Source organism: Serratia sp. CY83965, assembly GCF_052166375.1.
GTDB classification, from domain to species: Bacteria; Pseudomonadota; Gammaproteobacteria; order Enterobacterales; family Enterobacteriaceae; genus Serratia; species Serratia marcescens.
The window spans coordinates 1-113,757 of record NZ_JBJNOV010000010.1; the positions used below are offsets into that span (position 1 = coordinate 1).

At 59.9% G+C, this 113,757-nt stretch carries 100 protein-coding genes, 1 tRNA gene and 2 pseudogenes; 50 read left to right on the plus strand and 53 right to left on the minus strand.

What is annotated here, in order from left to right; genetic code table 11:
- A pseudogene (locus tag ACJ8PL_RS17880) lies at positions 1-908 on the minus strand (transketolase); the annotation flags it as partial.
- 238 nt (positions 909-1,146) lie between these two features.
- Between ACJ8PL_RS17880 and ACJ8PL_RS17885 the strand changes: the two are divergent.
- On the plus strand, positions 1,147-1,899 hold the full coding sequence (locus tag ACJ8PL_RS17885; protein ID WP_016930039.1) for a M48 family metallopeptidase: 753 nt from the start codon (positions 1,147-1,149) through the stop codon (positions 1,897-1,899).
- A 41-nt stretch (positions 1,900-1,940) separates the two neighbouring features.
- Here the strand turns inward: ACJ8PL_RS17885 and ACJ8PL_RS17890 are convergent, their stop codons facing one another.
- The 14 genes from ACJ8PL_RS17890 to ACJ8PL_RS17955 form a co-directional block, all read right to left on the minus strand.
- Positions 1,941-3,581, minus strand: a complete 1,641-nt coding sequence (locus tag ACJ8PL_RS17890; RefSeq protein WP_442531314.1) for a thiamine pyrophosphate-binding protein — start codon at positions 3,579-3,581, stop codon at positions 1,941-1,943.
- 52 nt (positions 3,582-3,633) lie between these two features.
- On the minus strand, positions 3,634-5,103 hold the full coding sequence (locus tag ACJ8PL_RS17895; protein ID WP_016930041.1) for an aldehyde dehydrogenase: 1,470 nt from the start codon (positions 5,101-5,103) through the stop codon (positions 3,634-3,636).
- A gap of 16 nt (positions 5,104-5,119) precedes the next feature.
- Positions 5,120-5,914, minus strand: a complete 795-nt coding sequence (locus ACJ8PL_RS17900; RefSeq protein WP_033639423.1) for an aspartate dehydrogenase — start codon at positions 5,912-5,914, stop codon at positions 5,120-5,122.
- A 15-nt stretch (positions 5,915-5,929) separates the two neighbouring features.
- A complete protein-coding gene (locus ACJ8PL_RS17905; protein WP_049299792.1) occupies positions 5,930-6,724 on the minus strand; it encodes an SDR family oxidoreductase in 795 nt (264 codons plus the stop codon).
- Positions 6,721-7,539, minus strand: a complete 819-nt coding sequence (locus tag ACJ8PL_RS17910; RefSeq protein WP_079451822.1) for an alpha/beta fold hydrolase — start codon at positions 7,537-7,539, stop codon at positions 6,721-6,723. The genes ACJ8PL_RS17905 and ACJ8PL_RS17910 overlap by 4 nt, the downstream gene beginning before the upstream one ends.
- On the minus strand, positions 7,539-8,063 hold the full coding sequence (locus tag ACJ8PL_RS17915) for a cupin domain-containing protein (protein WP_004937634.1): 525 nt from the start codon (positions 8,061-8,063) through the stop codon (positions 7,539-7,541). The genes ACJ8PL_RS17910 and ACJ8PL_RS17915 overlap by 1 nt, the downstream gene beginning before the upstream one ends.
- Before the next feature lie 168 nt (positions 8,064-8,231).
- Complete coding sequence (locus tag ACJ8PL_RS17920; protein WP_016930045.1) at positions 8,232-9,488, minus strand: MFS transporter; 1,257 nt, start codon at positions 9,486-9,488, stop codon at positions 8,232-8,234.
- A 23-nt stretch (positions 9,489-9,511) separates the two neighbouring features.
- A complete protein-coding gene (locus ACJ8PL_RS17925; protein WP_049299793.1) occupies positions 9,512-10,723 on the minus strand; it encodes an NAD(P)/FAD-dependent oxidoreductase in 1,212 nt (403 codons plus the stop codon).
- Positions 10,720-11,661 (minus strand): VOC family protein, encoded by a 942-nt coding sequence (locus tag ACJ8PL_RS17930; RefSeq protein ID WP_016930047.1) that lies wholly within the window; start codon positions 11,659-11,661, stop codon positions 10,720-10,722. Before ACJ8PL_RS17930 ends, ACJ8PL_RS17925 begins: the two co-directional genes overlap by 4 nt.
- A gap of 109 nt (positions 11,662-11,770) precedes the next feature.
- Positions 11,771-12,565, minus strand: coding sequence for an IclR family transcriptional regulator (locus tag ACJ8PL_RS17935; protein ID WP_004937625.1), 795 nt, complete (start codon positions 12,563-12,565; stop codon positions 11,771-11,773).
- A gap of 37 nt (positions 12,566-12,602) precedes the next feature.
- On the minus strand, positions 12,603-13,358 hold the full coding sequence (locus ACJ8PL_RS17940; protein WP_079450232.1) for an SDR family oxidoreductase: 756 nt from the start codon (positions 13,356-13,358) through the stop codon (positions 12,603-12,605).
- Positions 13,355-14,398, minus strand: coding sequence for an aromatic ring-hydroxylating oxygenase subunit alpha (locus tag ACJ8PL_RS17945; protein ID WP_116403783.1), 1,044 nt, complete (start codon positions 14,396-14,398; stop codon positions 13,355-13,357). Before ACJ8PL_RS17945 ends, ACJ8PL_RS17940 begins: the two co-directional genes overlap by 4 nt.
- A gap of 20 nt (positions 14,399-14,418) precedes the next feature.
- Positions 14,419-14,727, minus strand: a complete 309-nt coding sequence (locus ACJ8PL_RS17950; protein WP_016930050.1) for a recombinase-like helix-turn-helix domain-containing protein — start codon at positions 14,725-14,727, stop codon at positions 14,419-14,421.
- Positions 14,728-14,729: 2 nt separating this feature from the next.
- Entirely contained in the window at positions 14,730-15,047 is a 318-nt protein-coding gene (locus tag ACJ8PL_RS17955; protein ID WP_004937614.1) for a non-heme iron oxygenase ferredoxin subunit, read from the minus strand.
- A 397-nt stretch (positions 15,048-15,444) separates the two neighbouring features.
- Between ACJ8PL_RS17955 and ACJ8PL_RS17960 the strand changes: the two genes are divergently transcribed.
- Positions 15,445-16,689, plus strand: coding sequence for an MFS transporter (locus tag ACJ8PL_RS17960; protein ID WP_110147400.1), 1,245 nt, complete (start codon positions 15,445-15,447; stop codon positions 16,687-16,689).
- Between the two features lie 110 nt (positions 16,690-16,799).
- On the opposite strand, the gene ACJ8PL_RS17965 is transcribed toward ACJ8PL_RS17960, so the two are convergent.
- The 3 genes from ACJ8PL_RS17965 to speA form a co-directional block, all read right to left on the minus strand.
- Positions 16,800-16,952 (minus strand): Hok/Gef family protein, encoded by a 153-nt coding sequence (locus tag ACJ8PL_RS17965; protein WP_004937610.1) that lies wholly within the window; start codon positions 16,950-16,952, stop codon positions 16,800-16,802.
- A 336-nt stretch (positions 16,953-17,288) separates the two neighbouring features.
- Entirely contained in the window at positions 17,289-18,209 is a 921-nt protein-coding gene (gene speB, locus ACJ8PL_RS17970; protein ID WP_004937606.1) for an agmatinase, read from the minus strand.
- A 195-nt stretch (positions 18,210-18,404) separates the two neighbouring features.
- Positions 18,405-20,381 carry a biosynthetic arginine decarboxylase gene (gene speA / locus ACJ8PL_RS17975; RefSeq protein WP_028127388.1) on the minus strand — a complete coding sequence of 659 codons (1,977 nt, stop codon included), beginning with the start codon at positions 20,379-20,381 and terminating at the stop codon, positions 18,405-18,407.
- Between the two features lie 909 nt (positions 20,382-21,290).
- Between speA and metK the strand changes: the two genes are divergently transcribed.
- The gene (gene metK / locus ACJ8PL_RS17980; protein ID WP_016926681.1) at positions 21,291-22,445 is read left to right on the plus strand and encodes a methionine adenosyltransferase; all 1,155 of its coding nucleotides are present in this window, start codon (positions 21,291-21,293) and stop codon (positions 22,443-22,445) included.
- Between the two features lie 123 nt (positions 22,446-22,568).
- On the opposite strand, the gene ACJ8PL_RS17985 is transcribed toward metK, so the two are convergent.
- The 7 genes from ACJ8PL_RS17985 to hrpB form a co-directional block, all read right to left on the minus strand.
- The gene (locus tag ACJ8PL_RS17985) at positions 22,569-22,721 is read right to left on the minus strand and encodes a Hok/Gef family protein (RefSeq protein ID WP_004937610.1); all 153 of its coding nucleotides are present in this window, start codon (positions 22,719-22,721) and stop codon (positions 22,569-22,571) included.
- A gap of 305 nt (positions 22,722-23,026) precedes the next feature.
- Positions 23,027-25,015 (minus strand): Fe(3+)-hydroxamate ABC transporter permease FhuB, encoded by a 1,989-nt coding sequence (gene fhuB, locus ACJ8PL_RS17990; protein WP_442531315.1) that lies wholly within the window; start codon positions 25,013-25,015, stop codon positions 23,027-23,029.
- The gene (gene fhuD, locus ACJ8PL_RS17995) at positions 25,012-25,920 is read right to left on the minus strand and encodes a Fe(3+)-hydroxamate ABC transporter substrate-binding protein FhuD (protein ID WP_048325335.1); all 909 of its coding nucleotides are present in this window, start codon (positions 25,918-25,920) and stop codon (positions 25,012-25,014) included. Before fhuD ends, fhuB begins: the two co-directional genes overlap by 4 nt.
- A complete protein-coding gene (gene fhuC, locus ACJ8PL_RS18000; RefSeq protein ID WP_016930054.1) occupies positions 25,920-26,717 on the minus strand; it encodes a Fe3+-hydroxamate ABC transporter ATP-binding protein FhuC in 798 nt (265 codons plus the stop codon). Before fhuC ends, fhuD begins: the two co-directional genes overlap by 1 nt.
- 47 nt (positions 26,718-26,764) lie before the next feature.
- Positions 26,765-28,957, minus strand: a complete 2,193-nt coding sequence (gene fhuA / locus ACJ8PL_RS18005; protein WP_049300407.1) for a ferrichrome porin FhuA — start codon at positions 28,955-28,957, stop codon at positions 26,765-26,767.
- A gap of 251 nt (positions 28,958-29,208) precedes the next feature.
- A complete protein-coding gene (gene mrcB, locus ACJ8PL_RS18010) occupies positions 29,209-31,710 on the minus strand; it encodes a bifunctional glycosyl transferase/transpeptidase (RefSeq protein WP_016930056.1) in 2,502 nt (833 codons plus the stop codon).
- Between the two features lie 118 nt (positions 31,711-31,828).
- Positions 31,829-34,267 carry an ATP-dependent helicase HrpB gene (gene hrpB, locus ACJ8PL_RS18015; RefSeq protein WP_442531316.1) on the minus strand — a complete coding sequence of 813 codons (2,439 nt, stop codon included), beginning with the start codon at positions 34,265-34,267 and terminating at the stop codon, positions 31,829-31,831.
- Between the two features lie 190 nt (positions 34,268-34,457).
- Here hrpB and thpR point away from each other — a divergent pair, with 190 nt between their 5' ends.
- From thpR to folK, 6 genes are all read left to right on the plus strand, one after another.
- Positions 34,458-35,000: an RNA 2',3'-cyclic phosphodiesterase gene (thpR, locus tag ACJ8PL_RS18020; protein WP_115436510.1), complete on the plus strand. Its 543-nt coding sequence runs from the start codon at positions 34,458-34,460 to the stop codon at positions 34,998-35,000.
- Positions 34,997-35,704: a DNA/RNA nuclease SfsA gene (gene sfsA / locus ACJ8PL_RS18025; protein ID WP_116403785.1), complete on the plus strand. Its 708-nt coding sequence runs from the start codon at positions 34,997-34,999 to the stop codon at positions 35,702-35,704. Before thpR ends, sfsA begins: the two co-directional genes overlap by 4 nt.
- A 183-nt stretch (positions 35,705-35,887) precedes the next feature.
- Positions 35,888-36,343, plus strand: a complete 456-nt coding sequence (gene dksA / locus ACJ8PL_RS18030; protein WP_004937569.1) for an RNA polymerase-binding protein DksA — start codon at positions 35,888-35,890, stop codon at positions 36,341-36,343.
- A 195-nt stretch (positions 36,344-36,538) separates the two neighbouring features.
- Positions 36,539-37,450, plus strand: a complete 912-nt coding sequence (gene gluQRS / locus ACJ8PL_RS18035; protein WP_016930059.1) for a tRNA glutamyl-Q(34) synthetase GluQRS — start codon at positions 36,539-36,541, stop codon at positions 37,448-37,450.
- A 61-nt stretch (positions 37,451-37,511) separates the two neighbouring features.
- Entirely contained in the window at positions 37,512-39,059 is a 1,548-nt protein-coding gene (gene pcnB, locus ACJ8PL_RS18040; protein WP_071525987.1) for a polynucleotide adenylyltransferase PcnB, read from the plus strand.
- The gene (gene folK, locus ACJ8PL_RS18045; RefSeq protein WP_016930060.1) at positions 39,059-39,559 is read left to right on the plus strand and encodes a 2-amino-4-hydroxy-6-hydroxymethyldihydropteridine diphosphokinase; all 501 of its coding nucleotides are present in this window, start codon (positions 39,059-39,061) and stop codon (positions 39,557-39,559) included. The genes pcnB and folK overlap by 1 nt, the downstream gene beginning before the upstream one ends.
- Positions 39,560-39,564: 5 nt before the next feature.
- Here the strand turns inward: folK and qseC are convergent, their stop codons facing one another.
- On the minus strand, positions 39,565-40,923 hold the full coding sequence (qseC, locus tag ACJ8PL_RS18050) for a quorum sensing histidine kinase QseC (protein WP_306376948.1): 1,359 nt from the start codon (positions 40,921-40,923) through the stop codon (positions 39,565-39,567).
- Positions 40,920-41,582, minus strand: a complete 663-nt coding sequence (qseB, locus tag ACJ8PL_RS18055) for a quorum sensing response regulator transcription factor QseB (protein ID WP_097101394.1) — start codon at positions 41,580-41,582, stop codon at positions 40,920-40,922. Before qseB ends, qseC begins: the two co-directional genes overlap by 4 nt.
- Positions 41,583-41,748: 166 nt before the next feature.
- Here qseB and panB point away from each other — a divergent pair, with 166 nt between their 5' ends.
- From panB to panD, 3 genes are all read left to right on the plus strand, one after another.
- Positions 41,749-42,543: a 3-methyl-2-oxobutanoate hydroxymethyltransferase gene (gene panB / locus ACJ8PL_RS18060; RefSeq protein ID WP_004937548.1), complete on the plus strand. Its 795-nt coding sequence runs from the start codon at positions 41,749-41,751 to the stop codon at positions 42,541-42,543.
- A gap of 23 nt (positions 42,544-42,566) precedes the next feature.
- On the plus strand, positions 42,567-43,421 hold the full coding sequence (panC, locus tag ACJ8PL_RS18065; RefSeq protein ID WP_016930063.1) for a pantoate--beta-alanine ligase: 855 nt from the start codon (positions 42,567-42,569) through the stop codon (positions 43,419-43,421).
- 145 nt (positions 43,422-43,566) lie between these two features.
- A complete protein-coding gene (panD, locus tag ACJ8PL_RS18070; protein WP_004937544.1) occupies positions 43,567-43,947 on the plus strand; it encodes an aspartate 1-decarboxylase in 381 nt (126 codons plus the stop codon).
- A 34-nt stretch (positions 43,948-43,981) separates the two neighbouring features.
- On the opposite strand, the gene ACJ8PL_RS18075 is transcribed toward panD, so the two are convergent.
- The 3 genes from ACJ8PL_RS18075 to ACJ8PL_RS18085 all read right to left on the minus strand — a co-directional run bounded on the left by ACJ8PL_RS18075 (position 43,982) and on the right by ACJ8PL_RS18085 (position 47,130).
- On the minus strand, positions 43,982-45,262 hold the full coding sequence (locus ACJ8PL_RS18075) for a polysaccharide deacetylase family protein (RefSeq protein ID WP_123867893.1): 1,281 nt from the start codon (positions 45,260-45,262) through the stop codon (positions 43,982-43,984).
- A 177-nt stretch (positions 45,263-45,439) separates the two neighbouring features.
- Positions 45,440-46,210, minus strand: coding sequence for an ABC transporter permease (locus tag ACJ8PL_RS18080; RefSeq protein WP_004937535.1), 771 nt, complete (start codon positions 46,208-46,210; stop codon positions 45,440-45,442).
- On the minus strand, positions 46,207-47,130 hold the full coding sequence (locus ACJ8PL_RS18085) for an ABC transporter ATP-binding protein (protein ID WP_015379030.1): 924 nt from the start codon (positions 47,128-47,130) through the stop codon (positions 46,207-46,209). The genes ACJ8PL_RS18080 and ACJ8PL_RS18085 overlap by 4 nt, the downstream gene beginning before the upstream one ends.
- A gap of 210 nt (positions 47,131-47,340) precedes the next feature.
- Here ACJ8PL_RS18085 and can point away from each other — a divergent pair, with 210 nt between their 5' ends.
- Positions 47,341-47,997: a carbonate dehydratase gene (gene can, locus ACJ8PL_RS18090; protein WP_016930066.1), complete on the plus strand. Its 657-nt coding sequence runs from the start codon at positions 47,341-47,343 to the stop codon at positions 47,995-47,997.
- A 38-nt stretch (positions 47,998-48,035) separates the two neighbouring features.
- Here can and hpt read toward each other — a convergent pair whose 3' ends face one another.
- The 4 genes and pseudogenes from hpt to cueO all read right to left on the minus strand — a co-directional run bounded on the left by hpt (position 48,036) and on the right by cueO (position 50,884).
- Positions 48,036-48,572 carry a hypoxanthine phosphoribosyltransferase gene (gene hpt / locus ACJ8PL_RS18095; protein WP_004937527.1) on the minus strand — a complete coding sequence of 179 codons (537 nt, stop codon included), beginning with the start codon at positions 48,570-48,572 and terminating at the stop codon, positions 48,036-48,038.
- A 90-nt stretch (positions 48,573-48,662) separates the two neighbouring features.
- Positions 48,663-48,854: pseudogene (locus tag ACJ8PL_RS18100) on the minus strand (type II toxin-antitoxin system RelE/ParE family toxin); the annotation flags it as partial.
- A gap of 89 nt (positions 48,855-48,943) precedes the next feature.
- Positions 48,944-49,135, minus strand: coding sequence for a type II toxin-antitoxin system RelB family antitoxin (gene relB, locus ACJ8PL_RS18105; RefSeq protein ID WP_016930068.1), 192 nt, complete (start codon positions 49,133-49,135; stop codon positions 48,944-48,946).
- Between the two features lie 105 nt (positions 49,136-49,240).
- Entirely contained in the window at positions 49,241-50,884 is a 1,644-nt protein-coding gene (gene cueO, locus ACJ8PL_RS18110; protein WP_016930069.1) for a multicopper oxidase CueO, read from the minus strand.
- A 216-nt stretch (positions 50,885-51,100) separates the two neighbouring features.
- Here cueO and ACJ8PL_RS18115 point away from each other — a divergent pair, with 216 nt between their 5' ends.
- From ACJ8PL_RS18115 to speD, 3 genes are all read left to right on the plus strand, one after another.
- Positions 51,101-51,448, plus strand: coding sequence for a YacC family pilotin-like protein (locus ACJ8PL_RS18115; RefSeq protein WP_033634347.1), 348 nt, complete (start codon positions 51,101-51,103; stop codon positions 51,446-51,448).
- A gap of 125 nt (positions 51,449-51,573) precedes the next feature.
- Positions 51,574-52,437, plus strand: coding sequence for a polyamine aminopropyltransferase (gene speE, locus ACJ8PL_RS18120; RefSeq protein WP_016930071.1), 864 nt, complete (start codon positions 51,574-51,576; stop codon positions 52,435-52,437).
- 27 nt (positions 52,438-52,464) lie between these two features.
- Positions 52,465-53,259 carry an adenosylmethionine decarboxylase gene (gene speD / locus ACJ8PL_RS18125; RefSeq protein ID WP_004937510.1) on the plus strand — a complete coding sequence of 265 codons (795 nt, stop codon included), beginning with the start codon at positions 52,465-52,467 and terminating at the stop codon, positions 53,257-53,259.
- Positions 53,260-53,291: 32 nt separating this feature from the next.
- On the opposite strand, the gene yacL is transcribed toward speD, so the two are convergent.
- The 6 genes from yacL to pdhR all read right to left on the minus strand — a co-directional run bounded on the left by yacL (position 53,292) and on the right by pdhR (position 64,054).
- Positions 53,292-53,654 carry a protein YacL gene (yacL, locus tag ACJ8PL_RS18130; protein WP_016930072.1) on the minus strand — a complete coding sequence of 121 codons (363 nt, stop codon included), beginning with the start codon at positions 53,652-53,654 and terminating at the stop codon, positions 53,292-53,294.
- A gap of 139 nt (positions 53,655-53,793) precedes the next feature.
- Positions 53,794-56,391: a bifunctional aconitate hydratase 2/2-methylisocitrate dehydratase gene (acnB, locus tag ACJ8PL_RS18135; RefSeq protein ID WP_004937504.1), complete on the minus strand. Its 2,598-nt coding sequence runs from the start codon at positions 56,389-56,391 to the stop codon at positions 53,794-53,796.
- Positions 56,392-56,905: 514 nt separating this feature from the next.
- Positions 56,906-58,330: a dihydrolipoyl dehydrogenase gene (gene lpdA / locus ACJ8PL_RS18140; RefSeq protein WP_004937500.1), complete on the minus strand. Its 1,425-nt coding sequence runs from the start codon at positions 58,328-58,330 to the stop codon at positions 56,906-56,908.
- Between the two features lie 233 nt (positions 58,331-58,563).
- Positions 58,564-60,447, minus strand: a complete 1,884-nt coding sequence (gene aceF, locus ACJ8PL_RS18145; protein WP_004937497.1) for a pyruvate dehydrogenase complex dihydrolipoyllysine-residue acetyltransferase — start codon at positions 60,445-60,447, stop codon at positions 58,564-58,566.
- 13 nt (positions 60,448-60,460) lie between these two features.
- Positions 60,461-63,124 carry a pyruvate dehydrogenase (acetyl-transferring), homodimeric type gene (gene aceE / locus ACJ8PL_RS18150; protein WP_033632104.1) on the minus strand — a complete coding sequence of 888 codons (2,664 nt, stop codon included), beginning with the start codon at positions 63,122-63,124 and terminating at the stop codon, positions 60,461-60,463.
- A gap of 165 nt (positions 63,125-63,289) precedes the next feature.
- Positions 63,290-64,054 (minus strand): pyruvate dehydrogenase complex transcriptional repressor PdhR, encoded by a 765-nt coding sequence (gene pdhR / locus ACJ8PL_RS18155; protein ID WP_004937490.1) that lies wholly within the window; start codon positions 64,052-64,054, stop codon positions 63,290-63,292.
- 631 nt (positions 64,055-64,685) lie between these two features.
- Here pdhR and ACJ8PL_RS18160 point away from each other — a divergent pair.
- Positions 64,686-66,062 carry an amino acid permease gene (locus ACJ8PL_RS18160; protein WP_004937488.1) on the plus strand — a complete coding sequence of 459 codons (1,377 nt, stop codon included), beginning with the start codon at positions 64,686-64,688 and terminating at the stop codon, positions 66,060-66,062.
- Positions 66,063-66,125: 63 nt separating this feature from the next.
- Here the strand turns inward: ACJ8PL_RS18160 and ACJ8PL_RS18165 are convergent, their stop codons facing one another.
- Genes ACJ8PL_RS18165 through ACJ8PL_RS18175 form a run of 3 tightly spaced genes read right to left on the minus strand, consistent with a single transcriptional unit; the run spans position 66,126 to position 70,698 of the window.
- Positions 66,126-67,361, minus strand: coding sequence for a cytochrome c (locus ACJ8PL_RS18165; protein WP_261419912.1), 1,236 nt, complete (start codon positions 67,359-67,361; stop codon positions 66,126-66,128).
- Entirely contained in the window at positions 67,358-67,912 is a 555-nt protein-coding gene (locus tag ACJ8PL_RS18170) for a (2Fe-2S)-binding protein (RefSeq protein WP_015379038.1), read from the minus strand. Before ACJ8PL_RS18170 ends, ACJ8PL_RS18165 begins: the two co-directional genes overlap by 4 nt.
- A complete protein-coding gene (locus ACJ8PL_RS18175; protein ID WP_240293710.1) occupies positions 67,909-70,698 on the minus strand; it encodes a xanthine dehydrogenase family protein molybdopterin-binding subunit in 2,790 nt (929 codons plus the stop codon). The genes ACJ8PL_RS18170 and ACJ8PL_RS18175 overlap by 4 nt, the downstream gene beginning before the upstream one ends.
- Before the next feature lie 208 nt (positions 70,699-70,906).
- Between ACJ8PL_RS18175 and ACJ8PL_RS18180 the strand changes: the two genes are divergently transcribed.
- On the plus strand, positions 70,907-71,491 hold the full coding sequence (locus ACJ8PL_RS18180) for a nucleotidyltransferase family protein (protein ID WP_097101389.1): 585 nt from the start codon (positions 70,907-70,909) through the stop codon (positions 71,489-71,491).
- Between the two features lie 8 nt (positions 71,492-71,499).
- Entirely contained in the window at positions 71,500-72,552 is a 1,053-nt protein-coding gene (locus ACJ8PL_RS18185; protein ID WP_442531317.1) for an XdhC family protein, read from the plus strand.
- On the opposite strand, the gene ACJ8PL_RS18190 is transcribed toward ACJ8PL_RS18185, so the two are convergent.
- Together ACJ8PL_RS18190 and fumA are read right to left on the minus strand one after the other, a co-directional pair.
- Positions 72,476-73,342: a helix-turn-helix domain-containing protein gene (locus tag ACJ8PL_RS18190; protein ID WP_016930080.1), complete on the minus strand. Its 867-nt coding sequence runs from the start codon at positions 73,340-73,342 to the stop codon at positions 72,476-72,478. The genes ACJ8PL_RS18185 and ACJ8PL_RS18190 overlap by 77 nt on opposite strands.
- A gap of 150 nt (positions 73,343-73,492) precedes the next feature.
- Complete coding sequence (fumA, locus tag ACJ8PL_RS18195; RefSeq protein ID WP_016930081.1) at positions 73,493-75,139, minus strand: class I fumarate hydratase FumA; 1,647 nt, start codon at positions 75,137-75,139, stop codon at positions 73,493-73,495.
- Positions 75,140-75,511: 372 nt separating this feature from the next.
- On the opposite strand from fumA, the gene ACJ8PL_RS18200 reads away from it, so the two are divergent.
- The 6 genes from ACJ8PL_RS18200 to ruvX all read left to right on the plus strand — a co-directional run bounded on the left by ACJ8PL_RS18200 (position 75,512) and on the right by ruvX (position 79,715).
- The gene (locus tag ACJ8PL_RS18200) at positions 75,512-76,024 is read left to right on the plus strand and encodes a SprT family zinc-dependent metalloprotease (RefSeq protein ID WP_016930082.1); all 513 of its coding nucleotides are present in this window, start codon (positions 75,512-75,514) and stop codon (positions 76,022-76,024) included.
- 101 nt (positions 76,025-76,125) lie between these two features.
- Positions 76,126-76,821 carry a deoxyribonuclease I gene (gene endA / locus ACJ8PL_RS18205; RefSeq protein WP_049300546.1) on the plus strand — a complete coding sequence of 232 codons (696 nt, stop codon included), beginning with the start codon at positions 76,126-76,128 and terminating at the stop codon, positions 76,819-76,821.
- Positions 76,822-76,890: 69 nt separating this feature from the next.
- Positions 76,891-77,622, plus strand: coding sequence for a 16S rRNA (uracil(1498)-N(3))-methyltransferase (gene rsmE, locus ACJ8PL_RS18210; RefSeq protein WP_442531318.1), 732 nt, complete (start codon positions 76,891-76,893; stop codon positions 77,620-77,622).
- 10 nt (positions 77,623-77,632) lie between these two features.
- The gene (gshB, locus tag ACJ8PL_RS18215; RefSeq protein WP_016930084.1) at positions 77,633-78,583 is read left to right on the plus strand and encodes a glutathione synthase; all 951 of its coding nucleotides are present in this window, start codon (positions 77,633-77,635) and stop codon (positions 78,581-78,583) included.
- Between the two features lie 146 nt (positions 78,584-78,729).
- Positions 78,730-79,293: a YqgE/AlgH family protein gene (locus ACJ8PL_RS18220; RefSeq protein ID WP_004937452.1), complete on the plus strand. Its 564-nt coding sequence runs from the start codon at positions 78,730-78,732 to the stop codon at positions 79,291-79,293.
- A complete protein-coding gene (gene ruvX / locus ACJ8PL_RS18225; protein ID WP_015379046.1) occupies positions 79,293-79,715 on the plus strand; it encodes a Holliday junction resolvase RuvX in 423 nt (140 codons plus the stop codon). Before ACJ8PL_RS18220 ends, ruvX begins: the two co-directional genes overlap by 1 nt.
- On the opposite strand, the gene ACJ8PL_RS18230 is transcribed toward ruvX, so the two are convergent.
- Positions 79,712-80,734: a type IV pilus twitching motility protein PilT gene (locus ACJ8PL_RS18230; RefSeq protein ID WP_115436520.1), complete on the minus strand. Its 1,023-nt coding sequence runs from the start codon at positions 80,732-80,734 to the stop codon at positions 79,712-79,714. The two genes, ruvX and ACJ8PL_RS18230, sit on opposite strands and share 4 nt — an antisense overlap.
- Positions 80,735-80,754: 20 nt before the next feature.
- Here ACJ8PL_RS18230 and ACJ8PL_RS18235 point away from each other — a divergent pair, with 20 nt between their 5' ends.
- The 6 genes from ACJ8PL_RS18235 (at position 80,755) to hemW (ending at position 85,048) form a co-directional block, all read left to right on the plus strand.
- On the plus strand, positions 80,755-81,462 hold the full coding sequence (locus ACJ8PL_RS18235; RefSeq protein ID WP_123867896.1) for a YggS family pyridoxal phosphate-dependent enzyme: 708 nt from the start codon (positions 80,755-80,757) through the stop codon (positions 81,460-81,462).
- Between the two features lie 19 nt (positions 81,463-81,481).
- The gene (gene proC, locus ACJ8PL_RS18240; RefSeq protein ID WP_079450221.1) at positions 81,482-82,303 is read left to right on the plus strand and encodes a pyrroline-5-carboxylate reductase; all 822 of its coding nucleotides are present in this window, start codon (positions 81,482-81,484) and stop codon (positions 82,301-82,303) included.
- A gap of 31 nt (positions 82,304-82,334) precedes the next feature.
- Positions 82,335-82,889 carry a YggT family protein gene (locus ACJ8PL_RS18245; protein WP_016930090.1) on the plus strand — a complete coding sequence of 185 codons (555 nt, stop codon included), beginning with the start codon at positions 82,335-82,337 and terminating at the stop codon, positions 82,887-82,889.
- A complete protein-coding gene (gene yggU, locus ACJ8PL_RS18250; RefSeq protein ID WP_117287303.1) occupies positions 82,886-83,179 on the plus strand; it encodes a DUF167 family protein YggU in 294 nt (97 codons plus the stop codon). The genes ACJ8PL_RS18245 and yggU overlap by 4 nt, the downstream gene beginning before the upstream one ends.
- 140 nt (positions 83,180-83,319) lie before the next feature.
- On the plus strand, positions 83,320-83,913 hold the full coding sequence (locus ACJ8PL_RS18255; protein WP_342097653.1) for an XTP/dITP diphosphatase: 594 nt from the start codon (positions 83,320-83,322) through the stop codon (positions 83,911-83,913).
- Positions 83,906-85,048: a radical SAM family heme chaperone HemW gene (hemW, locus tag ACJ8PL_RS18260; RefSeq protein ID WP_033635947.1), complete on the plus strand. Its 1,143-nt coding sequence runs from the start codon at positions 83,906-83,908 to the stop codon at positions 85,046-85,048. Before ACJ8PL_RS18255 ends, hemW begins: the two co-directional genes overlap by 8 nt.
- A 36-nt stretch (positions 85,049-85,084) precedes the next feature.
- On the opposite strand, the gene ACJ8PL_RS18265 is transcribed toward hemW, so the two are convergent.
- The 5 genes from ACJ8PL_RS18265 to trmB form a co-directional block, all read right to left on the minus strand.
- Positions 85,085-85,333, minus strand: coding sequence for a DUF2442 domain-containing protein (locus ACJ8PL_RS18265; protein WP_079451748.1), 249 nt, complete (start codon positions 85,331-85,333; stop codon positions 85,085-85,087).
- Between the two features lie 90 nt (positions 85,334-85,423).
- Positions 85,424-86,146, minus strand: coding sequence for a DUF2884 domain-containing protein (locus ACJ8PL_RS18270; RefSeq protein ID WP_033639389.1), 723 nt, complete (start codon positions 86,144-86,146; stop codon positions 85,424-85,426).
- Between the two features lie 30 nt (positions 86,147-86,176).
- Positions 86,177-87,100 carry a glutaminase B gene (glsB, locus tag ACJ8PL_RS18275; protein WP_004937414.1) on the minus strand — a complete coding sequence of 308 codons (924 nt, stop codon included), beginning with the start codon at positions 87,098-87,100 and terminating at the stop codon, positions 86,177-86,179.
- Between the two features lie 215 nt (positions 87,101-87,315).
- On the minus strand, positions 87,316-87,642 hold the full coding sequence (locus tag ACJ8PL_RS18280) for a YggL family protein (protein WP_004937412.1): 327 nt from the start codon (positions 87,640-87,642) through the stop codon (positions 87,316-87,318).
- Positions 87,642-88,361, minus strand: coding sequence for a tRNA (guanosine(46)-N7)-methyltransferase TrmB (gene trmB / locus ACJ8PL_RS18285; RefSeq protein WP_016930097.1), 720 nt, complete (start codon positions 88,359-88,361; stop codon positions 87,642-87,644). The genes ACJ8PL_RS18280 and trmB overlap by 1 nt, the downstream gene beginning before the upstream one ends.
- A 177-nt stretch (positions 88,362-88,538) precedes the next feature.
- Between trmB and mutY the strand changes: the two genes are divergently transcribed.
- The 3 genes from mutY (at position 88,539) to mltC (ending at position 91,048) form a co-directional block, all read left to right on the plus strand.
- A complete protein-coding gene (mutY, locus tag ACJ8PL_RS18290; RefSeq protein ID WP_004937408.1) occupies positions 88,539-89,639 on the plus strand; it encodes an A/G-specific adenine glycosylase in 1,101 nt (366 codons plus the stop codon).
- Positions 89,636-89,908, plus strand: a complete 273-nt coding sequence (locus ACJ8PL_RS18295; protein WP_004937404.1) for an oxidative damage protection protein — start codon at positions 89,636-89,638, stop codon at positions 89,906-89,908. Before mutY ends, ACJ8PL_RS18295 begins: the two co-directional genes overlap by 4 nt.
- A gap of 63 nt (positions 89,909-89,971) precedes the next feature.
- The gene (gene mltC, locus ACJ8PL_RS18300; protein WP_004937402.1) at positions 89,972-91,048 is read left to right on the plus strand and encodes a membrane-bound lytic murein transglycosylase MltC; all 1,077 of its coding nucleotides are present in this window, start codon (positions 89,972-89,974) and stop codon (positions 91,046-91,048) included.
- A 48-nt stretch (positions 91,049-91,096) separates the two neighbouring features.
- On the opposite strand, the gene speF is transcribed toward mltC, so the two are convergent.
- Complete coding sequence (speF, locus tag ACJ8PL_RS18305) at positions 91,097-93,262, minus strand: ornithine decarboxylase SpeF (protein ID WP_442531332.1); 2,166 nt, start codon at positions 93,260-93,262, stop codon at positions 91,097-91,099.
- 705 nt (positions 93,263-93,967) lie between these two features.
- Here speF and ACJ8PL_RS18310 point away from each other — a divergent pair.
- From ACJ8PL_RS18310 to ACJ8PL_RS18385, 16 genes are all read left to right on the plus strand, one after another.
- Positions 93,968-94,043: transfer RNA gene (locus tag ACJ8PL_RS18310), tRNA-Phe, on the plus strand.
- 620 nt (positions 94,044-94,663) lie between these two features.
- Positions 94,664-95,146 carry an Hcp family type VI secretion system effector gene (locus ACJ8PL_RS18315; RefSeq protein ID WP_004937362.1) on the plus strand — a complete coding sequence of 161 codons (483 nt, stop codon included), beginning with the start codon at positions 94,664-94,666 and terminating at the stop codon, positions 95,144-95,146.
- Positions 95,147-95,193: 47 nt separating this feature from the next.
- On the plus strand, positions 95,194-95,676 hold the full coding sequence (locus ACJ8PL_RS18320; RefSeq protein ID WP_025304261.1) for an Hcp family type VI secretion system effector: 483 nt from the start codon (positions 95,194-95,196) through the stop codon (positions 95,674-95,676).
- Between the two features lie 36 nt (positions 95,677-95,712).
- On the plus strand, positions 95,713-96,573 hold the full coding sequence (locus tag ACJ8PL_RS18325; protein ID WP_228009761.1) for a hypothetical protein: 861 nt from the start codon (positions 95,713-95,715) through the stop codon (positions 96,571-96,573).
- Between the two features lie 928 nt (positions 96,574-97,501).
- The gene (locus tag ACJ8PL_RS18330) at positions 97,502-98,797 is read left to right on the plus strand and encodes a lysine N(6)-hydroxylase/L-ornithine N(5)-oxygenase family protein (RefSeq protein WP_028127600.1); all 1,296 of its coding nucleotides are present in this window, start codon (positions 97,502-97,504) and stop codon (positions 98,795-98,797) included.
- A gap of 50 nt (positions 98,798-98,847) precedes the next feature.
- On the plus strand, positions 98,848-99,732 hold the full coding sequence (locus tag ACJ8PL_RS18335; RefSeq protein WP_016930105.1) for an ATP-grasp fold amidoligase family protein: 885 nt from the start codon (positions 98,848-98,850) through the stop codon (positions 99,730-99,732).
- A gap of 640 nt (positions 99,733-100,372) precedes the next feature.
- On the plus strand, positions 100,373-101,287 hold the full coding sequence (locus ACJ8PL_RS18340) for an alpha/beta hydrolase (RefSeq protein WP_115436527.1): 915 nt from the start codon (positions 100,373-100,375) through the stop codon (positions 101,285-101,287).
- A gap of 427 nt (positions 101,288-101,714) precedes the next feature.
- On the plus strand, positions 101,715-102,125 hold the full coding sequence (locus tag ACJ8PL_RS18345) for a GNAT family N-acetyltransferase (RefSeq protein ID WP_016930107.1): 411 nt from the start codon (positions 101,715-101,717) through the stop codon (positions 102,123-102,125).
- Between the two features lie 27 nt (positions 102,126-102,152).
- Positions 102,153-102,842 carry a helix-turn-helix transcriptional regulator gene (locus ACJ8PL_RS18350; RefSeq protein WP_004937346.1) on the plus strand — a complete coding sequence of 230 codons (690 nt, stop codon included), beginning with the start codon at positions 102,153-102,155 and terminating at the stop codon, positions 102,840-102,842.
- 20 nt (positions 102,843-102,862) lie between these two features.
- Positions 102,863-104,164, plus strand: a complete 1,302-nt coding sequence (locus tag ACJ8PL_RS18355) for a cytosine permease (protein WP_028127599.1) — start codon at positions 102,863-102,865, stop codon at positions 104,162-104,164.
- Positions 104,165-104,695: 531 nt separating this feature from the next.
- Positions 104,696-105,310, plus strand: a complete 615-nt coding sequence (locus tag ACJ8PL_RS18360; RefSeq protein ID WP_016930109.1) for a helix-turn-helix domain-containing protein — start codon at positions 104,696-104,698, stop codon at positions 105,308-105,310.
- Entirely contained in the window at positions 105,311-106,207 is an 897-nt protein-coding gene (locus ACJ8PL_RS18365; RefSeq protein WP_004937338.1) for a queuosine precursor transporter, read from the plus strand.
- A complete protein-coding gene (queF, locus tag ACJ8PL_RS18370; RefSeq protein WP_110147605.1) occupies positions 106,185-107,024 on the plus strand; it encodes an NADPH-dependent 7-cyano-7-deazaguanine reductase QueF in 840 nt (279 codons plus the stop codon). The genes ACJ8PL_RS18365 and queF overlap by 23 nt, the downstream gene beginning before the upstream one ends.
- A 123-nt stretch (positions 107,025-107,147) precedes the next feature.
- Entirely contained in the window at positions 107,148-109,295 is a 2,148-nt protein-coding gene (locus ACJ8PL_RS18375; protein ID WP_442531319.1) for a phosphocholine-specific phospholipase C, read from the plus strand.
- Positions 109,296-109,380: 85 nt separating this feature from the next.
- Entirely contained in the window at positions 109,381-110,517 is a 1,137-nt protein-coding gene (locus ACJ8PL_RS18380) for an ABC transporter substrate-binding protein (RefSeq protein ID WP_079451641.1), read from the plus strand.
- Positions 110,518-110,676: 159 nt separating this feature from the next.
- Positions 110,677-112,800 carry a TonB-dependent receptor family protein gene (locus ACJ8PL_RS18385; RefSeq protein WP_028127597.1) on the plus strand — a complete coding sequence of 708 codons (2,124 nt, stop codon included), beginning with the start codon at positions 110,677-110,679 and terminating at the stop codon, positions 112,798-112,800.
- A gap of 27 nt (positions 112,801-112,827) precedes the next feature.
- Here the strand turns inward: ACJ8PL_RS18385 and ACJ8PL_RS18390 are convergent, their stop codons facing one another.
- Positions 112,828-113,724, minus strand: coding sequence for a LysR family transcriptional regulator (locus ACJ8PL_RS18390; protein WP_015379061.1), 897 nt, complete (start codon positions 113,722-113,724; stop codon positions 112,828-112,830).
- Positions 113,725-113,757 lie beyond the last annotated feature (33 nt).

The following is a 113,757-nucleotide window of genomic DNA, read 5'->3' on the forward strand; positions in this document are numbered from 1 at the left end:
TTGGCCTGACCGGCTTCTTTGGCGTCCCACTGAGCGTAGATGTCCTGCGGGATTTCAAAGGCGGCGTATTTCCAGCCCAGCGCTTCGCGGGTGGCGGCCACTTCGGCGGCGCCCAGCGCAGCGCCGTGCACGTCATGGGTGCCGGCCTTGTTCGGCGAACCGAAGCCGATAACGGTCTTGCACATCAGCAGCGACGGCTTGTCGGTCACCTTGCGGGCTTCTTCAATCGCGGCCTTGATGGCGTCCGGGTTGTGGCCGTCGACGTTGCGCACCACGTGCCAGCCGTAGGCTTCGAAACGCAGGGCGGTGTCGTCGGTGAACCAGCCGTCGACGTGGCCGTCGATGGAGATGCCGTTGTCATCGTAGAAGGCGGTCAGCTTGCCGAGCTTGAGGGTGCCGGCCAGGGAGCAGACTTCGTGCGAGATGCCTTCCATCATGCAGCCGTCGCCCATGAAGGCGTAGGTGTGGTGGTCGACGATGTCGTGGCCGGGGCGGTTGAACTGCGCCGCCAGGGTGCGTTCGGCGATGGCGAAGCCGACGGCGTTGGCGATGCCCTGGCCCAGCGGGCCGGTGGTGGTTTCAACGCCCGGGGTGTAGCCGTACTCCGGGTGGCCTGGGGTTTTGGAGTGCAGCTGACGGAAGTTTTCCAGCTCGCGCATCGGCAGGTCATAGCCGGTGAGGTGCAGGAGGCTGTAAATCAACATGGAGCCGTGGCCGTTGGAGAGCACGAAACGGTCGCGGTCAGCCCAGTGCGGGTTAGTCGGGTTGTGGTTGAGGTAGTCACGCCACAGGACTTCGGCGATGTCCGCCATGCCCATAGGGGCCCCCGGGTGGCCGGAATTTGCTTTTTGTACGGCGTCCATGCTGAGTGCGCGGATAGCGTTGGCAAGCTCTTTACGAGAGGACATGTTTTACTCCAGGTCGGATAAAAAAAGCAGTCAAGTTCCCTATTTTCTCAGACTCCACATCACAACGGCAATCCCTAATGCCAAATGAGAGCGAGTTCACCACTTATTAGCACGATTGGACGCTTTTTCGGAATAACACTATTCTCGCCTTAGCTGGCGTACACTAGGCTCTTGCGACAAGATTTCCTCAAAGCAAAATGACTCTTTTACCTTGTTACCTTCACAGGAAGATGGCGTTATGAAAATTCGTACCTCTTTGATTGCGTTGGGCATTGCCACCTTGGCAACCGGCTGTCAAAACCTGAATACCGAAACCTTGATGCAGTCCGGCGCGCAGGCGTTCCAGGCGGCGACCCTGAGCAACGACGACGTTAAGGCCCTGAGTGATAAATCCTGCGCCGAGATGGACAGCAAGGCACAAATCGCGCCGGCCGGCAGCACCTACGCCAAGCGTCTCAACAAAATCGCCGCGGCGCTGGGCGACAACATCAACGGCACCCCGGCCAACTACAAGGTCTACGTGACCAAAGACGTCAACGCCTGGGCGATGGCCAACGGCTGTATCCGCGTCTACAGCGGCCTGATGGACATGATGAACGACAACGAAGTGGAAGGCGTGCTGGGCCACGAAATGGGCCACGTGGCGCTGGGCCACACCCGTAAAGCGATGCAGGTGGCTTACGGCACCGTGGCGCTGCGCACCGCGGCGTCCTCCGCCGGCGGCGTCATCGGCTCGCTGTCGCAGTCGCAGCTGGCGGATATCGGCGAGAAGCTGGTCAGCGCCCAGTTCTCGCAGAAGCAGGAAAGCGAAGCGGATGATTACTCGTTCGATCTGCTGAAAAAACGCGGCATCGATCCGAACGGCCTGGCCACCAGCTTCGAAAAACTGGCCCAAATGGAAGCCGGCCGTCAGAGCAGCATGTTCGACGATCACCCATCTTCCCAAGCGCGCGCACAGCACATTCGCGATCGCATCGCGGCAGAGAAGTAACAACGAGAACGCCCGGCAACCGCCGGGCGTTTTTTATCGTATCAATACAGGGTTTTCTGCGGCGGCCCGGCGAAGGTCAGCGGCCCGACCCGCTTCATGTCCACCTCGACCACCGACGGCCCCGGGTAATTGATCGCCTCGGCCAGCACGCCGTTGAACTGCGACGCCGCGTCCACCTTCCAGGCTTTCAACCCCATCGCTTCGGCGATCTGGGTAAAGGCCGGCGTATGCAGCTCGTTGTAATACTGGCGCCCGGCGAAATACTTGTCCTGAATGCCACGCATCACGCCATAACCGCCGTCGTTCATGATCAGCAGGGTGATGTTCACCTGTTCCTGCGCCATGGTCGCCAGTTCCCCCAGGCCCAGCGCCAGACCGCCATCGCCCACCAGCCCCACCACCTTGCGCTGCGGGTTGGCGATTGCGGTGCCGATCGCCATCGGCAGCCCCATTCCAATGGCGCCAGCCAGCGAGTGTATGTTGCACAGCGGCGAAATCGCCCGAAACAGCCGGCTGCCCCAGACGCTGCCGGAAACGGTGATATCGCGCACCAACAGCCCGTCCTGCGGCAGCGCGGCGTCGATGGCGTCATTGAGTTTGGCGTATTCGCCGGACTGCTGGCGCAGCGCGCTCTCAGCCTGCTGCACCGCTCCCGCGATCTCGGCATCCCACTCGGCGTTCACCTTCTCGCCAGGGGTCAACCGCGCCGCCAGCGCCGTCAGCAGCGCCGCACAGTCGCCATTGATTTGTTCATCGGCCAGGTAGTTGCGGTTGGCCGCCGCCGGATCGATGTCAATTTGCACCAACGGGCGCGGCAGCGGCAGCGTCCAGGTGCGGGTTTCATTACTGCGCAGGCGCGAACCGGCCACCAGCGTCAGGTCGCACTGCGTCAGGATCGCTTCAATGCTCGGCGAGTTGTGGAACGCCCGCAGGCTGCGCGGATGGCTGTCCGGCAGAATGCCGCGCCCGTGGGTGCTGGAGATCACCGCCACGCCGGCGTCCGCCAGCTTGCGCACCGCGTCGCCGCAGGCCAGCGCACCGCCGCCCAACCATAACAGCGGGCGCTTGGCCTGTTTCAGCCGCTGATGCAGCCGCTCCACCGCTGCGGCGTCCGCCTTCGGCAGCGGCGCCGGCGCCAACGGTTCGGCCAGCACCGAGCGGGACACCAGGCTGCTTTGAATATCGATCGGTATCTCGACCGCCACCGGGCCGCAGGGCACGGTTTGCGCATCCAGGATCGCTCGCTGGATCACCGCCACCGCCTGCTCCGGCGAATTGACCCGGTAAGCGCGCTTGGAGCAGGCGCGCAGGAAGCCGAGCTGATCGCGGGTTTCATGAATAAAACCGGCGTCGGCGTCCAGATAGGCTTTTTCCACCTGGCCGGTGATATGCAACAGCGGCGTGTTGGCGTTGAGCGCCTCAATCATCGCCCCCCCCGCGTTGCCGGTGCCGGCGCCGGTGCTGGTCCACGCCACGCCCAGGCCGGAGAAACGCCCGTGCGCGTCGGCCATGGTCACCGCGCCCGCTTCGCCGCGCGCCGGCACGAAGCGAATTTTATCGCGCTGCCCCACCGCATCGGCGATCGGCAGATTATGAATCGAAATGATGCCGTACATCGCCGACACCGCGTACTGTTCCAGAGTCCGGGCTATCGCCTCGCCAACCGTGATTTTATCGCTCATCATCTGCCTTCTTAGGGTAATCGTTATTAGGGTTATGCGTAGAGGTGTCGGCCTAGTCGCTCCAGCGGTTCACCTGATGGCTCAGCGCCAGATACACGCTTTTCTGCTGCATGTAGGCCTTGATGCCGTTCAGGCCCTTTTCGCGGCCCAGTCCGCTTTCCTTGAAACCGCCGAACGGCGTGGAAATCGAGAACGTTTTGTAGGTGTTGATCCAGACGGTGCCGGTTTCCAGCCGCTCCGCCAGCGCCATCGCCCGCGGGAAATCGCGACTCCAGATGCCGGCCGCCAGGCCGTACACCGAGTCGTTGGCCTGTTCGATCAGCTGTTGCTCGTCGTCGAACGGCAGCGCCACCAGCACCGGGCCGAAGATCTCCTCCTGGCACACGCGGGCATCGTTGTTCAAACCTTCGATAATGGTCGGCAGGTAATAGCTGCCGCTCGCCAGTTGCGGATCGGCCGGCGCTTCGCCGCCTATGCTCACCCGGCCGCCCTCCTGCCGCGCCAACGCCACGTAGTCCGCCACGCTTTGCCGATGCTTGGCGCTGATCAGCGGGCCGAGATGCACGCCCGGCACCAGCGGGTTGCCGATGCGCAACCCCGCCGTCAGTTCGGTCAAGCGCGCCAGCAGCGGCTGATACAGCGAACGATGCACGAACAGCCGTGAACCGGCGATGCACGCCTGGCCGGCGGAGCTGAAAATGCCGTAGCAGATGCCGCGCGCCGCCTGTTCCAGATCGGCGTCCTCCAGCACGATGGTCGGCGATTTACCGCCCAGCTCCAGCGAGGTGGGGATCAGCTTGTCGGCGGCGATGTGCGCCAAATGGCGCCCGGTGCCGGTCCCGCCGGTAAAGGCGATCTTTTTCACCAACGGATGGCGCGCCAACGCCTCGCCGATCACCGAACCTTTGCCCGGCAGCACGCTGAGCAGCCCGGCAGGGAGCCCCGCCTGTTCGAACAGCTCGGCCAGCTTCAGCGCCATCAGCGGCGTGGCTTCGGCCGGTTTGAGCACCACGGCGTTGCCCGCCGCCAGCGCCGGCGCCACCTTCTGCATTTCGCTGGCGATCGGTGAGTTCCACGGCGTAATGGCGGCGATCACCCCCATCGGTTGATACTGACTGAGCGTCATCACTTCGGCGCTGCGCGGGGTCGGCAGCTCGCCTTCCAACACCTCGCAGGCGGCGGCGAAGTAGCGCGCGGTCGCCGCCGCGCTGGCCACCAGGCCGCGGGTTTCCGCCAGCGGTTTGCCGTTGTCGCGCGTCTGCAACTCGGCCAGCTGTTCCTGCTGCGCCAGGATCAGGTTGCTCACGCGGTAGAGAATTGAGGCGCGTTGGTGCGGCACCAGCCCGCGCCATTCCGGCGCGCGCCAGGCCTTTTCCGCCGCCTCTACCGCCTCGTTGACATCCTCGACGTTAGCGGCGCGCAGCCGCGCGTTGACGCTGCCGTCGGCCGGGAATACCGAAGCCATCTCTTCGCCGCGCCCTTCACGCCAGCGCCCGGCGACAAAAATATTCAATCGTTCCATGCTCCGCTCCTGCCGTTCAGGCAATAAAACCGCCGTCCACCAGACGGCGGCAGGCTTGTACCGCGCTCAGCGCCGCCAGGGTTGATGTTTTGGGATTGCTCGCCAGCGGGTTGCCGCTCAGCTCAATGTGAAACTCGCCAAAGTCGCCGCACACCTGCAGGCGATGGGTATTGCGCCGGGTGGCGGGATCGACCTGCAGGCGCACCCGGGTGGCGTCCATCCCCAGACCGTTGAGCGCAATAGTGGCCGCCACGTTGGCGTTGGCCGGGAACAAACGCGCCGCTTCGCGCGCCGAGCCTTCAAAAAATACCTGCGCCTCGCGCACCGCATCGAGGTCGATCAGTTGCTCCGCCGGGCTGCCGCGCCAGCTGGCCGGGCTCTTGCTGGCCTGATAGGTCACGCTCTCCAACCCGCCTTCACGCGCCGACGCCAGCCCGTCCATCCCCGCCACCGCGCCGGACAGCACGATCAGCTGCCCGTGATGGCGGCGGCAAACCTGCTGCAGCCGCTGTTGCAATGCGGCGTCCGCCAGCGCGCCGGTCGAGACCACCGCCAGCGGCCAACCGCGCTGCAGCACCGCCTCGCCAAACTCCGCCACTGCCTGCTGGCTGGCGCACTCCAGCACCAGATCCGGCCGCTGCGAACACTGCTCCGGATGGGTCAGCGCCTGCACCCGCCCGTCAAAAGCCTCGGCGATCGCCGCATGATGAGCTGCGCGCGCCAGGATCCAGCCAACCTCCACGCCTTCCGGCAGACGGGCGATCACTTCCTTCGCCATCGCGCCGTAGCCAATCATCATGATCTTCTTCATCTTTCTCGGCCCCTGCTACACATGGCGGTTAAAGCCGCCGGAAACGTCCAGCGCCGCGCCGGTGGTAAAGGAAGCCAGCGGCGAAGCGAGGAACAACAGCGCCTGCGCCGGCTCCTGCGGCTTGCCCAGGCGTTTCATCGGGATGCCGCGCCGTTCGGCGATGGCCGCCGTCCACTGCTCCCAACTTTGATCTTTATCGCTGCGCTCGTCGAAACGGCGGCGCCACTGGCCCGACTCCACCATCCCCAGCAAGATCGAGTTAACCCGAATGCCTTTGCCCACCAGCTCTTTCGACAGCGTCAGCGTCATGTTGAGCAGCGCGGCACGCGCCGCCGAGGTGGCGATCATGTGCTCTTCCGGCTGCAGCGCCAGCAGCGAGTTCACGCAGGTGATAGACGCGATCGCCGATCGTTCCAGCGCCGGTAAGAACGCCTGCACCGGGTTGATCACGCCGAACAGCTTCAGCTCGGCCTCATGCAGCCAGGCCTCGCGCGGCGTCTGGTCAAAATGGGCGACGAAGCCCTGACCGGCGTTGTTGATCAGCAGATCCACGCCGCCGAAATGCGCCGTCACCTGAGCGGCGAACTGCGCCACCTGCTGCGCGTCCAGCACGTCGCAGCGCAGCGCCAGGATATCCGCCTGCGGGAAGTCCGCGCGCAGGCTGGCTGCTGCGCCGGCCAGTTTGTCCTGATCGCGGCCGCAGAACGCCACTTTCGCCCCTTCGGCCAGCAGCAGCTTCAGGGTTTCAAAACCGATGCCCGACGAGCCGCCGGTCACCACCGCCACCCGATCCTCAAGCTGAAAATTCATCGTTGGATTGCTCCCGTAAAGTCCCGCAGATAGCGGTTGAAACACGCCGGCGCATCGAGGTAGCTGGCATGACCGGCGGTGGCGATCAGACGCAGCGTCGCGTCCTGCTCGCGCGCCAGCTCGGCCGCCTTCTCCGGTGGCGTAATGCGATCCTGTTCACCGCACCACACCTCCAGCGGGCCGCGATAGCGCGCCAGATAGCGACCGATATCATCGTTGGCCAACATCCAGGCGGCACTCAGAAAACCGTCGGGATCGAGCTGCTGCATGCCGTTGCGCACCCAGGCGATATCCTGCGGATCCGCCCCTTCACGCAGCAAGGCCGCCGCCCGCTGCTCGCCGTAGCCCACCGGCCCCAGCGTCTCTATCATCTGCTGGCGCTGGCCGTACACCTGCCGGCGTTTTTCCTCCGGCGCCGTGGCATAGCCCTGCGCCGGATCCGCCAACACCAGCCCGCACAGCCCATCCGGATAGCCGGCAGCATAGGCGCTACCGATCAGCGCCCCCAGCGAATGGCCGACGATCAGCGGCTGCACCAGCTGCAGCTCATCAATCAGCGCCGCCAACGCCGCCGCATAACCGGCGGCATCGGCCTGCGGATCCGCCAACGGCAGGCTGCCGCCGTAGCCCGGCGCGTCCCACGCCAACAGACGGTGGCCGTCCGTCAGGCCGTTATCGTTGAACTGTTTGATCCACGAGGCGGATCCGGAGCTGATGCCGTGCAGCAACACCACCGGCCGCCCCTGCCCGGCCTCGCGCCAGCTCAGGGTGTACGCCCCGCAGCGCGCCCGTTGGCGTTGCGCCAGGCCGTTCATCAGTTGCGCTTCACTTTGGACAGCGGGTGATCCGCCGGATAGGTCGGGATCTCCGGCTTGGCGGTGCCGAGCATCACGCACATCAGCGCCTCTTCCTCGCCGTGGTTGAACAGGCCGCGATACACCCCCGCCGGCACCGAGATCAGATCGCGCTCTTTCAGCCTGGTTTCGTAATACTCTTCCCCATCCTGAATCATCAGCGTGATGCTGCCTTTCAGCATGAAGAACACTTCTTCCACGTCGTCGTGCAGGTGCAGCGGGCCCTCGCACTTCGACGGCAGCACCATGGTGGAGAAGGTGAAGTTGCCCGCCGGAATGGTGTTGGCGTCGCTGGCCACGCCGGTGGCGCCAGTGCCGATGTAGCGCATCTGCGCGCGGCGGTATTTCGGGTCAAAATCGGCCTGGAATTTCAGCGCGTTCCAGTCATATTTGCGGCCTTCGAAACGGGCAATGCGCGACTCCACCCAGTTTTCCATCGACAGATCCTGCGGCTTGACGCCGGCTTTGTTCTCAACCTGAGACATGTTGTCACTCCTCTGTTGAATCAAATGGTTATCCCCTTCGTCTTTCACGCTGTCGCGTTGTTGGCTGCATTCGTTCGCACCAGTCACTTACCACAGTAAGCTCCTGGAGACTCACGAACTTGCCGCCTAGCCACAGCATGAAATCCATTGGGCTTAGTAATTGTTAATTCAGTACTTTCTCAGCAACGGCAGCAGAATGAGGCAGCCGACGAACGCCATCACCACCAGGAACAGCAGGCCGTTATCCATATTGCCGGTGGCGGCGATCAGCGCCCCCATCAGCACCGGCGCCAGCGCGCCGGCAAAATTGCCCAACCCGTTGAAGATGCCGCCGGCGGTGGCGCTCACCTTGCTGCTGGTGGCCTTCGCCAACAGCGCGAAAATATTCGGCGCGCCGGCGCCCCACATAAAGGTGCTGAAGGCCATGGCGGCGATCACGCTGTAGGTGCCCTGCAGGTGCAACACCACCGCCAGACCGAGGCCGGCGCCGCACAGCGACAGGAAGCAGGCCAGCGCGCGGCGATCCAGCTTGTCCGACAGCCAGGCGCCCAGCACTTCGCCGAGCAGCATGGCGATGAACGGCAGCGAAGAGAGGTAACCGGCATGCTCCAGATGAATGCCTTTGCCCTTGATCAGATAGCTCGGCAACCAGCCGTTCATGCCCCACAGGTAGGTCAGAAAGGCGATGTTGAACAGGCAGATCATCCAAAAGTGCGGACTGCGCAGCAGCTCGCGGCGGTGCTGTTTGCGTTCGGACACCGCCGGTTTGGCCGCCGCCGCCGGACGCGAGACGTTCAGGTGGCGCATGCCGAACAGCACCAGCAACATCACCGGCAACGTCAGAAACGCCATAAAGAAGAAGGTGGCCTGCCAGTCGAAGGTATTGAGGATGTACAGGGTGACCGGGAAGCCGAGCGCGGCCCCCAACGGCGTGCCGAGCAACCACAGCATGGTGGCGCGCGCCTGCAGCTGCGGCGGGAAAGCCTGACGAATAATGGCGTAGGCCATCGGCAGCAACGGCCCTTCGGCGATGCCGAGCAGGATGCGCAGCGTCATCATGGCGTGATAGGAACGCACCAGCCCCATCAACACCATCAGCACGCCCCACACCACCATCATGCCAATCAATACCTTGACCGGATTAAGCCGATCGCCGATGCCGCTGAGCAGCATGGAGGAAATGCCGTAGGAGAACAGAAACGCGCTCATCAGCAAGCCCAGCCGCGCCGGGTCAAAACCAATGCCCAACGCCTGCTGAAACTCGGCGTCGGAAAACAGCGCCGCGATGCTGATCTTGTCGAAAAACGCCAGCAGCACGCAGGCGAACAGCGCGATCGGCACCGACCAGCGCACCCGCTGCTGCGGATTTTCGGCAACGGTTTCCCCCGCCCGTCCAGCGCGGGCGTCAATGTCTTGCGTAGTCATAAAACGCTCCCGAGGTTCGGGCGTTATTTCAACGCCATCAAAGAAAACTCCGCATCCGCCAGTTGCTGCGGATCCAGCACCCGGCCGCTCGCCAGCCAACGCTTGCCGAGTTTGATGGTGCGCGCGTCGTTGAACGCCACCATCTGCACCAGCTGCCGATCGGCGTTCAGCGTGAAGAACACCTGCGACTGCGGCGTGCGGCGCACCACATGGTGCACGCCGCCGCTCGGCACGCCGAGGATCTGGATATTGACGTCATATTGATCCGACCACAGCCAGGCCACGTCGTCATACGGGGCGGCGAAGGCGTCGAGCATCGCGCAGGCGGTGCTGATGGCCTGATTTTGCGCGTAGGCCCAGGACTGCAGGCACAGGCCAAGCGTCGGGTGACGCGCCACGTCGCCGGCGGCGAAGATCGCCGGATGGCTGGTGCGCCCCTGGCCGTCGACCACAATGCCGGACTCGATCGCCAGCCCGGCGCTGCGCGCCAGTTCGAGATTCAGCTCGACGCCGATCCCCACCACCACCAGATCGAAGGCCTGCGGATCGCTGACTTCGCTGCCGATCCAGGCGGCGCCGTCGCGATCTTCCAGCGAGATCTCACCGCAGCCGCACAGCACCGTGACGCCCTGCCGGCGATGCAGTTCGAGCAACGCCTGCGAGACATCGGCGCCGACGCTGCGCATGCACAGCGCAGGCTGGCGTTCAAACACCGTCACCTCGGCGCCGAGACGCCGCGCGGAAGCGGCGATCTCCAGCCCGATCCAACCGCCGCCGACGATCGCCAGGCGACGACAGCCCTGCAGCCCCTGCCGCAACCGGGCCGCATCGTCCCAGGAACGCAGCGTCATCACGCGCGGGTGCTGCGCCCAGGCGGCGCCCGGCACACGCGGCCGCCCGCCGGTGGCGATCAGCAACTGCTCGAACTGCAGCCGTTGCCCATCGCTGAGCGTAACGATTTGCTGTTCGGCGTCGATGGACTCGGCGCGCAGCGGGCGGCGCCAGTCGATATTCAGCTCCGCCACCGTCTGTTCGCTGAACAGCCGGCTGAGGGAAGCCGCGGCATCCAGCAACGCCGCTTTCGACAGCGGCGGCCGCTCGTAAAAATCGTAGGGTTCGTCGCTGACAACCGTCAGCCGGCCGCTGTAACCGCGGTCGCGCAGCGTCTTGGCCGCCCAGCCGCCGGCCTGGCCGCCACCGACGATGACGATGCCCGCCTGTTCAGCCCGGTTCATAACGCCTCCGCTTTTTTATGCTGGCGGCGCGTGTCGTGATCGATGCCGCCCTCTACCGCCCATTCGGTGAAGGAGACCAGCGAATGCTCCAGCTCGCGCGGCTGCCAGTTTTCCGTCAGATAATCGTCGTTGGTGTAGTACTCGAACGCGCCGCCGGTCGGGCTGTTGACGTACCAGAAATAGGCCGAGGAGATCGGGTGACGGCCGGGGCCGATAAAGGTGCTCCACTGCTCTTTGTTCATGGCGATGCCGCCGCCGATCACTTCGTGGATATCGCGCACGGTGAACGCCACGTGATTCAGGCCGCGTGGGCGGTTCGGCAACTTCAGCAGGAACAGGTTATGATGGCCGCCGCGCGCCTGGGTGCGCAGGAAGACGGCGCGATCGATATAGCGATCGGAAACCTGGAAATCCAACAGCTCGCGGTAGAAACGCTCGGTCGCCGCCAGATCGTCGACGAAGAACACCACGTGGCCGATGTTGATCGGCTGCGCCTGCGAATAGACCGGGCTGGGTTGATCGATGCGGCGCACGTCGCCCCACTGGTTGATCGGCGTGACCGGCACCTCGACCGCCTGCTGGCGGCTGACGACGAAGCGCAGCGTCATGCCGTTGGGATCGCGGCATTCCAACTCTTCTCCCACCTGACGGAAGCCGGGCATCAACGCCAAACGCGGCTGCAGGCGCGCCAGTTCGGCGGGCGAGGCCACGCCCCAGGTCATGCGGCGCAGGGTGGAACCGCCTTCAAACGCCGCAGGCAGCGCCGCGCTTTGCAACGGGTGCAGGACAACCCGCGCCCCGCTCAGGGTAGTGAATTCGCGCTGCGCTTCGCCCCAATGTTGCGTGGCGGGCTGCAGGCCGAAATCTTGCATGAATTTTTCGCAGGTTGGCAGATCTTCGACGCCAAATTCCAGTTTTTCGATTCCGATTACGCTCATTGTTCAGCCTCACATTCTCGCTGCATACGGTTTTCAGGCATGACTGAACCCCGGCCCGTGTTTGCTGCGGGCCTTATCCCTGCCTGAGTAAAAGAGTCGGTCCTGTCGGTTAGCCGACGTTGGCCTGCGGCGGCGCGCCGAGGAAGCCGGAAATTTTCTCCGCCGCGTCGCGCACTTCCATGCGCAGCCGCTCGCGATCCGCTTTCGGGATCTCATCGGACGGCACCATGATGCTGACCACCGCCTCGACCCGCTGCTCGCGGTTGAAGATCGGATAGACGATCGAGGAGATGCCGTGGCGGAAGAACGATTCGCCGATCACATAGCCGCGCGCCTTGTCTTGCTGCACCATCTGCCACAGCGTTTCGCGATCCGCCGGGGTGCCCGGCGCATTGCCCGGCAGTTGCGCGTCTGGATAAAGTTGTTCGAACTCACTGCGAGTCGCGCTGGTCAACAACATGCGGCCGAGCGAGGTTTGGTGCACCGGCAAGCGGGTGCCGACGCTGACCTGATTGATCTGCGAACCGGCAGCGCTGACGCGGGCGATATAGATCACATCACGCCCGTCGCGGATCGCCAGATGGCTGCTGCACTGGCTGCGATCGCGCAGCTGCTCGATCACCGGCTGGCCGGCCTGCGCGACGTCCAGCGACGCGATATATTCGAAGCCGAGGCGCAGCACCTTGATGCCGAGCGCAAAGGTGTTGGTGCGCGGATTGCGCTCCAGAAAGCCCAGGTGTTCGAGCGTCTGCACCACGCGATAAGCGGTGGCCTTCGGCATATCGACCAGGCGATGCAACTCGGCGAAGGTCATCTCCTTATGCTGCTCGCCAAACGCCAGCAGCAACTGCAACCCGCGATCCAGCCCCGGGATCAGATACTTACATGCTTGCTCGTCCGCCATCTCTCGCTCCTGCGCTGTGCGCCTGCCCTGCGGGCCGTCAGTTGAATACGAAGCCGCCGTTGACCGGCAGCAGTTGACCGGTGACGAAATTCGCCAGCGGCGACAGCAGATAAAGCACCGTACCGTTCACATCGTCCGGGTGCTGCGCCCCGGCCAGCGCGCGCCCCTGCTCGTACAGCTGGTGGCGTTCGGCGGGGACATACTCGGTGGCTTCCACCCGCGTCAGGCCCGGCGCGATGGCGTTGACGCAGATCCCCTGCGGCCCCAGTTCACGCGCCATCGATCGGGTCATCGCGATCAGCGCGCCTTTACTGGCAACATAGGCCATCAGGCGCGGCGCGCCCCACAGCGCGGTGTCCGACGCCACGTTGACGATCTTGGCGTGCGGGTTGCGCGCCAGCAGCGGCACCGCCGCCTGGCTCACCAGCCAGGTGCCGCGCACGTTGACCTGCATTACCCGATCCCACAGATCGATGTCGTATTCCATCATGGTTTTACCGCCGACGCCGGTCGCCAGCGCCGCGTTGTTCACCAGCCCGTCGATCCCGCCGCCTGTGGCGATCTTCTCGAACGCCGAACGGATCGAATCCGGTGAGGCCAGATCGATGATTTGCGTTTCCACCTGAGCGCCCTGCTCGCGCAGCGCGGCGCCGCTCGCCGCCAGCTCATCCGCCAAAATGTCGCACATCACCACCTGCGCGCCGGCAGCCGCGATGGCGGCGGCGAAGCTGTAGCCCAGGCCGCGCGCCGCGCCGGTGACCACGATGCGTTTATCGTTCAGCAGGCCGTTCACTGCGCCGCCTCCCGCTCGCGCAGCGTCGCCAGCTGTTTTTGCGCCTCTTTCTGCATCAGGCGGCGCAGGCGAGAAAGACCGACGTCGTGCTGGTACAGATATTCGCGGCCGCGGGCGTTAGGCGCCATGTTCTCAAGCACGATGCGATCCTGCTCGAGCACGTCCCAATGCAACGATTCCAGGCGATTGCGGTACATGAAGCGCCACATGTCGCGCTGCCAGTCTTTGACCTTACGAATGCGCCAGAAGAATACCCGGCAGTGATCCTTGTCTTCCGGCACCACCATGCCAATGATCCAGAAGTGACCGCCCGGCCCGAAACGCTTCTTGTACGGGATCGACAGGCGCATCCAATACGCGCCGCTGTTGCCGAATTCCACCCAGTCGAAGTTGACGCCGATCTGGCCGTTTTTCTTGAAGATGAAGCCGCTGTCGGTCGGCTCCAGCGCCATGTCCGCCTTGCGATCCCCTTCCGCCATCGAGTGTGAAGAAGAGTGCAGGTAAGTGCCGTGCATCGGATCCATCACGTTTTCCAGGGCGTACTGGTAGTTGCAGTTCCAGCTGGCGGTGCACAGAAAATTACTGTACGACGCTTCGTCCGCCAGCTCTTGCGGGAAAGTCAGCTCCGCCGGCGCTTCATCCGCCGTCACGCCGAAATAGAGGAACACCGCGCCATAGGCTTCTTTGGCCGGGTAAGATCGCAGGCATTTTTGCCCCACCAGCGGGCAGCGATCCACCGCCGGCACGTCTTTCACCATCCCGTCGCCGCCGACTTCCACCCCGTGATACCAACAGGCGATGCGATCGCCGAGGTTCCACCCCATGGAAAGCCGCGCGCCACGGTGCGGGCAACGGTCTTCCAGCGCGTGGATCTGGCCTTCGCCGTCGCGCCACACCACGATTTGCTGCTCCAGGCGGGTGATGCCGACCGGGTTATTGCCCACTTCCCAGCTGGCCAGCACCGGATACCACATGCCGCGCAGCCCCTGGTCAAGATAGTCCTGCAAGCTCTGTTCGGAGGATGTTGTGTTTGCTGTCATTGTCTTCTCCCGGGTGTCGCTCAGAAACCGTTAACGTGAAGGAATTCGCGGAACGTCGCCTCATTCCAAGGCTGGCCGCTGCGATCGAACAGACGACGCTGATTCAACGCGCTAACGATCTGCTCCAGCTCTTCCCCCCCCTGATCGAAGATCGTTTCCAGCGCCGCCACCAGGGCGGTTTCGAAACCGTCCGGCACCCGGGCGCGGTTTTGCCAGATGACATTGCGGAACTGGCCCGGCTGATGGATTTGACCGTTGCCGCCTTCGCGGGCTGGCGTCACTTGTTGGGTGTCCGGCAGCCAGGGATTGAAATCGGTGATGTGCTGCATGATTACTCCTCCGCGATAAAGGTGATCTGGATTTGGTTGTCGACCACCCGGGTGGGATAGGTTTGCAGATCTCGGCCGCCCGGCTCGCGCAGGCACTGGCCGGTGCGCACGTCAAACAGCGCTTCGTGCAGCGGGCACTCAACCTTGCCGTCGTCTACAAACCCCTGGCTGAGCAAGGCATAAGCATGCGGGCAGACGTCTTCCAGCGCGTAGTAGTTACCGTCGAGCAGGTACACCCCGATCTCTTTTCCTTCCACTTTGCCGGAGAAAGGAAAATCTTCTTTCACCTGAGACACTTCGCACACATTCTTCCAGCTCATTGCTTTTATCCTCTATCTGATTGTTTCATATATGAAACTCAGTTTCTTATTTAATACAGCCACTATAAGTCTGGCGAAACTTTCGTCAAGCGAGCGGAACGGCAAATGTTAATGAAAGGTTGTTTAAAAATGACAAATGCGGGAAGGATCACGAAATCATGCACCGATATGAAAAACCTATGTCAGTTGTGCGCTCCCTCGCTAATTTATGGCAAAAAACGCGTTGATCTCTGCGGCGAATTGCGCGTAAAAGTGTTTTCCCTCTGTCATTTACGCCCTATTTGATAACAATAAATTTACATCAATCAGCCCCATCCCCGCGTTTGCGCCAAATGGCATCCTCGGGTGAGTTTACTGCTGCCTGAATTCGTCAACCGCTCGCACTGAGGAACGCGCCGTGCAACAACGTCAACGCTGGTTTGGGGTGCTCGCCCTGCTGTTTCTGATCGTTATCGCCTATGCGGATCGGGTTAATATCGCCGTGATGTTGGTCAATCCCGACTTCCTGCAACACTTTCAACTCGGCGGTGACCGCGCTCACCAGGGCACGCTGATGACGGTGTTTTTACTCGGTTACGGCCTGTCCGCCATGTTGCTGACGCCGTTTCTGGAAACGCTGATGGGTTACCGCCGCGCGCTGACGCTGAGCGTGGTGCTGTGGGCGCTGCTCACCGCCGCCTCGCCGCTGGCGGGATCGCTGCTGTTGCTGTGCGCGGTGCGCGCGCTGCTTGGCGTCAGCGAAGGGCCGCTGTTCTCGCTGAAAACCATGTACATCAGCGATCATTTCGCCGCCGACGAGCGCGGCAAGCCCAACGCGGTCAGCGCGCTGGGCGTCTCGTTGGGGCTGGTGCTCGGCTTTCCGCTGGTGAGTTTTCTGATGGCGCACTTCGGCTGGGCGATGTCGTTTCACCTGCTGGCGCTGCTCAACCTGCTGCTGGGCCTGGCGCTGGTTCGGTTGTTCGTTCATCCGCTCGCCTTACCCTCATCTTCTTCACGCCCTGCCGATTCGCAACCGGTGCTAAGCCGCGTCTGGCACACCTTTGCGCTGGCCTGGCGCACGCCGATGCTCGGCTGGATCCTGCTGATCGAGATCGCCACGCTCAGCTACCTGTGGGGCTCCAGCGCCTGGCTGCCGGCTTACCTGACCGATGAAAAGGGGTTCTCCATCAAGCAAATGGGCTGGATGGCGGCGCTGCCGTTCATCGTCAGCATCGCCTCCAAATACCTCGGCGGCGCGTTGCTCGATCGTATCCGCCCCTATCAGGCGCCGCTGATCTTCGTCTTTGGCGGCGCGGCGACCGCACTGTGCATCTATGGCGTAATGAACAGCCATCAGCTTGGTTGGATCGCCTTCTTCCTGCTGGCGGCCAACGCCTGTTGGGGTGCGCAGGGCGCGGCGATCCCCACGCTGCTCCAGCATTATGCGCGGCCGGAGGCGGTCGGCAGCGCCTATGGGCTGATCAACGGCATCGGCAATCTGTTCTCGGCGTTCGTGCCGATGGCGATGGGCATGGTGATGGCCAGCCAGGGCAAGGTGTCCTCGGGCTTTGCGGTGCTGATTGCCTCACAGCTGTTGACGCTGCTGGCGGGCGGCGCGCTGTTTAGCCGTATGTTGCTGACGCGGCAGGTGAAACGGGCATAGTCTGTTCCCGCACCGTTGCGGCAGAGAAAGCCAATGGCCTTGAGAGGGTGCTCATGGATCTGGACGCCAACAACCAGCAGACGGGGGCCATCCCCCGTCGCCGGGTTGCCTTACCGTTCGGATTCGTAAGCCAAAATGGCCGCAACCTCCGTAGTGCCCGATCGGATCCGCAGCTCGCACAGCGTGCTACGGGTTATCCATGCCAGTGATATTACCGTGGCACAAATAACCACCAGTTTTAACAGGCTCCGTTTGTTCGGCATCATGCCTTCTTCTCCTTGCCTCGCGGCGGGTAAGAGGCTAACTTAACGTTGCTGGCGTTAGAGTAGGCCTCGGGTTGATGAATATCGACTCGGGGCTTTTCTCTTTGTACCTTTCACGCAGGCTCTAGATACAAAGATCCAGAGCACCCGCGCGCAGTATATTCATCCTCCCCGTTATCCCGGTTCCTTTTTACTGACTCCGTTTCATTTCTGCGCAAAATTGCGCAAAGGCGTTGCAACAGACTGAAAATCGCCGCACGGATGGCGACAAATGAAATAAAAAAAAGCGGCCCCCATACAATGGGAGCCGCTTTTTCAGCGAGGCGTGGTCTGGCGTCAGGCGTGTTTCTTGGCCGCCTGCAGGTACAGCATTTCCAGACCCAGGGTCGCCGCGGCCAGCGCGGTGATCTCGGACTGATCATAGGCCGGCGCCACTTCCACCACGTCCATGCCGACGATGTTCAGCGACTGCATGCCGCGCACCAGTTTCAGCGCGCGATCGGAAGTCAGACCGCCGATCACCGGCGTGCCGGTGCCCGGTGCGAACGCCGGATCCAGGCAGTCGATGTCGAAGGTCAGGTACACCGGCATATCGCCGACGATGCCTTTGATCTGGGTCAGCAGGTCGTCCACGCTGCGATCGTTCACCTGCGCGGCGTCCAGTACGGTAAAGCCATTGTCGTGATCGAACTCGGTGCGAATGCCGATCTGCACCGAGTGATGCGGATCGATCAGGCCTTCGTTCGGCGCATGATAGAACATGGTACCGTGGTCGAACTTGCTGCCGTTGGCGTAGGTATCGGTATGGGCGTCAAAGTGCACCAGCGCCAGCTTGCCGAAATGCTTGGCGTGCGCGCGCAGCAGCGGCAGGGTGACGAAGTGGTCGCCGCCGAACGAGAGCATGCGCTTACCGGCCTTCAGCAGTTTCTCCGCGTGCGCCTGCAGCTTGTCGCTCATGTCCTGCGCATCGCCGAAGTTGAACACGATGTCGCCGCAGTCAACCACGTTCAGGCGATCGCGCAGATCGAAGCTCCACGGCCAACGGTTGCCTTCCCAGGCCAGGTTGGTGGACACCTGACGGATGGCCGCCGGGCCATGACGGCCGCCGGCGCGACCGGAGGTCGCCATGTCAAACGGAATGCCGGTGATGACCCACTCTGCATCGCTGTCGTAAGGCATGAAGTTCAGCGGAAAGCGCAGGAAACCAAAGGCGTTGGACACTAATGAATTATCGGACTGATGGCCTAAGGTGCTCATAGTAAACCCTCGTAGTTCAACAAGTTGCCGGGCGCAGACGCCGGGCCGTTACAAAAAAAAATCCCTCCCGCGTCGTTAGCCCGACGAGAAAGGGATTTATTCGATGTGTGTTTCGGTGCTACCGATACGGCAGATTATGGCCGCATTTTATCCATGCTTCAAGAGGGCCGATATCGCCCCCCATGAAGAAGGCGGTTACTCGTCTTCCAGATACGTATAACCGTACAGACCGGCCTCAAACTCTTCCAGGAACTGCGCCTGCAGCTCGCTGTCCAGATCGGTTTCTTTGACCTGATCGCGGAATTTTGACAGCAGCGCGCTCGGATCGAGCTGCACATACTCCAGCATATCCGCCACGGTGTCGCCCTCGTCGGACAGCTCGGTCTCGACGCTGCCGTCCGGGAACACGTACACGTCAACCGAGGCGGTGTCGCCGAACAGGTTGTGCATGTTGCCGAGGATCTCCTGATACGCACCGACCATGAAGAAGCCCAGCGCCGGCGGGTTCTCCGGATCGTACGGCGGCATCGGCATGGTGGTCGCCACGCCGTCGCCGTCGACGTAATGGTCGATGGTGCCGTCGGAGTCGCAGGTGATATCGAGCAGCACAGCGCGGCCTTCCGGCGGTTTATCCAGCCCTTCCAGCGGCAACACCGGGAACAGCTGGTCGATACCCCAGGCATCCGGCATCGACTGGAACAGTGAGAAGTTGACGTAGAACTTGTCCGCCATGCGCTCTTGCAGCTCGTCGATGATCGGGCGGTGTGCGCGGTTGCTCGGATCGAGCTGCTGCTGGATCTTGTTGCAGATGTTCAGATACAGCTGCTCGGCCCAGGCGCGCTTGGTCAAGTCCAGCATGCCGTGCGCGTATTGGGTGTGCACATCGTGCAGATCCATCTGGCTGTCGTGCAGCCATTCGCGCAGCGAGCGGCGGTTCTCCGGCTCGTTCATTTCCAGCCAGGTTTCCCACATGCTTTCCAGCGCGCGCGGCGCGTCGGCTTCCGGCGGCTGCGGTTCGCTGAATTCGTTGCGCTCGACGCCGATCACGTTGGAGACCAGCACCGTGTGGTGCGCGGTCACGGCGCGGCCGGACTCGGTGATCACCGTCGGGTGCGGCAGGCCGTGTTCGTTACAGGCGTCGCCGATGCCCCAAATCACGTTGTTGGCATATTCGTTCAGGCCGTAGTTGACCGAGCAATCGGACTGCGAACGGGTGCCTTCGTAGTCGACGCCCAAGCCGCCGCCCACGTCGAAGCACTGAATGTTGACGCCCAGCTTGTGCAGCTCAACGTAGAAGCGCGCCGATTCGCGCACGCCGGTGGCGATGTCGCGAATGTTGGCCAGCTGCGAACCCAGGTGGAAGTGCAGCAGCTGCAAGCTGTCGAGGCGGCCCGCTTCACGCAGGGTTTCTACCAGCTTCAGCACCTGCACCGCCGCCAGACCGAACTTGGATTTTTCGCCGCCGCTCGACTGCCATTTGCCGGAGCCTTGCGATGCCAGACGCGCACGCACGCCCAGGCGCGGTATGACGTTCAGCCGTTCGGCCTCTTCCAGCACCAGGTTGATCTCGGACATTTTCTCGATCACCAGGTACACCTTGTGCCCCAGCTTTTCCCCGATCAACGCCAGGCGAATGTATTCACGATCTTTATAACCATTACAGACAATCACCGAGCGGGTCATGCCGGCATGCGCCAGCACCGCCATCAGCTCGGCCTTGGAGCCGGCTTCCAGCCCCAACGGTTCGCCGGAATTCACCAGCGATTCAATCACGCGGCGGTGTTGGTTCACCTTGATCGGATACACCAGGAAATAACCGCCCTGGTAGCCGAAGGATTCACGCGCGCGTTTGAACGCAGCGTTGATCGAACGCAGGCGATGCTGAAGGATCTGCGGGAAGCAGAACAGCGCCGGCAGACGTTGGCCGTCTTTCTGGCGCGTTTTCACCAGTTCTGCCAGATCGACGCGCGCCTGCGGGACATCCGGATCCGGGCACACGCTGATATGGCCCAGCTCGTTGACGTCATAGTAATTGTTGCCCCAGTAGGCGACGTTATAAGTACGCAGCATCTTGCTGGCATTACGATCATTCATGGCAACCTCCTGCATGGAGCGCAAAGATAAAGACTCGCCCGCAACCGGCGGACGGTGAATCAACAGATCATCAGACATGGTTCGCCTCACATTCCCTACTGACGAAACCGTCAGCCACTATCGCAGCTACAACCCGCGAGAACAACCCAACAAGCCGCGCCGGCGGCAGCGAAGAGAACTGCCGTTCGCGGTCAGCGATCGGTTTATCACTCATATAATTGTAAGACACCCTGTTCAAACCTCGTGAATCGGGCCAAGAAACATCCCACAGGAAGGCTGCAGGCTACCCTTGTTCAGTTCTTCAGACGACCGTTAGCCGGCCCGAGAATCCTGAGTAGCGGCCAAGTGTTTATCGCACCTGGTAAGTGACAGAGAGACAAGACGGGAAATAGCAGAAGAATGTGCGCCAGAACGGCACTGCTGTTGAGAACCAACAACCGGTAGACAACGGATCATTAATCCAACCACCTCCACGCGCGCCGTTCGGAGTGAACGACCCAGCCTCTAAAATAGTGTAAGAACGTGACCGTTCGATGAAGCGGCGGCGCTTACGGCGAACGCCCGCGACGGATAATAGCGCAACGCCGGCGAATGCAAAGCGGAAGTTAATCGCACCTTCCACCACGCCAGACCGCCATACTGTGCAGCAAATGAACCGCGCGCGCAGTTTATACCGGTAAGCAGGTGAAAAAGCAAAATGAAAATTCGCCGAAAACTGTTTCAAGCGATGAAAATGGCGCCAACCCGTTTGCGCAAAAGAGCGAAAGCGCAAAAAATTACTGGCAATCTGGCTAAACCCTGACCTAAAATAGACGTCCAGATGTTAATCCATCTATACTGGTTAACTGATAAACTGCTTAACGGCTTTGCCTGAGGGGCGTTGCAGGATGCATCTCGCGCCATCAGCGGAAGACCCTTCGCTTCGATGCCGGATCTCCAGCGCTGTGCAGTAATTTCTAACCCGTCTTATGCAAGGTAAAGAACACAATGGCTAAACACCTCTTCACGTCCGAATCCGTCTCCGAAGGACATCCCGATAAAATCGCCGATCAGATCTCCGATGCCGTCCTCGACGCCATCCTGGAACAAGATCCGAAGGCGCGCGTCGCCTGCGAAACCTACGTGAAAACCGGCATGGTCTTGGTCGGCGGTGAAATCACCACCAGCGCCTGGGTCGATATCGAAGAGATTACCCGCAAGACCGTGCGCGAGATCGGCTACGTTCATTCGGACATGGGCTTTGACGCCAACTCCTGTGCAGTATTGAGCGCTATCGGCAAGCAATCCCCGGATATCAATCAGGGCGTTGATCGTACCGATCCTCTCGAACAGGGCGCCGGCGATCAGGGCTTGATGTTTGGCTACGCCACCAACGAAACCGACGTGCTGATGCCTGCACCTGTCACCTACGCGCACCGTCTGGTGCAGCGCCAGTCCGAAGTGCGTAAAAACGGCACCCTGCCGTGGCTGCGCCCGGATGCGAAGAGCCAGGTGACCTTCCAGTACGACGACGGCAAAATCGTCGGCATCGACGCCGTGGTGCTGTCCACCCAGCACTCTGAAGACATCTCGCTGAAAGATCTGCAAGAAGCGGTGATGGAAGAGATCATCAAGCCGGTACTGCCGGCGGAATGGCTGACGGCGGGCACCAAATACCACATCAACCCGACCGGCCGTTTCGTTATCGGCGGCCCGATGGGCGACTGCGGCCTGACCGGCCGTAAGATCATCGTCGACACCTACGGCGGCATGGCGCGCCACGGCGGCGGCGCCTTCTCCGGTAAGGATCCGTCCAAGGTTGACCGTTCCGCGGCTTACGCGGCGCGCTATGTGGCGAAAAACATCGTTGCCGCCGGCCTGGCCGATCGCTGCGAGATTCAGGTGTCTTACGCTATCGGCGTAGCGGAACCGACCTCCATCATGGTGGAAACCTTCGGTACCGAGAAAGTGCCAACCGAACAGCTGACGCTGCTGGTGCGCGAATTCTTCGATCTGCGCCCATACGGCCTGATCCAGATGATGGATCTGCTGCAGCCGATCTACCGCGAAACCGCCGCCTACGGCCACTTCGGCCGCGAACACTTCCCATGGGAAGCGACCGACAAAGCCGCACTGCTGCGCGATGCCGCCGGCCTGAAATAAGCCCCGACATCAACATGAAAACGGCGAGCCTGGGCTCGCCGTTTTTTTTGAGCAGATGGGTGCTCATGGATCAACGCATCAACTGCCGGCCGGCGGAGGCAAAGCCCCCGCCACCGGGTTGTCTTACCGTTCGGATTCGTAAGCCAAAATGGCCGCAACCTCCGTAGTGCCCGATCGGATACGCAGTTCACACAGCGTGCTGCGGGTTATCCATGCCAGTGATATTACCGTGGCACAAATAACCACCAATTTTAACAGGCTCCGTTTGTTCGGCATCATGCCTTCTTCTCCTTGCCTCGCGGCGGGTAAGAGGCTAACTTAACGTTGTCACGCGTTAGAGTAGGCCTCGGGTTGATGGATATCGACTCGGGGCTTTTCTCTTTGTATCTTTCACGCAGGCTCCAGAGACAAAGATCCAGAGCACCCGCACACAGTATATTCACCTCCCCCTCTCTTCCCGCGTTCCTTTTCACGTTAAATGTCTTTCTTGCGCAGCGACACGCAACGCCTTGCAAGGCGTTGAAAAAAGGCCCAGCAACGCTGGGCCCTTGATGGCGGAGAAAGCAAAGTAGGGATGAAGCTTACGACGTCTGCTTACGCAACAGATAAACGAAGTACGGCGCGCCGATAAAGGTCGCCAGTAACCCGGCGGGGATCTGATACGGAAACAGCAGCATCCGCCCGCACCAGTCGGCAAATACCATCAGCAAACCGCCCAACAGCGCGGCGATCACCATCTGCGGCAGCGCGCGGCGGAAGCCCAACATGCGCGCCATATGCGGCGCCATCAGCCCGACAAAGCTCAGCGGCCCCACGGTCAGGGTCGCCATGGCGGTCAGCGTGGCGGCCAGCAACAGAATGGTCAACCGCGCCGGCGTCAGCGCAATCCCCACCGAGCGGGCGGTGGCGCCGCCGAGCGGCAGAATGGTCAGCCAGCGACGGCACAGCGGCGCCAATACCATCAGGCCGGCGGCCACCAGCGCGGTGCGCAGCGCCTGCGCCGGCTCAACCGAATAGGTTGAACCGGAGAGCCAGGTCAGCAAGCCCCCCATACGCGGATCGCCGCTGGCCAACAGCAGGAAGATGACGGTGGTAAAGGCGGTGCTGAGCGCGATACCGGCGAGCAACATGCGCTCAGTCGAGAAACCGCCGCGGCCTGCGGCGATCATGATGATCAGCAGCGTCGCGGCCGCCCCCAAACTGCCGGCGGGCAGCAGCCAAACGAAGGCGTCGCCCGGCACCATAAACAGCATCATCACGACGCCAAAAGCGGCGCCGGAACTGATGCCCAACACTTCCGGGCTGGCCATCGGGTTGCCGGTCAGCTTCTGGATCAGCGTGCCGGCGACCGCCAGCATCATGCCCGCCGCCATCGCCGACAGCGCCCGCGGCCAACGCCACGGCAGCAACGCGTCCAGCTCCGCACCCAGGCTCCAGTGCCAGCCGCCGGCGTTTTTGCCCAGCATCAGCGCCAGCGTCAGGCCGATCAATAGCACGACGCCGGCCAGCGCTGCCCAGCCAGGCAGATTCCCGCGTTCGGCAGGCACCTTGTCGCCAAGGTTCATCGGCGGCGGCGTAGCGGCGCTGCGCAAACGCGGCAGCAGCCACAACAGCAGCGGCGCGCCGAACAGTGCGGTGGCCGCACCGGTCGGGATCTCGCGCCACACCTGCGTCACCCCGAGCATCACCTGATCGGTCAGCCACAGCAGCAGCGCCCCCAGCAACGGCGCCAGCATCATGCGGTGCGCCAGGCGGCGCGCGCCCAGCATCTTCGCCATCAGCGGCGCAAACAGGCCGATAAAGCCGATAACGCCCACCGCACTCACCAGCATGGCGCTGAAGATAATGGCCACCCCCAGGGCGCAGAAGCGCGCCATCGACAGCCCCAGCCCCAGGTTGCGCGCCACGCCGTCGTCCAGCCCCAGCAGCGTCAGCGGGCGCAGCAACAGCGCCGCCAGCAGGCCTGCCACCAGCAAACGCGGCAGGAGGAACTGTACGGCGCTCCAATCCTGTTGGTTCAGCGCGCCGGTGCCCCACAGGAACATACCCTGCAGCTGATCGTAATGAAACAGCGCCAACAGGCTGTTGACCGCGCCGCAGTACAGCCCCAGCACCAGCCCGGCCAGAATCAGCGTGACCGGCGACATACGCTTGCCCCAGGCGACGCCGAACACCAGCCCGCCCACCACAATCGCGCCCACCATAGCGGCCAGCTGGCGGGTGAATTCGCCCCCCGGCAGCACCCACAGCGTGGCGATGGTCAGGCCGAGCTGCGCGCCGGCGGCCACGCCGAGCGTCGACGGTTCCGCCAACGGATTGCGCAACACCTGCTGGAACAGCACGCCGACCAAGCCCAGGCCGGCGCCGGCCAACAGCGACACCGTCAACCGCGGCAGCAGGCTGTAATGGAACAGCATTTGCAGCACGTCGTCGATGTCCGGCGCGCTGAGCGCCCGCGCCCATTGCGCCGGCGGCAGCTGCTGCGCCAGGTTGTATATCGTCAGGCCACCTGCCGCCGCCAGCAACAGCAGGATCAGCGTCAGCGGCAATTTCCGGATGCCCGCATTCATGACGCACTCTCCTGAGCCTGCGCCAACAGGCGGCAAAACCGCATCGTCGACAGCGTGGCGCCATAGAACCACACCGCCGGCACCTGCCGCAGCTGGTTTTGCCGCACGAAGGGCAATGACTGCCACAGCGGCGTCGCGCTGACCTTGTCCATCATCGCCTGATTGCCGTGATCGAGATAGATGACCCGGGCGTTACGCACCGTGGCCAACCGTTCAATCCCCACCACCGCCGTGCCCCAAAAGTCGGTTGGCTCCTGCCAGGCATTGCGGATGCCCAGTTGGTCCATCGCTTCCTGGAACAGGCTTTTCTGGCCGATGATCAACGCATGACGCGTGTCGATCAGTGAAAACAGCAGCAACGGTTGACGGGTGTAGCTTTGCAGGCGCTGACGCGCGTCCTGCATAAAACTGTCGAACTGCGCCAGGTGGTTTACCGCCCGGCTTTCTATGCCCAACCGCTGGCCCAGCGCCAGCAGCGACTGACGGGCGACGGTCAGCGGTTTGCCGCTGCCGTCGTTGAAGCCGAAGCTCATGGTTGGCGCGATGGGTTGGATTTTGCGCGGCGTCGGGCCATAGCCCTGCGACAGCAACACCAGCGAAGGCTGGAGCTGCTGCAGCAGTTCGAGGTTAGGTTCGGTGCGCTGGCCGACGTCGACCACCGTCGCCGGCAGCTTCGGCTCCGCCACCCACAGGTTGTAGTTATGCACATCGGCCACCGCCAGCGGCGTTACGCCCAATGCCAACAGCAGCTCGATCGGCAGCCATTCCAGCGCCGCAACGCGCGCGATATCCGGCGGCGTATCCGCCGCTCGCCCGGGCCACGATCCCAACAGCGGCGACAGCGCCAGCGCCATCAACAGACGGCGGCGCAGCGGATCGTGAGAAGAAGTGAATGCAGAGGACATCAGTAGACAAAACTCACCGGCGCGCCGCCGCTCGGGTGCGGCAACGTGCCCATAGGAATACCGTAAATTTGCTCCAGCACCGGCCCCTGCATCAGTTCCAGCGGGCCGCCCTGGGCGATCATTTCACCGCCGCGCAGCGCCACCAAATGGTCGCAGTAGCGCGCCGCCATGTTGATGTCGTGCAGCACGGCGATCACCGTGAGATCGCGTTCGCGGCTCAAGCGCTGGATCAGCGCCAACACCTCAACCTGATGCGCGATGTCCAGCGCCGAGGTCGGTTCGTCGAGCAGCAGGCAGCGGCTGTCCTGCGCCACCATCATCGCCAGCCAGGCGCGTTGGCGCTCGCCGCCGGACAGGCTGTCCACCAGGCGGTTGGCGAACGGCTTCAGCCCCACCAGTGAAATGGCCTCTTCCACCAATTGGCGATCGTTGGCGCCAAACCGCCCCAGCGCGCCATGCCACGGATAGCGCCCGACGGCCACCAGTTCGCGCACCGTCATGCCTTCCGCCGCCGGCAACTGCTGCGGCAAGTAGGCCACCTGGCGGGCGAAGGATTTGCTGTCCCACTGCGCCAACGGCTGCCGATTGAGCAGTACCTGGCCGCCGCTGGGCGCATGGTGCCGCCCGAGCAGTTTCAACAGGGTGGATTTACCGGAACCGTTATGGCCGATCAGGCCGCAGACGTTGCCCTGGGGAAAACTGAGCGACAGCGGTTGCAGCAGCACCCGGCCGGGGACGGCGAAACTGGCGTTATCCAGCGCGAAGGTCGCGCCGGGATTAAGAAGTTTGTCCTGCATAGATCCTGCTTTGTCCGGGGCGACGCGGCGCCGCCCCGGCTATCCGGTTAGAAACGGAAGGTTGCGGTGGCGACCACCTGGCGTTCTGCGCCCCAGTAGCAGGCGTAGTCGCGGTAGCAGCTCGACACGTAGGTCTTGTCGAACAGGTTATTGATGTTGACGCCCACGGACGAGCCCGGCAGGCCAAAGCGCGCCAGATCGTATTTAATGGTCGCGTCCACCAGCGTGTAGTCCGGCACCTTGAAGGTGGAGTTATCGCTGTTGAAGCTCGAGCTGGAGCCGACGTAACGCACGCCGGAACCCAGCGTCAGGCCGCTCACCGCCGTTTCGTGGAAGGTATAATCCGCCCACAGCGACGCCATATGTTTCGGCACCTCGACGGTCGGTTTGCCCTGATAGGTATTGTCCTTGGTGTACTTCGCATCGGTATAGGTATAGGAGGCGATCAGGTTGACGTTGGCATTCAATGCCGCCTTGGCTTCCAGCTCCACACCGCGCGAACGGATCTCGCCGCTCTGCACGCTGAACTGCGCGTTATCCGGATCCGGCGTCAGGTTGTTGTTCTTGGTCAGCTGGTACAGCGCGCCGGTCAGCACGATTGGGCGATCCTTCGGCACGTATTTCACACCGGCTTCATACTGCTTGCCGATCGAGGGCTTAAAGGTCTGGCCATTGATTGACGTATCGAGGGTCGGTTCAAACGACTCGCTGTAGCTGAAATACGGCGTCACGCCGTTGTCGAACAGGTAATTCAATCCGCCGCGCCAGGTAAACTGCCCATCGGAGCGTTCGTTGGTGTACCCGAGAACGCGGTTATTGGCCGACGTTTTCGCCCAGTCATAGCGCCCGCCCAGCGTCAACAGCCACTGGTTCCACTCCCCTTGCTCCTGCACATACAGGCCGGTTTGCTCCTGACGGTTCAAGTACTTGTATGGGAAGTTGATATTGACCACATCATTGCCATACTGCGGCTGGGTCATGCTCAGGCCGTCTGCGGAACCATAGTCGGAATTGATATCGTTGCGCATACGCGAATAATCTACGCCAAACAACAGCGTATGGTCGATATCGCCGGTTTTCACCTTCGCCTGCGCCTGAGTATCAACCGCAAAATTGTTCAGGTGTTCTTTCGACTGAACGTAAGCGCGATTGATCGTCGTCGGTGATGACAAGCCGAATCCGTAAATGCTCTTCATATCGGTGTCCACCTGCATATAACGCAGGTTCTGGCGCACCGCCCAGGTATCGTTGAAGGCGTGTTCGAAGCTGTACCCGATCATCCGCTGCTTGCGCGCCATATAGTTGCTGGCTTCGCCTTCGTTGAAATCGGTCGGCAGTTTGCTGCCGTCCGGCAACGGGATCAGCGTGCCCTGCTTCGGCAACCAGCCGTAATAACCGGTATAGGGATCGTTTTGAATGTTGGCCAGCAGCGTGAAGTTGGTTTTGTCATCCGGGCGCCAGCTAAAGGACGGCGCGATCGCATAGCGCTTCTCTTTGCTCATGTTCTGCTGCGTATCGCTGTCTTTCGCCAGGCCGGTCAGGCGATAGGAATAAATGCCCTGATCGTCCAGCGCGTCGCTGAAATCGAAACCGGTCTGGAACAGGTTATCGGTACCCATTTTGAACTGGATTTCGCGCAGCGGCTCGGTGGTTGGCCGCTTGCTGACCATCGAGACCAAACCGCCCGGGTTGCTTTTACCGTACAGCACCGAGACCGGGCCGCGCAGCAGCTCGGCACGTTCGAGGAAATAAGGATCGATGGACGCTTCGCTGTAGTTGTCGCCCAGCAACCGCAGGCCATCCAGATACTGGGTGGTGTTGGTAGCCGGGAAGCCGCGGATTGCCACCGCATCATAGGTCGTGGAGCTGCCGCGGCTGGCGAATACGCCCGGCGCATAGGCCAGCGCGCCCTTCACCGTATCCGGCTGGCGCATGTCCATCTCTTCACGCGTCACCACGGAAACGGACTGCGGGTTCTTTTCGATCGGCGTATCGGTTTTGGTGCCGGTGGCGCTGCGTTTGGCGACATAGGTGCCGACCGGCCCCCAGGCGCTTTCCTGCTGGGCGGTATTGCTGCCGCCCACAACGGTAATCGTGTCTTCCTTGGCGGACGACTTGGCGTCGGCGGAAAAGGCCGGCATCGCCAGCGTGCCCAGCGCCGCGGCGACGGTGATCGCTAACGCGCTGACGGGGAGGCGGCCCTGCTTGGCCGCGAATGATGGAAGACGCTTGGTCGGCATAGTTGATTTCTCTGATGAATAATTAAATGACGAATGTAAACGATAATAATTATTATAAGCGTCGCATTTTATGCAGAAGCCAAATTAAACTGCAAGCCGAATTCATAGGGCAAATAGGTTAAGGATTAGACGCTTAGCCTTGCGGTTAGCAGGGAAATAAAACGAGCAGAAAAATAAAAAAGCCCGCAACCAAGGTTACGGGCTTAATAACAAAGAAAAAACTTTCACCGGGGCCGACGCCCCGGTAGCGATTACTGGCCGAACATATCCTTGATCCAGCCGGCGACGCCATCGCCATCTTTTTGCTCACCCGCCGCCGGTTGCTGCTGTTGCTGCTGTTGCTGCACCGCCGCCTGGCTGGCCTGGCACAATCCCTGCGGATTGTCGGTCCAGACCGGGATGGTGCGCCAGCTGCCGCCGCCGCAGATAAAGTTGCCGGCAGAGTCGATGCTCATCTGGTTAATGCCTTCCGGCGGCTGCAGCATCAGCGGCAGCGGCGTCTGGTTTTCCAGATAGCGGCGATACAGGGTCAACGCGCCGTTGGCGCCGGTCAGCTTGGCCGGGCCGTTGTTATCGCGCCCGACCCAGGCGATCGCCACTTCCTTGCCGTCGATGCCGGCGAACCAGCTGTCGCGCAGATCGTTGGTGGTACCGGTTTTCGCCGCCAGGTTGTAGTTCGGGAACTTCACCGACAGCGAGCGGGAGGTCCCGCGCGCCACGCCCTGCTGCATCGCGTACAGCGTCAGGTAAGCGGCCTGCGCCGGCACCATGCGCTCCGCCTGCGGGAAGCTCTGGTACAGCACGGTGCCGTCTTCGGCGATCACCGAACGCACCGCCGACAGCGGCGCACGGTTACCGCCGCTGGCGATGGTCTGGTATTCCTGCGCCACTTCCATCGGCGTCAGGCCGATCGCCCCCAGCAGCATCGAAGGCACCGGATTGATCTCCGCTTTCGGGATCCCCAGGCGTTGCAGCGTGGCGCTGATCTGATCCAGCCCGACCGACAGGCCGAGGTTCACCGTCGGCACGTTCAGCGAGTTGGCCAACGCATCCACCAGCATCACCTGACCGCGGAATTTGCGATCGTAGTTGTTCGGCTGCCAGACGGCGCCGTTGGGCTGTTTCAGCGACAGCGGCGCATCCGCCAGCCAGGTGTTGAGGCGGTATTTGTCCGGCTCGGACAGCGCGGTCAGGTACGTCGGCGGTTTGGCCAGCGAGCCGACCAGGCGTCGCGCCTGCATGGCGCGGTTGAAACCGGCGAACTGCGGGTTGGCGCCGCCGACCATGGCGCGCACTTCACCGCTGAAGCGATCGACGATCACCATCGCCGCTTCCAGATCCTGCAGGTGACGCGCGGCGCGCAGCGCCGGGATGCCGTCTTCAACCGCTTTTTCCGCCGCGTCTTGCGACACCGGATCCAGCGTGGTGAAGATCTTCACGCCGGACAGGTCATTGACCTTATCGCCCAGCCTGGTTTGCAGTTCCTGACGCACCATCTGCATAAACGCCGGTTGTGGCGTAATGACGCCGCCTTTCGGCTGTACGCCCAGCGGACGCGCGCTCAGCATGTCATACAGCTCGCCGTCGATCACCCCCTGGTTCTGCAGCAGTTTGAGCACCAGATTGCGGCGTTCCAGCGCCAGTTTCGGGTTACGCCACGGGTTATACAGCGACGCGCCCTTGACCATGCCAACCAGCAACGCCTGTTGATCGAGGCTCAGCTCATCCACCGGGCGGCCGAAGTAATACAGGCTGGCCAGCGGGAAACCGCGGATCTGGTCGCTGCCGCTCTGGCCGAGGTACACCTCGTTCAGATACAGCTCCAGGATGCGGTCTTTGCTGTAACGGTAATCCACCAACAGCGCCATATAGGCTTCGTTGGCCTTACGCCACAGCGAACGTTCGTTGGTCAGGAACAGGTTCTTCACCAGCTGCTGCGTCAGGGTACTGCCGCCCTGCACCGCACGGCCGGCGGTCAGGTTGGCCAGCACCGCGCGGCCGATGGAGTATGGGCTGATGCCGTCATGCTCGTAGAAGTGGCGGTCTTCCGTGGCGATCAGCGTGTCCACCAACAGATCCGGGAAACCGGAACGCGGCACGAACAGGCGCTGTTCACCGTTCGGCGACTGCAGCATGGTGATAAGACGCGGATCGAGGCGGAAGAAGCCGAAGCTGCGGCCGCTGTCCAGGTTTTCGATCTTCGCCAAACGGTTGTTCTGGAAATCGAGGCGGGCGCGGATCTGCCCTTCTTTACCGTCCGGGAAGTCGAACGGGCGACGCAGCATCTCGATGCTGTTGGCCTGTACGGTAAACTCGCCCGGACGCGTCATGCGGCTGACCTGGCGATACTGCATGCCTTCCAGCAGGTTGACCATCTCCTTCTTGCTGTACGGCATGCCCGGTTCCAGGTTGACCATGCGGCCGTACACCGCCGCCGGCAGCTGCCAGACTTTGCCGTCGATGCGGCTGCGGATCTGCGAGTCCAGGTAGACGCCATAGATCGCCAACAAGACGGCGAGCACCAGGATCAGTTTGATAATCAGGCCGAGCCAGCGGCGTTTTTTACGCGGCGGAGTCGCTTTTACCTTACGCGGCATGCGTTCCTCCTCCTCTTCATACTCATCATCGTCATACTCGTCTTCTTCGTAATCGTCATAATCGTCGTCTCGGCGACGGCGCGGCGGCTTGCGCGACGCGGTGCTTTTTGGTTGTTTTCCTTTGCGCCCGATGGGCTCGCGGTCATCCCCAGCCATGGCTGTTGTTCTCCGAGCTTGCCGACACTGCCGGCCATGATTAGTCGCTTAATCTGTGCCGACGCCGCAGCGCTGACCAGAAGAAACATCTGAATTCCAAACCTTGAATGATCGCGACCTACTGATATTTCTTCGTTCGGCGCGTCGGTACCGCCGTGGCCGGATCGTCCGGCCACACGTGTTTCGGGTAGCGGCCCTTCATCTCTTTTTGCACCTCGCGGTAGGCGCCTTGCCAGAAGGCCGCCAGATCGCCGGTGATTTGCAACGGCCGGTGCGCCGGTGAGAGTAACTCAAGCACCACCGGGATGCGACCCTCCGCCAACATCGGGCTGCGCTGCTCGCCGAAAACCTCCTGCAAGCGCACCGCCAGCGCCGGCGGTTTACCGGCCTCATAACGGATCGGCAGGCGGCTACCGGTCGGCACAGTGTAATGAGTGGGTAACGCATTATCCAGCCGCTGCTTTTGCTGCCAGTCCAGCAGGCGGGACAGCGCCTCGGCGATGTTGACCTGCTTCAAGCCGCGCAGATCGCGCACGCCGTTCAGCGACGGCAACAGCCACTGCTCCAGCGCCGCCAGCAGCGGCTCTTCATCCATCGCCGGCCATTCCGCCTCCGGCAGCCAGGCTTGCGCGCACTGCAGGCGCACCCGCAATTGTTCAGCGGCGCCCTCCCAGTTGAGCACCGCCAACCCCTGCGCGCGCACCCAATCGAGCAGCGCCTGCTGCAGCTCTTCGTCCGCCGGTTTGGCCAGCGGCTGAGCGCGCAGCGTCAGACGGCCGATCTGCTGGCGTTTCCAGGCGCGCAGCGTGCCCTTTTCTTCATCCCACTCCACCGCCGTGCGCTGCATGACCATCGCCGGCAGCTGCGCCGCCAGCGCTTCGATGTCCACCGGCAGCGCCAGCAGGATACGCGCATCGGGGCTGTTGTGGCCCTGCAACAGGCTGGGAACGATCAGCCAGGGGGCGCGCGACAGCGCCTCGTCCTGATTCATCGCCGCGCCCAGGCCGTTGGCCAGCAGGTAGCGGCCGTCCTGGCCACGCCGCTGGGCGATGCGATCGGTAAATGCCTGTGCCAACAGACGCGGCGCCAGCTCGACGTCGACTTGCCCCGCACGTTGCGGCAGGCGTTTGGCCAACTGCGCGGCGCGCTGCCGCCAGTTCGCTTGCGGGCGGCTCAGCCAATAACCGATATCCATCTGCCCGCCGCGCGGCGGTTCTTCCAGCAATGCCGCCAACAATGCCGCCGTCGCCAGGCCGTCGGCGCTCAGCGTCGCGCCGGCGACCAGCATCGCCGCCAACCGCGGCTCGCCCCCCAACGCAGCCATCTGGCGCCCCGGCGCGGTGAGTTTGTCGCCGTCATCCGTAGCCCCCAACCGGCGCAACAGCGCCCTGGCCGCCGTCAATGCCGCCGCAGAAGGCGCATCCAGCCAGGTCAGTTGCGCCGGATCGTGGCAACCCCACTGCAACAGTTCGAGCCAGAAGCCGGTGAGATCGCTCTGCAAAATGTCCGGTTCGGCATGTTCCGCCGCGCGTTCCGCCTGTTCTTTGGCGAACAGATGCCAGCAAAGGCCCGGCTCCAGGCGCCCGGCGCGCCCGGCGCGCTGCACCATCGAGGCCTGACTGATGCGCTGCGTCGCCAGCCTCGTCAAACCGTTGCGCACGTCGTAACGCGCCACGCGCTCCAGACCGCTGTCCACCACCAGCCGAATGCCCTCGATCGTCAGGCTGGTTTCGGCGATGTTGGTCGCCAGCACCACCTTGCGGCGACCAGGCGCCGCCGGCTGAATCGCTTTTTGCTGTTGCGCCAGAGGCAAGGCGCCATACAGCGGGCAAAGATCGGTATCGCTCGCCACCTCGCCGGTCAATCGCTCCAGCACCCGATTGATCTCCGCCACGCCCGGCAGGAACAGCAGCAAAGATCCCGGCTGTTCGGCCAGCAACCGCTTCACCGCCGCCGCTACGCCGTCCTCCAGCCGCTGATGGCTGGCCAACGGCTGATATAAACGCTCAACCGGGAAGCTTCTCCCCTCGGACACCACTACCGGCGCTTCCGGCAGCAACTGCGACAGGCGAGCGTTATCCAAGGTGGCCGACATGATCAGCAGCTTCAGATCGTCGCGCAGCCCTTGCTGCACATCGAGCAGCAACGCCAGCGCCAGATCGGCCTGCAGGCTGCGTTCGTGGAATTCATCGAGGATCACCAACGACACGCCCTGCAGCTCGGCATCCTGCTGCAACATGCGGGTGAGAATGCCTTCCGTCACCACTTCCAGCCGGGTCTGCGGCCCGCTTTTACTTTCGGCGCGCATGCGGTAGCCCACGGTCTGGCCGGGCTCCTCCCCCAGTTGCTGTGCCAGGCGGTAAGCGACGTTTTTCGCCGCCAGCCGCCGCGGCTCCAGCATGATAATGCGCCCCGGCAACCCGGCCTTCGCCAGGAGCTGCAGCGGCAGCCAGGTGGATTTACCGGCGCCGGTCGGGGCGTGCAACAGCACCTGAGGAGCGGACTGCAACGCAGCCAGCAACTCATCAAGCACCGCGCTGACGGGCAATGAAGACACTGAACTCTCCGTGGTGGTTAACGTTAAACGGCGTACAGTGTAGCATTAGCTTTGTCCCCGTAGCCTTTCAAACTGCGGCGTCGTTAGCTATAGTACGGAGCTCATTCGTGCGCCGCGCCCCTCGCGGGGCCGCTGCCAGCAACGTTTACCGCTGTTCCCGACCGTTTTGTCATGCATTTGCCGAGCCCTTATGTCCAATTCGCGCCGCCTGTTTTTCGCCCTGTCCTTGCCTGACGCCCTGCAACAGCAGGTGATCCGCTGGCGCGCCGAGGCGTTTGCGCCGGAGGCCGGCCGGCCGGTGGTGGCGGCCAATTTGCATCTGACGCTGGCGTTTCTCGGCGAGGTCACCGCGCAGAAAGAGCAAGCGCTGCGCAAGCTGGCCGGCCGCATCGTACAACCCGGGTTCAGCATGCGGCTCGACGATCTCGGCCATTGGCCGCGCCCCGGCGTGGTCTGGCTCGGCACCCGCCGCGCGCCGCGCGGGCTGCTGCAGCTGGCCGAGCTGCTGCGATCGCAGGCCGCCCGCAGCGGCTGCCATCAAAGCGCGCTGCCGTTCCATCCGCATGTCACGCTGCTGCGCGCCGCCACCCAGCCGGTGGCGATCCCGCCGGCGACGCCGGGCTGGGCGTTCAGCGCCGACGCCTTTTCCTTATATGAGTCGGTGTTCGAAAACGGCCGCACCCGCTATCAACACCTCGAACAGTGGCCGCTGGCCAAACAGGCATCCGCATGATTTTTTCTCCACCGCTGCGTTCCGCCACGCTGATCAAACGTTACAAACGCTTTCTGGCGGACGTGATCACCCCGGAAGGGGAAACCTTTACGCTGCACTGCGCCAATACCGGCGCCATGACCGGCTGCGCCACGCCCGGCGACACCGTTTGGTACTCCACCTCGGACAATCCCAAGCGCAAATACGCTCACAGCTGGGAGTTGACCCATACCCAACAGGGGCACTGGATCTGCGTCAATACCCTGCGCGCCAACGCGCTGGTGCGCGAGGCGATTGAACACAATTTAATCAATGAATTATCCGGTTACAGTAAAATCAGCGGCGAGGTGAAATACGGCGGTGAAAACAGCCGTATCGATTTGTTATTACAGGCAGAAAATCGGGTTAACTGCTATATTGAAGTTAAGTCAGTCACATTACTGCAACAACAACGTGGTTACTTTCCTGATGCGGTAACGCTCAGAGGGCAAAAGCACCTGCGTGAGTTGCTCAGCATGGTTGAAAGCGGGCAACGGGCGGTGTTGTTCTTTGCCGTGTTACACAGCGGTATTGAGCAGGTCGCACCGGCACATCATATAGATGAGCGCTATGCGGCGCTGTTGGCACAGGTCCGGCAGTTGGGAGTGGAAGTGGTTTGCTACGGGGCAAAATTATCACCTGACGGTATTTATCTCTGCGATAAGCTGCCGTTTTTTATCGATTAGCGCAGTCGGGTCCCTATAAATAGACAACCGGCCAGCACGATCGCCAAATACGCCCTCCTTCACACGATTGTCAAGCGGGCGACAGGAATAATTGCCAACCTACCTTCCTTCTGTTATTTATAGCGGCCTGTTTTTCCCCCGCATTGGGGATTCGATAGTGCGTGTGTATGTAGGAGAAGCAACATGCAAGAAGGGCAAAACCGTAAAACCTCGTCCTTGAGCATTCTCGCCATCGCTGGGGTGGAGCCGTACCAAGAGAAGCCGGGCGAAGAGTACATGAACGACGCCCAGTTGTCGCATTTCAAGCGCATTCTTGAAGCGTGGCGCAACCAGCTCAGGGACGAAGTGGACCGTACTGTATCGCATATGCAAGAAGAGGCAGCCAACTTCCCTGATCCGGCCGACCGTGCCACTCAGGAAGAAGAGTTCAGCCTTGAACTGCGTAACCGTGACCGTGAACGCAAACTGATCAAAAAGATCGAGAAAACGCTGAAGAAAGTGGAAGACGATGATTTCGGCTACTGCGAATCTTGTGGCGTGGAGATCGGTATTCGTCGCCTCGAAGCGCGTCCGACCGCCGATTTGTGCATCGACTGCAAGACGCTGGCCGAGATCCGCGAAAAGCAGATGGCCGGCTAATACCGCTACTCTAAATGATTGGAGCTGCATCAAGGTGGCAAGAATGCGCATCCCGATGAGCTTACTCAAGTAAGTGATTCGGGTAAGCAGGCGCAGCTAACACAGATGCAGTTTCAAGCATAACGAGTATGTTACCGCTGCGGCGTGCGTACCCGCGTGCGCCGCACAGAGAAAAGGGAACCCCTCCCCTCTGATATGCAAGAAAGTCATTATGTGGGGCGTTTTGCCCCATCGCCTTCCGGGGATCTGCATTTCGGTTCGCTGATTGCCGCTCTGGGAAGCTACCTTCAGGCTCGCGCCCAACGCGGGCAGTGGTTGGTTCGCATCGAAGATATCGACCCGCCGCGTGAAGTCCCCGGCGCCGCCGCTCGCATCCTGTCCGCGCTGGAACATTATGGTCTCCACTGGGACGGCCAGGTCATCTATCAATCCCAACGTCACGACGCCTACCGCGCCGCGCTGGATCTGTTGCAGCGCCAGGGGCTCAGCTATTACTGCACCTGCACCCGCAGCCGCATCCAGCACATCGGCGGATTGTACGACGGCCACTGTCGTGACTTGCAGCTCGGCCCGCAGGGCGCCGCCATCCGCTTGCGCCAGACCGCGCCCGTTTACCGGTTCCACGATCGCCTGCAGGGAGAATTGCAGGCCGATCCGGCGCTGGCGGGGGAAGACTTTATCATTCGCCGCCGCGATGGGCTGTTCGCCTACAACCTGGCGGTGGTGATCGACGACCATTTTCAGGGCGTGACCGAGATTGTCCGCGGCGCCGATCTGATCGAACCAACGGTGCGCCAAATTGCCCTCTACCGCCAGCTGCAGGCGCCGGTGCCCGCTTATGTGCATCTGCCGCTGGCGCTGGGCGCCAACGGCATCAAGCTGTCGAAGCAAAATCATGCGCCGGCGTTGCCCGCAGGCGATCCGCGGCCGGTGCTGATCGCCGCGCTGAAATTTCTGCGCCAACCGCTGCCGGAAAGCTGGCAAGATCTTGACCTGCCATTATTATTGAGCTGGGCGATCGAACACTGGCGGTTGGAAAACGTGCCGCGTCAGGAGGCTATCCCTCTGGATGAAAACACGCCGGCATTCTCAAAGGAGCCATGGTGAGCTATGATTAGCCGCTATTTTTTGTTAGCTCCATTTTTATCAGTCACTATCGAGGTGTACCATTTTTACCCGAGTAGCCAACTTCTGTCGTAAGGTACTGACCCGCGATGACAAGCTGCCCCGCGACGACGCGGCGGCCGGCGATAAAAACGTAGTCCGCGAAGAGCGTGCCGCGGCGCCAAGCCGCCCTGCGCCGCAGCAGCGCGCCGCCGATAACGGCAGCAACGCCCCTGCCCGCCGCTCAACGCCGCGCAAGCGTCCGCCTTTCCCTCTCGCCGAGAGCAACGACTCGATGACCGTGATCCCGCGCGAACAGCACTCGATTTCGCGCAAAGACATCAGCGAGAATGCGCTAAAAGTGCTTTATCGCCTGAACAAGTCCGGCTACGAGGCTTATCTGGTCGGCGGCGGGGTGCGCGATCTGTTGCTCGGCAAAAAGCCGAAAGACTTCGACATCACCACCAACGCCACGCCGGAACAAGTGCGCAAACTGTTCCGCAACTGCCGCCTGGTCGGCCGCCGCTTCCGTCTGGCGCACGTGATGTTTGGGCCGGAGATCATCGAAGTGGCCACCTTCCGCGGTCACCACGAACAGAATCAGGAATCCGACAAGAATTCCTCCCAGCAGGCGCAAAACGGCATGCTGCTGCGCGACAACATCTTCGGTTCGATCGAGGAAGACGCCCAGCGCCGTGATTTCACCATCAACAGCCTGTACTACGGCGTGGCGGATTTCACCCTGCGCGATTACGTCGGCGGCCTGAACGATCTGAAACAAGGCGTGATCCGCCTGATCGGCGATCCGGAAACCCGCTACCGCGAAGATCCGGTGCGCATGCTGCGCGCGGTGCGCTTCGCCGCCAAGCTGGACATGCGCATCAGCGAAGAGACCGCCGAGCCGATCCCTCGCCTGGCCTCGCTGCTGCATGAGATCCCGCCGGCGCGTCTGTTCGAAGAATCCCTCAAGCTGCTGCAGGCGGGTTACGGTTTCCAAACCTACCTGAAGCTGTGCGAATATCAGCTGTTCCAACCGCTGTTCCCGCTGATCGCCCGCAACTTCACGCCGAACCACGATACGCCGATGGAGCGCATTCTGGTGCAGGTGCTGAAGAACACCGATCATCGCCTGCAGAACGACATGCGCGTCAACCCGGCGTTCCTGTTCGCCGCCATGCTGTGGTACCCGCTGCTGGAGCACGCGCAGAAGCTGGCGCAGGAAAGCGGCCTGGCCTACTACGACGCCTTCGCGCTGGCGATGAACGATGTGCTCGACGAGCAGTGCCGCTCGTTGGCGATCCCGAAACGCATCACCACGCTGGTGCGCGATATCTGGCAGCTGCAGCTGCGCCTGTCTCGCCGTCAGGGCAAACGCGCGCACAAACTGATGGAACATCCGAAATTCCGCGCCGCCTATGACCTGCTGGCGCTGCGTGCGGAAGTGGAAGACAATCAGGAGATGCTGCGTCTGGCCGAGTGGTGGGGCGAGTTCCAGGACGCCACGCCGGCGCGGCAGAAAGCCATGCTGAGCACCTTGGGCGACGATCCCGCGCCGCGCCGCGCGCGCCAACGCCGCCCTCGCCGCCGGGCACCGCGCAAAGAAGGGGCATAATGATCCGCGTTTATATCGCGCTGGGCAGCAACCTGGCGCAGCCGCTGCAACAGGTTAACGCCGCGCTGGAGGCGCTGGAGCATCTCCCGCGCACCCGGCTGGTCATCTGTTCTTCGTTTTACCGCACCAAGCCGCTGGGGCCGCAAAACCAGCCGGACTTTCTCAACGCGGTGGTGGCGCTGGATACCCTGTTGCCGCCCGAACAGCTGCTCGACCATACCCAGGCGATAGAACGCAATCAGGGGCGCGTGCGCAAGGATGAACGCTGGGGGCCGCGCACGCTCGATCTGGATATCATGCTGTACGGCGACAAGGTGATCCATACCGAGCGCCTGACGGTGCCGCATTACGGCCTGAAAGAGCGCGAATTCATGCTCTACCCGCTGGCGGAAATCGCCCCCGATCTGATTTTCCCCGATGGCGAACCGCTCGCCAGCTGCCTCAAGCGCGTGCCGGAAAACGGCATGGCGCTGTGGCATCAGCCAAAACCCAAGTCCTGACCCACCTACAGCGCCAACCGCGCTACAAATCCCCCCGCCGGGCGATTGGCGAAACTGACCTGCAAACCATGCAAGCCGGCGATACGCTGCACGATAGATAACCCCAGACCGCTGCCGGTTTGTTCCTGTCCCGGCGGGCGGTAGAAACGTTCTCCGAGCCGCGCCAGATGCTCCGTGGTGACACCCGGACCGTCGTCCTCCACCATCAGCGAACGTTCGCTCAACGTCACGGTGACGACGCCGCCCTGCGGGGTATAGCGCACCGCGTTGTCCAGCAGATTGCGCAACAGCAACGACAGCAGCAAGGTTTCTCCCTGACTCGGCGGTGGCGTTCCCTGATGTTCATAGCGTAGCGTCACGCCCGCCGCATGGGCCTGCCGATCCTGCTCCGCCAGGGTCATCGTCACCAGATCGTTCCAGTCGACCGGCGTAAGTTCGGCCAGATCCGACAGCGAATCCAGCCGCGACAGCGTCAGCAGTTGATCCACCAGCCGGGTGGCGCGGTCGATGCCGAGCGTCAGATTGTCCAGCGCGTGCTCACGCATCGGCGCATCGTCCCCCGCCAGCTGCACCACTTCAGTCTGCACCCGCAGCGCCGCCAGCGGGCTGCGCAACTCGTGCGCAGCATCGGAGGTGAAGCGCCGCTCCCGCACCAGCAAAGCGTTGATGCGGGCGAACAGCGCATTGAGCGCATCCACCAGCGGGCGCACCTCGGTCGGCACCTGGCGCGCATCCAGCGGCGTGGCGTCATCGGGCGCGCGCCGGCGCAAACCGGCCGCCACCGCGCGCAGCGGCCGCAGCTCGCGCCCGACCATCAGCGCGATCAGCAACATCAGCACCGGCAGCGTCGCCAGCCAGGGCACCAGTTGGCCGGTCACCATGCCCAGCGCCATATCGCGCCGGTAATCCCACTCCTGCCCCACGACAATGCGATAGCGCCCGTCGGGGCTGGTCAACCATACCAGGCGCCAGCTGTCGTCATCGCCTTTGCGCTCACCGTCGGTAAAACCTTCACGCTCCCCGTCAAACAGGAAATCAGCACCGTTCTCGCCGTCGTTGAGCAGCATCTTGCCTTGGCGATCGAAGATGGCGAACGCCAGCGCGTCGTCGTCCTGCTCGCCGCGCTTGCCGTGATGCACCAGCTTCTTGGTTTTCGGCAGGCTGCGCGCGCTTTCATCGGCCAACAGATCGCCGAGGTTGGCGGTCGCCAGCCGTTTGGCGAACAGCATTTGTTGGGTGTCGAACACTTCGTTGATGGTGTTGCGCGACATCACCCAGGCCACCACGCTGGCGGTGCTCCAGGTCAGCAGCGCCAACAGGCTGAAGATCAGGATCAGGCGCAGCCGCAGGCTGAGACGCTTCACGGCGCATCCCCCAGCGTGTAACCCACGCCGTGGATGGTGCGGATGAAGCCGTTGCCCAGCTTGCGCCGCAGGTGGTGAATATGCACCTCCACCGCGTTGCTGCTCACCTCGTCGTCCCAGTTGTACAGTTTCTCCTGAATCAACGGCCGCGCCAGCACCCGCCCCTTGTTGTGCAAAAACAGCTCCAGCACCGCCAATTCGCGCGGCGTCAGCGTCACCGGTTCGCCGTTGCAGCTCACGCTGCGGGTGGCGCTGTCGAACACTACGTTGCCGTGCGTCAGCTGCGGCATCAGTTGGCCGTGACGACGCCGGATCAGCGCCTGCAGGCGCGCCGCCACTTCGGCCAGCGCGAACGGCTTGCACAGATAATCGTCGGCGCCGCTTTGCAGCCCGCTGACCCGCTGCTCCAGCGCGTCGCGGGCGGTGAGGATCAGCACCGGCACGTCCTGCCCCGCCTGGCGCCACTGGCGCAGCAGATCCAGGCCGTCGAGGCCCGGCAGGCTGAGATCGAGGATCACCGCGTCATACGGTGCGCTGTCCAGCGCATTTTTGCCGACGGCGCCGTCGGTGAACCAGTCCAGGTTAAAGCCGAGTTTGGTCAGCCCGACCTTGATGCCGTCCCCGATCAATTTGTCATCTTCGATCAACAGAATTCGCATGAGTATCCCTTTTGAGTCTTGGCGCCATTGCACCACAAGGTTCTTAAGAACCGCTTAAGCATGGCGATCCGCGCTACCCACCCCGATCGGGTTACAGTAGAATGGCTGCACTTTTTTGCAGCCTGGGCCTGCGTAAGCCGCACGGCCCGTTTCAGGAGACGTTGTGATGAAACCCACCACCGTGACCCATTTGCGCCAGTGGAAACAAGAGCAGCGCAAGTTTGCTACCCTTACCGCCTACGATGCCAGCTTTGCCAAACTGTTTGAAGAGCAAGGCATCAAAGTCCTGTTGGTGGGCGATTCGCTGGGCATGACGCTGCAGGGCCACGACTCCACGCTGCCGGTCACCGTCGCCGACGTGGCCTACCACACGCGCGCCGTGCGCCGCGGCGCGCCGGCCTGCCTGCTGCTGGCCGATCTGCCGTTCATGAGTTACGCCACCCCGGAACAGACCTTCGCCAACGCCGCCGAGCTGATGCGCGCCGGCGCCAACATGGTGAAACTTGAAGGCGGCAGCTGGCTGTGCGACACGGTGAAAATGCTCGCTGAACGCGCGGTACCGGTGTGCGGACACCTGGGCCTGACGCCGCAGTCGGTCAACGTGTTCGGCGGCTATAAGGTGCAAGGACGCGACGAACTGGCCGCCAAACAGCTGTTGCAGGACGCGCAGAATCTGGAACTGGCCGGCATTCAGCTGCTGGTGCTGGAATGCGTGCCGACCGAGCTGGCGCGCCAGATCACCGAAGCGCTGTCCATTCCGGTCATCGGCATCGGCGCCGGCAACGGCACCGACGGCCAGATCCTGGTGATGCATGACGCCTTCGGCATCACCGGCGGCCACACGCCGAAGTTCGCCAAGAACTTCCTGGCGCAGAGCGGCGATATCCGCACGGCGGTGCAGCATTACATTCAGGAAGTGGAGCAAGGCCTCTACCCGGCGGCTGAACACTCTTTTAACTAAGCGATGGTTCCAGGAGTCCCCCAATGATTATTATCGAAACCCTGCCGATGCTGCGTCAGCAGATCCGCCGCTGGCGCCAGGAAGGCAAACGCATCGCGCTGGTGCCGACCATGGGCAACCTGCACGACGGCCACATGACGCTGGTCGATGAAGCGCGCGCCCGCGCCGACGTGGTGGTGGTGAGCATCTTCGTTAACCCGATGCAGTTCGATCGGCCGGACGATCTGGCGCGCTACCCGCGCACGCTGCAGGAAGACAGCGAGAAGCTGACTCGCCGCGGCGTCGATCTGGTGTTTGCGCCGGCCCCGGCCGCGGTTTATCCGCAGGGCCTGGAGCAGCAGACCTACGTCGATGTGCCGGGCATCTCCACCATCCTGGAAGGCGCAAGCCGGCCGGGCCACTTCCGCGGCGTTTCCACCATCGTCAGCAAGCTGTTCAACCTGGTGCAGCCTGATTTGGCCTGTTTCGGCGAGAAGGATTACCAACAGCTGGCGCTGATCCGCAAAATGGTGGCGGACATGGGTTACGACATCGATATCGTCGGCGTGCCGACCGTGCGCGCCAAAGACGGCCTGGCCCTCAGCTCGCGCAACGGTTACCTGACCGCCGAAGAGCGCAAGGTTGCGCCGCAGCTGAGCAAAATCATGAACGCGCTGGCGCAACAGTTGGCCAATGGCGAGCGCCAGGTCGAAGCGCTGCTGGAGCAGACCGCCGAGCAGCTGCGCGCCGCCGGCTTTACGCCGGATGAGTTGTTTATTCGCGACGCCGACAGCCTGCAGCCGCTGACGGTGGACAGCCAGCGGGCGGTGGTGCTGATGGCCGCCTGGCTGGGCAAGGCGCGTCTTATCGACAACCAGCAGGTCGACCTGACGCTGTAAGCCGTTTTTTATACTGTCGTCACCCTGAAGCCCTGGCCATTGATAGACAATGGCGAAGCAATCGGTGACGATAGAGATTGCAGGGATGCAGGAGAGATGTTCAACCCCAGCGCCTGTGAAGGCCGATATTCAGTTAGGTAAAGCTATGATACGTACTATGCTGCAAGGCAAGCTGCATCGCGTCAAAGTCACTCAGGCTGACTTGCACTATGAAGGATCCTGCGCCATCGACCAGGATTTCCTGGAGGCCGCCGGCATTCTGGAATATGAAGCGATCGATATTTACAACGTGGATAACGGCCAGCGCTTCTCCACCTACGCCATCGCCGCCGAGCGCGGTTCGCGCATCATATCGGTCAACGGCGCCGCCGCGCGCTGCGCCTGCGTCGGCGACAAACTGATCATCTGCTCCTATGTGCAAATGACCGACGCCGACGCCCGCCAGCACCACCCGAAAGTCGCCTATTTCGAAGGTGACAACAACCTGCAGCGCAAGGCGAAAGCCGTGCCGGTTCAGGTCGCCTGACAATAAAACGGGCGCCTTGCGCGCCCGTTCTTCCTTATTGCACCACCACCGTGCCCGGCTTGTTGGCTATCCGATCCGCCATGGTCTGGATCGAGTCGGTGCGCAGAATATACAGCCGCTTCAGCGTATAGGGGTTATCCCCCGGCTTTACCTTGCCCTGCACCGTGGTCACCGCCAGATGGAAACCGGCGTCCTGCGCCGCCTGAATCGCCCGTTGGTTATAGCCGCCGAACGGGTAGGACAGATACAGCACGTGCGGATTGAACTGCGACAGCGCGCGGCGCGAGCGCTCAAAATCGAACTCGATATTGTGCAGCGAACGGCTCAGCAAAATCGGCTGGCGATTGCCGTCGGTGCGGTGCAGGAAATGGGTATGCGACTGCACGTCGAACACGTCCTGAATCTGCTTGAGCTCCGAGACGCTCATAAACTGCAGCGAGTCCGGGTTCCATTTCTGCGGGTGGCGTTTGATGCGCGAAGAAATGATGAACGCCGTGGCGCGGAAACCGTAATCCTTCAGCACCGGATAAGCGTAGCGATACACCGATTTCAGGCCGTCGTCAAAAGTCAGCACGATCGCCTTGCCCGGCAGGTTGATCTGATTTTTCAGGTAGGCTTCCAGCTGGTACAGCGAAATGGTGTCGTAGCCCGCCTGCTTCAGGTAGGTCATCTGGTTGCTGAACGCCACGTCTGAAGTGGTGGTCGAGGTGTGGCGGAAGCGTTTGTTCTCTTCGTTTTTCAGCAGGTGGTGGTAAGTCAGCACCGGTATGCCGTTATCGATCTCGCAGTCCAACTCATTAATGAACCCCAGCCGCTCGCCGATGTTGACCTCGTACCAGGTGTTGTTCAGGCGATCCTTCAGCTTGCCGATGATCGGATAGCGCAGGTTGCCTTCCAGCGTGCCCAAGACCTCGCTGTCCTTGTCCGCTGCGGTGTATACGTCGATCGTTTTTTGCGTGATCAGATTCTGGTTGGTCAGCGGTTTGTTCAGCTCGCCCAGATCGTCTTGCACCTTGCGCGACTTCTTCAATTCACGCACGTCGTCTTTATCGATAAAGCCGGTACCGTGCCCGAATTTGAATTCGTAGTATTCCGCATCCGCCGGGAAGACTTGGAGCAGTTGCCCGCGCTTCACTTCCCCTACCGGGATCACATGCTCGCCCACCAACGCATAGACTTCGCTATCGCGCTGCGCTTCCATGTATTCAGATTTAACCGCGCTGTCTTCCGACAGCAGACTAGCCAGGCTCACAGGGGAAACCAACGACATCAGAATGCCGAGCAACCCAGCCGTTAACGTGTATTGAGACCGCATGATGATGTTCTGCTTACGAGTGCGTAATGACAAAAGTGGAGGAAATGTGGAGCGCCAGCATAGCACGATTTGAACAGCGGGGAACTAGCGGTTATTTGAGCAATTCTATTGATTTACGCGCCGCCTGCGCCAAATCAAGAAAAACGCCCCCGCCGGGAAAGCGAGGGCGCGATACGATCAGCTGCGCAGGCCGCGGCCACGCTCGATCAGGTACCAGGACAGCAGGTAAAACACCGCGATAAACGCCACCAACACCGCCATGGTGAACGCCAGCGGCACGTCGTTGATGCCGAGAAAACCGTAGCGGAAGCCGCTGATCATATAAACGATGGGGTTCAGCTTGGACACCGCCTGCCAGAATGGCGGCAGCAGCGACAGCGAGTAGAACACCCCGCCCAGGTAAGTCAGCGGCGTCAGCACGAAGGTCGGGATCAGGCTGATGTCGTCGAAAGTGGTGGCGAACACCGCATTGATCAGCCCCGCCAGCGAGAACAGGATCGCCGTCAGCAGCAGCGTCAGCGCAATCACCCACCAGGCGTGCACCTGCAGCGGCACGAAGAACAGTGAGATGATGGTCACCAGCACGCCGACGCAGATGCCGCGCGCCACGCCGCCGCCGACATAGCCGGCGATCACCACGTGGGTCGGCACCGGCGCCACCAGCAGTTCCTCAATGTTGCGCTGAAACTTGGCGCTGAAGAATGACGAGGCGACGTTGGCATAGGAGTTGGTGATGACCGCCATCATGATAAGGCCGGGCACGATGAACTGCATATAGCTGAAGCCGTGCATATCGCCAATGCGCGAGCCGATCAGGTTACCGAAGATGATGAAGTACAGCGTCATGGTGATCACCGGCGGCACCAGGGTCTGGATCCAGATGCGCGCGAACCGGTTTACCTCTTTGGCCCAGATGCTCTGTAAGGCCACCCAATACAAACGCGTCATGCTTTCTCTCCATTGCCGTTAACCAGGGTGACAAACAGCTCTTCCAGGCGGTTCGCCTTATTGCGCATGCTCAGCACCTGCACGCCCTGCGCGCTCAGCTGGGCGAACAGGCCGTTCAGCCCTTGCTCGCGCATCACCTCCACTTCCAGCGTCGAGGTATCCGTCAGGCGGCTGTGGTAACCGTCCAGCTTCGGCAGCGGGCTCTTCGCCGCCAGATCGAGGATGAAGGTTTCCGACTTCAGCTTGGCCAGCAGCCCCTTCATCGAGGTGTTTTCCACCAGTTCCCCATTCTGGATGATGCCGATGTTGCGGCACAGCATTTCCGCCTCTTCCAGATAGTGGGTAGTGAGGATAATGGTGGTGCCCTGGGCGTTCAGCTCTTTCAGGAAGCCCCACATCGAGCGACGCAGCTCAATATCCACCCCGGCGGTCGGCTCATCGAGAATCAGCAGCTTCGGCTGATGCATCAACGCGCGGGCGATCATCAGGCGGCGCTTCATGCCGCCGGACAGCATGCGGGCGCGCTCGTTGCGCTTGCCCCACAGATCCAGCTGATTGAGGTATTTTTCGGCGCGCGCCATCGCTTCACGCCGCGTGACGCCGTAGTAACCCGCCTGGTTCACCACGATCTGCAACACGGTCTCGAACGGGTTGAAGTTGAACTCCTGCGGCACCAGGCCGAGCTGGCGCTTGGCGTTGACGATGTCTTTATCGATGTCGTAACCGAACACCCGCACGCTGCCGGCGGTTTTGTTCACCAGCGAGCTGATGATGCCGATGGTGGTGGACTTTCCGGCGCCGTTTGGCCCCAGCAGGGCATAAAAGTCCCCCGCTTCGACGCTCAGGTCGATGCCGCGCAGCGCCTTGACGCCACCGGCGTAAGTCTTGGTCAGCTGCGCTAATTCCAGTGCATAATTCATATGTAAAATAGTACCTTATAACGATGAGTATGCCGCCGCGCCCCTGTTTGCGAGGCTTGAAACACTAACAATAATCCTAGCATCGACGGCGTTTTCACTGCGTCGAATCCGTGCGGTAAATGAGGCTGCACCACTGTTCCGATTTCCAAATTGTGACGCTTACCCTATATTACCCCAACGCAATCTGTCCGTTACGGGTCAATCACCTTCATGAAAGAAATCGAAGAGCTTATCGCCAACAACCAGGCCTGGTCGGCCAATATCAGTCAGGAAGACCCGGAATTTTTTGAACGTTTAGCCCAGGCGCAAAAGCCCCGCTTCTTATGGATTGGTTGCTCTGACAGCCGCGTTCCCGCAGAACGCCTGACCGGCCTCGAGCCGGGTGAACTGTTCGTCCATCGCAACGTGGCGAACCTCGTGATCCACACCGATCTTAACTGCCTGTCGGTGGTGCAGTATGCGGTAGATGTGCTGGAAGTCGAACACATCATCATCTGCGGCCACCTGGGCTGCGGCGGCGTGCAGGCGGCGGTGGAAAACCCGGAGCTGGGATTGATCGACAACTGGCTGCTGCACATTCGCGATCTGTGGTACAAGCACAGCTCGCTGCTGGGCGAGCTGCCGCCGGAACAGCGTTTCGACATGCTGTGCGAGATCAACGTCATTGAACAGGTGTACAACCTGGGCCACTCCACCATCATGCAGTCCGCCTGGAAGCGCGGCCAGAAGGTGATGATCCACGGTTGGGTGTACGGCATTCAGGACGGCCGTCTGCGCGATATGGAAGTGCTGGCGACCAGCCGCGAGAGCCTGGAGATGGGCTACCGCAAAGCGATAGCCAAACTGAAGCAGGATAAAGGCGTATAACCCCGCCGCGGGCGCGGCTTGCCGCGCCCCACATCCAATTACTCGTCCAGCAGCACCACTTTGCCGACGTACGGCAGGTGACGGTAGCGCTGAGCGTAGTCGATGCCATACCCCACCACGAACTCATCCGGGATCGAGAAGCCGACATATTCGACCGGCACCTGCACTTCACGGCGCTCAGGTTTGTCCAGCAAGGTGCAAATCGCCAGCGACTTCGGCCCGCGCAGCGCCAAAATCTCGCGCACTTTGTTCAGCGTGTTGCCGGAATCGATGATGTCTTCCACGATCAGCACGTCTTTGCCGCGAATGTCTTCGTCCAGATCCTTGAGGATCTTCACGTCGCGGGTGGTGGACATGCCGCTGCCGTAGCTGGAGGCGGTCATAAAGTCGACTTCGTGCGGCACCTCGATCGCGCGGCAGAGATCGGCCATGAACATGAAGGAGCCGCGCAGCAGCCCGACCAGCACCATGTCGCTGCCGCTGTCGCGGTAATGTTCGGTGATCTGGCGGCCAAGTTCGGCGATACGGGTCTTAACTTCCTGCTCGGAAATCATTACGTCTACAGTGTGTTTCATAGTATTCAGGTCAGTTGCCGGAAGAAAGGCGCAGAGTTTAGCATAGGCCGTTACGACTTGCCTCTCTCCCGGACAGGGGAGTTTTCTTTATTAAGGGTATTCCTGACGAGCGTGCAGGACACTCACTATTTCAATATGCGCAGCCAGCACGCGGTAAACCACAATGTAATTAGGATGAACAACCATTTCACGAGTCCCGTTCACCCTGCCTGGCCGGAATAGATAAGGATGTTCCGCTAACGGGATAACCGACTCTTCAATGCGTTGTAACAAAGCCTCAGCGGCAAGTGGATTTCACTCAGCGATAAAAGCCAGCAGCGTATATAAACCCGTTTTTGCTTCGTCAGTCCATTTGACGGTTAACATAAGGGTCAGGCCGATTTTCTTTTGGCTTTCGCCTGCTCGATAATGTGACGAGCGCCTGCCATGACTTCGTCATGGGGGATACGGGAGGAGTCGCTATTGATGGAAGATTCCACGGTGCTTCTGAACCAACGATCGTAGCTATCAGCCTGCTCTTGAGTCTCAAACTCAGAAACGATGGGATCCAATTTTGTCGGCATGACGCACTCCTCAAAAGCTGATATTTTAATCAGTATAACGGCTTCCTTTCATTGAACCAAGCGGTGGCGACGCGAGCGCACCGCCACCTGAGCGATGAACCGCAATCAGTCGTCGACGGTAAAGCCCATCATCATGCCGGTATCTTCGTGTTCCAACAGGTGGCAGTGGGCCATATACGCATGTTCGCTGCTTGCCGGATGATCGAAGCGCACCAGCACTTCGCTGCGCCACCCTTCGACGCGCACCGTGTCCTTCCAGCCGCTGCGATGCGCCGCCGGCGGTTTGCCGTTTTCCGACAAGATACGGAACTGGGTGCCGTGAATGTGGAACGGATGCAACATCATGTCGCCCTCACCGGAAATGGTCCATTTCTCATACTGGCCTCGTTTGGCGGCGAACATCGGCTTGGTCATATCGAAGGCCTTGCCGTTGATCATGTTGCCGTGGCTGAAGTCGAACGGTTTGGCTTTGCTCTGCGCGCCGCCGTGATCCATCCCGGCCATCTTGCCATGATCCATGCCCTTCATGTTGCCGTGGTCCATGCCCTGCATGCCGCCCTTCTCCATGCCTTTCATGTCTCCAGCGCCCGTCGCGCCATGATTCATGCTCATGCCGGCCATCGCCTGGTGGCCATAGCGATCCATCAGCGCCTGCATGCCGAGCCTATCCAGCTGCGGATCCATCATCAGCTGCAGCCAACGCTCCTGGATGCCGGTGGTGGCAGGCAATGTCGGCAGCTTCACCAGGCTGTCCGGCATGGTTTTGATACCCTGCGCCAACGACGGCTGAATGCGCAGCACCGGCAGCGGTTGATCGAACGGCGCCAACGTCATGCCCATCTGCTTCACCGGCAGCGTCACGATATCAAACGCTTTCCCGTCGGAGGCATCGACCAGCACTTCAAAGCGTTCGCCCATCAGCATCGGCAGCTCGGTCAGCTTCACCGGCTCCGCCAGGAAACCGCCGTCGCTGGCGATAACATACAGCGGACGGTTGTCACTGGCCGCCAGATTCAACGAGCGGGCGTTGCAGCCGTTGAGAAAACGCAGACGCAACCAGCCGCGCGGCGCCAGATGTTGCGGATACTGCGCGCCATTGGTGAACATGCGATCGCCAAACCAGCCCACCGCCGCGCTCATCACGTCCAGGCGGTATTCGATCTGCGCGTCTTTATCCAGCCGCTTATCCTGCAGGATCACCGGAATATCATCCTGCCCCCAGGTTTTCGGCAGCGGCAGTTTGGCGCTTTCATCGTCTTCCAGCAGTACCAACCCCGCCAGCCCCATCATCACCTGGCTGCCGGTTTTACCGTGCGTGTGCGGGTGGAACCAGCAGGTGGCCGCCGGTTGATCGACGGTGAAATTCACCGTGCGCGTCGCGCCGGGGTGGATCAGCGCCTGCGGGCCGCCATCGACGTCGCCGGGAATTTCCAGCCCGTGCCAGTGGACGGTACTGGCCTCCGCCAGGCTGTTTTTGATATCGACCGTCACCGGCTGGCCACGCTGCAGCTTCACCGCCGGCCCGAGCAGCGCGCCGTTGAATCCCCAGGTTTTGGTGGCGGCACCGGGCAACCAGCGGGTTTCCCCCGCCTGCAGCGCCAGCGCAATCTTTCCCTGCGCGCCCGGCGTCAACAGCGGCGGTACCGGCAGGGCCGGCCGATCGGCCGCCCAAGCCGCCCGGCTCCATAACGGCAATGCGCTCGCCGCGCCCAGCGCAGCGGTTAATTTAATAAAATCACGGCGTAACATCGCTGACTCCCTTTTCTCAGTGACATAACTCAATGCCGCCAGCCTAAACCTTCCCCCAGGCGGAAGGTCAAGCCTTTCCTGGCGGTATTTTAAGCTATGCCTCACAATCAGAGAGTGTGACTGACACACGCGACGCCGGCCCGGCAGCAATAAAATTTGGTGCCTTTACAGGCAAGTGTGGTAACGTCAACAGACGACAAACAGGCCTATTTCATGATGAAAAAAACAACGTTATCGATGCTGTTGCTGGCGATGCTGGGCTTCTCCAACGCCAGTCTGGCGCTGAATGAATCCGAGGCGGAAGATCTGGCCGATCTGACGGCGGTATTTATTTATTTGAAAAATGATTGCGGCTACAACGATTTGCCAAATGTGCAAATCAAACGCGCTATCGTCTATTTCGCACAACAAAACCGCTGGGATTTGAGCAACTACAACAGCTTTAACATGAAGGCGCTGGGCGAAGACAGCTATCGCGATCTCAGCGGCATCGCCATTCCAACGCCTAAGAAGTGCAAATCGCTGGCGCGCGACTCGTTGAGCCTGCTGGCCTACGCCAACTAATTCCGCCCCTCTCCCCCACCCGCCTTTCGCTCTCTCTGTCTGAAATTCAACCGTGCATCGCCAGACAGAGTTAGCTATGATGTTGCGCCGATTTTTCATGGCTGTTATTACGGAGTTTCCCGCACATGACCCAGAAAGAAATTTGGTACGAAACGCTGCATACGGGCTTCGGCCAGTACTTCTCGGTAGAGAAGGTGCTGTACCGCGAGAAGACCGATCATCAGGATCTGGTGATCTTCGAGAACCCGGTGCTGGGGCGCGTGATGGCGCTCGACGGCGTGGTGCAAACCACCGAGCGTGACGAGTTCATCTATCACGAAATGCTGACCCACGTGCCGCTGCTGGCGCATGGCCAGGCGAAGAAAGTGCTGATCATCGGCGGCGGCGACGGCGGCATGCTGCGCGAAGTCAGCCGGCACCCTGGCGTGGAGCAGATCACCATGGTCGAGATCGACGCCGGCGTCGTCGAGTTCTGCCGCCAATACCTGCCCAACCACAGCGCCGGCGCCTATGACGATCCGCGCTTCAAGTTGGTGATCGACGACGGCGTCAACTTCGTGAATCAAACCGACGAAACGTTCGATGTGATCATCTCCGACTGCACCGATCCGATCGGCCCCGGCGAAAGCCTGTTCACCTCGGCGTTTTATGAAGGCTGCGCCCGCTGCCTGAATGAGGGCGGCATTTTCGTTGCGCAGAACGGCGTCTGCTTCCTGCAACAGGACGAGGCGGTCAACAGCCACGCCAAACTGAGCCGCTACTTTAGCGACGTCAGCTTCTATCAGGCGGCGATCCCGACCTATTACGGCGGCATCATGACCTTTGCCTGGGCGAGCCAGAACCCGGCGCTGCGCCAGCGCGATCTGCCTACCCTGCAACAGCGCTTTAACCAAAGCGGCCTACACTGCCGTTATTACAACCCGGCAATTCACGTCGGCAGCTTTGCCCTGCCGCAATATTTGCTCAATGCCCTGAACGTAACACGTTAAGCGAGAAGATAAAGGAGGTGGCCCAAATTGCATAAGCTAAAACTGCACGGCTTCAACAACCTGACCAAGAGCCTGAGTTTTTGTATTTACGATATTTGTTACGCCAAAACCGCGGACGATCGCGATGGCTATATCGCCTACATAGACGAACAATATAACGCCAACCGGCTGACCGAGATCCTGAGCGAAACCTGCTCGATCATCGGCGCCAATATTCTGAACATCGCGCGTCAGGACTACGAGCCGCAGGGCGCCAGCGTCACCATCCTGGTCAGCGAAGAGCCGATCGATCCGAAAGACGTCGATACGTCGGAACACCCAGGCCCGCTGCCGAATACGGTCGTCGCGCACCTGGACAAAAGCCATATCTGCGTACACACCTACCCGGAAAGCCATCCGGAAGGCGGGCTGTGCACCTTTCGCGCCGATATCGAGGTCTCGACCTGCGGCGTCATTTCGCCCCTCAAGGCGCTGAACTATTTAATTCACCAGCTGGAATCCGACATCGTCACCATGGACTATCGCGTGCGCGGTTTTACCCGCGACGTGAACGGCGTGAAACATTACATCGATCATGAGATCAATTCGATCCAGAACTTTATGTCGGAAGACATCAAGGCGCTTTACCACATGATGGACGTGAACGTTTACCAGGAAAATATCTTCCATACCAAGATGTTGCTGAAGGATTTCGATCTGAAGCACTACCTGTTTAACGCGGAGCCGGAGGCGTTGAGCGCCGCCGAGCGCAAGCAGATCACCGATCTGTTATGGAAAGAGATGCAGGAAATCTATTACGGCCGCAATATTCCGCATCTATGATGGAAAGGGCGCGGCACGCCGCGCCCTGATGCTTAGTACTTCAGCATGAAAGAACGATAGGCCTTCAACACCCGCAGGAAGTCCTCAACGCCGCAGAATGAGAGGCTTTCTTCATCGTAGTAGTTCATCCCCTCTTCCATTTCATCGCCCTCGAACTCCAGCTGATTGGCGCGGATCATCACTTCTTCACCGTCCATCAGCAGCGTATATTCATGGCCTTCCAGCTGCCATTGACGCTCGCTGCCTTTGACCTCGGCCGCACCGGCTTCAATCCGGTCCAGCAGGTTGAAATCGCCTTTAACTTCTTCATTGATCCAGTGGCCAATCGCTTCATGCCCCATCGAAAATCTGACGATCACCTGACCGGTGACGTCACGCAGAAATTCGTAATCCATAGCATGCCCTCCTGAGCCCTTTTTCTTAGTGTAAACATAAATGGCTGACTAACTCAGTGAGCGCTCGCAAAGTTGGCAACTGAGCAAAATAAAACGGGAGGCCAAGGCCTCCCGTTAAACAGTTGCGCAATATAGCGGCTTACACGGCGGTTTGGAAGATCACGCCGTCGGCTTTTTCGGTGTACTGGCCCAGCTGGTCAAAGTTCAGGTAGCGGTAGGTATCCGCCGCCGTCTTGTCGACCTGCGCCATATAGGTCTGGTACTCGTCCGGCGTCGGCAGGCGGCCCAGCAGGGACGCTACCGCGGCCAGTTCGGCAGACGCCAGATAGACGTTGGCGCCGGTGCCCAGACGGTTCGGGAAGTTACGGGTTGAGGTGGAAACCACCGTCGCGCCGTCCGCCACGCGCGCCTGGTTGCCCATGCACAGCGAGCAGCCCGGGATCTCGATACGCGCGCCGCTCTTGCCGAAGACGCTGTAGTAGCCTTCTTCGGTCAGCTGAGCCGCATCCATCTTGGTTGGCGGCGCCACCCACAGACGGGTCGGCAGCTGGCCCTTGTGCTGATCCAGCAGCTTGCCGGCCGCGCGGAAGTGGCCGATGTTGGTCATGCAAGAACCGATGAATACCTCATCGATTTTGCTGTTGGCCACGTCGGACAGCAGGCGCGCGTCGTCAGGATCGTTCGGCGCGCAGAGGATCGGCTCTTTGATCTCGTTCAGATCGATGTCGATCACCGCCGCGTATTCCGCATCCGCATCGCCTTCCAGCAGTTGCGGATCCGCCAGCCATTTTTCCATGCCCTGAATACGGCGCTCCAGCGTACGGCGATCGCCGTAGCCTTCGGAGATCATCCACTTCAGCAGCACGATGTTGGAGTTCAGGTACTCTTCGATCGGCGCCTTGTCCAGCTTGATGGTACAACCGGCGGCGGAACGTTCGGCGGACGCATCGGTCAGCTCAAACGCCTGCTCGACCTTCAGGTCCGGCAGGCCTTCGATCTCCAGAATGCGGCCGGAGAAGATGTTTTTCTTGCCCTTCTTCTCGACGGTCAGCAGCCCTTGCTGGATCGCGTAGTAAGGGATGGCGTGCACCAGATCGCGCAGGGTGATGCCCGGCTGCATTTTGCCTTTGAAGCGCACCAGCACCGACTCAGGCATATCCAGCGGCATCACGCCGGTCGCGGCGGCAAACGCCACCAGACCGGAACCGGCCGGGAAGGAGATGCCGATCGGGAAGCGGGTGTGGGAATCGCCGCCGGTGCCGACGGTGTCAGGCAGCAGCATGCGGTTCAGCCAGGAGTGGATCACGCCGTCGCCCGGACGCAGCGATACGCCGCCGCGGTTCATGATGAAGTCAGGCAGCGTGTGGTGCGTGGTCACGTCGACCGGTTTCGGGTACGCGGCGGTGTGGCAGAACGACTGCATGACCAGATCGGCGGAGAAGCCAAGGCAGGCCAGGTCTTTCAGCTCATCGCGGGTCATCGGGCCGGTGGTGTCCTGAGAGCCGACGGAGGTCATCTTCGGTTCGCAGTATTCGCCTGGGCGAATGCCGGCGACGCCGCAGGCGCGGCCGACCATTTTCTGCGCCAGCGAGAAGCCTTTGCTGCTGGCGGCTACCGGTTTGGCGATGCGGAACACGTCGCTGTGCGGCAGACCCAGCGCTTCGCGCGCCTTAGTGGTCAGGCCGCGGCCGATGATCAGCGGGATACGGCCGCCGGCGCGCACTTCATCCAGCAGCACGTCGGTTTTCAGCTCGAAGTTGGCGATCAGCGCGCCGGTTTCGTGGTTGCGCACTTCACCTTTGTACGGGTAAACGTCGATCACGTCGCCCATGTTCAGCTCGGACACGTCCACTTCGATCGGCAAGGCGCCGGCATCTTCCATGGTATTGAAGAAGATAGGCGCAATCTTGCCGCCCAGCACCACGCCGCCGCCACGTTTGTTCGGCACGTGCGGGATGTCGTCGCCCATGAACCACAGCACCGAGTTGGTGGCGGATTTACGGGAGGAACCGGTGCCGACCACGTCGCCGACGTAGGCCAGCGGGAAGCCTTTCTTGTTCAGCAGCTCGATCTGTTTGATCGGGCCGACGCTGCCAGGCTGATCCGGCACGATGCCTTCACGTTCGTTTTTCAGCATCGCCAGCGCGTGCAGCGGGATGTCCGGGCGCGACCAGGCGTCCGGCGCCGGAGAAAGGTCGTCGGTGTTGGTTTCGCCGGTGACTTTGAACACGGTGACGGTGATCTTTTCCGCCAGCTCAGGGCGCGACAGATACCATTCGGCGTCAGCCCAGGACTGCATGATCTGCTTGGCGTGCGGGTTGCCGGCCTTGGCCTTCTCTTCCACGTCGTAGAAGTTGTCGAACATCAGCAGCGTGTGGGACAGCGCTTTGGCGGCGATCGGCGCCAGTTTTTCGTTGTCCAGCGCTTCGATCAGCGGATGAATGTTATAGCCGCCCTGCATGGTGCCTAACAATTCAATGGCTTTCTCGGGGGTAACCAGGGGGGATGTCGCTTCACCTTTGGCGATGGCCGCCAGGAAACCTGCTTTGACGTAGGCGGCTTCATCGACGCCCGGTGGAACACGGTTAATCAGCAGGTCTAACAGGAATTCTTCTTCGCCTTTTGGCGGATTCTTCAGTAGTTCGACCAGCGCGGCCATTTGGGTGGCGTCTAGCGGCTTAGGGGCGATGCCCTCAGCAGCACGCTCGGCTACGTGCTTACGGTATTCTTCTAGCACGACGTTCTCCTCGCTCTCATTGTCATTTATTGTGCCTGGCGTATATGCAAACCGGGTTTATACCCTTTGGGTTTCACTCTGTGGCTAGGCGATCGGCCCGTAAAGGCCCCGAAACGGTGACTGGGGCAAACAAGCGCGGTCAAACAGCGTTACAGCATGAAAGACTGATGGGTAGAGCGCACGGCGATATTGATGCCATCTATCCTGACGGGGCACTGCTGTCGATGTCCTGGACTGTAAGGTACAGTGCCCGGTTCCGCTCAGCCAGCATATCAGGATTTGAAACGGTTGTTAATTCGTTCACATAAAAGCAACATTAAATCTTTGCTGAATCGTTGAGCGCAGCGTAATCGGCTGCCGGACAAACAGGGCATTATATCCACATAATTAAAACGGATATAAGCATGAGGATCGGAATTTGGCGCAGCGGCCACAAAAAACCGTTTTGTGCATCTGGGCAAAAAAAAACGGCCCCTTCTCAGGAGCCGCTTGTTAACCGGTCAAGCCAGCAGAATTACTTCTTCTTGGCTTTCGGGTTAGGCAGGTCGGTGATGCTGCCTTCGTAGATTTCCGCCGCCAGGCCCACGGATTCGTGCAGGGTCGGGTGAGCATGGATGGTCAGCGCGATGTCTTCCGCGTCGCAGCCCATCTCGATGGCCAGACCGATTTCACCCAGCAGTTCGCCGCCGTTGGTGCCGACAATCGCGCCACCGATGATGCGGTGAGTTTCTTTGTCGAAGATCAGTTTGGTCATGCCGTCTGCACAGTCGGAAGCGATCGCACGGCCGGAAGCCGCCCACGGGAAGGTGGAGGTTTCGTAGCTGATGCCTTTCTCTTTCGCTTCTTTCTCGGTCAGACCCACCCACGCCACTTCCGGCTCGGTGTAAGCGATGGATGGGATCACTTTCGGATCGAAGTAGTGCTTCATGCCGGCGATAACTTCTGCGGCAACGTGGCCTTCGTGCACGCCTTTGTGCGCCAGCATCGGCTGCCCGACGATGTCGCCGATGGCGAAGATGTGCGGCACGTTGGTGCGCAGCTGTTTGTCGACGTTGATGAAGCCACGCTCGTCAACTTCCACACCGGCTTTGCCGGCATCCAGCAGTTTGCCGTTCGGCACGCGGCCGATCGCCACCAGCACCGCGTCGTAACGCTGTGGTTCTGCCGGCGCTTTTTTACCTTCCATCGTGACGTAGATGCCGTCTTCTTTGGCTTCTACCGCGGTCACTTTGGTTTCCAGCATCAGGTTGAACTGCTTGCTGATACGTTTGGTGAAGACTTTCACCACGTCTTTATCTGCCGCCGGGATAACCTGATCGAACATTTCAACGACGTCGATCTGTGAACCCAGCGCATGGTATACGGTGCCCATTTCCAGGCCGATGATGCCGCCGCCCATAACCAGCAGACGCTCTGGGACGGTTTTCAGCTCCAGCGCATCGGTGGAATCCCACACGCGTGGATCTTCATGAGGAATGAATGGCAGTTGGATCGGACGAGAGCCTGCAGCGATGATGGCGTTGTCGAAGTTGATGGTGGTTGGGCCGTTTTCGCCTTCCACAACCAGGGTGTTAGCGCCGGTGAACTTGCCCAGGCCGTTGACCACTTTCACTTTACGGCCTTTCGCCATGCCAGCCAGACCGCCGGTCAGCTGAGTGATGACTTTTTCTTTCCAGACGCGCACTTTGTCGATGTCGGTTTTCGGCTCGCCGAAAACGATGCCGTGTTCGGCCAGCGCTTTGGCTTCTTCGATCACTTTGGCAACGTGCAGCAGTGCTTTGGAAGGGATACATCCCACGTTCAGGCAAACCCCGCCCAGAGTGGAATAACGTTCAACCAGAACGGTTTCAAGACCTAAGTCAGCGCAACGAAAGGCTGCAGAGTAACCTGCCGGGCCCGCCCCAAGTACCACGACCTGAGTTTTAATTTCAGTACTCATCATGACCTCTTAATTGATTGTCCGGCGGGTCAGACGTCATTTTTATTGCTAATCGATCTCATAACGCCCTTCATCCACCGGGACGCTTACACCGCGAGCAGTTTACAGAATTGTTAATAATCTGCAAAGCGTGTTCGAGTGACCCGTGTCTCAACAATTTTGTCGAGTTATGCAAAATCCGACAAAACTGCTACAGAATCGTCAGGGGCGCAGCATGCTGCGCCCCTTTTGCATTACATCACCAGACGGCGAATGTCGGACAACATGTTGTTGATGATGGTGATGAAGCGCGCACCATCGGCACCGTCGATAACGCGGTGGTCGAAGGACAGCGACATCGGCATCATCAGGCGCGGCATGAACTCTTTACCGTTCCAGACCGGCTCCATCGCAGACTTGGAGACACCCAGGATAGCCACTTCCGGCGCGTTGACGATCGGCGCGAAGTGAGTCGTCCCGATGCCGCCCAGGCTGGAGATGGTGAAGCAGCCGCCCTGCATCTCGCCCGCGGTCAGCTTGCCGTCGCGCGCTTTCTTGGAGATGGTCATCAGCTCGCGAGACAACTCGGTGATGCTCTTCTTGTTCACGTCCTTGAACACCGGAACCACCAAGCCGTTCGGGGTATCTACCGCCACGCCGATGTTGATGTATTTCTTCAGCGTCAGCTTCTGGCCATCTTCGGACAGCGAGCTGTTGAAGCGCGGCATCTGCTCCAGAGCGGCAGCGACGGCTTTCATGATGAACACGACAGGCGTGAACTTCACGTCCAGCTTGCGCTTGGCCGCTTCTTCGTTCTGCTGCTTGCGGAACGCTTCCAGATCGGTGATGTCGGTTTTGTCGAAGTGAGTCACGTGCGGGATCATCACCCAGTTGCGGCTCAGGTTCGCGCCAGAGATCTTCTGGATGCGGCCCATCTCGACTTCTTCGATCTCGCCGAACTTGCTGAAGTCCACTTTCGGCCATGGCAGCATGCCCGGCAGACCGCCGCCGGCAGCAGCCGGAGCCGCTTCAGCGCGTTTCACCGCGTCTTTCACGTAAGCCTGAACGTCTTCGCGCAGGATGCGGCCTTTACGACCGGTGCCTTTCACTTTCGCCAGGTTAACGCCGAATTCGCGCGCCAGACGACGAATGACCGGAGTCGCGTGCACGTAGGCCGCGTTCTCGGCGAACTCGCCTTTGTCTTCAGCTTTCGCAGCCGGCGCGGCGGCTTTAGCGGCGGCCGGCGCCGGCGCAGCGTCCGCTTTAGCGGCTGGAGCGGCGGCAGCGGCAGGCGCAGCGCCTTCCACTTCGAACACCATGATCAGGGAGCCGGTTTTCACTTTATCGCCGGTCGCGATCTTGATCTCTTTCACGGTGCCCGCGAACGGCGCTGGCACTTCCATGGAGGCCTTGTCGCCTTCCACGGTGATCAGAGACTGCTCGGCGGCAACCTTGTCGCCCACCTTGACCATCACCTCGGTCACTTCGACTTCATCACCGCCGATGTCCGGCACGGCGACGTCTTTGGCCGCAGAGGCCGCAGGCGCTGCAGCGGCAGCCGGTGCTTCAGCCGCAGCCGGGGCGGCAGCGGAAGCGGCGCCGGCCACTTCGAACACCATGATCAGGGAACCGGTTTTCACTTTGTCGCCGGTCGCGATCTTGATCTCTTTCACGGTGCCCGCGAACGGCGCAGGGACTTCCATGGAAGCCTTGTCGCCTTCCACAGTGATCAGGGACTGCTCGGCTTCCACCTTGTCGCCCACTTTCACCAGGATCTCGGTCACTTCGACTTCGTCGGCGCCGATGTCCGGCACGGCAACGTCTTTGGCCGCAGCGGCAGCCGGGGCAGCTGCTGCTGCCGCCGGTTTTTCTTCCGCTTTCGCCGCCGGAGCAGCTTCCGCTGCGCCTGCCGCTTCGAAGATCATGATCAGTTTGCCGGTTTCGGTTTTATCGCCGACCGCCACTTTGATCTCTTTCACCACGCCCGCCTGCGGGGAGGGCACTTCCATGGAAGCCTTGTCGCCTTCCACGGTGATCAGCGATTGTTCCGCTTCAACTTTATCGCCGACCTTCACCAGAATCTCGGTGATTTCGACTTCATCTGCACCGATGTCCGGTACGTTGATTTCGATAGACATTATTCAGTACCTCTTAGGCCAGACGCGGGTTAACTTTTTCCGGGTTGATGTCGAATTTCTTGATTGCGTCAGCAACCACAGAAGCTTCGATCTCACCGCGTTTAGCCAGTTCACCCAGAGCAGCAACCACCACGTAGGACGCATCGACTTCAAAGTGGTGACGCAGGTTTTCGCGGCTGTCCGAACGACCGAAGCCGTCGGTGCCCAGTACGCGATAATCGCTGGCCGGCACATAAGTACGAACCTGTTCGGCGAACAGTTTCATGTAGTCGGTAGAGGCTACCGCCGGTGCGTCGTTCATCACCTGAGCGATGTAAGGCACGCGTGGCGCTTCGGTTGGGTGCAGCATGTTCCAGCGCTCGCAATCCTGGCCGTCGCGCGCCAGTTCGGTGAACGAGGTCACGCTGTAGGTGTCGGAACCCACGCCGTAGTCCTTCGCCAGGATTTGCGCAGCTTCGCGCACGTGGCGCAGGATGGCGCCGGAGCCCAGCAGCTGCACCTTGCCTTTGCTGCCTTCCAGCGTTTCCAGCTTGTAGATACCCTTGCGGATACCTTCTTCCGCACCCTGCGGCATCGCAGGCATGTGGTAGTTTTCGTTCAGCGTGGTCAGGTAGTAGTACACGTTTTCCGGGTTGTCGCCATACATGCGCACCAGACCGTCGTGCATGATCACCGCCACTTCGTACGCGTAAGCCGGATCGTAAGAGATGCAGTTAGGGATGGTCAGAGACTGAATGTGGCTGTGGCCATCTTCGTGCTGCAGACCTTCGCCGTTCAGGGTAGTACGGCCCGAGGTCCCGCCGATCAGGAAGCCGCGCGCCTGTTGGTCGCCCGCTGCCCAGCACAGGTCGCCGATACGTTGGAAACCGAACATCGAGTAGTAGATGTAGAACGGAATCATCGGCAGATCGTTGGTGCTGTAGGAGGTCGCTGCGGCCAGCCAGGAAGAGGCTGCGCCCAGTTCGTTGATGCCTTCCTGCAGGATTTGGCCTTTCTCGTCTTCTTTGTAGTAAGCAACCTGCTCACGGTCCTGCGGGGTGTACTGCTGGCCGTTCGGGCTGTAGATACCGATCTGACGGAACAGACCTTCCATACCGAAGGTACGCGCTTCGTCGGCGATGATTGGCACCAGACGATCTTTGATCGACTTGTTCTTCAGCATCACGTTCAGGGCACGCACGAAGGCGATAGTGGTGGAGATCTCTTTGTTCTGCTCTTCCAGCAGCGAGCTGAAATCTTCCAGCGCCGGCATTTCCAGCTTCTGGGTGAACTCCGGCAGACGGGTAGGCACGTAGCCTTTCAGCGCCTGGCGACGTTCGTGCAGGTATTTGTACTCTTCGGAATCTTTCTCGAAGGTGATGTACGGCAGTTTTTCGATGTCAGCATCGGCAACCGGCACGTTGAAACGATCGCGGAAGTGGTGAACCCCTTCCATGTTCATTTTCTTCACCTGGTGAGCGATGTTTTTACCTTCCGCGGTTTCACCCATGCCGTAACCTTTGATGGTGTGGGCCAGGATAACGGTCGGTTTGCCTTTGGTGTCCTGCGCTTTTTTCAGTGCAGCGAAGATTTTCTTCGGATCGTGACCACCACGGTTCAGCGCCCAGATTTCGTCGTCGGTCATGTCTTTGACCAGCGCCGCGGTTTCCGGGTAACGGCCGAAGAAGTGCTCGCGCACGTAAGCGCCGTCTTTGGATTTGAAGGTCTGGTAGTCGCCGTCCAGGGTCTCGTTCATCAGCTGAACCAGTTTACCGCTGGTGTCTTTGCGCAGCAGCTCGTCCCAACGGCCGCCCCAGATCACTTTCAGCACCTGCCAGCCTGCGCCGGAGAAGATGCCTTCCAGTTCGTTGATGATCTTGCCGTTACCGGTGACCGGGCCGTCCAGGCGCTGCAGGTTGCAGTTGATGACGAACACCAGGTTGTCCAGCTTCTCGCGAGTCGCGATGGTGATGGCGCCTTTGGATTCCGGCTCATCCATCTCACCGTCGCCCAGGAAGGCGTAAACGGTCTGCTCAGAGGTGTCTTTCAGGCCGCGGTGTTCCAGGTATTTCAGGAACTTCGCCTGATAGATGGCGCTGATTGGGCCCAGGCCCATGGATACGGTCGGGAACTGCCAGAATTCCGGCATCAGCTTAGGATGCGGGTAAGAGGACAGACCGTTGCCGTGCACTTCCTGACGGAAGTTGTTCATCTGTTCTTCGGTCAGGCGGCCTTCAAGGAAGGCGCGCGCGTAAACGCCCGGAGAGATGTGGCCCTGGAAGTACACCAGGTCGCCGCCGTCTTTCTCGTTGCGTGCGCGGAAGAAGTGGTTAAAGCAGACTTCATAGAAGGTCGCGGAAGACTGGAAGGAAGCCATGTGGCCGCCCAGCTCCAGGTCTTTTTTGGATGCGCGCAGAACGGTCATGATCGCGTTCCAACGGATCGCAGAGCGAATGCGGCGTTCCAGATCCAGGTTGCCTGGGTAGGCCGGTTCGTCTTCTACCGCGATGGTGTTGACGTAGTTGTGCGCTGCAGCACCTGCCGCAACGTTAACGCCGCCTTTGCGGGCTTCTCCCAATACCTGATCAATCAGAAACTGAGCTCGCTCAACACCCTCTTCACGGATGACCGATTCGATCGCCTGCAGCCAGTCGCGGGTTTCGATCGGATCCACGTCATTGTTTAAACGTTCTGACATGGTGGTATTCCTTATCTGTCTAATGGTTTGTTTGGAGCCTGTCTTCCTGTGTTCTGTGCCAAAACACACGAAGACAGGCCCATCAGTTTAGTTGCCGCTTAAGTACTTAACTAAGTACCTCGAACTTAACCCCCGCAGGCTGGTGTACCCTGAAGAGGACAGCTCTTAATCCTTGCGTTGCTGGAGACGCCGCAGCGATCTCTCGCGCCGAGTATGCTCCCGGCTGAGATCCAGCAAGATTTCCTCGATAAACGCCAAGTGGCGATGCGAGGCTTCACGGGCCTTTTCCGGCTCGCGTGCCACAATCGCCTCAAAAATTCCGGCGCGGTGGCTGCTCACTTTTGCCAACATCTCACGGCGCGAGTAGAGCAATTCAAAGTTCTGACGCACGTTCTGTTCCAGCATCGGCCCCATGCAGCGTAGCAGGTGAAGTAACACAACGTTGTGAGCGGCTTCGGTCACGGCGATTTGATACTGCATGACCGCATCGGCCTCGGCGTCGAGATCGCCGCTGTCTTGAGCCTGTTGAATCACGATATGGCAGTCGCGGATGCGCGCCAGATCTTCATCGGTGCCGCGCAGCGCCGCGTAATAGGCGGCAATGCCTTCCAGCGCGTGACGGGTTTCCAGCAGATCGAACTGTGATTCGGGATGGTCGGCCAGCAGCTCGGCCAGCGGATCGCTGAAGCTCTGCCACAGATTAGTTTGCACGAAGGTGCCGCCGCCCTGACGGCGCAGGAGCAGCCCTTTCGCTTCAAGGCGCTGAATGGCCTCTCTCAGAGAAGGACGGGAGACATCAAATTGTTTCGCCAGCTCGCGCTCCGGAGGCAGTTTTTCGCCTGGGCGCAGTGTCCCCTCGAGGATCAGGTATTCGAGCTGTTGCTCGATAACATCTGACAACTTGGGTTGGCGGATTTTGCTGTAGGCCATGAGTGAATTCTTCTCTGCGAATGGCGCGGAGTCAATTGGTAATACCAATTTCAAAAACGTGACGGTAAAGTAACAAAGTATTCACCTCCTGTCCATACGGGCCTTGATCGAAATCAGGTTACCCGCACATTTTAACACCCCGCTGAAAACCCCGCTGCAAACCGGTAACGCCGTGATGGTATTACCATTTACGCGGCGGGTTGGGGATTTAACTTTTACCAAACCTTACGCAAGGCAGAGTGCAAACTTTTTGCCCGAGTTTTATTGCATGGTTATGACGCTTTAATGAATGGCTATTTGGCGAGCGGCGCAACGGTGGTTCGTTCATTATTTGAATGCGCCCCACCGTTCAGATCTACGTTATTTTTGCGCATTATGTGATTTGTTGCTTATTTCATGCACTGAATCCCCCCCGCCGTCACACAACCCGCATTTTGTTTCCTAAACTGCTGCAATCTTAATCACTCACACGACAAAGCAGGTGCAAACCGACGCACATAACATTATTCTCTGCCAAACGGTAGCGGCGCCGTGGAATTAATAGCTATAACGCCGTAAATAAAACAAAACACACATCGTAACCACTGCTTTACAAGCAAGTGGGCATTCACAACGACAGAGGGTTAGATTGATGGATGGTCAACAGCATGGTGACCAGCTGAAACGCGGCCTGAAAAACCGCCATATTCAGCTCATCGCCTTAGGTGGCGCAATCGGCACCGGGTTATTTCTCGGTATCGCTCAAACAATAAAAATGGCCGGCCCGTCAGTGCTTCTCGGCTACGCCATCGGCGGCTTCATCGCGTTTCTGATCATGCGCCAGCTGGGGGAAATGGTGGTGGAAGAGCCGGTCGCCGGCTCCTTCAGCCACTTCGCCTACAAATACTGGGGCAACTTCGCCGGCTTCGCCTCCGGCTGGAACTACTGGGTGCTGTATGTCCTGGTGGCGATGGCGGAGTTGACCGCGGTCGGCATCTACGTGCAGTACTGGTGGCCGGAGATCCCCACCTGGGTTTCCGCCGCGGTGTTCTTCCTGGCGATCAACGCCATCAACCTGGCCAACGTCAAAGTTTACGGCGAGATGGAGTTCTGGTTCGCCATCATCAAAGTGGTGGCGATTATCGGCATGATCGTGTTCGGCGCCTACCTGCTGTTCAGCGGCATGGGCGGCCCGGAAGCCACCGTCACCAACCTGTGGGCGCAGGGCGGGTTCTTCCCGAACGGCGTCATGGGCCTGGTGATGGCGATGGCGGTGATCATGTTCTCCTTCGGCGGCCTCGAGCTGGTCGGCATCACCGCAGCCGAAGCCGACAACCCGCAAAAAAGCATTCCGAAAGCGACCAATCAGGTGATCTACCGCATCCTGATCTTCTATATCGGTTCGCTGGCCATTCTGCTGTCGCTGTACCCGTGGGGCAAAGTGGTCGAAGGCGGCAGCCCGTTCGTGCTGATCTTCCACGCGCTGAACAGCAACCTGGTGGCGACCGTGCTGAACATCGTGGTGCTCACCGCCGCGCTGTCGGTCTACAACAGCTGCGTCTACTGCAACAGCCGCATGCTGTACGGCCTGGCGCAGCAGGGCAACGGCCCGAAAAGCCTGCTTAAGGTCGACGGCCGCGGCGTGCCGGTGGTGGCCATCGGCATTTCCGCCCTCGCCACCGCGCTGTGCGTGCTGATTAACTACCTGATCCCGGGCCGCGCCTTCGAACTATTGATGGCGTTGGTGGTATCGGCGCTGGTGATCAACTGGGCGATGATCAGCCTGGCGCACCTGAAGTTCCGCGCCGCCAAAAACCGCGAAGGCGTGGTGCCGAAGTTCAAAGCGTTCTGGTATCCGTTCAGCAACTACCTGTGCCTGCTGTTCATGGCCGGCATCCTGGTGATCATGTACCTGACGCCGGGCATTCAAATCTCGGTGCTGCTGATCCCGGTGTGGGTAGCGATCCTGGCCGTCGGTTACGCCATCAAACAGCGCAGCCAGCGCGTCGACGGCGTCACCAGCCGTTGAACCCCGTGACCGCGCAATAAAATGGCCCGCAGATGCGGGCCATTTTTTTCGCCTGAACGCCGCTTACTTGCGCAGCGCTTTCACCTGCTCGGCGGTGACGTCCGCCGGCAAACCGCCCCAGGTCACCCGCAGGTAATTCACCAGTTCCGCCACTTCAGCATCGCTCAGACGCTCGCCGAAGCCCGGCATGCTCTGCATGCTTTCACCGTTCGGGAACTGCTGGGCCGGCAGGCCATCCAGCACCGACACGATCAGGTTCTTGCCGTCCGCCTGGCGCAGCGTGGCGTTATCGCGCATCGCCGGTGCGACGTGCGGTTTGCCCTCGCCTTCGCGCGCATGGCAACCGGCGCACTGATCCAGATAGGTCATGCGCCCGGCATCGCTGCCCTGGCCCATTTTCACCGGCACCGCCGTCGGCGGCTGCTCCCCCATCAGATACAGCGCCAGCGCCTGATGATCTTCCGGCGTCAAATGACGGGTGCTGAGATCCACCACCATGTGCATCTCGCTGAAGGCGGAACCCTGCGGTGCGAGGCCGGTGCTGAGGAAGCGGCTGACGTCCTGCGGCGTCCAGCCGCGCTGCGCCAGACCGTGCGGCGTAATGTCCGGCGCCATGAAGCGGCCGAGATCGCCGCCCTGCATCGGTTTGCCGAGATCCATCTGCCCCAGCGCGCCGCGCGGCGTGTGGCATTCGCCACAGTGGCCCAGCACCTCGGCCAGATAGCGGCCGCGCTGCCATTGCGGCGAGCTGCCCTGCGAGCTGGCCGGCAACGGATCCTGACTGCGGAACAACAGATTCCAGCCGATCAGCGCCATGCGCTGGTTAAACGGGAATGGCATGTCGTTGGCCGGAATGGCCACGTCCACCGCCGGGCGCGTCATCAGGTAAGCGTAGATGTCGTCGGCGTCCTGACGCGACATGCCCTTATACGAAGTATAAGGCATCGCCGGGTACAGGTGCCGCCCGCCCGGCGCCACGCCCTGCGTCAACGCCAGGAAGAAGTCGTCCTTGCTCCAGCGCCCGATGCCGTGGTCGGCCGACGGCGTCAGGTTACTGCCGTAAATCGTGCCGAACGGCGTGTCCAGCGGATAGCCGCCGGCCAACGGTGCCCCACCGCTGGCGGTATGGCAGGCGGCGCAGTCGGCGGCCTGCGCCAGATAGCGGCCGCGGGCGATCTGTTCGGCGCTGGCGGTTATCTGCTGCACCGGGCCGTCGTAACGGCGGTTTTCCCGCCACCACAGCAGCGCAATCACCACGATCGCCACCAGCACAATCAACACTGCGAGACGTTTTTTCATTGCGCCGTCTCCTTCAGCAGGCCCGGCGTTTTCAGCACCACGTCGCGCACCGCTTCGTAGTAGCGCACGTAGCCGGTGCAGCGGCAGATGTGGCTATCCAGCGCCTGCTCGATGGCATTCTCCAGCTGATCGCGGGCGATCGGCTCACGCTTGAGCTTTTCCACGAAAATGGTGGCGGCGTTGACGAAGCCCGGCGTGCAGTAGCCGCACTGGAAGCTGTAGTGTTCCAGAAACGCCTGCTGGATCGGCGACAGCTCGACCACCTCGCCCTGTTCGTCCACCCTGGCGTGGCCTTCGACAGTGCGCACTTTCTTGCCGTTGAAGAAATGCGCGCCGGTGATGCAGGTGCGCACCTCTTCGCTGGTGCCGCTCGGGTGATCGACGATTGCCACGCAGGCGTGGCAAATGCCCTGCCCGCAGCCGAGGCGCGAACCGGTCAAATCGAGATACTCGTGCAGGAAATCGATCATCATCAGGCCTTCCGGCACCTCGATCGGGCCGTACTGCTTTTCGTTGATGGTCAGGGAAATCGGCTGGGTTTTAATGCTCATTGTAATACCTCACGAATATTTTCTGCACGAACGGGCAAATCACGGAAACGGTGGCCGGTGGCGTCGGCGATGGCGTTGACCAGCGCGGCCACGATCGGGATCATCACCACCTCCGCCATGCCTTTCGGCGGATCGGTTTCCGACAGCGCCGGCAGGATGTCGCCGCTCTGTTTCCACACCGCCACATCACTGGCGCGCGGCAGGTGGTAACGGTTGAAGTTCCAGGTGCCGTTGCCCGGGCCGTCTTCGTACAGCGGTAAATATTCGTGCAGCGCATGGCCGATGCCCATCGCCAGCCCGCCCTGCAGCTGGCCGGAAACCAGTTCCGGCACGATCAGGTTGCCGCACTCCATGATCGAGTGGTGATTCAACAACTCCACCTGGCCGGTGGCGATATCCACCGCCACTTCCGCCAACGTGCCGACGGCGCTGTAGTAGGTCACCGCCGCATTGTTGCGCTGGGTCGGCGGGTAGTAGACCTGCCCGCGCGCCAGCGGTTTGAATTCGCCGCCGGCGTTGCGCAGCGCCATGCCGTCGACCGGCAGGCGTTCGCTTTTGCCGTTCAACGTGAAATCGGCCTCCGCCCACTGCCAGCGGTTGAACACGTGCACCGCGGCACCGGTGACGCCGCCCATCTGATAAGCCGTCTTGGCCAGCAGCTCGAGGCTCAGCACCGACATGCCCGCCGCCGTCAGGCCGCCTTCGACCCAACGCGCATCTTCGCGCCGCACCACCAGCGGCGCCGCCTGGCCGCCGCCGATACCGGCCTGCCACAGCGCCATCGCCGCCGGCCACAGGCCGTGATCGAAGATCAGGCGCGCCGCTTCACGAGTGCTGTGCGAGAAGTAATAGGCCGAGTTGCTGGCGCTGGACGGCGAACAGTAGCTCGGCGTCCAGTTGGGGTTGGTTTGCAGCTTGTCCTGCTCTTCCTGCGACATCAGGTAAGGATCGCCGCTGGTGACCATCGGCAATACCGACCAGTCGGTGACCGAGAAGTGCGCTTCGTCGGCCGGTTTGCCCAGCCACTGCGCGCACAATACCGACTGCGAGGTCGACATGCCGGTGCCCATCTCCGCGCCGCTGTGATGCAGGGTGATGCGGCCATCTTCGCTCAGCTCCACCCGGGCGAACGAAGTTTCCGCCCCGGTGCCGAAGTCTTTCTGCACGCAGCCGAAGCCGACGCCATAGCGCTTGCCGGGATGGCGGCTCTCAAACTCGGCCTTGCGTTCGGCGCGCTTGAGCCACATCTCGAGCTTCGCCGCCTTCTCCAGCACTTCATCGGCGCGGATCGCACCGGCCGGGATCGCCCCCTGGGTGTTTTTCATGCCGGATTTCAGCACGTTGCGCAGGCGAAACTCGATCGGGTCGATCTTCAGCTCGGCGGCCAGCTCATCCACCATCATCTCGGTGGCGGCCATGCTCTGCAGCGTGCCGTAACCGCGCGCCGAACCGGCGTCGATGGCGCGTGAAGCCAGCCCGACCGACGACAGATCGCTTTTCGGGAAGTAGTAAATCGACTGGGCGGCGGTTGCGCCGACCATCACCACCGAAGGGGTAAAGTTGCTGCGGCCGCCGCCGTCCGCGGTCATGTCACCGAGGAACGACTGCATGACGCCGGTCTGCTTATTCACCGCGATGCGGTAGTTCATGTCGAAGGCGTGGCGCTTCAGCGCCGTCTGGAACTGTTCGAAGCGATCATTGGCCAGGCGCACCGGGTGGCCGTCGCCGTACATCGCCGCCACCGCGCCGTAATACGGGAAGTTGTAGTGGTCTTTCGAGCCGTAGCCCACGGTGTAGCACGGGTGCAGGATCAGCTGTTTCACCGGCGGGTTGCGCTTGGCCAGCATGCGCGGCATCTCGTCGGCCACTTCCTGCGGCGACTGAGTCGGCACCACCAGATGCAGGGTTTGCGTCTGCGCGTCGAACCAGCCGTTGGCGTTGTCCGGCTCCAGCGCCGAGGTGTCGATCGACTGCGTGGTGTAGCGGCGCGACATTACCAGCCAGTCGGCCGGCGGGTTCGCCATCTCGTCGGCGATCATCCCCGCATAGCGCATGCCTTCCTGATCCAGCTTGCCGCCCTCACGCCCTTCCGGCCACACCGGCAGGTGTTTTTTCATCGACACCGGGAAGATCGGCGTGTCCTTCAGGCTGGAGAAGCGGTCGTCGTCGAACGGCTGTTCTCCCCCCACCCGCACATAGCGGAAGCTGCCCCAGGGATCGCGCTCCAGCGGGCCGGTGACCGCGCCGTATTTGATGGTTTCTTCGCGGAATTTCAGCCTGTCCTTGGCGAAGCGGAAACGGGCGAAATCGTGATAGATCAGGATCGCCACCGCCTGGCCGAGATAGGCCGGGGTTTTGCCGTTCGGCAGCAGCATGTCGTCACCGTAGAACGCCGGAAAGGCCAGGCCATCGCGCGCCAGATCTTCCGCCGTCACCAGGCGATCGGGCTGCAGATCGTCCCCCAGCAGCGACAGATCGACGCCTTCGAACAGCCGGTCGGCTTTGGTCACGCGCAGAATGAAGGCGTGCGCCTGTTTCTGCGGCCAGTGCGGCATGTCCACCGCGCGGATATCGCGCGCGAACACCTTCTGCCCCATAACCTTGGCGCGGCCATCGATACGGAAACGGACGCGCTTGGCCTGCGGATCCCAGTTGGGCGACTGGAGGATTTTTTGCTCGAACAGCGCGGCGTAGGCACGGCTGTACAGGGGGGCGAGGTACACGGAGACCCCCGCAATCACGGCGCTTTTGATAAAGCGGCGCCGCGACGGGTTGAAATTGCTCATAAATAAGTCCTTCACGTCTTTCTTGTAATTGGTTTTTGTTCGCGGTGTTGTTGCGCAAACGCTGACGACCTTGCCGTAGACGTCATAAGCATATGCTTATAACTAAAATTATGTGATGATTAACAGGTTGTTTTCAACAAAAAAACATTTACAAAACACAGGTAGTTTGTAGGCTAATAAATAATTTGCGCAAACGCGGACTTCAACCATGACCACGGGCATTGTCATTACCGCCGCCGGACGCGGAGAGCGCTTTATTCAGGCCGGCGGCCAGGGCAACAAATTGAACGCCGGATTTGCCGATGCGGCGGGCGAGCGGCGATCGCTGTTTGAACACACCCTGCGCCGGGCATTGGCCTCCGGCCTGCCGGTACATGTGGTGGCCCGGCCGGATAATCTGCCGGTGCTGGCAGCCTGCGCCGCCAACCAGGTGCCGGTCACCCTGCTCGCCAGCGCGGGCCTCGGCGACTCAATCGCCGCGGGCGTTGCGGCCACGCCGCACTGGCAAGGCTGGCTGATCCACCTGGCCGATATGCCGTTCGTCGGCGCCGACGTTTTCCGACAGGTGGCGGATGCCTTGCGGCAGCACCCGATCGTGCGCCCCAGCTATGCGCAACAGCCCGGCCACCCGGTCGGCTTTTCCGCCCGATTGCGCAAACCACTTTGCCAACTGCGCGGCGATAATGGCGCGCGTGAACTGCTGCAAGGCGCAGCGGTGCACCTGCTGCCGCTTGAACACCCCGGCGTCGTGCGGGATATTGATCTTCCATCGCAACTCCCGGCCAGCGAGTAAATTCACCTATGCAACATCTTGATGTCACCGTGGTCAGCCAGGCGATAAGCTGGCTGCAACAACAGCCGGTCTGGTTATGCACCGTGCTCAGCACCTATGGCTCTTCGCCGCGGTCGCCGGGCGCGTTGATGGCCGCGACCCGCGACGGCCGCTACAGCGGCTCATTGTCGGGCGGGTGCGTGGAGGAGGACTTTCTGCGGCGCGTGGCCGCCGGGGAGTATCAGGCGGCCAGCCAGGTGATCCGCTACGGCGAAGGCGGCATGACGCCCAATATGGCGCTGCCGTGCGGCGGCGTGCTGGACGTGCTGATCGAGTATCTGCCGGCGGGAGAAGCCAGCGTCGCTTACCTGCGGCGCATCGCCGGCGCGCTGGAAGGGCATCATGCGTTGCTCAAACGCCTGACGTTGCCCAACGCCTGCCATAGCCTTGAGCAGAGCCATTTCACCAGCGCCACTCAGGTTGAACGCCGGCTCGAACAGATTACCCTGCATATCGCGGCCGCGCCGCGCCTGCTGATCGCCGGGCTGTCCAGCGTGGCGCTGTACTGCGCCGATTTCGCCGTAGCGCTGGGGTTTGAGGTGCTGGTGTGCGAGAACCGCCCGGAGGCGCTGGATAACTTCGCCGCCGAGTTAAAACCGGGCGTGGCGCTGCTGCGCCAGTTTCCGGCCAAGTTCATTGAGGACGGCGGTTGCCACGCCAATACCGCCGTCGTGGCGCTGACCCACGATCCGCGTATGGACGATCTGACGCTGATGGAAGCGATCCACACCCCGGCGTTTTACATCGGCGCCATGGGCTCGCTCAGAAACAGCGCGCGGCGGCGCCAGCGGTTGCAGCAGATCGCCGAATTCACGCCGCAGGAGTTGGAACGCATTCACGCGCCGATCGGCCTGCCGCTCGGCAGCAAAACCCCGGCGGAGATCGCTCTGGCGGTGATGGCGGCGATCGTGCAGCAAAAAAACCGGCGGCCGGCCGCCGACGGGATCAGTGCAGCGGCACCACCGGCACCAGATGTTGCAGCTCCAGGTGCAGCTCCTCTTTCCCGCTCAGCGAATAGCTGAACACCGTCATGTCCGGCCCGTCGCCGCGGGCCAGCCCCATTTCGGGCAGCACCTGCGTGTAGATTTGAATGATGTGGTCATTGAGCGCCACCGGCTTGCCGGAATAGCGAAAACGGCAAAACTCGCCGTGGACCTCCGGCAGCGGCTCCAGCGCCACGCCTTCACGCAGCGGATAGTCCGCCGTCACGCCCAGGGTATAGTCGACCCTGACCCGCTCGCCGTCCGGCACCAGTTGGGTAAACGAATAGGTCTGCGCCGGACGCTCGCCCAACAAGGTGTAGAACTGCGCCCGCAGCGCGCTGCGCTGCGGCAGATGCGACTTGTCCAACTTTTCGATATCCAGGTGATAAGCGTACTGTTTGCCCTGAAAGGCGTATTGCCCTCTGGCGATGCTGACGCGTTCGACCTGAATATCGCCGGGCTGGCTGGCCGCCAGCGAACGCACCAGATTGCTGAAGTCCTGTTTGCGGGCATGACGATAAACGCTAGGCGATTCGGCGAAATGTTTCTTGAAACAGCGCGAGAATGTCTGCTGATTATCGAATTGATATTCAACCGAAATATCGAGGATGCTCTTCTGCGTGAAACGCAAGGCGAAGGCGGCGATGTAGAGGCGGCGAGCGCGAATGTAGGAAGCTAACGATAATCCGGTCTGCTTCTTGAACATGCGCTGCAGGTACCATTTCGTATAGCCTGACTTGGCGGAAACGATATCCAACGACAGCGGATTGGTCAGGTTATCTTCAATCCAGACCAGTAACTCCCTGATGTGACTTTCCTGCGTGCCCATGTGCTTGCCGAACCTTATGTTGCCGATATTCCATTAGTCGAATTTTAGTGCTATTCGCGTAGGGTATACAGGTTAAAACTCGACGTCCAGCAAGCTACAGGACTTTACACAATCCCCTCCACCGCCCGCGGGCGGTGGAGGGGGCAGCGATTATTTCAGACAGCTGGCGCACTGACCGGCCTGGATCTTCTGGAAGAAGTCATTGCCTTTGTCATCCACTAGGATAAACGCCGGGAAATCTTCCACTTCAATTTTCCAGATCGCTTCCATGCCCAGCTCAGGGTACTCCACGCACTCCAGGCTCTTGATGCTCTGCTGCGCCAGCACCGCCGCCGGGCCGCCGATGCTGCCGAGGTAGAAGCCGCCGTGCTTGTGGCAGGCATCCGTCACCTGCTGGCTGCGGTTGCCTTTCGCCAGCATGATCATGCTGCCGCCGTGAGATTGCAGCAGATCGACGTAGGAATCCATACGTCCGGCGGTGGTCGGCCCCAAGGAACCGGACGCGTAGCCTTCCGGCGTTTTGGCCGGGCCGGCGTAGTAAATCGGGTGATCCTTGACGTACTGCGGCAGGCCTTCACCGCGATCCAGACGCTCTTTCAGCTTGGCGTGCGCGATATCGCGGCCGACGATGATGGTGCCGCTCAGCGACAGGCGGGTGGAAACCGGGTACTGCGACAACTGTTTGAGGATCTCGGCCATCGGGCGGTTGAGATCGACCTTGATCGCTTCGCCCTCCCCGGCCTGGCGCAGCTCCTGAGGAATGAATTTACCCGGATTGTGCTCCAGTTTTTCCAGCCAGATGCCATCGCGGTTGATCTTGCCTTTGATGTTGCGATCCGCCGAGCAGGAGACGCCCATACCGACCGGGCAGGAGGCGCCGTGGCGCGGCAGGCGCACCACGCGGATATCGTGCGCGAAGTATTTGCCGCCGAATTGCGCGCCCAGCCCCAGGTTTTGCGCTTCTTGCAGCAATTCCGCTTCGAGTTCCAGATCGCGGAACGCCTGGCCATGCTCGTTGCCTTCGGTCGGCAGGCCATCGTAATACTTGGTCGAGGCCAGCTTGACGGTTTTCAGCGTCGCTTCCGCCGAGGTGCCGCCGATGACGAACGCCACGTGATACGGCGGGCAAGCCGCGGTGCCCAACGTGCGCATCTTGTCGACCAGGTAGTTTTTCAGTTTGCCCGGCGACAGCAGCGCCTTGGTTTCCTGGTACAGATAGGTTTTGTTGGCGGAGCCGCCGCCCTTGGCGATGCACAGGAATTTGTACTCTTCGCCGTCCACGCTGTAGAGATCGATCTGCGCCGGCAGGTTGCTGCCGGTATTGACCTCTTTATACATATCCAGCGCGGCGTTCTGCGAATAGCGCAGGTTCTCTTCGATGTAGGTGTTGTAGACTCCGCGCGACAGCGCTTCTTCATCGCCGCCGCCGGTCCAGACGCGCTGGCCCTTTTTGCCGACGATGATCGCCGTGCCGGTGTCCTGGCAGGTCGGTAAAATACCCTTGGCGGCGATTTCTGAGTTACGCAGAAATTGCAGCGCAACGTACTTGTCGTTTTCGCTGGCGTCCGGATCGTCGAGGATATCGGCCACCTGCTGTTGGTGCGCCGGGCGCAGCATGAACGAGGCGTCGTGGAACGCATGCTGGGCAAGCAGGGTTAACGCTTCAGGGGCAACTTTCAGTATTTCCTGGCCTTCAAACTCGCTCACGGAAACGTGGTCGCGGCTCAGCAGATAATATTCGGTATCGTCTTTCTTCAGCGGGAACGGATCTTGATAGTGGAACGGTTTATTCGACATTGATCTCTCACTTGCAACATCAGCTGCGTTAAATTCACACTTGCGGCGCGCGAGGCGGCGCCTTGTCAAAAAACTGCCTCCACCTTACGTATTTTTAATCAGTCAGTTATTGCGCCAAATCGCAAAATAACCGCTCTTTGCGTAAGGGATTACCACAGGCGGCGTTTCAACCTTGTCCGGTGAGAACTGCGGGTACAGGCTCATCATGCACGCTTTATTATCCCGCAGTTAACACATTGATTACAATCCATCGACGGCGATCGTCTTATCAATGTGGCGAAAAACCGGCGCACAGCGCCAAGAAAGCGTCGGATGCGGATTTAGGCCGGGGCATATTGTCAGCCGCCGCGCCATTGCTTAAGCTAGGCCGCAATGAACAAACCAAGAATCCCCATCGCGCTGCAACAAGCGGTGATGCGCTGCCTGCGAGAAAAGCTGCAGTTGGCACGCCGGCATTTTGCCGTCGAGTTCCCCGAACCCAGCATCGTCTATCAGCAACGCGGCACCAGCGCGGGCACCGCCTGGCTGCAAAGCTGGGAAATCCGTCTGAACCCGGTGCTGCTGCTGGAAAACCAACAGCCGTTTATCGATGAAGTGGTGCCGCACGAGCTGGCGCACCTGCTGGTGTTTCGCCAATTCGGCCGGGTGGCGCCGCACGGCCGCGAATGGCGCTGGATGATGGAAAGCGTACTGCTGACCCCCGCCAGCCGCACTCACCGTTTCGAAACCGCCTCGGTGCAAAGCAAAACCTTCCCCTACCGCTGCGGCTGCGGACAGCACCAGCTCACCATTCGCCGCCATAACCGCGTGCTGCGCGGCGAAAGCGAATACCGCTGCCGCCGGTGCGGCGAAAAACTGAAATTTCTTGCTAGCGAGAACCTTTAGTTAAACGATTTATACGTTAAAACAAGCAAATATCGCCATTTGCCACTGCCGGCAAGTTCCGTTACCCTGCCTGCTTTTCCAATTTTGAGCTGTTTTGGAATATGCTTCGCAGAATTTTGTTTATGGCGGTTTTCGCCGCAGGCGCCGTACAGGCGCACGGCATCAATAATTTTTCTCAGGCCAAGGCGGCGGCGGCCAAGATTAACCAGGATGCGCCGGGCAGTTTTTACTGCGGCTGCCGCATCGACTGGCAAGGCAAGAAGGGCATCCCGGATCTCGCCGGCTGCGGCTATCAGGTGCGTAAAAACGCCCAACGCGCGCAGCGTATCGAGTGGGAACACGTGGTGCCGGCCTGGCAGTTCGGCCACCAGCTGCAGTGCTGGCAGGACGGCGGGCGTAAGAACTGCAACAAAGACGCCACCTATCGCCAGATCGAAACCGATCTGCACAACCTGCAGCCGGCGATCGGCGAAGTGAACGGCGACCGCAACAACTTCATGTACAGCCAATGGAACGGCGGCGCGGGCCAGTACGGGCAATGCCCGATGAAGGTGGATTTCAAGAATAAACAGGCGGAGCCGCCCGCCCGCGCGCGCGGCGCCATTGCCCGCACCTACTTCTACATGCGCGATCGCTACCAGCTGCGGCTGTCACGCCAGCAAACCCGGCTGTTCGAGGTGTGGAACCGGCAATATCCGGTGAGCCAATGGGAATGTCAGCGCGAAGCACGTATCGCCAAGGTGCAGGGCAACCACAACCCCTATATTCAACAGGCTTGTCAGCAGCGGAAAAGCTAACCTACTATAGCCTTTATCTTTCATGGCGCCGCCAACCCGCGGCGCCGTTTCGTCAGGATCAGACTACCCATGCGCATACCCCGCATTTACCATCCGCAGCCGTTGACCGACCGGGCGGAGATCGCCCTCAGCGAGGACGCCGCCAACCACGTCGGGCGCGTGCTGCGCATGAGCGCCGGCCAGGCGCTGCAGCTGTTCGACGGCAGCAACCAGGTGTTCGACGCCGAGATAGTCCGGGTGGACAAAAAGAGCGTGCTGGTGCGCCTCGGCGACGGCCGCGTGGATGACATCGAATCGCCGCTCAACCTGCACCTGGGCCAGGTGATCTCGCGCGGCGAGAAGATGGAGTTCACCATCCAGAAATCCATCGAGCTGGGCGTCAACGTCATCACCCCGCTGTTTTCCGAGCGCTGCGGCGTGAAGTTGGACGGCGAGCGTCTGGCGAAGAAAATCCAGCAATGGCAAAAGATTGCCATCGCCGCCTGCGAACAGTGCGGCCGCAACCGCATTCCCGAAATCCGCGAGGCGATGTCGCTGGAAGCCTGGTGCGCCGAGCAGGACGGCAGCCTGAAACTCAACCTGCACCCGCGCGCCAGCCACAGCATCAACACGCTGCCGCAGCTGGTGGATCATGTTCGCCTGCTGATCGGCCCGGAAGGCGGTTTGTCCGCCGACGAAATCGCCATGACCACCGACCACGGATTTACTGATATTCTGCTGGGACCACGCGTTCTGCGTACCGAAACCACAGCGCTCACCGCCATTACCGCTCTGCAGGTCCGCTTCGGCGACCTGGGTTAAAGGAGAAAAGATGATTAAGCTCGGCATCGTGATGGATCCTATCGATTCCATCAACATCAAGAAAGACACCAGCTTCGCCATGCTGCTCGAAGCGCAGCGCCGCGGTTACGAATTGCACTACATGGAGATGAACGATCTCTATCTGCACGCCGGTGACGGGCGCGCGCGCACCCGCCTGCTGAGCGTGAAGGAAGACAAGGAGAGCTGGTTCAGCTTCGGCGCCGAGCAGGATCTGGCGCTGCACGAACTGGACGTGATCCTGATGCGCAAGGATCCGCCGTTCGATACCGAATACATCTATGCGACCTACATTCTGGAACGCGCCGAAGTTAAAGGCACGCTGGTGGTCAACAAGCCGCAAAGTCTGCGCGACTGCAACGAGAAGCTGTTCACCGCCTGGTTCTCGGAACTGACGCCGGATACGCTGGTCAGCCGCAGCGCCGCGCACATCCGCAAATTCCACCAGCAGCACGGCGACATCATCCTGAAACCGCTGGACGGCATGGGCGGCGCGTCTATCTTCCGCGTGAAGCAGGACGATCCTAACCTGTCGGTGATCATCGAAACCCTGACCGAACACGGCAGCCGTTTCTGCATGGCGCAGAACTTCCTGCCGGCGATCAAGGACGGCGACAAACGCATCCTGGTGGTGGACGGCGAGCCGGTGCCTTACTGCCTGGCGCGCATTCCGGCGCAGGGTGAGACCCGCGGCAACCTGGCGGCCGGCGGCCGCGGCGAAGCGCGCCCGCTGAGCGAAAGCGACTGGAAAATCGCCCGCGCCGTCGCCCCGACGCTGAAAGAGAAAGGGCTGATCTTCGTCGGCCTGGACGTGATCGGCGATCGCCTGACCGAGATCAACGTGACCAGCCCAACCTGCGCACGCGAGATTGAGGCGGCATTCCCGATTTCGATTACCGGCATGCTGATGGACGCGATTGAAAAGCGCCTGGCGGCGAAGTAATGCGTCATGCGGGCGGCATGCCGCCCGCTATCCCGTATCGCGCCCGCCAAAGCGCGCCTTTCGGCAACGGCTTGAAAGGCGGCGGGTATAGCCGCATACTGGCGGCTGTTTATTTTCTCACCCATTGATTACCTTATACTAACGCCATGAATTTACAGCACCATTTTCTGATCGCCATGCCAACGCTGCAGGATCCTCGCTTCAAACGCTCGGTGATTTACATTTGCGAGCACAATGAAGAAGGCGCCATGGGTTTGGTGATCAATAAACCGGTGGAGCAGTTCACGGTAGCCACGGTGCTGAGCAAGCTGAAGATCATGCCGCCTGCGCGCGATCCGGCCATCAGCCTGGACAAGCCGGTGTTCGCCGGCGGCCCCCTGGCGGACGATCGCGGGTTTATCCTGCATACGCCGCGCCACGGCTTCGGCGCCAGCATTCAAATTTCGCCCAACACCATGATCACCACCTCGAAAGACGTGCTGGAAACGCTCGGCACGCCAGAGCAACCGGACGACGTGCTGGTGGCGCTGGGTTATGCGGGTTGGGAAAAGGGCCAGTTGGAGCAGGAAGTATTGGAAAACGCCTGGCTGACCATCGAAGCCAACACCGACATTTTGTTCCGCACGCCGATCGCCAGCCGCTGGCGCGAGGCGGGGAACCTTTTGGGTATCGACATTCGCAGCATCGCCAACCACGCAGGACATGCCTGATGAGCAACCGCACCATTATCGCCTTCGACTTCGGCACCAAAAGCATCGGCGCGGCCGTCGGCCAGGAGTTGACCGGCAGCGCCCGCGCCTTGCCGGCTTTCAAAGCGCAGGACGGCTCGCCGGACTGGCTGAAAATCGAAAAGCTGCTGAAGGAGTGGCAACCGGATTTGGTGGTGGTCGGCCTGCCGCTGAACATGGACGGCACCGAACAACCCGTTACCGCCCAGGCGCGCAAGTTCGCCAACCGCCTGCACGGCCGCTTCGGCATCCAGATCGATCTGCATGACGAGCGTCTGAGCACCGTGGAAGCGCGCGCCAACCTGTTCGATCGCGGCGGCTTCCGCGCCCTTGATAAAGGCAGCGTGGATTCCGCCTCCGCGGTGGTGATCCTCGAAAGCTGGTTCGAACGGCAGCTGGGCTAAACGCCCGCCCTTTCCCCCGCGCACTCCCCCAACACGCCGGCGTCGATCCGCTGCTGCAAACCTTGCTCAAAGGTTTGCATGCCGGACTGCGCGCCGGTTTGCAACACGCTCGCCAACTGATGCGTTTTCCCTTCACGGATCAGGTTGCTGACCGCCGCCGTCGCCGTCAGCACTTCAAAGATCGCCACGCGTCCGCCGCCGGGGCGCCTCATCAGCTTTTGCGCGATCACCGCCTGCAGGCTGCCGGCCAGCTGGGCGCGCACATAGGGTTTCTCTTCCGCCGGAAACACGTCCACCAGCCGTTCTACCGCCTGTGGCGCGCTGCGGGTATGCAGCGTCGCCAGCACCAGGTGGCCGGTCTCCGCCGCAGTGAGCGCCAGCCGGATGGTGGCGGTATCGCGCAGCTCGCCCAGCAGGATCACATCCGGATCTTCGCGCAGCGCGGCGCGCAACGCCGCATCGAAGCTGTGGCTGTCGCGGCCGATCTCCCGCTGCTGGATCAGCGATCGCCGGCTGCGGTGCAGGAACTCGATCGGATCTTCCAGCGTCAAAATATGCCGCTGCTGGTGCCGGTTGATCTCGTCGATCATCGCCGCCAGCGTGGTGGACTTGCCGCTGCCGGTGGCGCCGGTGACCAGGATCAATCCGTCGGCGCGCCGCAGCAGCGCCGGGACGATGGCCGGCGCAGCCAGCTCGGCAAGCGAAGGCGATTGCCCGGCGATACGCCGCAACGCGAGAGAAATCCCCGCGCTTTGTTGAAAAACGTTGGCGCGCAACCGCTCCCCGCCCGGCCTGTGCAACGCCAGATCGACCTGCCCCAGCCGCCGCAGGCTCTCGCGCTGCTGCGCATTCAGCAATCCGTCGCAGAGGGCCTGCACGCCTTGCGCCGTCAGCGTTGGCGCCGCCGCCAGCGGCTGCAGTTCACCGTCGATGCGCAACATCGGCGGATGACCGGCACAAAGGTGCAGATCGGAAGCATTATGCTTTACACTAAGGGCCACGAATTCATCGATATCCATATCACTCTCCCGGGTCAATAATGAGCACTATCCAACAGAACCTGCAGGATGTCAGAAACCGCATCGCGGCCGCCGCGCGAAATTGCGCGCGGGCGCCAGAAGAAGTTGCCCTGCTTGCAGTCAGCAAAACCAAACCTGTGGCGGCGATCGAAGAAGCCATCGCCGCTGGCCAGCGCGCCTTCGGCGAGAACTACGTGCAGGAAGGGGTAGACAAGATCCGGCATTTCGCCGAGTCGCCGCAGGGCGGCGAGTTGGTGTGGCACTTTATCGGCCCGCTGCAATCCAATAAGAGTCGGCTGGTGGCGGAACATTTCGCCTGGTGTCATACCGTGGATCGGCTGCGCATCGCCCAGCGCCTGAGCGATCAGCGCCCGGCCGACCTGCCGCCGCTCAACGTGCTGATTCAAATCAACATCAGCGATGAGCAGAGCAAATCCGGCATCGCGTTAAGCGAGCTGCCGGCGCTGGCCGACGCGATCGCCGCACTGCCGAACCTGACGCTGCGCGGCCTGATGGCCATCCCGGCGCCGGAAGCGGATTATCAGCGGCAGCTGGCGGTATTCAACCGGATGAACGACGCCTTTCTCGCCCTGCGCCAGCGTTATCCGCAGGTCGATACGCTGTCGATGGGCATGACGGACGATATGGCGGCGGCGATTGCCGCAGGCAGCACCCTGGTGCGCATCGGCACCGCAATTTTTGGCGCCCGCGACTACTCGCAGGCCTGACACACAGACGAGGGATTTGATGCAACATCGCAAGATTACCTTTATCGGCGCCGGCAACATGGCGCGTGCAATCATCGCCGGCCTGGTGGCGGGCGGCTATCCGGCCAAATCCATCAGCGTCTGCGCCCCTTCGGCGAAAAACCGTGACGCGCTGGCGGCGGACTACGGCATCGTCAGCAGCGGCGACAACGTCGCCTGCGCGCGTGAAGCCGAGGTGGTGGTGCTGGCGGTCAAACCGCAGATGATGGCCGACGTGTGTCAGCCGCTGCGCGAACAGGTCGATTTCAGCGGCAAGCTGGTGCTGTCGATCGCCGCCGGCATTCAGGTCAGCCGTTTCTATCAACTGCTCGGCGACAAGCTGGACATCGTGCGCATCATGCCCAACACTCCGTCGCTGGTCGGCAAGGGCATGAGCGGGCTGTACGCGCCGGCGCAGGTCAGCCAGCGGGATCGCGATTACACCGGCGATTTAATGGCGTCGGTCGGTAAAGTTTGCTGGGTCGATGACGAAAATGGCATCAACGGCGTGATCGCCGCCGCGGGCAGCGCTCCGGCCTATTTCTTCCTGTTTATGGAGGCGATGCAAAAAGAGGCCGAGCGCATGGGCTTCGACAGCCAGACCGCGCGCGATCTGGTGCAACAGGCCGCTTCCGGCGCCGCCGCATTGGTGGAAGCCAACCCGGATACGCCGCTGGGCACGCTGCGCGAACAGGTGACCTCCAAAGGCGGCACCACCGCCGAAGCGCTGCGGGTGTTCAACGAACGCCAACTGCCGGAAACCGTGGGGCAAGCGATGCAGGCCGCCGTTTCCCGCGCCCAAGAGATGGAAAAATTATTTTAAATAACCGCGAGTTAAGGAGAAGGACCACTTCATGCTAACGCTGACTTTCCTGGTCAAGACCGTTATTGATCTGTACGTGATGGTGCTGTTGCTGCGCATTTGGATGCAGTGGGCGCGCACCGATTTTTACAACCCGTTCTCACAGTTTGTGGTGAAGATCACCCAGCCGGTGGTCGGCCCACTGCGCCGCATCATCCCGTCACTGGGGCCTATCGACAGCGCTTCGCTGCTGCTGGCGTTCCTGCTGATGACCATCAAGTACCCGCTGCTGCTGCTGATTCAGGGCGGCGCGATGTCGCTCAGCCCGTATAACCTGCTGTTCGGCCTGATCTCGCTGGTGAAGTCCGCCGGCTACCTGATCTTCTGGGTGATGATCATTCGTGCGCTGATGAGCTGGATCAGCCAGGGCCGCAGCCCGATCGACTACGTGATGTACCAACTGACCGAACCCTTGATGGCGCCGATCCGTCGCATCATCCCGGCGATGGGGGGCATCGACTTTTCCGCCATGGTAGTGATCCTGATCCTCTATCTGATCAACTACCTAGGCATGGATCTGTTCGGCGAGATCTGGTTCCTGCTGTGAGTGCGGTCACTCCGGTGCTGGACGGGCTGACGATCAGGCTATATATTCAGCCGAAAGCCAGCCGCGACCAAATTATCGGCTTGCATGGCGACGAACTAAAAGTCGCCATCACCGCCCCGCCGGTCGACGGCCAAGCCAACGCCCATCTGATCAAGTTTATCGCCAAGCAGTTCAAAGTGGCGAAAAGCAACGTCACCATCGAGAAAGGCGAACTGGGACGGCATAAACAGTTACGCATCGTGAATCCGCAACAGATCCCCGCCGTGGTCGCGGCGCTATACACAAAGTAGCTGGAGCCGCAGCAAGGCGGCAAGGGCTTGAGTCCCCAGGAGCTGGGTCACTCCAGTGACTGGGGTGAGAGCGTGCAGCCAACGCGGCTGCGGCTTCAGATACGCAGAGTATCATCGAATAATTTTCAAGGTAGTCACTTATGCAAAAAGTCGTTCTTGCCACCGGTAACCCGGGCAAAGTGCGCGAACTTGCCGACCTGTTGGCCGATTTCGGCCTGGACGTGGTCGCGCAAACCGATCTGGGCGTGGCATCCGCCGAAGAAACTGGCCTGACGTTTATCGAAAACGCCATCCTGAAAGCGCGCCATGCGGCACAGGTCACCGGCCTGCCGGCGATCGCCGACGACTCCGGTCTGGCAGTGGACGCGCTGGGCGGCGCGCCGGGCATCTACTCCGCACGCTATGCCGGCGAAGATGCCGACGATCGGCAAAACCTCGACAAGCTGCTGGCGGCGTTGAAAGACGTGGCGCCGGGCCGGCGCGGCGCGCAATTCCATTGCGTGCTGGTCTATCTGCGCCATGCGGCAGACCCGACGCCGCTGGTGTTCCACGGCAGTTGGGCCGGCGAAATCACTGAGCAGGCCGCCGGTGAAGGCGGCTTCGGTTACGACCCTGTCTTCTACGTGCCGGAGCTGGGCCGCACCGCCGCCGAGCTAAGCCGCGACGAGAAGCGGGCGATTTCGCACCGCGGCAAGGCGCTGAAGCTGATGTTGGAAGCCATGCGCAATGCTTAAGCTGCCCCCGCTGAGTCTCTACATCCATATCCCGTGGTGCGTGCAGAAATGCCCGTACTGCGACTTCAACTCCCATGCGCTGAAGGGTGACGTGCCGCATCAGGAGTACGTCGATCATCTGTTGGCGGATCTGGATGCCGACCTGCCACTGGCCGGCGGCCGGGAAATCAGCACTATCTTTATCGGCGGCGGCACCCCCAGCCTGCTGAGCGCCGAGGCGATGCAGGCCTTGCTGGACGGGGTGCGGGCGCGCATTCGCGTCGCCGACGACGCCGAAATCACCATGGAGGCTAACCCCGGCACCGTGGAAGCCGATCGTTTCAGCGGCTACCAGCGCGCCGGCGTCAACCGCATCTCCATCGGGGTGCAAAGCTTCAGCGCCGAGAAATTGACCCGCCTGGGGCGCATCCACGGCCCGGAAGAAGCCAAACGCGCGGCGACGCTGGCGACCGGCCTTGGCCTGCGCAGCTTCAACCTCGATCTGATGCACGGCCTGCCGGATCAGTCGCTGGAAGAGGCGCTGGACGATCTGCGCCAGGCGATCGCCCTCAATCCGCCGCACCTGTCGTGGTATCAGCTGACCATCGAGCCGAACACCCTGTTCAGCTCGCGCCCGCCGGTTTTGCCGGACGACGATGCGCTGTGGGACATCTTCGAGCGCGGCCACCAGTTGCTGAGCGCCGCCGGATACCAGCAGTATGAAACCTCGGCCTACGCCAAGCCGGGCTACCAATGCCAGCACAACCTCAACTACTGGCGCTTCGGCGACTATCTGGGGATCGGCTGCGGCGCGCACGGCAAGGTGACCTTCAGCGACGGACGCATCCTGCGCACCGCCAAGACCAAGCACCCGCGCGGCTTTATGCGCGGCGACTACATGGACAAGCAGCATGAGGTGGCGGCGGCGGATCGGCCGTTCGAGTTCTTCATGAACCGCTTCCGTCTGCTGGAAGCCGCGCCGCGCGCCGACTTCGTCAACTACACCGGGCTGGCGGAAAGCGTTATTCGCCCGCAGCTGGACGAAGCGCTGGCCAAAGGCTATTTGGAAGAAACCGCGGAGCATTGGCAAATTACCGAGAAGGGCAAGCTGTTCCTCAACTCGCTGCTGGAACTGTTCCTGGCGGACGACGAGTAAAAAAAAGCGCTGAATGATCAGCGCTTTTTTTCATGTTCAGGCGGCATTATGAGGGCGGTACGTCACGTCGCCACGCCCCTTCAGCAATCCCTCAACGGAAACATCCTCGTCCAACGCATCCCAATGGATGCCGCGAGCGCTGAGCTCATACCCCGCCCGCTGTTCTTGCGTCGCATTCAACAAACGCGGAAACCAGGCCAGTGGCACGCCAATAATTCGGGCGTCGCTCAGTTCGACCCACATCGTCGCATCGTCAAAGCTGACGCGTTTAGCCGAAATACGCATGCCAAGCCTCTAAAAACAATGCCTGATAGGTATCAACCAGAATTTCGCTTCGCCTCAGCGTCTCTGATATGGATATGCGATATCTATCCGTTACTTCAACGCCTTAAGCAAATCCTTGCGCTGGGTTTCCAGTGCGGTGACGCGGTTGCACACGTCATGACCGAAGTTCTGGAAGTCCTGCTCCTGATTGTTCCATTCGTTCTGGATCGCCTTCTGCAAGCCGCCCAGATTGCCCATGATCGCCTGCAGCGGGTTACCGCCGCTGTTGGCGGCCTGTTTGACGCCCATTTCGTTCAGGCTGTCCTGCAGCACGCCGCCCATGCTCTGCTGCACGATGTTGCGGCCATCCTGTTCCACCTGGTCAATCGCCTGGTGGTGGAAGGTCAGGCCGTCGCTGCGGTGCTCGATGATGCGGTTCATCTGCTGTTTCAGTTGGCCGTTCAGGGTGGTCAGGCGGTTGCGCACGTTGCTGTTGCTGCCCAGCTCTTTAACGATCACTTTATCCAGCGCTGCGCGGGCTTTCTCCAGGTGTTTCTGCGCGCCGTCGTCGATCCACGGCAGTTGCTTGCGCAAGGCGCTCTGGTAACTGAAGGCTTTCTGCCGCTGGCTGTCGTTCAGGCTCAGCGCCTGGCCGTTGCGGATCACGTCGCCATCCGGCGATATTTGCAGGTCGCCGCTGGCGCCTTTCACCTGCACGCTCTGCGGGCTGATGATCACATCGTCCTGGGGTTTAACGCTGCATTGGTACTCGGCGTGGGCCTGCGCGGCAGTCGCCGCCAGCAGCAGTAAGGCTAACCCGGTTTTCTTCAACATAGCTTCTCCTGACTCCCATCCAGACTGGGATTAAAAAATCGAACGACCGATACGTTGAGACAACAGTTCCAGCGCCGCAGTTCCCGCCAGCGAGTTGCCGGAAGCATCCAGTTCCGGCGACCAGACGACGATCGACAGCTCGTCCGGCACGATGGCCACGATACCGCCGCCCACGCCGGACTTGCCCGGCATCCCCACCCGATAGGCGAACTCGCCGGCGCCGTCGTACATGCCGCTGGTCATCATCAGGGCGTTGATCTGCCGGGCCTGCAGCGGGCTGATCACCGCCTCGCCGCTGAGATCGCGGCCGTGATTGGCCAGATAGACGAAGCTGCGCGCCAGTTCCACGCAGCTCATGCGCAGCGCGCAGTAGTGGAAATAGGTTTGCAGCACGGTGATGACGTCGTTTTCGAAGTTGCCGAACGACTTCATCAGATAGGCGATGGCCGCATTGCGATCGGAGTGTTCGAACTCGGAGCGCGCCACCCGCAGGTCATAGGCCAGGTCGTCTTCACCGGCCAGCTGACGCACCACCTCCAGCATGCGCTGTTTGGGGGCGCTGAGCCGGGTTTGCAGCATGTCGCACACCACCAGCGCGCCGGGGTTGATAAACGGATTGCGCGGTTTGCCCTGCTCCATCTCCAGCTGCAGCAGCGAATTGAACGGCAGGCCGGAAGGCTCTTTGCCGACGCGCCGCCAGATCTCAGGCTCCTGATAGCGCGTCAGCGCCAGCGTCAGGCTCAGCACTTTGGAGATCGACTGGATGGAGAAGCGCTCCGCGGCGTCGCCGGCCTGGAACAGTTCGCCATCCACCGTACACACGGCGATCGCCAGCCGATCGGCGGGCACTTCCGCCAACGCCGGGATGTAGTCGGCCACTTTTCCCTGGCCAATCAGCGGGCGCACCTGTTGCAGGATCTCTTCCAGCAACGCGTTATCCAATGTTGTTACCACCTCGGTCACACTCCGGGCAAAACAAAGGCGCCGTTAAGGCACCTTAAATCCATCCCCGTCATACTTGAATCCGCATCTGTGTTGGCTGCGAGCGCTCACCCCAGTCACTTACTGAAGTAAGCTCCTGGGGACTCACACTCTTGCCGCCGTGATGCAAATCCAATTATTTAGGGGGAAATAAGCGGCGCGAAGCCGCGCTCATCGGGCAGCCGCGATCAATCCCACCAGATATCGAACAGATCGCTGACCTTAACGTCGGTCAGTTTGCGCGCTTCCAGCCAGTTTTTCACCAGTTCGCGATGCTCGTCGGTGCAGTGGCCGATCTTCTGCAGGCAGATCAGACCTTCCCACTGCAGGTAGCCGCTGCCGTCAAACGCCAGGCCGTTCGGCTCGATCACTTCATCGATGAAGGTATCCAGCGTGCTGTCGATGTCTTCCACCGACGTGCCTTCGGCGAAGCGCCAGGCTACGGAGAAACCCAGCTCCTGAAATTCTTCAATGTGCAACTTTTTACGTAAACGACGACTGCGGTTCTTAGCCATTATTCTTTCCTCTCAAACATCAAGTCCCAAACGCCATGTCCCAGGCGCTGGCCGCGTAATTCAAATTTCGTCAGTGGGCGCGAATCCGGACGCGGCACATAATCATTATCGCTGGAAAGATTACGGTAGCCTGCGACCCCGTTCATAACCTCTAACATATGTTCCGCATAAGGTTGCCAATCGGTGGCCATGTGGAAGACCCCGCCGGTCTTCAGCTTGCGCAGCACCAGTTCGACAAACGGCGTTTGCACGATGCGGCGCTTATTGTGGCGCGCCTTGTGCCACGGATCGGGGAAGAACAGCTGCACCATGTCCAGCGAGCCGTCCGGGATCATGTTTTCCAGCACTTCAACCGCATCGTGGCACATCACGCGCAGGTTGCTCAGCTTCGCCTCGTGGGCGTCGGCCAGGCAGGCGCCCACGCCCGGCGAGTGCACTTCGATCCCTAAAAAGTTCTGCTGCGGATTGTTGCCCGCCATGGTCACCAGCGAGGCGCCCATGCCAAAACCGATCTCCAGCACCGTCGGCGCTTCGCGGCCGAACAGCGCGGCGAGATCGACAGCCTCAGCCTGATACTCCACGCCCATCACCGGCCAATAGTTCTCCAGCGCGTGCTGCTGGCCTTTGGTCAGCCGCCCCTGGCGGCGAACAAAACTGCGGATACGGCGCATCGCGCGGCCGTTCTCATCAAATTCCGGGGAGATGACGTCATTAATCATAGTGCTTTCTGTCTGTTTGGCTGCCAATTAGGGAAACGCGCATTATGCAAAGATACATTGGTTTAGCAAGTGTTCATCTTCTGTACCCGCCGTGCGGCGTCGGAAAGTTCCGGTTTACAGCACCATGACTCTATGCTGCAATCTCGCTTCATTTTCTGCCGGATAACGACGCTGCTCATGATGCAAGCACAACAATTCGCACAGGTGGTGCTTGACTGGTATCAGCGCTACGGCCGCAAAACCCTACCGTGGCAGCTGGAAAAAACCGCCTATCAAGTATGGCTCTCCGAGGTGATGTTGCAACAGACCCAGGTTGCCACCGTCATTCCTTATTTTCAGCGCTTTATGGCCCGTTTTCCCAACGTGCGCGCGCTGGCGGAAGCCCCGCTGGACGAAGTGCTGCATCTGTGGACCGGCCTCGGCTATTACGCCCGCGCCCGCAACCTGCACAAAGCGGCGCAGACCATTGTCGCACAGCACGGCGGCGAGTTCCCGACAACCTTCGCGGAAATCGCCGATTTACCGGGCGTCGGCCGTTCCACCGCCGGTGCGGTGCTGTCGTTGGCGCTGGGCCAACACTATCCGATCCTCGACGGCAACGTGAAACGCGTGCTGGCCCGCTGCTACGCGGTGGAAGGCTGGCCGGGCAAAAAAGAGGTCGAAAACCGGCTGTGGAAAATCAGCGAAGAGGTCACCCCGGCGCAGGGCGTCGGCCAGTTCAACCAGGCGATGATGGATCTGGGCGCCATGGTCTGCACTCGTTCCAAGCCCAAGTGCGAACTCTGCCCGCTCAACGTCGGCTGTCTGTCTTACGCCAACCACAGCTGGGCCAACTACCCCGGCAAGAAACCCAAACAGACCCTGCCGGAAAAAACCGCCTACTTCTTATTGCTGCAGCACGGCGACCGCGTGTGGCTGGAACAGCGCCCGGCGGTGGGCCTGTGGGGCGGCCTGTTCTGCTTCCCGCAGTTCAGCGCGCGCGTGGATTTGGAACTCTGGCTGCAGCAGCGCGGTCTGAAAGGCAAGCGCCTGGAACAGCTGACCGCATTTCGCCACACGTTCAGCCATTTCCATCTCGATATCGTGCCGATGTGGCTGTCGCTCGACGCGGCGGGCAGCGGCATGGATGAGGGCGCGGGTCTCTGGTATAACTTAGCGCAGCCGCCGTCGGTCGGGCTGGCAGCGCCGGTGGATCGCCTGTTGCAACAGCTGGCGAAGCAGCCCCCGATCCAACAAAACTTATATGGCGATAGCGCCATCGACGAGGAATTAGCATGAGCCGCACCATTTTTTGTACTTTCCTGCAGCGCGACGCCGAAGGCCAGGACTTCCAGCTTTATCCCGGCGACGTCGGCAAGCGCATCTACAACGAGATCTCCAAGGAAGCCTGGGGCGAGTGGATGAAGAAGCAGACCATGCTGATCAACGAGAAGAAGCTGAACATGATGAACGTGGATGACCGCAAACTGCTGGAAGAGGAAATGATCAAGTTCCTGTTCGAAGGGCACGACGTGCACATCGAAGGCTATACGCCGCCAAGCGAATAACGCTGTTGGGGCCAGGCGCTGGCCCGCTTCAATCCTCTTATACTTCTTCCAAACGGCTTTAAGATGAAGAAAATTTTAGCTTTGCTCGTAATAGCGCCTTTGCTGATCTCCTGTTCCGGCAAAAAAAGTGAAGAAATCAACGAAGCCTGGATCAAAGACACCAACGGCTTCGACATTCTGATGGGGCAATTCGCTCACAACATCGAGAACATCTGGGGTCTGAACGAAGTTCTGATCGCCGGGCCGAAAGACTACGTCAAATATACCGACCAATACCAAACCCGCAGCCACATCAACTTCGACACCGGCGCCATCACCATCGAGACCATCGCCACCACCGATCCGGCCGCGCACCTGCGCCAGGCGATCATCAGCACGCTGCTGATGGGTGACGATCCGGGCTCCATCGATCTCTATTCCGACGCCAACGATATCCAGATCAGCAAAGAGCCGTTCCTGTACGGCCAGGTGCTGGATAACAAAGGCGCGCCGATCCGCTGGGAATGGCGCGCGGCGCACTTCGCCGATTACCTGCTGCAGACCAAGCTGCAAAAACGCACCTCCGGCCTGCACGTCATCTACTCGGTCACCATCCAGCTGGTGCCGAACCACCTGGACAAACGTGCGCACAAATATCTGCCGATGGTGCGCAAGGCGTCGGAAAAATACGGCGTGGACGAATCGCTGATCCTGGCAATCATGCAGACCGAATCGAGCTTCAACCCCTATGCGGTGAGCGGTTCGGATGCGCTGGGCCTGATGCAGGTGGTGCAGCACACCGCCGGTAAGGATGTGTTCCAGATGCGCGGCAAATGGGGCACCCCGAGCCGCAGCTACCTGTTCGATCCGGAGAACAACATCGACACCGGCACCGCCTACCTGGCGATCCTGCAAAACAACTACCTGGGCGGCATTCAGAACCCGACCTCGCGCCGCTATGCGGTGATCACCGCCTACAACGGCGGCGCCGGCAGCGTGCTGCGGGTGTTCTCCAGCGACAGGACGCGCGCGGTGGGCATCATCAACGGCATGCAGCCGGGCGACGTGTACCAAACGCTGACCACCAAGCACCCGGCCGCCGAGTCGCGCCGCTATCTGGTGAAAGTGAATACCGCGCAGAAGAGCTACCGCAGGAAGTAGCGCTTCCCGCGTGGATGGAAGAAGGGCCGGTGCGAACCGGCCCTTTTTTCATGGCTTGATCATATAGCCGAAGATGCGCTTCCAGCCGTGATCTTTTTTCTCGATGTAGACCCCCTGCAGCTCCGGCGAGAAGCCCGGCAGGCGGTTGATGCCCTCCTCCAGCGCCAGGAAGTAGCGCTGCGCCGCGCCGCCCCACACTTCGCCCGGCACCACGCACAGTACGCCCGGCGGGTACGGCAGGGCCCCCTCCGCCGCAATGCGCCCTTCCGCCTGGCCGATCGGCACCAGCTCGACGTTGTCGCGGATAAATTCCACGTTGGCGTCCTGCGGGTTCATCACCACCGGCGGGAAATGATCCTGACGGAACATCTCCTTTTGCAGCTGCTTGACGTCAAAGCTGACGTACAGATCGTGCATCTCCTGACACAGCCGGCGAATGCTGTAGCCGCGGTAACGCTGCTCGTTCTTGCGGTACACCGTCGGCAGCACCACGCTCAGCGACGCATCCTCTTCGACATAACGTTCGAACTGCGCCAGCATCTCCACCAGTTGTTCCATCTTGGCCGGGTTCTCCGCCGGGGTCAGCAGGAACAGGATCGAGTTGAGATCGCACTTCTCCGGCACGATGCCGTTCTCGCGCAGGAAGTTGGCCAGAATGGTGGCCGGCACGCCGAACTCGGTGTATTGGCCGGTCGAAGCGTCGATGCCCGGCGTGGTCAGCAGCAGCTTGCACGGATCCACCAGATACTGGTCCTGGGCATAGCCTTCAAAGCCGTGCCACGTCTCCCCCGGCACGAAGGTGAAGAAGCGCGCGTCGTTGGCGATCAGATCGGTATCGTAATCCTGCCAGTCTTTGCCCGCCACCTGCAGCGGAATAAACGGCTTCAGCTGCGAGCAGCGCGTGAGCAGCTGTTTGCGCGTCTCGATGCCCAGCTTGACGCAGTCCATCCACATGCGGCGCCCGGCGGCGCCGGCGTGCATCTTGGCATTGACGTCCAGCGCGGCGAACAGCGGATAGAACGGGCTGGTCGACGCATGCAGCATGAATGCGTTGTTCAGGTGCTTGTGGTTGCAGTGGCGCTTTTGCCCTTTGATGTGGTCGTCTTTCTTGTGGATCTGCGAGGTCTGCGAGAACCCCGCCTGCTGTTTATGCACCGACTGGGTGACGAAGATACCCGGATCGTGCTCGTCCAGCTCCAGCAGCAGCGGCGAGCACTCTTTCAGCATCGGAATAAAGCCTTCGTAGCCCACCCAGGCGGAGTCGAACAGGATGTAGTCGCACAGGTGGCCGATGGTGTCGATCACCTGGCGAGCGTTGTAAATCGTGCCATCGTAAGTGCCGAGCTGAATGATCGCCAGCCGGAACGGCCGCGCCGCCGCGGCTTTCTCCGGCGCCACCTCGCGGATCTGCTCGCGCAGATAGCGTTCGTCGAAGCAGTGCGCATCGATGCCGCCGATAAAGCCGAACGGGTTGCGGGCGGTTTCCAGATAGATCGGCGTGGCGCCGGCCTGGATCAGCGCCCCGTGGTGGTTGGATTTGTGGTTGTTGCGATCGAACAGTACCAGATCGCCGCGGGTCAGCAGCGCGTTGGTCACCACCTTGTTGGCCGCCGAGGTGCCGTTGAGCACGAAGTAGGTTTTATCGGCGTTGAACACCCGCGCCGCGTGCTTTTGCGCATCCTTGGCCGAGCCTTCGTGGATCAGCAGATCGCCCAACTTGACGTCGGCGTTGCACATATCGGAACGGAACAGGGTCTCGCCGTAGAAATCAAAAAACTGCCGGCCGGCCGGGTGTTTGCGGAAGAACTCGCCGCCCTGATGCCCTGGGCAGGCGAAGGTCGAGTTTTCCATCTCGACGTAGGTCTTCAGCGTTTTGAAGAACGGCGGCAGCAGCGCCTGCTCATAGGCGTCGGCGGCGGCCTCCAGCTGCGCCATGTAGAACGGCTTGCTGGCGCCGGCCAGCAGCGCGAAAACCCCACTGACAAACGGCAGATAGTCCGGCGAGAGATGCTCGTCCCCTTCCACCGCCACGAAGGTCGGAATGTCGAACCCCGTCGCCTGCAAACGCGCCAGAATGCCGGCGTTCACGTCGGCGACCGACACCACCACCGCCGCCACGTCGGTGTAGTCCGTCTGCTCTACGCGCACGATCTGGCGCAGCGTCTCAATGGTGGCGACCAGGCTGGCGCTGGTCGCGATTTTCAATTCTTTCATCATGCTGACTCTCAAACGGTGAAGGATGAGGGTGTGCCATCGGCACGGTAATGAGATAACGCGGTTATCCCGGTAAAAGCGATACCCGGGCACGGCAGCATAAGCGGCGTGCGTGACCGGCTCATGATCGGGGATCATCAGGCGGCTATCGGGGGAACTGGTCTTGGCAGCGTCCGACAGGCATCAGTAAAATCAGGGCCGCAGCGCTGGCTTTACGCATGCCTAACAGCGAGCGTCAGGCGGCCTTACCGCATGGCCGGCAGGCGTATTCGGGCGGATGACGTGCGGAGGAAACAACGGCGGAACGGTGGCGGCGTCAGATGTCTGGTGCGCAGCAGCGCTTGAGCAACAAAACCAGTCATGCCAATAACCCTCTGGCTTATAAGAAGCGGGAACACCGTTAGCGAACGGAGAGTGCTAAAATTTGCGCAATGATTGCATGATTCGTTGCGGGGTTCAAGCGAGAATCGTCTTGATTGAACGTCCGTTGACCAAGACGTAATCCATTGTTATTTAATTGAAAAATAATAAATGGCGCGTTCTGGAGTAGTATAAATACACGTTTTATATGCATATTTATTGAATGAGGATATCCTCCCGTCCCCCGCCCCTCCGGGCTCGCTGCCTGAAAATAGAGCAACCGATCGGCTTTGTGACAGAAAGCGATTGACGCCATCCGGCCAATACGGTTTAATGCGCCCCGTTGCCCGGATAGCTCAGTCGGTAGAGCAGGGGATTGAAAATCCCCGTGTCCTTGGTTCGATTCCGAGTCCGGGCACCATATTCAGAAGAACCCGCCTATGGCGGGTTTTTAGCTTTCTGAGGTACGAACTCTCCATCGAACTGCGTTCGATTATTCGGTCTGAAGACCTCACCCTGCGGGCCAGCGCTCAAGCGCTGTTCAACACGGCGCCAGCGCCGGTTGTCCGAGTCCGGGCACCATATTCAGAAGAACCCGCCTATGGCGGGTTTTTCGCTTTCTGGGATACGGACTCTCCATCGAACTGCGTTCGATTATTCGGTCTGAAGACCTCACCCTGCGGGCCAGCGCTCAAGCGCCACCGCATCATCCGATGGATGTGCAATTTCGCATTACAGGTGCACTTTCTCGAAAGGCCCGCCCCCCCCCCAATCCCCGACCACCCAAGCGTCAAACGAGCGCACGCCTATTCTCCGTTTATCGAGTGTTTTATTGTCATTCGGTGATGGAATATAGCCACGAACCTATAACGGTATCACTTTGTTAAATCACAACATATTGGATTAAAACTAGGAACATTCCGAATAAAAACAACATTGCTGTTAATTCATTCATATAAGGCTATGCTGAATTTTACCCATTGATAAGACATTTTTAACCTATTCCGCTACCAACGCGAAATAATGGAGAATCCGACGACAATGGCAATTGATATGTATATGAAAGTTGAAGGAATGACGGGTGAGTCCCAAGACAGCAATCATAAAGGATGGACCGACGTACTTTCGTTTAACTGGGGGGCTTCACAGCCAGGAAATATGGCTGTCGGCGGTGGGGGCGGTTCCGGGAAAGTGAATTACCAAGACCTCCGTATTCAAGCGCTTATCGACAAATCTACGCCCGCCATTCTTAAATATTGTTCCAGTGGAAAACATGTCGCGAAAATCGAGCTTTCCGTCTGCAAAGCGGGCGGCAACCAGGTGGAATATTCCAAAATCGTTCTCGAAGACGTGCTGGTGACGCAAACCGATTTTAACGGTGTCGGTCAAAATGATGCGATCCTGGTTGATTACGCCTTCCAGGCGTCAAAAGTCACCATGAGTTACTGGGAACAAGGCAGCAGCGGCACTAAAGGCGCGGAAAGCAAATCTGGTTGGGATATCAAGCAGAATAAAGAGAGCTAAGCGCATTCGGGCACCTAACAATACGTTAATGATCGGGTGATAAAATCATGGCAATGGATATGTTTTTAAAAGTTGAAGGCATTAATGGCGAATCGAAAAATGCGAATCACAAGCAATGGATCGATGTCTTTTCCTTTAACTGGGGCGCGCGGCAGCCTGGCAATATGGCCGTTGGCGGCGGCGGCGGTGCGGGTAAAGTAAATTTTCGCGATCTGACCGTACAGGCTCTGATAGATAAAGCGACACCTGCCTTATTGAAATACTGCTCGGCCGGTAAACACCTCGCCAAAGTGCAGTTGTCGCTTTGCAAAGCCGGTGGGCAGGAAGTGGAATATACCCGTATTACCCTGGAAGATGTATTAGTGACTCATACCGACTTCATCGGTGTCGAGCACGGTTCCACGCTAGGCATTGAATACTCTTTTCAGGCCGGTAAAGTATCGATGGAATATTGGGAGCAAGCGAAGCAAGGCAATAAAGGAGCTTCGGTGCAGATGGGCTGGGATATTAAGCAAAATAAAGAAAGCTAATCACATTACGGTGCATATCGTAATGGCGGGGGGATTATGGCATTTCCTAAGTCACATGAAATTTTAGCTCTGACATCGCAACACGAATCGAATAATCGGGTGTCAGCCAACTTTTTGACCCGTGAGATTTTAAATGAGGCTCTGATCCTCGTCAGGTCTCTGTCACCAGAAGAAGTCTTTCGATTAACAAAAACGGAGACCGGACAGATCGCGTTTACGCTGGGCGAACTCAAAGATGAAAACAACCGCCGGCTGACAGCCAATAATATTGAGTCAGGACAACGACCAGGCGGAAGAATTAATCACCTGGATAACCGCATTAATGTCTCTTTTCCCGGAACCTCATGGCAAATGGGGGCACGTGTTCAGCATTTTGAGAATATCGCATCGAGTACCGTCGGCGGAGCCGGACTGGTTTTGATCGCGGGATTATGGACGGGGGCCGGTTCTGGCGTTGGCAGCATTTTAGGCAGAAATGCCGCCCAGCTCGCGGTAGTGACTGGCACTTATTTGGGTAAACGCTTCGTGACCAATAAAACCATGGTCGTGAATCAGATGGCGGCGCATATCAAAAACCTTGCCGATATGTTTAACTCCACCCACAACGCCTTTAATGATTTCAAGTTCGAAAGCGCAGCCAAACGCGCACAATACAGTCCCGATCCTCAGGCAGAGCACCCTATTACTTTTGAACAGAAAGTCACGGATAACAATGCAGTTCCTGCTAATCATACCGCTGCCATTCAGGCTATCGTGCGCCGTTTTGTGACGGGAACCTACCAACGTGTCGATATCGTCGGCCAGGGCGATATGTTTATAAAAGTCTTTTTCAGCGATGGGGAACTGGACATTTCGCAAGCCCAGTATGACTACCTCAGCAATTTGAAGCTCCCGTGATTGATCAACCTGGCAGGTCTTCACGGTTTTGGCGCAACGGTTGTCATTCTGTCCAGCGCGCAAAAATGCCCCGAGCTGACCAAAAGATTTTTATTGTCGGTAAGAATGGTCAATGATGATGACAAGGCAGATTGCCGGATCGGACGCGATCGTTGCGCCAGCGTGGCCAGGTTTTTTCACACTCGGCTCGAGCAAGCGTCCTCTCCGGCCAGCCTTTGTCCGGCATTAATTAAACGAATCCTGACCCCGGTAGTTAACGCGAACCATCCGCGCCCATTAGGGTGATGCAACTCGGGGTAAAATATTGCCGTTCGGGGGGCAACAAGAGGAGATAAAGGTACAGAAGCGTGCGTATCACCTCAGTGAAAGAGTGTGATACTCTGCCGCAAAAAACAAAATAATACGTTGAATTAAATGATAAAAACCACCTCACAACGCACAAATTTCATAATTTCACTTCCGATTTCATCTTTGCAAAAAGCATCCTGCCTCTAATATCACGTTATTTCACCTTCCCCGCGCCTATTTTAAGGCTATTCTAAGCAACGAATACACCGATCCCGGCAATGCAATGGCATATACACCAGAAAAGCAGATAAGAACTCATACGGTGGACATCCTCCCTGGTGGCCGTTTTCATGGCTTGATGAATCAGGCGGCATCGGATTTTTACTTAGGAATATTCATTAAATACACGCGCAAACCTTCATAGGGATTTTCATGGAAAGAAATACGCCTGTAGCCTTTACCTGATGCGCTACCGAATTCTCAACGGGCATTTAAAAATGCGGCATTTTGGCCCGTACACCGTTTAATTACATTTAATTCGTGAAGCTTACTTATAAGAAAAAGGCAGCCTGGTTGCTATAAGCCACCCTATCTGCAGCCGTATTTCTGGGTATTATTCTCATTATACTGGAGCTTATTAATGAATCAGCGTTTGGATATCATCGGTATTGGCCTTGGCCCATCGAATCTTAGCCTGGCAGCCTTAGGAAGTGAAATAGAGGGATTTACGGGACAATTCCTTGAACGCAAGCCTCACTTCTCCTGGCACCCAGGGATGATCCTGGCGGATTGCAGTATGCAGACCAACTTCTTAAAAGATTTAGTGAGTGCGGTTGCCCCAACCAATCGCTACAGCTTTCTCAACTATCTGGTGAAAAACAGAAAATTTTATCGTTTCCTGACGACGGAGCAGCGCACCGCATCGCGCGAAGAGTTCGCCGATTACCTTACCTGGGCCGCCGCCGGGATGGGATCATTGGCATTCAATCAAGACGTTCAGCGGGTCGAATTTGACGATCGGCAGCGCCAGTTCGTGGTGACCACCTCGAATAAGGTCTTCCACGCCAAACACGTCAGCATAGGTATAGGCAAGAAAATAAAGTTGCCGGATTGCGTGACGACGCAAAGCGATCGCTGTTTCCACGCCAGCGAAATGATGCTGCGCAACCCCGATCTGACCGGGAAACGCGTGGCGATCGTCGGCGGCGGCCAGAGCGGCGCAGATCTGTTCCTGAATATTTTTAAAGGGGAATGGGGGCAGCCGGAGCAGCTCGACTGGATATCGCGCCGCAACAACTACAATGCGCTCGATGAGGCTGCTTTTGCCAACGAATACTTCACGCCCGATTACGTCGAGAGCTTTTACTCACTGGACAGCGCGGCCAAGCGGCATATGCTGGCCGAACAGAAGATGACCTCAGATGGCATCACCAGTGAGTCGCTGCTGGCGATTTATCGCGCCATGTACCACCGCTTCGACGTCCTGCGCGAGAAATTATGGGTGCGCCTGCTGCCCAGCCGTTCGCTGACGGCCGTGAAACACACGCTGGATAACGCCTACCAGCTCGAAACGCGTCATCATCTCGATCACGGCCAGGAAACCTTCAAGGCGGACGTGGTGATCTTTGCCACCGGTTATCAATCGGCGACGCCTGAGTTCCTTGAGCCTTTGGCCCACCGGTTGTTGAAGACTGCGGACGGCGAATACCGCATAGCCCCTGACTTTACCTTTGAGTGGGAAGGCCCAGCGGAGAACTGCTTATTTGCGATGAACGCCAGTATGCATAATCACGGCATTGCCGATCCTCAGCTGAGCCTGATGGCCTGGCGATCGGCCCGCATTCTTAATCGGGCGTTAGAGCACAAGCCATTTGATCTGGGAACAACGCCGACAGCCATTCAATGGCGCAGTGAAAGCGTGCCGCCCGCGTTTTAAATACAAGAACGTCTTAATCATTGTCATTATGCTTTGATGGAATTACGTATATGAAGAGACAATTCAAGAAGTTTATTCTGAATCAGCTGGCCGTATTAGCCCCCGAATTCAAGGCCAGATTGATATACAAAAGGGCATTTGGCAAACCGCTGAATTTACAGTCCCCCTCAACCTGGAATGAAAAGATAAATCATCTTAAGTTGAATGACTACAGTAATAACGCATTAGTGACTCAATGTGCAGATAAATATGCGGTGAGAGAGTACATCAAAGAAAAGGGATGTGAAGAGATTCTTAATGAGTTGTATTTTTCCTGTGATTCAGTGCAGGAAATACCGTGGGAAACGCTGCCTGATAAATTTGTCATCAAGGGAAACCACGGTTCAGGGTATAATTTAATTTGCCAAAATAAGCAATCGTTGAACATTAAAAGCGCCTCTCATCTGATTGATGGGTGGATGAAAGACGATTACTGGAAAACCTATGTAGAACTCAACTACAAAGGGATACAAAAAAAGATCATTGGGGAAAAATATATCGAATCGGCCAATGGTCACGGGCCTGAAGACTATAAAATCTATTGTTTCCGCGGTGTGCCTTACTGCACCTTACTGTGCGTCGGCAGGGATACCGGGACGCCAAAATATTACTTCTTCGACAAAGAGTTCAAGTTCCTTTGCTATAGCGAGGACTGCCTGGCATTGAGCCAGGAGGAGATAAACGCTTTCGTGAAACCTGAGGGATATGATGAACTGTTTGAGTACGCCACTCGCTTGTCGGCGCCCTTTGAGTTTGTTCGCGTTGATTTCTACATCTCGCAAGGCCAGATCATTTTTGGCGAGCTGACTTTTACCCCCTCCGCCGGGTTGGATACGGATATTTTGCCGCCGACCGATATTTTGCTTGGCAAGATGCTGACGCTGCAACAGCACTGATTTTCACCGGACGCCCGCAGAGAAGATCGTGCGGCGCAGTATCCAGCGCGAGGAGGAATACCGGCCGGCATGTTCGCAGCCTGCCGGCCGGTATTGCCCTGAGGGTTATCGGGCCAATGACCTCGCTTGTTCATGCCGCCGTTACAGAAAAGCCCCGCCACCCATCCCTGATAGCCCGCAGCCGACCCAAGAGCAATGCCTCAGCCGGACCACATAACCATTTGAAAAATAATGGCATTAAATAATCAATAAGAATCACTTACATATTTATAATAAAATGTTCTATATGTATAGGAAGCTATAATATAAGATACCGGAAAGTTTCCCTGGTGTTGTTGTGTGTCTTTGCCCTATTTTATAGGGCTTTTTTTGCTAAAAATCGTTGATAACCGTGTAGTTCCCCCTCCCTTCGCCATTCCTCTCACCATAAAAATCATAACCATTTCTAATTAATTGCAATCTCTCTTATTCCTGACTTACCAATAATAACAATGAGTTGCTATTAACCCGGCAAAGCAACTGGCGCCCCTCTTCCGGGTTTTGGCCGCCATTCTCGGCCGGAATGTCCGCCCTAAAGCTAGGTTTTTGCCGGGCGCGAACGGATGCTACTATCGGCCTTTTTCCGAAGGTGTTAACCCGCATGTTTTTGTCCAACCGGCATTTTATCTCTGCGCTTCTGGCGCTCGCCATCGGCCTTTGGCTGCCGGGCTCCGTGCTGGCCAGGCCCGATTTGGAACGCAAGATCGGCGCTACCGTAGCCGATAGCGATTCTGCGGATTACCGTTTCAGCGACCTGCGCTTCACCTCCGCCGATGGCCGACGGCATTATCGCGTTCGCATCGCCCAACCGCATCGGGCGCCTGAGCCGGACGGCTATCCAACGATTTATTTCCTTGACGGCAACGCGGTGCTGATGGAGTTAAACGCCGCCTTACTGGCCAAATTGGCAGCGGCGAAGCGGCCGCCGGTGCTAGTCATGATCGGCTATGACAACGATCTGCGCATCGATGCCGCCGGCCGCGCCTACGACTATACGCTCCCTCTGCCGGCAGGCATGAAGACACCGCCACGGTCCGGCGGGGGCGCGGATGCGTTCCTGCAATTGATTGAAACTCGGATCAAACCGGCGATCGCCGCCAGACTGGCGGTCGATCCGCAGCGGCAGACGCTGTGGGGGCACTCCTACGGCGGGCTCTTCGTTCTGCACACGTTGTTTACCCATCCCGCCGCCTTTCAGCGCTATATCGCCGTGGAACCCTCGCTGTGGTGGGGCAATGGCATGATCCTGCAAGAAGCGCAGCAGAGGACGGAACGGCGCGCGACGCCGGCGGTAAGGCTGCAACTGTGGGTTGGCCTGGCGGAACGCGATCGCACGACCCCGCCCGGCGTGAAGAGCCCCGCTCTGCCGGCGGACGCAACGCATTTGCTGGCCGAACAGCTGGCGCAGCTCGACGGTTTCACCGTCGGCTATCGGGAATGGCCCACCTTAGGGCACGGCGCCATGCTGGGCGCGACCATCGAGCCGGCGCTGGACAGCGTCATCGCAGAAGACTGAATCCGCGGCTCAGAAGGTATCGGCCACATTTTCATCTGCGGCGCATATCTTCTGATAAGAAGAGTGTTTAATATCTGAGACAGAGAACGGTGGCCGCGGGCGAGCGCGTCAAAAAACAAAGTGGCTCCCCCGTCGGCAAGTGAGCTTGCTCTATCCGGTGGAGCCATACAGTACTGCAGTTTTCCCGGTGGGGCCCTGGTGAGGCGCAAGTAGGAAAAGATGGTGTAAGCAGGGCATTTCAGCGTTTTAATACCGCCTGTTTCACTATTTTCTTCTCCCTGTGGCGCCTATCATAAGCGCCCGCTCACCAGGTGGAAAAGGGTGAAAACCACCCTTGAAATACATTAACGAAAGTGATATTAGAAGCGGTTAGGGCGAAAGCGCCTAGTTCAGTTTTGAATAATTAAATCAGGGAATTATATTAAAAATGAATATTAATATCACCGACAAACCCAACCCGCAGGATGAAGAGTTCGTTATCGACAGCCTTTGGGCGCACAATCATAAAACCCAGCCCGTAGACATTCACCCGCTGTTCCTGACCGTTACCGACGACAGCCAGCAGATCGTCGGCGGCCTGGTCGCGCGCACCTGGTGGGGCGGCCTGGAAGTGCAGTATCTGTGGGTTGGCGATCAATGCCGCAAAAGCGGGTACGGCCGCCAATTGATGGAGTTGGCCGAAGAAGAAGCCCGCAAGCGCGGTTGCCATATGGCCTATGTCGATACCTTCGATTTCCAGGCCAGAGGCTTCTACGAAAAACTGGGCTACCGGGTCTACGGCGAACTGGGCGACTATGCGCATCGCCACACCCGCCATTATCTGGCTAAAAGCCTGTAACGCGGCCTGAGCGGCACAGAGGTGGGTATGGGTTCATCGCATAAAAATAATGAATCTTATTTTAAGGGCCTCATCACCATGATGGAGCACCTGAGCGAACCCTGGGGCATCAAAGATCACCTGTCCCGCCACCTCTATATGAACCGCGCCGCTTATCTCTATACCAATACGCCGCTGAATTTCGACGTCGCCGGCAAATATGACCACGAGTTCCCCGCCGACTGGGCCGACTCCGCCGCCGACTTTATCGAACATGACAAAATGACCGAAGCGGCGCGCGATCGGGTCACGGTCATAGAAACGCACTACTGGTACGGCAAAGACAGCCTGACGCCGTTTATCAGCGAAAAGCTGCCGGTGTACAACGATGACAAACAGGTGATTGGCGTGATCTGGAACGCCAAGCCGATGAACAGCCTGTCGCCGTTGAAGTACATCAATCAGCAAAAACCCAGCGTGTTGACCACCGAAGTCAATAACGAGCTGTTCACCCGTGCCGAACTCGATGTCATTTTCCTTATGCTGCAACGATTTACAGTGAAAGAGATAGCCAAAATCTATAATGTCAGCAATAAGACCATCGAAAACCGCATTTATAACATTTACCAGAAGGCCAACGTGCATACTCAGCAGCAATTTGAGGAATACTGCAAATACGCCAATCTGGATAACTACATTCCCGATCGCCTGATAACCAAAGGCATTCAGTTTATTTGAACCGCAAGGAAGATCTCACCGTGATAAAGATCGAAGATTATCCGCTCACCCGGGTGCCGCAAGATAAACGAGTTTCGTTTTTAAGCGTGGCCATCGTGCATATGGGCATGCTGACCGCGCTGGACCAGTTCATGCTCGGCGCCGTGCTCGGCAACTCCATGACGCTGATTGACGCCTTCACCGCCATTTTTGTCGGCAGCCTGATCTTCGGCGTGGTGACCTTCGGCCTGGGGCTGGCAGGCATGCGCGAAGGCATTTCCGGCAGCCTGCTGGCGCGCTGGTGCGGTTTCGGCCGTCTGGGCTCGGTGCTGATCGGCGTGGTGGTTGCCGTCAGCCTGCTGGGTTGGTTCGGCATTCAGAACGCCATTTTCGCCAAATCGCTCGACTTCGCGCTCGGCAATAAGCTGGGCTTTGGCCTGGCCGCCGGGCTCTCGGGCACGCTGTTGACCATCCTGGTGGCATTCGGCTTCAAGGCGCTGCGCATCGCCGCCCGTATCGCGGTGCCGATGTTCATCATGCTGGTGGCCTATATTTCGGTGACCGCGCTTTCCGGCCATAACCTGCAGGAGATCATCCAGCTGGCGCCGCCGGGTGAACCGCTGACCATCAGCGCCGGCATCACCATCGTCGTCGGCGGCGCCATCGTGGCCAGCCTGATGACCCCCGATCTGACCCGTTACTCCAAAAACGGCAAGCACGTGCTCGGCGTCACGCTCTTCACCATCATCGCCGGCGAGTTCGTGGTGAACGGCCTGGCGATCCTGATCGCCAAAACCCTGGGCACCGCGGATGTGGTCACCATCATGTCGCAAGCGGCCGGCGGCGCCGGTTTGCTGGTGGTGGTGTTCTCCACCCTGCGCGTCAACGATCTCAACCTGTACTCTTCTTCGCTGGGCATCGTCAACGCGGTGGAAGGCATCACCGGCAAGAAGCTGAAGTACACCTACACTACGCTGGTGATCGGTATTCTGGGCACCACGCTGTCGGTGCTGGGCATTCTTGACCGCTTTGTCGACTTCCTGACGGTGCTTGGCGTGGTCTTCCCGCCGATTATCGGCATCATGCTGGTGGACTATTATCTGCTGCGCAGCCATCGCAAGATCCTGGATGAGAGCCGCCGTACCGGCCAGTTGCCGAACGAAACGCCAACTATCGGCTGGGCGGCGATCGTCGCCAGCATCGCCGGCGGCGCCGTCGGCCTGGCGACCGAATGGGGCGTACCGACCATCAATTCCCTGGTCGCTGCCAGCCTGCTGTATTGGGTGCTTAAACTGGTCTTCAGCCGGGCGCAAAAACCGCTGGCATCACAGAAATCGCTCTGATTTTCGTGAACGCGGTAATGCACTCCTCCAGGTCCCGGGGGAGTGTTTGACGCTCGAAAAGGGGATTCAATGCAAAAGAAGGGGCCGATCGCGCAGACAAGCGGCCGTGGTGGTTAGGGTCCCTGGTGTCGGTAGCAAGCTATCCATTTATGCTCAGAGTGTGGCAATGCCCCCTCTGAGCTTTTTATTATAAAAACTGTCGGCTTCCGTATTTTGATCGTAAAGAAAAGCTTCAGCTTGCATGAACAGTAGCCCATGAAATCGGCTTTGGTCAACATAAAAGTAAACATAAAACCGGCTTTTGTGTTCACTTTTCCATAAGTAAAACCTAATCAATTGATTTGCACGGCTTTATCTTTCTCGCAGAGGAAGCAGGCTACCCCCGCTGACATCACTGCGCTAAACGGCTGACGATAAACAATAATTACCACTAATAATCAGTTCGTTACCCGCCCGTCCGCGCCTTTTTATCTGGACAACGCCAATGCGTAAGATATAGTGAAGCCTGCGTAATGTTTGTAAGGACAGCCAATGAAAACCACCAACGCACAGCGCAAAATCAACATCATTAAAAATATTGAATATCTGATGCGTACCCGCGGTGAAACCAAGGCTTCCTTTTCCAATCGCAGCGGCCTGACGCGCACTACCCTCTACAAAATTCTTGACGGAAGAGTGAACAACGTTCAGCAATCCACCGTGAATCGGATCTCCGATTTCTTCGGTGTCTCCTGTGAAGAGATCGAAGATTACGATCTGGAAAAGCTGGAGCTGCTTAACGAAACGCTGTCCACCGAAGGCAACAAGAACCCTTCCGCCATTCCGGTGATCCCGCAGTCGCGCTATCTGGCCGTCTCGCAACGCAAGATCGGGCAGCTGGTCACTGAGTTCCCTTTGACTTATTTCTTCGGCGATGAGTCGAACATGTTGGCAATGAAAATAGAGACCGAAATTAAAGGGTCATTTATTCCCGGCGAGGTCATCATCATCAAACGCCCGCCGGTACTGATTTGCGATTCGCCTTTGCTGTATCACTCGGGAAAAAGCGGCTTCTTTGTGGTTGAAGACAAAGACAGCGAAAGCATGGACAAACGCCCTCAGGACACCGTGCAATTCCTGGGTTACATCGTTGGAGAAAGGTTATAAATGGAACCGAATCAGAAGTTCAAGCTGTTGGGCTTCACCCGGCATGGCACCATCGCGGCCAATGTCATGGTATTGGCCACCGGCAAAACCATTACCATGGGGCTGAATGAGCTGGCCGACAGCGAAATATCAGAAGATCTGAGCCGGCACGAGCTGCAGGCGCTGTACCGCAAACTCTATGGCGATAACCAACAAAAAACCGCCTACGAGCTCAGCGATCGCCACGAACGCTCCTGGTACGCCTATCTGATTATTACCGTGGCGCTCAGCGTGATTTATATTTTCTCAACGCTGTGCGGCGTCAAGCCGATCCAAATCCCGGTACTGAATCTCATCACGCCGCCGGCGATCTTCATTTACCCGCTCACGTTCATTCTGGTGGACATCCTTAACGAATTCTATGGGTTGCGGTTGGCTCGGCGCACCATCATCATCTCGTTTATCGCCAACCTGACCTTCGTTCTGGGAGTCTGGGTGACAACGCTGGTGCCGAGCATTCCGCAGTGGGAGTACAGCGAGACCTACAACGGCATCGTGCACAGCATCATGGCGGTGCTGGTGGCCTCGTCGGCGGCCTATCTGATTTCCGAGAACGTCAATTCCTATCTGCTTTGCAAAATCAAAGAGTTGACCAACTCCCGTTACCTGTTTGTGCGCGTGATCACCAGTACCGTAGTGGCGTCGGCCATCGACAGCGTGGTGTTCTGTACGCTGGCGTTTTACAACGTGCTGAGCTGGGACATCATCAAGACCATGATCCTGTCGCAGTTCCTGATCAAGGTGGTTTACGCCCTGCTGGGCGTCGGGCCGATCTACGCCACCCGCAGTCTGTTTAACCGCTACATCAATACCGAACAAGCAAAGGGCAATGAATATGCATATCCAAAAGCAAGATAAGATCACCCATCTTGGCGCGAACTCCGATTATCCGGATCAATATGCTCCCGCATTGCTCGAAGCCCTGCCGCGCGCGCGCGGCCGCGATCTAATCGGCGTGGACGAGCGGCAGCTGCCATTCAGCGGCTTTGATCTCTGGACCGCCTTCGAGCTGTCGTGGCTCAACGGCAAGGGCAAACCGGTGGTGGGCATCGGCGAATTTACCTTCCCGCACTCTTCTTCCAACCTGATCGAATCCAAGTCGTTCAAGCTGTATCTCAACAGTTTCAACCAAACGCGCTTCGACAGCGTGGAACAGGTGAGCGCCGCCATGCAAAAAGATCTGTCGCAGGCGGCCAACGGCCAGGTCACCGTCAAACTCTATCCGGGGCTGGAAGGTTACCCGGCGCAAATCGATCGCCTGCCGGGCATCAACATCGACGATCTGGATATCGCGATCGACGACTTCGCCTTCAAGCCGGAATACCTGAGCGGCGCGGCCGATCAAGGGGACCGCGTGGCGGAGACGCTGTCTTCCAATCTGCTGAAATCCAACTGCCTGGTCACCAACCAGCCGGACTGGGGCAGCGTGGTGATCCGCTATGAAGGCCGCCAAATCGATCGCGAAAGCCTGCTGCGCTACCTGATCTCCTTCCGCCAGCACAACGAATTCCACGAGCAGTGCGTCGAGCGCATTTTCAACGACATCAAGCAGAGCTGCCGCCCGGAAAAACTCAGCGTGTTCGCGCGTTACACCCGCCGCGGCGGCCTGGACATCAACCCCTTCCGCAGCGATTTCGAGACAGCGCCGGCGCTCGGCCGCCTGATCAGGCAGTAAGCGTTACCCCCCAATGCTCCCGCCAGGGAGCATTGTTTCCCTCGCTTTCATCTCCCTGTTATTTTTCGCCATTATCGTCGTCAGCGGCTATCTTCAAAGCACACTGACGGAGATTAACGACGCATGCCTGACCTTTCACGCAGAGATATCCTGCGGGCTGCCGCCATCGGATCGGCATTCTCGCTGTTGCCCGCCTCGATTCGCAAAGCGCTGGCCATTCCCGCCAACAACCGCACCGGCACCCTGCGCGACGTCGAACACGTGGTGATCCTGATGCAGGAAAACCGCTCTTTCGATCACTACTTCGGCACCCTGCCGGGCGTGCGCGGCTTCAGCGATCGCTTTACCATCCCACTGCCCGGCGATCGCCTCGTCTGGCAGCAACAGGGGGCCGAACGGCTGGTGCTGCCCTACCATCTGGACAGCAAACGCGGCAACGCCCAGCGCGTCACCGGCACGCCGCACTCGTGGGTGGATGAGCAAGCCGCCTGGGATCACGGCCGCATGAGCGCCTGGCCCACCTACAAAACGCCGGCCTCGATGAGCTACTACCGTCAGCAAGAGCTGCCGTTCCAGTTCGCACTGGCCAACGCTTTCACCCTGTGCGATGCCTATCACTGTTCCATCCACGCCGGCACCAACACCAACCGGCTGTTCCACTGGACCGGCACCAACGGCCCGTCCGCCGCCGACGTGGCGATAGTGGTCAACGAATGGGACAGCCCCGGCCCGGCGGACATCGGCTACCAGTGGACAACCTATCCGGAACGGCTGGAGGCGAGCGGCGTCAGTTGGAAGGTGTATCAATTCCTGCCGGACAACTTTACCGACAACCCGCTGGCGGGTTTTCGCCAATACCGCGCCGCCAGCATTCAAGTGGGCAACCCGGCGCGGCCGCCGAAAGACTTCAACGCTTTCGTGCCTTATAGCGATGCGCTCAACGAGGCCGCACCGCTCTATAAAGGCAACGGCAACACCCTGCCGGCCGCCGACGGCAACGACCTGGACGCCATGCTGGCCGGATTCCGCGCCGACGTGCAGCAGGGCAAACTGCCGCAGGTCAGTTGGATCATCGCGCCGGCGGCCTATTCGGAACATCCCGATCCCTCCAGCCCGGTGCAGGGCGGCTGGTTCACCCAAGAGATCCTCAACGCGCTGACCGACAACCCGGAGGTGTGGAGTAAAACCGTCCTGCTGGTCAACTACGACGAAAACGACGGCTTTTTTGACCATATGCCTTCGCCTTCCGCGCCGTCGCTGCGCGAAGACGGCAGCTTCGCCGGTAAATCGACCGTACCGTTCGACACCGAGATCTTCCAGCACGTGGCGCCGCCCGGCTCGCAGGATCAACCGCCGCCGGACGGCCGCATCTACGGCCCCGGCCCGCGGGTCCCGATGCTGGTGCTGTCGCCCTGGAGCCGCGGCGGCTGGGTCAATTCACAGGTTTTCGATCACACCTCGGTGCTGCAATTTTTGGAAAAGCGCTTTCAGGTGCATGAACCCAACATCAGCGCCTGGCGCCGCGCGGTGTGCGGCGATCTCACTTCGGCGTTCAACTTTGTCGATCCTAACGGCGAAGCATTGCCGAGCCTGCCCGCCACCAGCCGCCACGCCGCCGACGGCCTGCGCCAGCGTCAGGAACAGCTGCCGCAGGTGCCGCTGCCGCCGCCCACCCACCAGCGTTTACCCCACCAACGCCGCCTGGCGCGCCCTTCCCGCGCTCTGCCCTACCAGCTGCACGTCGAGGCCAGCGTCGCGACCGAGCAGCGCCGCGTGACGCTGAACCTGTTCAATACCGGCGAGCAGGGAGCGGTGTTTCACGTCTACGATCGGCGAGACCTGACGCAAATCCCGCGTCGCTATACCGTCGAGGCCGGCAAGGCGGTCAGCGACGACTGGCGGGCAGAAAATGAGTACCATCTGTGGCTGCTCGGCCCCAACGGCTTTCATCGTGAACTGCGCGGCGCCCTGAGCCGGCCGCAGCCTGAGGTGCGTTTGCGCCCGACGGGCCGCAACCTGCTGCTGCAGTTGAATAACCCGGGCACCGAAGCGATAGCGATCACCCTCGAACGCTGCCCTTACACGCAGCAAGGCCCGTGGCCTGTCACGCTGCCTGCGGGCGGCAGCCACCAGCAAGCGTTTGACGCCCGCGCCAGCGGCGGTTGGTACGATATTACGCTGCAAAGCGCCGGGGGCTGGCTGCGTCGTCTGGCGGGGCGGCTGGAAGATGGCGAACACAGCGTCAGCGACCCGCTGATGGGCCATGAGTAACTATCGGCACTGTGGGAGTTCAAAAATCGAAAGGATATCGCTTATCATTGCGTTCTCGTTCTTCGCCGATTACCCAAGGATCTTCATGCCCGCTGTTCTTATCGCCAAAGCCGGCCGCTGGTTGGCCGCCTGCGTTTTACTGTTGGCCGGCGCCGCTCAAGCCGCGCCGATCGTCGTCACCGATGTCGCCGGCCGCCAGGTCACCCTGCCGCAACCGGCAAAACGCGTTATCCTGGCCGATGCCCGCGCGTTGCTGGCGCTGAATATTCTGCATCCGCAGGAGCCGCTGAAAAACATCATCGCCTGGGACAACTCGCTGAAGGTCAAAGCGCCGGATCTGGTTGAAGCCTACGCGAAAAAATTCCCGCAGGTCATGCAGATCCCCACCTTCGACAACCCCTACACCAGTGATTTCAGCGTGGAAAGCGCGGTGGTGCGTCAACCGGATCTGATCATTTTCGACATTGGCCTGCTGAGCAAATTGAAAGACAGCGGCGTGCTGACCCAGCTGGAAAAAGTCGGCATCCCGGTGCTGATCATCGATTTTCGCCAACAGCCGCTGACCAACACCATCGCCAGCATGGCACTGTTGGGTAAAGTATTTGACGAGCAGCCCAATGCCGACGCCTTCATCCGTCTCTATCAGCAGCGCCTCGAGCTGGTGCGGCAGCGGGTCGCCACGCTGAAACCGGAACAGCGCCCCAGCGTCTTCATCGAGCGCAGCGCCGGCATCAAAGGCGAACAGTGCTGCAACACCTTCGGCAAAGGCAGTTTCGGGCAGTTCATCGATACCGCCGGCGGCAACAATATCGGCAGCACGCTGTTTTCAGACATGGGCGGTGAAGTGAACGTCGAACAGGTGATCAGCAGCAACCCGGATTTCTATCTGCTGACCGGCGCCGACTGGAGCCGCGGCCATCGCGGCACGCTGGCGGTGCCGCTGGGTTACGCCACCGATATGGCCACCAGCCAAAAGAAACTGGCGCACCTGCTGGATCGCACCGGCATTAACGTGCTGAAAGCGGTGAAAGAAAAACGCGTGATGGCGATTTATCATCAATTTTACGACACGCCGCTCAACTTTATCGCGGTTGAGGCGATCGCCAAATTCCTGCACCCGGCGCTGTTTAAAGATATTGATCCGCAAGCGGATATCAAAATGGTGCACCGGAAATTCACCGCGCTGGATTACAGCGGCGTCTTCTGGCTTACGCCACAATAACCCCCGCCAGGGCCCGCCAGCCGGGCCCTGTTTCCCGCAGTCATTATTTAGTTGCCTACTTAACTATCCCGTAACAATTTTATTTACTTGCCAATAATTATCATTAAGATTGTCTTTTCTAAAAAATACATCCGGGTCTGAAACTCTTAAGGCATTATTATGTCACCTCTTTTTCGGCTTTCTCTGCTGACGGCTTCCATCGCCATCGCATTCCCTGTCCTTGCTACTGATAACTCATCTCAGAACGATACCGACACCGTGACCGTCGTCGGCAACTGGCTGGACAACCCTGATACCAGTTCGGTGCTGCTCAACCATCCGGGCGCGCGTTCCATCGTCACCCAGCAGCAAATGCACGAACAGGGCGACCAAACCATCGCCGATAGCCTGCGCGGCGTACCCGGCGTGCAAGTGCGCGACAGCAACGGCACCGGCGGCAGCGACATCTCGCTCAACGTCGGCGTGCGCGGCCTGACTTCGCGCCTTTCTCCACGCTCCACCATTCTGATGGACGGCGTCCCGCTGGCGGTCGCGCCTTACGGCCAACCGCAGCTGTCGATGGCTCCGCTGTCTATCGGTAATCTGCAATCGGTGGACGTTGTGCGCGGCGGCGGCGCGGTGCGCTACGGGCCGCAGAACGTCGGCGGCGTGATCAACTTCGTTACCCGAGACATTCCCAAAACGTTTGGCGGCACCGCCAGCGTACAAACCCAGGGCGCCAGCCACGGCGGCCTGAAGACCCTGACCAGCGCCTCCGTGGGCGGCACCGCAGACAACGGCCTCGGCGCCGAACTGCTCTATTCCGGCCTGCACGGCCAGGGCTACCGCGACAACAACGACAACACCGACATCGACGATTTCATGCTGAAAACGCGTTATGCGTTTACCGATCGCGACGAACTGTTGGCCAATTTCCACTACTACGACGCCAAAGCCGGCATGCCGGGCGGGCTGAGCAGCGCGCAATACGCGCAGAACCCGTTCCAGTCCACGCGGCCGTGGGACCAGTTCGAAGGCCGCCGCAAGGATATGTCGTTCAAGTACAAACATCAGGAAGACGACAAACAGTTCGAAGTGTTGACCTACTTCACCGACAGCTACCGCGGCAGCAACATCGAATCGGAAGGCACCGGCAAAAACGCGGGCCAGCGGCGCATGGTTTCCTATCCGCGCCACTATTCAACCTGGGCGATCGAACCAAGTTACTCGCAGGTCTTCCGTTTCTGGGATATGGCGCACGAGATCACCCTCGGTTACCGCTACCTGAATGAAACCATGGATGAAAAGGCGTCTCGTTCGGCCTGGTATAACCCGGCGAATATCGGCTCGACGCCGGAGACCCCGGACTATTATCAGCACACCTCTGGCGGCACCGCAGCCAACGCGTTCTATATCGACGACACCATTAACGTCGGCAACTGGACGGTCACGCCGGGCCTGCGTTATGAAAGCATTCGCACCCACGTGGACGATTCGTTCAACAACATCAGCCGCGAGAAAAGCTACAGCGAGCCGCTGCCGTCATTGAACGTGATGTACCACCTGTCCGACGCCTGGAAACTGTTCGCCAACGCCAACACCTCGTTCGGCAGCATGCAGTATTTCCAACTGACCAAAGGCGGCAACGGCAACCAGCCGGCGCCGGGGCTGACGGCGGAAAAAGCGCGCACCTATGAGTTCGGCACCCGCTACGACGACACCGTGGTTAAGGCCGAGGCCACGCTGTTCTACATCGACTTCGATAACCAGCTGCAGTACATCAGCAACGACGTGGGCTGGACCAACATGGGCGCCACCAAGCACAAAGGCATCGAGCTGGCGCTCAGCTACGATCTCAGCGAGCTGAATCGGGCGCTCGACGGCGCCAGCGTCTACACCAGCTATACCTACACCAAGGCCAGCACCGACAAGGGCGACTTCGCCGGTAAAGATCTGCCGTTCTACTCGCGCCAGGTCTATACCGTCGGTACGCGTTACGCCACCGGCAGCTGGGTATGGAATCTGGACGGTTATGCGCAGTCGAAACAGCATTCGCCGGGCACCGGGCCGGAGTACATCACGCAGGAAAGCGCCGATGGCCAGTTCGGCAACATCGCCGGTTACATGGTGTGGAATATGCGCGGGGAATATAACTTCGGGCCGCAGCTGTCGAACCTGACGCTGGGCGCCGGGGTGAAAAACCTGTTCGATCAGCGCTACTTCACCCGCTCCAACGACAATAACTTCGGCAAGTACGTCGGCGAACCGCGCACCTTCTTCGTGCAGGGGTCGATCGCTTTCTGATACCCAGGCCCCGATGGGGCTTCGGTATCACCGACAATAAAGACGAAACAGGCGCGCCAGGTGCGCGCCCATCGGCGTCAAGGTGGTGTCCTTCCGTTGGATAAGATAAAACGTCGCTTTCGGCAGACGCTCTTCCAGCTCAAGCGGCACCAAATGCTTGCCCAGAATCGGATCCGAAATCACGTCCACCGACAGAATGCTGACAAAATCGCTCTGCGCCACCAGGCTGGTACAGGCCATAAAGGTCTCACAGGTCACGCTGATCGATGGCGCCATGCCCAAGTCCCCGAACAGATCGTGCAATAGCCGGTAATAACTGCCTTTCGGCGTCGGCATGGTCCAGTCGCAGTGCTGCAGCTGTTTCAGCGAGGTCGCCCCCTCCATCGGATGCCCTTTGCGCACTACCACCCGATACTCTTTTTCCATCAGCCGTTCATACTGCAGCTCGTTGTCGAGGCTGCTGGGGTAATAGGTATTGACGGTAAAATCCAGCTCGCCCTGGCGCAGTTCTGGGATCATCGACACCAGTTGCCCCTCGACGATGCGCACCTTCACGTTCGGATACTCACGGTGAAACTGGGTGACCACCTGCGGCATCACGGTGCGCGCAATGCTGCCGCCAACGCCGATATTCACCGTGCCGCCCGCCAACCCCAGCCGCTGCTGAATGTCTTCCTGCGCCACCCGCAGTTCTTCGAGGATCAGGCTGGCATGCTGGAAAAAGTTATCGCCGCAGTCGGTCAATACCACCCCCTGACTGCGGCGAATAAACAGCTTGGCGCCCAGCACCTCTTCCAGCTCCTGAATGGCTTTGGTCAGTGCAGGCTGGGAAAGGCGAGAGGTGCGGCTGGCGGCGCGGATGCTGCCCTGGCGGCTAACGTCCACAAATGCGCGCAATTGGTGCAATTTTATCGAGGCTGGCATAGGCGAAAGGCGATAACCGTTATTTATCAATAG

What these genes read in the sequence shown, in the direction of transcription:
- ACJ8PL_RS17950 (WP_016930050.1), bottom strand. Translation starts at nt 14,727, where the DNA reads ATGCAGCACATCACCGATTTCAATCCCTGGCTGCCGGACACCCAACAA.
- ACJ8PL_RS18350 (WP_004937346.1), top strand. Translation starts at nt 102,153, where the DNA reads ATGGGTTCATCGCATAAAAATAATGAATCTTATTTTAAGGGCCTCATC.
- ACJ8PL_RS18390 (WP_015379061.1), bottom strand. Translation starts at nt 113,724, where the DNA reads ATGCCAGCCTCGATAAAATTGCACCAATTGCGCGCATTTGTGGACGTT.
- ACJ8PL_RS18375 (WP_442531319.1), top strand. Translation starts at nt 107,148, where the DNA reads ATGCCTGACCTTTCACGCAGAGATATCCTGCGGGCTGCCGCCATCGGA.
- aceE (WP_033632104.1), bottom strand. Translation starts at nt 63,124, where the DNA reads ATGTCAGAACGTTTAAACAATGACGTGGATCCGATCGAAACCCGCGAC.
- relB (WP_016930068.1), bottom strand. Translation starts at nt 49,135, where the DNA reads ATGCCGACAAAATTGGATCCCATCGTTTCTGAGTTTGAGACTCAAGAG.
- ruvX (WP_015379046.1), top strand. Translation starts at nt 79,293, where the DNA reads ATGAGCAACCGCACCATTATCGCCTTCGACTTCGGCACCAAAAGCATC.
- gluQRS (WP_016930059.1), top strand. Translation starts at nt 36,539, where the DNA reads ATGCAAGAAAGTCATTATGTGGGGCGTTTTGCCCCATCGCCTTCCGGG.
- speB (WP_004937606.1), bottom strand. Translation starts at nt 18,209, where the DNA reads ATGAGCACCTTAGGCCATCAGTCCGATAATTCATTAGTGTCCAACGCC.
- ACJ8PL_RS18245 (WP_016930090.1), top strand. Translation starts at nt 82,335, where the DNA reads ATGCTAACGCTGACTTTCCTGGTCAAGACCGTTATTGATCTGTACGTG.
- ACJ8PL_RS18280 (WP_004937412.1), bottom strand. Translation starts at nt 87,642, where the DNA reads ATGGCTAAGAACCGCAGTCGTCGTTTACGTAAAAAGTTGCACATTGAA.
- rsmE (WP_442531318.1), top strand. Translation starts at nt 76,891, where the DNA reads ATGCGCATACCCCGCATTTACCATCCGCAGCCGTTGACCGACCGGGCG.
- mltC (WP_004937402.1), top strand. Translation starts at nt 89,972, where the DNA reads ATGAAGAAAATTTTAGCTTTGCTCGTAATAGCGCCTTTGCTGATCTCC.
- speF (WP_442531332.1), bottom strand. Translation starts at nt 93,262, where the DNA reads ATGAAAGAATTGAAAATCGCGACCAGCGCCAGCCTGGTCGCCACCATT.
- ACJ8PL_RS17955 (WP_004937614.1), bottom strand. Translation starts at nt 15,047, where the DNA reads ATGAGCTGGAAGAATGTGTGCGAAGTGTCTCAGGTGAAAGAAGATTTT.
- ACJ8PL_RS18080 (WP_004937535.1), bottom strand. Translation starts at nt 46,210, where the DNA reads ATGACGCGTTTGTATTGGGTGGCCTTACAGAGCATCTGGGCCAAAGAG.
- ACJ8PL_RS17915 (WP_004937634.1), bottom strand. Translation starts at nt 8,063, where the DNA reads ATGTCTCAGGTTGAGAACAAAGCCGGCGTCAAGCCGCAGGATCTGTCG.
- fhuA (WP_049300407.1), bottom strand. Translation starts at nt 28,957, where the DNA reads ATGCCGACCAAGCGTCTTCCATCATTCGCGGCCAAGCAGGGCCGCCTC.
- ACJ8PL_RS17930 (WP_016930047.1), bottom strand. Translation starts at nt 11,661, where the DNA reads ATGAGCGTAATCGGAATCGAAAAACTGGAATTTGGCGTCGAAGATCTG.
- ACJ8PL_RS18200 (WP_016930082.1), top strand. Translation starts at nt 75,512, where the DNA reads ATGAACAAACCAAGAATCCCCATCGCGCTGCAACAAGCGGTGATGCGC.
- ACJ8PL_RS18180 (WP_097101389.1), top strand. Translation starts at nt 70,907, where the DNA reads ATGACCACGGGCATTGTCATTACCGCCGCCGGACGCGGAGAGCGCTTT.
- ACJ8PL_RS18235 (WP_123867896.1), top strand. Translation starts at nt 80,755, where the DNA reads ATGAGCACTATCCAACAGAACCTGCAGGATGTCAGAAACCGCATCGCG.
- ACJ8PL_RS18330 (WP_028127600.1), top strand. Translation starts at nt 97,502, where the DNA reads ATGAATCAGCGTTTGGATATCATCGGTATTGGCCTTGGCCCATCGAAT.
- thpR (WP_115436510.1), top strand. Translation starts at nt 34,458, where the DNA reads ATGTCCAATTCGCGCCGCCTGTTTTTCGCCCTGTCCTTGCCTGACGCC.
- mrcB (WP_016930056.1), bottom strand. Translation starts at nt 31,710, where the DNA reads ATGGCTGGGGATGACCGCGAGCCCATCGGGCGCAAAGGAAAACAACCA.
- ACJ8PL_RS17935 (WP_004937625.1), bottom strand. Translation starts at nt 12,565, where the DNA reads ATGGCGGACGAGCAAGCATGTAAGTATCTGATCCCGGGGCTGGATCGC.
- ACJ8PL_RS18160 (WP_004937488.1), top strand. Translation starts at nt 64,686, where the DNA reads ATGGATGGTCAACAGCATGGTGACCAGCTGAAACGCGGCCTGAAAAAC.
- trmB (WP_016930097.1), bottom strand. Translation starts at nt 88,361, where the DNA reads ATGATTAATGACGTCATCTCCCCGGAATTTGATGAGAACGGCCGCGCG.
- cueO (WP_016930069.1), bottom strand. Translation starts at nt 50,884, where the DNA reads ATGTTACGCCGTGATTTTATTAAATTAACCGCTGCGCTGGGCGCGGCG.
- ACJ8PL_RS18075 (WP_123867893.1), bottom strand. Translation starts at nt 45,262, where the DNA reads ATGCGGTCTCAATACACGTTAACGGCTGGGTTGCTCGGCATTCTGATG.
- ACJ8PL_RS18265 (WP_079451748.1), bottom strand. Translation starts at nt 85,333, where the DNA reads ATGCGTATTTCGGCTAAACGCGTCAGCTTTGACGATGCGACGATGTGG.
- ACJ8PL_RS18335 (WP_016930105.1), top strand. Translation starts at nt 98,848, where the DNA reads ATGAAGAGACAATTCAAGAAGTTTATTCTGAATCAGCTGGCCGTATTA.
- ACJ8PL_RS18295 (WP_004937404.1), top strand. Translation starts at nt 89,636, where the DNA reads ATGAGCCGCACCATTTTTTGTACTTTCCTGCAGCGCGACGCCGAAGGC.
- ACJ8PL_RS18380 (WP_079451641.1), top strand. Translation starts at nt 109,381, where the DNA reads ATGCCCGCTGTTCTTATCGCCAAAGCCGGCCGCTGGTTGGCCGCCTGC.
- ACJ8PL_RS17905 (WP_049299792.1), bottom strand. Translation starts at nt 6,724, where the DNA reads ATGAATTTTCAGCTTGAGGATCGGGTGGCGGTGGTGACCGGCGGCTCG.
- fhuD (WP_048325335.1), bottom strand. Translation starts at nt 25,920, where the DNA reads ATGTCCTCTGCATTCACTTCTTCTCACGATCCGCTGCGCCGCCGTCTG.
- yacL (WP_016930072.1), bottom strand. Translation starts at nt 53,654, where the DNA reads ATGGATTACGAATTTCTGCGTGACGTCACCGGTCAGGTGATCGTCAGA.
- ACJ8PL_RS18325 (WP_228009761.1), top strand. Translation starts at nt 95,713, where the DNA reads ATGGCATTTCCTAAGTCACATGAAATTTTAGCTCTGACATCGCAACAC.
- metK (WP_016926681.1), top strand. Translation starts at nt 21,291, where the DNA reads ATGGCTAAACACCTCTTCACGTCCGAATCCGTCTCCGAAGGACATCCC.
- panB (WP_004937548.1), top strand. Translation starts at nt 41,749, where the DNA reads ATGAAACCCACCACCGTGACCCATTTGCGCCAGTGGAAACAAGAGCAG.
- speE (WP_016930071.1), top strand. Translation starts at nt 51,574, where the DNA reads ATGACCCAGAAAGAAATTTGGTACGAAACGCTGCATACGGGCTTCGGC.
- qseB (WP_097101394.1), bottom strand. Translation starts at nt 41,582, where the DNA reads ATGCGAATTCTGTTGATCGAAGATGACAAATTGATCGGGGACGGCATC.
- panC (WP_016930063.1), top strand. Translation starts at nt 42,567, where the DNA reads ATGATTATTATCGAAACCCTGCCGATGCTGCGTCAGCAGATCCGCCGC.
- ACJ8PL_RS18315 (WP_004937362.1), top strand. Translation starts at nt 94,664, where the DNA reads ATGGCAATTGATATGTATATGAAAGTTGAAGGAATGACGGGTGAGTCC.
- ACJ8PL_RS18170 (WP_015379038.1), bottom strand. Translation starts at nt 67,912, where the DNA reads ATGAGCATTAAAACCCAGCCGATTTCCCTGACCATCAACGAAAAGCAG.
- ACJ8PL_RS18270 (WP_033639389.1), bottom strand. Translation starts at nt 86,146, where the DNA reads ATGTTGAAGAAAACCGGGTTAGCCTTACTGCTGCTGGCGGCGACTGCC.
- ACJ8PL_RS17920 (WP_016930045.1), bottom strand. Translation starts at nt 9,488, where the DNA reads ATGACTACGCAAGACATTGACGCCCGCGCTGGACGGGCGGGGGAAACC.
- ACJ8PL_RS17965 (WP_004937610.1), bottom strand. Translation starts at nt 16,952, where the DNA reads ATGCCGAACAAACGGAGCCTGTTAAAACTGGTGGTTATTTGTGCCACG.
- ACJ8PL_RS17910 (WP_079451822.1), bottom strand. Translation starts at nt 7,539, where the DNA reads ATGAACGGCCTGGCGCAACGCCAACGGGCGCGCTGCGGGGCGTACACC.
- fumA (WP_016930081.1), bottom strand. Translation starts at nt 75,139, where the DNA reads ATGTCGAATAAACCGTTCCACTATCAAGATCCGTTCCCGCTGAAGAAA.
- panD (WP_004937544.1), top strand. Translation starts at nt 43,567, where the DNA reads ATGATACGTACTATGCTGCAAGGCAAGCTGCATCGCGTCAAAGTCACT.
- ACJ8PL_RS17895 (WP_016930041.1), bottom strand. Translation starts at nt 5,103, where the DNA reads ATGGAACGATTGAATATTTTTGTCGCCGGGCGCTGGCGTGAAGGGCGC.
- sfsA (WP_116403785.1), top strand. Translation starts at nt 34,997, where the DNA reads ATGATTTTTTCTCCACCGCTGCGTTCCGCCACGCTGATCAAACGTTAC.
- ACJ8PL_RS17890 (WP_442531314.1), bottom strand. Translation starts at nt 3,581, where the DNA reads ATGAGCGATAAAATCACGGTTGGCGAGGCGATAGCCCGGACTCTGGAA.
- ACJ8PL_RS18220 (WP_004937452.1), top strand. Translation starts at nt 78,730, where the DNA reads ATGAATTTACAGCACCATTTTCTGATCGCCATGCCAACGCTGCAGGAT.
- ACJ8PL_RS18175 (WP_240293710.1), bottom strand. Translation starts at nt 70,698, where the DNA reads ATGAGCAATTTCAACCCGTCGCGGCGCCGCTTTATCAAAAGCGCCGTG.
- ACJ8PL_RS17985 (WP_004937610.1), bottom strand. Translation starts at nt 22,721, where the DNA reads ATGCCGAACAAACGGAGCCTGTTAAAATTGGTGGTTATTTGTGCCACG.
- ACJ8PL_RS18165 (WP_261419912.1), bottom strand. Translation starts at nt 67,361, where the DNA reads ATGAAAAAACGTCTCGCAGTGTTGATTGTGCTGGTGGCGATCGTGGTG.
- ACJ8PL_RS17925 (WP_049299793.1), bottom strand. Translation starts at nt 10,723, where the DNA reads ATGAACCGGGCTGAACAGGCGGGCATCGTCATCGTCGGTGGCGGCCAG.
- mutY (WP_004937408.1), top strand. Translation starts at nt 88,539, where the DNA reads ATGATGCAAGCACAACAATTCGCACAGGTGGTGCTTGACTGGTATCAG.
- aceF (WP_004937497.1), bottom strand. Translation starts at nt 60,447, where the DNA reads ATGTCTATCGAAATCAACGTACCGGACATCGGTGCAGATGAAGTCGAA.
- hemW (WP_033635947.1), top strand. Translation starts at nt 83,906, where the DNA reads ATGCTTAAGCTGCCCCCGCTGAGTCTCTACATCCATATCCCGTGGTGC.
- can (WP_016930066.1), top strand. Translation starts at nt 47,341, where the DNA reads ATGAAAGAAATCGAAGAGCTTATCGCCAACAACCAGGCCTGGTCGGCC.
- dksA (WP_004937569.1), top strand. Translation starts at nt 35,888, where the DNA reads ATGCAAGAAGGGCAAAACCGTAAAACCTCGTCCTTGAGCATTCTCGCC.
- ACJ8PL_RS17945 (WP_116403783.1), bottom strand. Translation starts at nt 14,398, where the DNA reads ATGACAGCAAACACAACATCCTCCGAACAGAGCTTGCAGGACTATCTT.
- ACJ8PL_RS18255 (WP_342097653.1), top strand. Translation starts at nt 83,320, where the DNA reads ATGCAAAAAGTCGTTCTTGCCACCGGTAACCCGGGCAAAGTGCGCGAA.
- pdhR (WP_004937490.1), bottom strand. Translation starts at nt 64,054, where the DNA reads ATGGCCTACAGCAAAATCCGCCAACCCAAGTTGTCAGATGTTATCGAG.
- proC (WP_079450221.1), top strand. Translation starts at nt 81,482, where the DNA reads ATGCAACATCGCAAGATTACCTTTATCGGCGCCGGCAACATGGCGCGT.
- fhuC (WP_016930054.1), bottom strand. Translation starts at nt 26,717, where the DNA reads ATGCAGGACAAACTTCTTAATCCCGGCGCGACCTTCGCGCTGGATAAC.
- queF (WP_110147605.1), top strand. Translation starts at nt 106,185, where the DNA reads ATGCATATCCAAAAGCAAGATAAGATCACCCATCTTGGCGCGAACTCC.
- ACJ8PL_RS18115 (WP_033634347.1), top strand. Translation starts at nt 51,101, where the DNA reads ATGAAAAAAACAACGTTATCGATGCTGTTGCTGGCGATGCTGGGCTTC.
- lpdA (WP_004937500.1), bottom strand. Translation starts at nt 58,330, where the DNA reads ATGAGTACTGAAATTAAAACTCAGGTCGTGGTACTTGGGGCGGGCCCG.
- speA (WP_028127388.1), bottom strand. Translation starts at nt 20,381, where the DNA reads ATGTCTGATGATCTGTTGATTCACCGTCCGCCGGTTGCGGGCGAGTCT.
- ACJ8PL_RS18365 (WP_004937338.1), top strand. Translation starts at nt 105,311, where the DNA reads ATGGAACCGAATCAGAAGTTCAAGCTGTTGGGCTTCACCCGGCATGGC.
- ACJ8PL_RS17900 (WP_033639423.1), bottom strand. Translation starts at nt 5,914, where the DNA reads ATGAAGAAGATCATGATGATTGGCTACGGCGCGATGGCGAAGGAAGTG.
- endA (WP_049300546.1), top strand. Translation starts at nt 76,126, where the DNA reads ATGCTTCGCAGAATTTTGTTTATGGCGGTTTTCGCCGCAGGCGCCGTA.
- fhuB (WP_442531315.1), bottom strand. Translation starts at nt 25,015, where the DNA reads ATGAATGCGGGCATCCGGAAATTGCCGCTGACGCTGATCCTGCTGTTG.
- ACJ8PL_RS18385 (WP_028127597.1), top strand. Translation starts at nt 110,677, where the DNA reads ATGTCACCTCTTTTTCGGCTTTCTCTGCTGACGGCTTCCATCGCCATC.
- ACJ8PL_RS18320 (WP_025304261.1), top strand. Translation starts at nt 95,194, where the DNA reads ATGGCAATGGATATGTTTTTAAAAGTTGAAGGCATTAATGGCGAATCG.
- gshB (WP_016930084.1), top strand. Translation starts at nt 77,633, where the DNA reads ATGATTAAGCTCGGCATCGTGATGGATCCTATCGATTCCATCAACATC.
- ACJ8PL_RS18185 (WP_442531317.1), top strand. Translation starts at nt 71,500, where the DNA reads ATGCAACATCTTGATGTCACCGTGGTCAGCCAGGCGATAAGCTGGCTG.
- ACJ8PL_RS18230 (WP_115436520.1), bottom strand. Translation starts at nt 80,734, where the DNA reads ATGGATATCGATGAATTCGTGGCCCTTAGTGTAAAGCATAATGCTTCC.
- ACJ8PL_RS18340 (WP_115436527.1), top strand. Translation starts at nt 100,373, where the DNA reads ATGTTTTTGTCCAACCGGCATTTTATCTCTGCGCTTCTGGCGCTCGCC.
- ACJ8PL_RS18345 (WP_016930107.1), top strand. Translation starts at nt 101,715, where the DNA reads ATGAATATTAATATCACCGACAAACCCAACCCGCAGGATGAAGAGTTC.
- folK (WP_016930060.1), top strand. Translation starts at nt 39,059, where the DNA reads ATGATCCGCGTTTATATCGCGCTGGGCAGCAACCTGGCGCAGCCGCTG.
- ACJ8PL_RS18085 (WP_015379030.1), bottom strand. Translation starts at nt 47,130, where the DNA reads ATGAATTATGCACTGGAATTAGCGCAGCTGACCAAGACTTACGCCGGT.
- ACJ8PL_RS18360 (WP_016930109.1), top strand. Translation starts at nt 104,696, where the DNA reads ATGAAAACCACCAACGCACAGCGCAAAATCAACATCATTAAAAATATT.
- hpt (WP_004937527.1), bottom strand. Translation starts at nt 48,572, where the DNA reads ATGAAACACACTGTAGACGTAATGATTTCCGAGCAGGAAGTTAAGACC.
- ACJ8PL_RS17885 (WP_016930039.1), top strand. Translation starts at nt 1,147, where the DNA reads ATGAAAATTCGTACCTCTTTGATTGCGTTGGGCATTGCCACCTTGGCA.
- ACJ8PL_RS18190 (WP_016930080.1), bottom strand. Translation starts at nt 73,342, where the DNA reads ATGGGCACGCAGGAAAGTCACATCAGGGAGTTACTGGTCTGGATTGAA.